106 protein-coding genes and 1 pseudogene are annotated in these 110,972 nt (G+C 61.4%); 48 read left to right on the top strand and 59 right to left on the bottom strand.

The genetic code is table 11. The features are described from left to right. The first annotated feature begins 2 nt into the window (after nt 1-2). Both AC2FNB_RS00535 and AC2FNB_RS00530 read left to right on the top strand, forming a co-directional pair. Nucleotides 3-647 carry a response regulator gene (locus AC2FNB_RS00535; protein WP_496743791.1) on the top strand — a complete coding sequence of 215 codons (645 nt, stop codon included), beginning with the start codon at nt 3-5 and terminating at the stop codon, nt 645-647. Nucleotide 648: 1 nt separating this feature from the next. After that, nucleotides 649-780, top strand: a complete 132-nt coding sequence (locus tag AC2FNB_RS00530) for a hypothetical protein (RefSeq protein WP_480749479.1) — start codon at nt 649-651, stop codon at nt 778-780. A gap of 96 nt (nt 781-876) precedes the next feature. On the opposite strand, the gene aspS is transcribed toward AC2FNB_RS00530, so the two are convergent. Continuing rightward, entirely contained in the window at nt 877-2,658 is a 1,782-nt protein-coding gene (aspS, locus tag AC2FNB_RS00525) for an aspartate--tRNA ligase (RefSeq protein ID WP_496743790.1), read from the bottom strand. A gap of 229 nt (nt 2,659-2,887) precedes the next feature. Between aspS and AC2FNB_RS00520 the strand changes: the two genes are divergently transcribed. Continuing rightward, nucleotides 2,888-4,090, top strand: coding sequence for a class I SAM-dependent methyltransferase (locus AC2FNB_RS00520; protein WP_496743795.1), 1,203 nt, complete (start codon nt 2,888-2,890; stop codon nt 4,088-4,090). On the opposite strand, the gene AC2FNB_RS00515 is transcribed toward AC2FNB_RS00520, so the two are convergent. Both AC2FNB_RS00515 and AC2FNB_RS00510 read right to left on the bottom strand, forming a co-directional pair. After that, complete coding sequence (locus tag AC2FNB_RS00515) at nt 4,091-4,738, bottom strand: aminotransferase class IV family protein (protein ID WP_496743788.1); 648 nt, start codon at nt 4,736-4,738, stop codon at nt 4,091-4,093. Next, complete coding sequence (locus tag AC2FNB_RS00510) at nt 4,693-5,820, bottom strand: aminodeoxychorismate synthase component I (RefSeq protein WP_496743786.1); 1,128 nt, start codon at nt 5,818-5,820, stop codon at nt 4,693-4,695. Before AC2FNB_RS00510 ends, AC2FNB_RS00515 begins: the two co-directional genes overlap by 46 nt. 179 nt (nt 5,821-5,999) lie before the next feature. Between AC2FNB_RS00510 and carB the strand changes: the two genes are divergently transcribed. After that, nucleotides 6,000-9,344: a carbamoyl-phosphate synthase large subunit gene (gene carB, locus AC2FNB_RS00505; protein WP_480749483.1), complete on the top strand. Its 3,345-nt coding sequence runs from the start codon at nt 6,000-6,002 to the stop codon at nt 9,342-9,344. A gap of 492 nt (nt 9,345-9,836) precedes the next feature. Continuing rightward, complete coding sequence (locus tag AC2FNB_RS00500) at nt 9,837-10,961, top strand: beta-ketoacyl-ACP synthase III (protein WP_496743784.1); 1,125 nt, start codon at nt 9,837-9,839, stop codon at nt 10,959-10,961. Between the two features lie 218 nt (nt 10,962-11,179). On the opposite strand, the gene AC2FNB_RS00495 is transcribed toward AC2FNB_RS00500, so the two are convergent. From AC2FNB_RS00495 to leuB, 5 genes are read right to left on the bottom strand one after another with little or no spacing between them, the layout of a single operon-like run. Further along, nucleotides 11,180-12,730 carry a trimethylamine methyltransferase family protein gene (locus tag AC2FNB_RS00495; RefSeq protein WP_496743782.1) on the bottom strand — a complete coding sequence of 517 codons (1,551 nt, stop codon included), beginning with the start codon at nt 12,728-12,730 and terminating at the stop codon, nt 11,180-11,182. Then, nucleotides 12,727-14,064, bottom strand: a complete 1,338-nt coding sequence (locus AC2FNB_RS00490; RefSeq protein ID WP_496743780.1) for an MmgE/PrpD family protein — start codon at nt 14,062-14,064, stop codon at nt 12,727-12,729. The genes AC2FNB_RS00495 and AC2FNB_RS00490 overlap by 4 nt, the downstream gene beginning before the upstream one ends. Before the next feature lie 52 nt (nt 14,065-14,116). After that, nucleotides 14,117-15,598 carry an aldehyde dehydrogenase gene (locus AC2FNB_RS00485; RefSeq protein WP_496743779.1) on the bottom strand — a complete coding sequence of 494 codons (1,482 nt, stop codon included), beginning with the start codon at nt 15,596-15,598 and terminating at the stop codon, nt 14,117-14,119. Continuing rightward, nucleotides 15,595-17,247: a GMC family oxidoreductase gene (locus AC2FNB_RS00480; protein ID WP_496743778.1), complete on the bottom strand. Its 1,653-nt coding sequence runs from the start codon at nt 17,245-17,247 to the stop codon at nt 15,595-15,597. Before AC2FNB_RS00480 ends, AC2FNB_RS00485 begins: the two co-directional genes overlap by 4 nt. Continuing rightward, a complete protein-coding gene (leuB, locus tag AC2FNB_RS00475) occupies nt 17,244-18,329 on the bottom strand; it encodes a 3-isopropylmalate dehydrogenase (RefSeq protein WP_496743776.1) in 1,086 nt (361 codons plus the stop codon). The genes AC2FNB_RS00480 and leuB overlap by 4 nt, the downstream gene beginning before the upstream one ends. 100 nt (nt 18,330-18,429) lie before the next feature. On the opposite strand from leuB, the gene AC2FNB_RS00470 reads away from it, so the two are divergent. Next, complete coding sequence (locus tag AC2FNB_RS00470; RefSeq protein WP_496743774.1) at nt 18,430-19,311, top strand: LysR substrate-binding domain-containing protein; 882 nt, start codon at nt 18,430-18,432, stop codon at nt 19,309-19,311. Between the two features lie 400 nt (nt 19,312-19,711). Here the strand turns inward: AC2FNB_RS00470 and AC2FNB_RS00465 are convergent, their stop codons facing one another. Further along, the gene (locus AC2FNB_RS00465) at nt 19,712-20,170 is read right to left on the bottom strand and encodes a hypothetical protein (protein ID WP_480749496.1); all 459 of its coding nucleotides are present in this window, start codon (nt 20,168-20,170) and stop codon (nt 19,712-19,714) included. A 378-nt stretch (nt 20,171-20,548) separates the two neighbouring features. On the opposite strand from AC2FNB_RS00465, the gene AC2FNB_RS00460 reads away from it, so the two are divergent. Further along, nucleotides 20,549-21,139, top strand: coding sequence for a thymidine kinase (locus AC2FNB_RS00460; RefSeq protein ID WP_496743772.1), 591 nt, complete (start codon nt 20,549-20,551; stop codon nt 21,137-21,139). Nucleotides 21,140-21,237: 98 nt separating this feature from the next. Here the strand turns inward: AC2FNB_RS00460 and AC2FNB_RS00455 are convergent, their stop codons facing one another. The 5 genes from AC2FNB_RS00455 to AC2FNB_RS00435 all read right to left on the bottom strand — a co-directional run bounded on the left by AC2FNB_RS00455 (nt 21,238) and on the right by AC2FNB_RS00435 (nt 24,438). Then, nucleotides 21,238-22,191, bottom strand: a complete 954-nt coding sequence (locus AC2FNB_RS00455; protein WP_496743770.1) for a 2-hydroxyacid dehydrogenase — start codon at nt 22,189-22,191, stop codon at nt 21,238-21,240. Next, the gene (locus tag AC2FNB_RS00450; RefSeq protein ID WP_496743768.1) at nt 22,191-22,529 is read right to left on the bottom strand and encodes a tRNA-binding protein; all 339 of its coding nucleotides are present in this window, start codon (nt 22,527-22,529) and stop codon (nt 22,191-22,193) included. Before AC2FNB_RS00450 ends, AC2FNB_RS00455 begins: the two co-directional genes overlap by 1 nt. Beyond that, entirely contained in the window at nt 22,522-23,337 is an 816-nt protein-coding gene (proC, locus tag AC2FNB_RS00445) for a pyrroline-5-carboxylate reductase (RefSeq protein WP_496743766.1), read from the bottom strand. Before proC ends, AC2FNB_RS00450 begins: the two co-directional genes overlap by 8 nt. A 39-nt stretch (nt 23,338-23,376) precedes the next feature. Then, nucleotides 23,377-23,877, bottom strand: a complete 501-nt coding sequence (locus tag AC2FNB_RS00440; RefSeq protein WP_496743764.1) for a type III secretion system chaperone family protein — start codon at nt 23,875-23,877, stop codon at nt 23,377-23,379. Between the two features lie 312 nt (nt 23,878-24,189). After that, nucleotides 24,190-24,438 (bottom strand): accessory factor UbiK family protein, encoded by a 249-nt coding sequence (locus tag AC2FNB_RS00435; protein WP_496743762.1) that lies wholly within the window; start codon nt 24,436-24,438, stop codon nt 24,190-24,192. A 97-nt stretch (nt 24,439-24,535) separates the two neighbouring features. On the opposite strand from AC2FNB_RS00435, the gene lgt reads away from it, so the two are divergent. From lgt to AC2FNB_RS00415, 4 genes are all read left to right on the top strand, one after another. Then, nucleotides 24,536-25,423 (top strand): prolipoprotein diacylglyceryl transferase, encoded by an 888-nt coding sequence (lgt, locus tag AC2FNB_RS00430; RefSeq protein ID WP_496743761.1) that lies wholly within the window; start codon nt 24,536-24,538, stop codon nt 25,421-25,423. Beyond that, entirely contained in the window at nt 25,420-26,487 is a 1,068-nt protein-coding gene (locus tag AC2FNB_RS00425; protein ID WP_480749504.1) for a class I SAM-dependent methyltransferase, read from the top strand. The genes lgt and AC2FNB_RS00425 overlap by 4 nt, the downstream gene beginning before the upstream one ends. After that, on the top strand, nt 26,484-27,239 hold the full coding sequence (gene pgeF / locus AC2FNB_RS00420; RefSeq protein WP_480749505.1) for a peptidoglycan editing factor PgeF: 756 nt from the start codon (nt 26,484-26,486) through the stop codon (nt 27,237-27,239). Before AC2FNB_RS00425 ends, pgeF begins: the two co-directional genes overlap by 4 nt. Before the next feature lie 727 nt (nt 27,240-27,966). Continuing rightward, nucleotides 27,967-28,746 carry a Hint domain-containing protein gene (locus tag AC2FNB_RS00415; RefSeq protein WP_480749506.1) on the top strand — a complete coding sequence of 260 codons (780 nt, stop codon included), beginning with the start codon at nt 27,967-27,969 and terminating at the stop codon, nt 28,744-28,746. Between the two features lie 96 nt (nt 28,747-28,842). Here the strand turns inward: AC2FNB_RS00415 and AC2FNB_RS00410 are convergent, their stop codons facing one another. Further along, complete coding sequence (locus tag AC2FNB_RS00410) at nt 28,843-29,343, bottom strand: Lrp/AsnC family transcriptional regulator (protein WP_496743759.1); 501 nt, start codon at nt 29,341-29,343, stop codon at nt 28,843-28,845. A 223-nt stretch (nt 29,344-29,566) separates the two neighbouring features. Between AC2FNB_RS00410 and trxB the strand changes: the two genes are divergently transcribed. From trxB to AC2FNB_RS00395, 3 genes are all read left to right on the top strand, one after another. Next, entirely contained in the window at nt 29,567-30,508 is a 942-nt protein-coding gene (gene trxB, locus AC2FNB_RS00405) for a thioredoxin-disulfide reductase (RefSeq protein ID WP_480749507.1), read from the top strand. Between the two features lie 243 nt (nt 30,509-30,751). After that, nucleotides 30,752-32,431: an adenylate/guanylate cyclase domain-containing protein gene (locus AC2FNB_RS00400; RefSeq protein WP_496743758.1), complete on the top strand. Its 1,680-nt coding sequence runs from the start codon at nt 30,752-30,754 to the stop codon at nt 32,429-32,431. Nucleotides 32,432-32,639: 208 nt separating this feature from the next. Beyond that, a complete protein-coding gene (locus AC2FNB_RS00395) occupies nt 32,640-34,358 on the top strand; it encodes a bifunctional sulfate adenylyltransferase/adenylylsulfate kinase (protein WP_480749509.1) in 1,719 nt (572 codons plus the stop codon). Nucleotides 34,359-34,535: 177 nt separating this feature from the next. Here the strand turns inward: AC2FNB_RS00395 and AC2FNB_RS00390 are convergent, their stop codons facing one another. From AC2FNB_RS00390 to AC2FNB_RS00375, 4 genes are all read right to left on the bottom strand, one after another. Next, nucleotides 34,536-35,396, bottom strand: a complete 861-nt coding sequence (locus AC2FNB_RS00390; protein WP_496743757.1) for a glycosyltransferase family 10 domain-containing protein — start codon at nt 35,394-35,396, stop codon at nt 34,536-34,538. Beyond that, nucleotides 35,396-36,283 carry a PhzF family phenazine biosynthesis protein gene (locus AC2FNB_RS00385; RefSeq protein ID WP_496743756.1) on the bottom strand — a complete coding sequence of 296 codons (888 nt, stop codon included), beginning with the start codon at nt 36,281-36,283 and terminating at the stop codon, nt 35,396-35,398. The genes AC2FNB_RS00390 and AC2FNB_RS00385 overlap by 1 nt, the downstream gene beginning before the upstream one ends. 111 nt (nt 36,284-36,394) lie before the next feature. After that, nucleotides 36,395-36,619, bottom strand: a complete 225-nt coding sequence (locus AC2FNB_RS00380; protein WP_480749512.1) for a DUF1150 family protein — start codon at nt 36,617-36,619, stop codon at nt 36,395-36,397. Nucleotides 36,620-36,622: 3 nt separating this feature from the next. After that, nucleotides 36,623-37,036, bottom strand: a complete 414-nt coding sequence (locus tag AC2FNB_RS00375) for an Hsp20 family protein (protein ID WP_480749513.1) — start codon at nt 37,034-37,036, stop codon at nt 36,623-36,625. Nucleotides 37,037-37,201: 165 nt separating this feature from the next. Between AC2FNB_RS00375 and AC2FNB_RS00370 the strand changes: the two genes are divergently transcribed. The 4 genes from AC2FNB_RS00370 (at nt 37,202) to AC2FNB_RS00355 (ending at nt 39,934) form a co-directional block, all read left to right on the top strand. Beyond that, nucleotides 37,202-37,426 carry a YdcH family protein gene (locus AC2FNB_RS00370; protein ID WP_480749514.1) on the top strand — a complete coding sequence of 75 codons (225 nt, stop codon included), beginning with the start codon at nt 37,202-37,204 and terminating at the stop codon, nt 37,424-37,426. A gap of 200 nt (nt 37,427-37,626) precedes the next feature. Beyond that, on the top strand, nt 37,627-38,112 hold the full coding sequence (gene purE, locus AC2FNB_RS00365; protein WP_496743754.1) for a 5-(carboxyamino)imidazole ribonucleotide mutase: 486 nt from the start codon (nt 37,627-37,629) through the stop codon (nt 38,110-38,112). Continuing rightward, on the top strand, nt 38,109-38,864 hold the full coding sequence (locus tag AC2FNB_RS00360) for an NAD(P)-binding domain-containing protein (RefSeq protein WP_480749516.1): 756 nt from the start codon (nt 38,109-38,111) through the stop codon (nt 38,862-38,864). Before purE ends, AC2FNB_RS00360 begins: the two co-directional genes overlap by 4 nt. 2 nt (nt 38,865-38,866) lie before the next feature. Further along, complete coding sequence (locus tag AC2FNB_RS00355) at nt 38,867-39,934, top strand: 5-(carboxyamino)imidazole ribonucleotide synthase (RefSeq protein WP_496743752.1); 1,068 nt, start codon at nt 38,867-38,869, stop codon at nt 39,932-39,934. Between the two features lie 43 nt (nt 39,935-39,977). Here the strand turns inward: AC2FNB_RS00355 and AC2FNB_RS00350 are convergent, their stop codons facing one another. The 5 genes from AC2FNB_RS00350 to AC2FNB_RS00330 all read right to left on the bottom strand — a co-directional run bounded on the left by AC2FNB_RS00350 (nt 39,978) and on the right by AC2FNB_RS00330 (nt 45,136). Further along, nucleotides 39,978-41,129 (bottom strand): alpha-D-ribose 1-methylphosphonate 5-triphosphate diphosphatase, encoded by a 1,152-nt coding sequence (locus AC2FNB_RS00350; RefSeq protein WP_496743750.1) that lies wholly within the window; start codon nt 41,127-41,129, stop codon nt 39,978-39,980. After that, entirely contained in the window at nt 41,126-41,902 is a 777-nt protein-coding gene (locus AC2FNB_RS00345) for an alpha/beta fold hydrolase (protein ID WP_496743748.1), read from the bottom strand. Before AC2FNB_RS00345 ends, AC2FNB_RS00350 begins: the two co-directional genes overlap by 4 nt. A gap of 38 nt (nt 41,903-41,940) precedes the next feature. Next, a complete protein-coding gene (locus tag AC2FNB_RS00340; RefSeq protein WP_496743746.1) occupies nt 41,941-42,783 on the bottom strand; it encodes a DMT family transporter in 843 nt (280 codons plus the stop codon). A gap of 362 nt (nt 42,784-43,145) precedes the next feature. Continuing rightward, complete coding sequence (gene groL, locus AC2FNB_RS00335; protein ID WP_496743744.1) at nt 43,146-44,786, bottom strand: chaperonin GroEL; 1,641 nt, start codon at nt 44,784-44,786, stop codon at nt 43,146-43,148. Between the two features lie 62 nt (nt 44,787-44,848). Continuing rightward, a complete protein-coding gene (locus AC2FNB_RS00330) occupies nt 44,849-45,136 on the bottom strand; it encodes a co-chaperone GroES (protein WP_170614752.1) in 288 nt (95 codons plus the stop codon). A 261-nt stretch (nt 45,137-45,397) separates the two neighbouring features. Between AC2FNB_RS00330 and AC2FNB_RS00325 the strand changes: the two genes are divergently transcribed. Next, entirely contained in the window at nt 45,398-46,303 is a 906-nt protein-coding gene (locus AC2FNB_RS00325) for an alpha/beta fold hydrolase (protein ID WP_496743742.1), read from the top strand. Nucleotides 46,304-46,443: 140 nt separating this feature from the next. On the opposite strand, the gene AC2FNB_RS00320 is transcribed toward AC2FNB_RS00325, so the two are convergent. Beyond that, the gene (locus AC2FNB_RS00320) at nt 46,444-47,445 is read right to left on the bottom strand and encodes an AraC family transcriptional regulator (RefSeq protein WP_496743740.1); all 1,002 of its coding nucleotides are present in this window, start codon (nt 47,443-47,445) and stop codon (nt 46,444-46,446) included. A gap of 113 nt (nt 47,446-47,558) precedes the next feature. Between AC2FNB_RS00320 and AC2FNB_RS00315 the strand changes: the two genes are divergently transcribed. Next, nucleotides 47,559-47,948 (top strand): antibiotic biosynthesis monooxygenase, encoded by a 390-nt coding sequence (locus AC2FNB_RS00315; protein WP_496743738.1) that lies wholly within the window; start codon nt 47,559-47,561, stop codon nt 47,946-47,948. Between the two features lie 229 nt (nt 47,949-48,177). On the opposite strand, the gene AC2FNB_RS00310 is transcribed toward AC2FNB_RS00315, so the two are convergent. After that, nucleotides 48,178-48,852 carry a DUF2161 domain-containing phosphodiesterase gene (locus AC2FNB_RS00310; RefSeq protein ID WP_496743793.1) on the bottom strand — a complete coding sequence of 225 codons (675 nt, stop codon included), beginning with the start codon at nt 48,850-48,852 and terminating at the stop codon, nt 48,178-48,180. Between the two features lie 103 nt (nt 48,853-48,955). On the opposite strand from AC2FNB_RS00310, the gene AC2FNB_RS00305 reads away from it, so the two are divergent. The 7 genes from AC2FNB_RS00305 (at nt 48,956) to AC2FNB_RS00275 (ending at nt 56,028) form a co-directional block, all read left to right on the top strand. Then, nucleotides 48,956-49,939: a TraB/GumN family protein gene (locus AC2FNB_RS00305; RefSeq protein WP_496743736.1), complete on the top strand. Its 984-nt coding sequence runs from the start codon at nt 48,956-48,958 to the stop codon at nt 49,937-49,939. A 21-nt stretch (nt 49,940-49,960) separates the two neighbouring features. Then, a complete protein-coding gene (locus AC2FNB_RS00300; protein WP_496743734.1) occupies nt 49,961-50,944 on the top strand; it encodes a TraB/GumN family protein in 984 nt (327 codons plus the stop codon). Between the two features lie 109 nt (nt 50,945-51,053). Beyond that, nucleotides 51,054-51,974 (top strand): manganese-dependent inorganic pyrophosphatase, encoded by a 921-nt coding sequence (locus tag AC2FNB_RS00295; RefSeq protein WP_480749529.1) that lies wholly within the window; start codon nt 51,054-51,056, stop codon nt 51,972-51,974. Between the two features lie 226 nt (nt 51,975-52,200). After that, entirely contained in the window at nt 52,201-52,575 is a 375-nt protein-coding gene (locus AC2FNB_RS00290; protein WP_480749530.1) for a hypothetical protein, read from the top strand. Between the two features lie 252 nt (nt 52,576-52,827). Then, nucleotides 52,828-53,703, top strand: a complete 876-nt coding sequence (locus tag AC2FNB_RS00285; protein WP_496743731.1) for a TIGR01459 family HAD-type hydrolase — start codon at nt 52,828-52,830, stop codon at nt 53,701-53,703. 102 nt (nt 53,704-53,805) lie between these two features. Beyond that, a complete protein-coding gene (locus AC2FNB_RS00280) occupies nt 53,806-54,249 on the top strand; it encodes a MaoC family dehydratase (protein WP_480749532.1) in 444 nt (147 codons plus the stop codon). 69 nt (nt 54,250-54,318) lie between these two features. Next, a complete protein-coding gene (locus AC2FNB_RS00275) occupies nt 54,319-56,028 on the top strand; it encodes an adenylate/guanylate cyclase domain-containing protein (RefSeq protein ID WP_480749533.1) in 1,710 nt (569 codons plus the stop codon). A gap of 32 nt (nt 56,029-56,060) precedes the next feature. Here the strand turns inward: AC2FNB_RS00275 and AC2FNB_RS00270 are convergent, their stop codons facing one another. Continuing rightward, a complete protein-coding gene (locus tag AC2FNB_RS00270; protein ID WP_496743729.1) occupies nt 56,061-57,050 on the bottom strand; it encodes a methylenetetrahydrofolate reductase in 990 nt (329 codons plus the stop codon). Beyond that, nucleotides 57,047-57,631: a methylenetetrahydrofolate reductase C-terminal domain-containing protein gene (locus tag AC2FNB_RS00265; protein ID WP_496743727.1), complete on the bottom strand. Its 585-nt coding sequence runs from the start codon at nt 57,629-57,631 to the stop codon at nt 57,047-57,049. Before AC2FNB_RS00265 ends, AC2FNB_RS00270 begins: the two co-directional genes overlap by 4 nt. 265 nt (nt 57,632-57,896) lie before the next feature. Between AC2FNB_RS00265 and AC2FNB_RS00260 the strand changes: the two genes are divergently transcribed. From AC2FNB_RS00260 to AC2FNB_RS00250, 3 genes are read left to right on the top strand one after another with little or no spacing between them, the layout of a single operon-like run. Beyond that, a complete protein-coding gene (locus AC2FNB_RS00260) occupies nt 57,897-58,829 on the top strand; it encodes a bifunctional riboflavin kinase/FAD synthetase (RefSeq protein ID WP_496743725.1) in 933 nt (310 codons plus the stop codon). Further along, entirely contained in the window at nt 58,826-59,299 is a 474-nt protein-coding gene (locus AC2FNB_RS00255) for a YcgN family cysteine cluster protein (protein WP_496743723.1), read from the top strand. Before AC2FNB_RS00260 ends, AC2FNB_RS00255 begins: the two co-directional genes overlap by 4 nt. Continuing rightward, the gene (locus AC2FNB_RS00250; RefSeq protein WP_480749538.1) at nt 59,299-60,336 is read left to right on the top strand and encodes a threonine aldolase family protein; all 1,038 of its coding nucleotides are present in this window, start codon (nt 59,299-59,301) and stop codon (nt 60,334-60,336) included. The genes AC2FNB_RS00255 and AC2FNB_RS00250 overlap by 1 nt, the downstream gene beginning before the upstream one ends. Here the strand turns inward: AC2FNB_RS00250 and AC2FNB_RS00245 are convergent, their stop codons facing one another. After that, nucleotides 60,337-61,149, bottom strand: a complete 813-nt coding sequence (locus tag AC2FNB_RS00245) for an alpha/beta fold hydrolase (protein WP_496743722.1) — start codon at nt 61,147-61,149, stop codon at nt 60,337-60,339. After that, nucleotides 61,146-61,748, bottom strand: coding sequence for a 2-hydroxychromene-2-carboxylate isomerase (locus AC2FNB_RS00240; RefSeq protein ID WP_480749540.1), 603 nt, complete (start codon nt 61,746-61,748; stop codon nt 61,146-61,148). The genes AC2FNB_RS00245 and AC2FNB_RS00240 overlap by 4 nt, the downstream gene beginning before the upstream one ends. A gap of 110 nt (nt 61,749-61,858) precedes the next feature. Between AC2FNB_RS00240 and AC2FNB_RS00235 the strand changes: the two genes are divergently transcribed. Continuing rightward, nucleotides 61,859-62,878 carry a ribose-phosphate pyrophosphokinase gene (locus tag AC2FNB_RS00235; protein WP_480749541.1) on the top strand — a complete coding sequence of 340 codons (1,020 nt, stop codon included), beginning with the start codon at nt 61,859-61,861 and terminating at the stop codon, nt 62,876-62,878. 169 nt (nt 62,879-63,047) lie between these two features. Here the strand turns inward: AC2FNB_RS00235 and AC2FNB_RS00230 are convergent, their stop codons facing one another. The 7 genes from AC2FNB_RS00230 to AC2FNB_RS00200 all read right to left on the bottom strand — a co-directional run bounded on the left by AC2FNB_RS00230 (nt 63,048) and on the right by AC2FNB_RS00200 (nt 69,417). Then, nucleotides 63,048-63,398: an H-type lectin domain-containing protein gene (locus tag AC2FNB_RS00230; RefSeq protein WP_480749542.1), complete on the bottom strand. Its 351-nt coding sequence runs from the start codon at nt 63,396-63,398 to the stop codon at nt 63,048-63,050. A 118-nt stretch (nt 63,399-63,516) separates the two neighbouring features. Beyond that, nucleotides 63,517-63,927 carry a F0F1 ATP synthase subunit epsilon gene (locus AC2FNB_RS00225; protein ID WP_480749543.1) on the bottom strand — a complete coding sequence of 137 codons (411 nt, stop codon included), beginning with the start codon at nt 63,925-63,927 and terminating at the stop codon, nt 63,517-63,519. 12 nt (nt 63,928-63,939) lie between these two features. Beyond that, nucleotides 63,940-65,364 (bottom strand): F0F1 ATP synthase subunit beta, encoded by a 1,425-nt coding sequence (gene atpD / locus AC2FNB_RS00220; RefSeq protein WP_496743719.1) that lies wholly within the window; start codon nt 65,362-65,364, stop codon nt 63,940-63,942. 20 nt (nt 65,365-65,384) lie between these two features. Next, nucleotides 65,385-66,260 carry a F0F1 ATP synthase subunit gamma gene (locus tag AC2FNB_RS00215; RefSeq protein ID WP_496743718.1) on the bottom strand — a complete coding sequence of 292 codons (876 nt, stop codon included), beginning with the start codon at nt 66,258-66,260 and terminating at the stop codon, nt 65,385-65,387. Nucleotides 66,261-66,272: 12 nt separating this feature from the next. Continuing rightward, nucleotides 66,273-67,811 carry a F0F1 ATP synthase subunit alpha gene (gene atpA, locus AC2FNB_RS00210; RefSeq protein ID WP_480749546.1) on the bottom strand — a complete coding sequence of 513 codons (1,539 nt, stop codon included), beginning with the start codon at nt 67,809-67,811 and terminating at the stop codon, nt 66,273-66,275. Beyond that, a complete protein-coding gene (locus tag AC2FNB_RS00205; protein ID WP_480749547.1) occupies nt 67,812-68,372 on the bottom strand; it encodes a F0F1 ATP synthase subunit delta in 561 nt (186 codons plus the stop codon). Nucleotides 68,373-68,682: 310 nt separating this feature from the next. Then, nucleotides 68,683-69,417: a methyltransferase domain-containing protein gene (locus AC2FNB_RS00200; protein WP_480749548.1), complete on the bottom strand. Its 735-nt coding sequence runs from the start codon at nt 69,415-69,417 to the stop codon at nt 68,683-68,685. Between the two features lie 61 nt (nt 69,418-69,478). On the opposite strand from AC2FNB_RS00200, the gene gloB reads away from it, so the two are divergent. The 3 genes from gloB to AC2FNB_RS00185 all read left to right on the top strand — a co-directional run bounded on the left by gloB (nt 69,479) and on the right by AC2FNB_RS00185 (nt 73,710). Further along, nucleotides 69,479-70,246, top strand: coding sequence for a hydroxyacylglutathione hydrolase (gene gloB / locus AC2FNB_RS00195; protein WP_496743716.1), 768 nt, complete (start codon nt 69,479-69,481; stop codon nt 70,244-70,246). A gap of 177 nt (nt 70,247-70,423) precedes the next feature. Beyond that, on the top strand, nt 70,424-72,754 hold the full coding sequence (gene clpA, locus AC2FNB_RS00190; RefSeq protein ID WP_480749550.1) for an ATP-dependent Clp protease ATP-binding subunit ClpA: 2,331 nt from the start codon (nt 70,424-70,426) through the stop codon (nt 72,752-72,754). Beyond that, on the top strand, nt 72,754-73,710 hold the full coding sequence (locus AC2FNB_RS00185) for a M23 family metallopeptidase (RefSeq protein ID WP_496743714.1): 957 nt from the start codon (nt 72,754-72,756) through the stop codon (nt 73,708-73,710). The genes clpA and AC2FNB_RS00185 overlap by 1 nt, the downstream gene beginning before the upstream one ends. Nucleotides 73,711-73,715: 5 nt before the next feature. Here the strand turns inward: AC2FNB_RS00185 and AC2FNB_RS00180 are convergent, their stop codons facing one another. From AC2FNB_RS00180 to AC2FNB_RS00170, 3 genes are all read right to left on the bottom strand, one after another. Next, nucleotides 73,716-75,440 carry a peptidoglycan -binding protein gene (locus tag AC2FNB_RS00180; RefSeq protein WP_496743712.1) on the bottom strand — a complete coding sequence of 575 codons (1,725 nt, stop codon included), beginning with the start codon at nt 75,438-75,440 and terminating at the stop codon, nt 73,716-73,718. Between the two features lie 3 nt (nt 75,441-75,443). Next, nucleotides 75,444-76,631, bottom strand: a complete 1,188-nt coding sequence (locus tag AC2FNB_RS00175; protein ID WP_480749553.1) for a biopolymer transporter ExbB — start codon at nt 76,629-76,631, stop codon at nt 75,444-75,446. Nucleotides 76,632-76,699: 68 nt separating this feature from the next. Beyond that, nucleotides 76,700-77,230, bottom strand: coding sequence for a gamma-glutamylcyclotransferase (locus AC2FNB_RS00170; RefSeq protein WP_496743710.1), 531 nt, complete (start codon nt 77,228-77,230; stop codon nt 76,700-76,702). A 65-nt stretch (nt 77,231-77,295) separates the two neighbouring features. Here AC2FNB_RS00170 and AC2FNB_RS00165 point away from each other — a divergent pair, with 65 nt between their 5' ends. After that, the gene (locus tag AC2FNB_RS00165; RefSeq protein WP_496743708.1) at nt 77,296-78,297 is read left to right on the top strand and encodes a DUF2125 domain-containing protein; all 1,002 of its coding nucleotides are present in this window, start codon (nt 77,296-77,298) and stop codon (nt 78,295-78,297) included. A 5-nt stretch (nt 78,298-78,302) separates the two neighbouring features. On the opposite strand, the gene AC2FNB_RS00160 is transcribed toward AC2FNB_RS00165, so the two are convergent. From AC2FNB_RS00160 to AC2FNB_RS00145, 4 genes are all read right to left on the bottom strand, one after another. Next, nucleotides 78,303-79,163, bottom strand: coding sequence for an extensin-like domain-containing protein (locus tag AC2FNB_RS00160; RefSeq protein ID WP_480749556.1), 861 nt, complete (start codon nt 79,161-79,163; stop codon nt 78,303-78,305). Then, nucleotides 79,160-80,080 (bottom strand): prephenate/arogenate dehydrogenase family protein, encoded by a 921-nt coding sequence (locus tag AC2FNB_RS00155; RefSeq protein WP_480749557.1) that lies wholly within the window; start codon nt 80,078-80,080, stop codon nt 79,160-79,162. The genes AC2FNB_RS00160 and AC2FNB_RS00155 overlap by 4 nt, the downstream gene beginning before the upstream one ends. Beyond that, on the bottom strand, nt 80,077-81,162 hold the full coding sequence (gene hisC, locus AC2FNB_RS00150) for a histidinol-phosphate transaminase (RefSeq protein ID WP_496743705.1): 1,086 nt from the start codon (nt 81,160-81,162) through the stop codon (nt 80,077-80,079). The genes AC2FNB_RS00155 and hisC overlap by 4 nt, the downstream gene beginning before the upstream one ends. A 65-nt stretch (nt 81,163-81,227) precedes the next feature. After that, a complete protein-coding gene (locus AC2FNB_RS00145) occupies nt 81,228-82,643 on the bottom strand; it encodes an aminotransferase class V-fold PLP-dependent enzyme (protein WP_496743703.1) in 1,416 nt (471 codons plus the stop codon). A gap of 102 nt (nt 82,644-82,745) precedes the next feature. On the opposite strand from AC2FNB_RS00145, the gene AC2FNB_RS00140 reads away from it, so the two are divergent. Continuing rightward, a complete protein-coding gene (locus AC2FNB_RS00140) occupies nt 82,746-83,207 on the top strand; it encodes an Lrp/AsnC family transcriptional regulator (protein WP_496743702.1) in 462 nt (153 codons plus the stop codon). 84 nt (nt 83,208-83,291) lie between these two features. Here the strand turns inward: AC2FNB_RS00140 and rpsD are convergent, their stop codons facing one another. Together rpsD and AC2FNB_RS00130 are read right to left on the bottom strand one after the other, a co-directional pair. Beyond that, nucleotides 83,292-83,912, bottom strand: a complete 621-nt coding sequence (gene rpsD, locus AC2FNB_RS00135; RefSeq protein WP_480749561.1) for a 30S ribosomal protein S4 — start codon at nt 83,910-83,912, stop codon at nt 83,292-83,294. Between the two features lie 190 nt (nt 83,913-84,102). Beyond that, a complete protein-coding gene (locus tag AC2FNB_RS00130) occupies nt 84,103-84,654 on the bottom strand; it encodes a hypothetical protein (protein WP_496743699.1) in 552 nt (183 codons plus the stop codon). A 165-nt stretch (nt 84,655-84,819) separates the two neighbouring features. On the opposite strand from AC2FNB_RS00130, the gene AC2FNB_RS00125 reads away from it, so the two are divergent. Next, complete coding sequence (locus AC2FNB_RS00125; protein ID WP_496743697.1) at nt 84,820-85,884, top strand: glycosyltransferase family 2 protein; 1,065 nt, start codon at nt 84,820-84,822, stop codon at nt 85,882-85,884. A 98-nt stretch (nt 85,885-85,982) separates the two neighbouring features. Continuing rightward, on the top strand, nt 85,983-86,657 hold the full coding sequence (locus AC2FNB_RS00120; RefSeq protein WP_496743695.1) for an ankyrin repeat domain-containing protein: 675 nt from the start codon (nt 85,983-85,985) through the stop codon (nt 86,655-86,657). Nucleotides 86,658-86,659: 2 nt separating this feature from the next. On the opposite strand, the gene AC2FNB_RS00115 is transcribed toward AC2FNB_RS00120, so the two are convergent. Both AC2FNB_RS00115 and AC2FNB_RS00110 read right to left on the bottom strand, forming a co-directional pair. After that, on the bottom strand, nt 86,660-87,448 hold the full coding sequence (locus tag AC2FNB_RS00115) for a thioesterase family protein (protein ID WP_496743693.1): 789 nt from the start codon (nt 87,446-87,448) through the stop codon (nt 86,660-86,662). Nucleotides 87,449-87,464: 16 nt separating this feature from the next. After that, entirely contained in the window at nt 87,465-88,700 is a 1,236-nt protein-coding gene (locus AC2FNB_RS00110; protein WP_496743692.1) for an acyl-CoA dehydrogenase family protein, read from the bottom strand. Nucleotides 88,701-88,824: 124 nt separating this feature from the next. Between AC2FNB_RS00110 and AC2FNB_RS00105 the strand changes: the two genes are divergently transcribed. Then, nucleotides 88,825-89,760, top strand: coding sequence for a 2-hydroxyacid dehydrogenase (locus AC2FNB_RS00105; RefSeq protein ID WP_496743690.1), 936 nt, complete (start codon nt 88,825-88,827; stop codon nt 89,758-89,760). Here AC2FNB_RS00105 and yghX read toward each other — a convergent pair. From yghX to AC2FNB_RS00090, 3 genes are all read right to left on the bottom strand, one after another. Continuing rightward, nucleotides 89,757-90,665 carry a YghX family hydrolase gene (yghX, locus tag AC2FNB_RS00100; RefSeq protein ID WP_496743688.1) on the bottom strand — a complete coding sequence of 303 codons (909 nt, stop codon included), beginning with the start codon at nt 90,663-90,665 and terminating at the stop codon, nt 89,757-89,759. The genes AC2FNB_RS00105 and yghX overlap by 4 nt on opposite strands. A 122-nt stretch (nt 90,666-90,787) precedes the next feature. Then, nucleotides 90,788-91,147, bottom strand: coding sequence for a glycine cleavage system protein GcvH (gene gcvH, locus AC2FNB_RS00095; RefSeq protein WP_496743686.1), 360 nt, complete (start codon nt 91,145-91,147; stop codon nt 90,788-90,790). 130 nt (nt 91,148-91,277) lie between these two features. Then, entirely contained in the window at nt 91,278-91,634 is a 357-nt protein-coding gene (locus tag AC2FNB_RS00090; RefSeq protein WP_496743684.1) for a hypothetical protein, read from the bottom strand. 172 nt (nt 91,635-91,806) lie between these two features. On the opposite strand from AC2FNB_RS00090, the gene AC2FNB_RS00085 reads away from it, so the two are divergent. From AC2FNB_RS00085 to AC2FNB_RS00070, 4 genes are all read left to right on the top strand, one after another. Beyond that, the gene (locus AC2FNB_RS00085) at nt 91,807-92,640 is read left to right on the top strand and encodes a bifunctional allantoicase/(S)-ureidoglycine aminohydrolase (RefSeq protein WP_496743682.1); all 834 of its coding nucleotides are present in this window, start codon (nt 91,807-91,809) and stop codon (nt 92,638-92,640) included. Between the two features lie 134 nt (nt 92,641-92,774). After that, nucleotides 92,775-93,548, top strand: coding sequence for an ion channel (locus AC2FNB_RS00080; protein ID WP_496743680.1), 774 nt, complete (start codon nt 92,775-92,777; stop codon nt 93,546-93,548). 96 nt (nt 93,549-93,644) lie between these two features. Further along, entirely contained in the window at nt 93,645-93,956 is a 312-nt protein-coding gene (locus AC2FNB_RS00075; protein WP_480749573.1) for a hypothetical protein, read from the top strand. Nucleotides 93,957-94,013: 57 nt separating this feature from the next. Next, entirely contained in the window at nt 94,014-95,000 is a 987-nt protein-coding gene (locus AC2FNB_RS00070) for a type I glyceraldehyde-3-phosphate dehydrogenase (RefSeq protein WP_480749574.1), read from the top strand. Nucleotides 95,001-95,097: 97 nt separating this feature from the next. Here the strand turns inward: AC2FNB_RS00070 and AC2FNB_RS00065 are convergent, their stop codons facing one another. The 3 genes from AC2FNB_RS00065 to puuE all read right to left on the bottom strand — a co-directional run bounded on the left by AC2FNB_RS00065 (nt 95,098) and on the right by puuE (nt 98,488). Then, on the bottom strand, nt 95,098-96,525 hold the full coding sequence (locus tag AC2FNB_RS00065; RefSeq protein WP_480749575.1) for a uracil-xanthine permease family protein: 1,428 nt from the start codon (nt 96,523-96,525) through the stop codon (nt 95,098-95,100). A 62-nt stretch (nt 96,526-96,587) separates the two neighbouring features. Continuing rightward, nucleotides 96,588-97,076 carry an ureidoglycolate lyase gene (locus tag AC2FNB_RS00060; protein ID WP_496743677.1) on the bottom strand — a complete coding sequence of 163 codons (489 nt, stop codon included), beginning with the start codon at nt 97,074-97,076 and terminating at the stop codon, nt 96,588-96,590. Beyond that, nucleotides 97,073-98,488, bottom strand: a complete 1,416-nt coding sequence (gene puuE, locus AC2FNB_RS00055) for an allantoinase PuuE (protein WP_496743675.1) — start codon at nt 98,486-98,488, stop codon at nt 97,073-97,075. Before puuE ends, AC2FNB_RS00060 begins: the two co-directional genes overlap by 4 nt. Before the next feature lie 192 nt (nt 98,489-98,680). Here puuE and uraH point away from each other — a divergent pair, with 192 nt between their 5' ends. Next, on the top strand, nt 98,681-99,037 hold the full coding sequence (uraH, locus tag AC2FNB_RS00050; protein WP_480749578.1) for a hydroxyisourate hydrolase: 357 nt from the start codon (nt 98,681-98,683) through the stop codon (nt 99,035-99,037). Nucleotides 99,038-99,125: 88 nt separating this feature from the next. Continuing rightward, nucleotides 99,126-99,883, top strand: a protein-coding gene (locus tag AC2FNB_RS00045; RefSeq protein WP_496743672.1) for an IS5 family transposase whose coding sequence is annotated in 2 segments (ribosomal slippage) — nt 99,126-99,447 and nt 99,447-99,883 — 759 coding nt in all. Because the reading frame shifts where the segments join, the coding sequence is not laid out codon by codon here. Nucleotides 99,884-100,031: 148 nt separating this feature from the next. On the opposite strand, the gene AC2FNB_RS00040 is transcribed toward AC2FNB_RS00045, so the two are convergent. Next, entirely contained in the window at nt 100,032-100,382 is a 351-nt protein-coding gene (locus tag AC2FNB_RS00040) for a hypothetical protein (RefSeq protein WP_496743670.1), read from the bottom strand. A gap of 210 nt (nt 100,383-100,592) precedes the next feature. Continuing rightward, a complete protein-coding gene (locus AC2FNB_RS00035) occupies nt 100,593-100,757 on the bottom strand; it encodes a hypothetical protein (protein ID WP_496743797.1) in 165 nt (54 codons plus the stop codon). Nucleotides 100,758-100,803: 46 nt separating this feature from the next. On the opposite strand from AC2FNB_RS00035, the pseudogene AC2FNB_RS00030 reads away from it, so the two are divergent. Then, nucleotides 100,804-100,905, top strand: a pseudogene (locus AC2FNB_RS00030) (transposase domain-containing protein); the annotation flags it as partial. 247 nt (nt 100,906-101,152) lie between these two features. Here AC2FNB_RS00030 and AC2FNB_RS00025 read toward each other — a convergent pair. Together AC2FNB_RS00025 and AC2FNB_RS00020 are read right to left on the bottom strand one after the other, a co-directional pair. Next, complete coding sequence (locus AC2FNB_RS00025) at nt 101,153-105,259, bottom strand: translocation/assembly module TamB domain-containing protein (protein ID WP_496743668.1); 4,107 nt, start codon at nt 105,257-105,259, stop codon at nt 101,153-101,155. Beyond that, nucleotides 105,256-107,061, bottom strand: coding sequence for an autotransporter assembly complex protein TamA (locus AC2FNB_RS00020; RefSeq protein WP_496743666.1), 1,806 nt, complete (start codon nt 107,059-107,061; stop codon nt 105,256-105,258). Before AC2FNB_RS00020 ends, AC2FNB_RS00025 begins: the two co-directional genes overlap by 4 nt. 262 nt (nt 107,062-107,323) lie before the next feature. Between AC2FNB_RS00020 and AC2FNB_RS00015 the strand changes: the two genes are divergently transcribed. After that, a complete protein-coding gene (locus tag AC2FNB_RS00015) occupies nt 107,324-108,154 on the top strand; it encodes a class I SAM-dependent methyltransferase (protein ID WP_496743664.1) in 831 nt (276 codons plus the stop codon). Between the two features lie 18 nt (nt 108,155-108,172). Here the strand turns inward: AC2FNB_RS00015 and AC2FNB_RS00010 are convergent, their stop codons facing one another. Then, complete coding sequence (locus AC2FNB_RS00010; RefSeq protein ID WP_496743663.1) at nt 108,173-109,405, bottom strand: urate hydroxylase PuuD; 1,233 nt, start codon at nt 109,403-109,405, stop codon at nt 108,173-108,175. 96 nt (nt 109,406-109,501) lie between these two features. On the opposite strand from AC2FNB_RS00010, the gene AC2FNB_RS00005 reads away from it, so the two are divergent. Then, nucleotides 109,502-110,425, top strand: a complete 924-nt coding sequence (locus AC2FNB_RS00005) for a LysR family transcriptional regulator (RefSeq protein ID WP_480751580.1) — start codon at nt 109,502-109,504, stop codon at nt 110,423-110,425. The last annotated feature ends 547 nt before the right edge of the window (nt 110,426-110,972 follow it).

The following is a 110,972-nucleotide window of genomic DNA, read 5'->3' as shown; positions in this document are numbered from 1 at the left end:
TTCTGGTGGTCGAGGACAGCCGATACACGAGTGAGGCGTTGCGACTGATGTGCCTGCGCAGCGGCGCCCGCATCCGACGTGCGGATTGCCTGACATCGGCGCGCCGCCACCTGCAGGTCTATCGCCCCTCAGTCCTGATCGTCGATATCGGCCTGCCCGACGGTTCGGGCTTGAACCTGATCGAGGAGATGGCGCAAACCACCCCGCGCGTCGCAGTGATTCTAGGCATATCCGGAGACGATTTTGCCGAAGGCCTGGCGATTGCCGCTGGGGCGGACGGGTTTCTGAGCAAGCCTCTGACCTCGCTGGCGGCGTTTCAGACAAGAATCCTGTCACACTTGCCCGAAGATCGCCGCCCGGCTGGGCTGCAGGTAATTCAGGATGAGGTGATCTGCCCTGACCTGATGGCATATCGGGACGACATGGCCCATATCGCGGACATACTGGCAGATGCCAGCGACACCAAGGCGCTCGACTATGCTGCGCAATTTGTCAGCGGGGTCGCCCGCGCCGCGGACGATCTGCCGCTGGCCCGTGCCGCGCAGGATGTAGCGCGGGCGCGCTCGCGCGGGCGGCCCTATGCCACTTGCGCCGCGCAGCTTGCCGGGATGGTGCAGACCCGGCTGGAACGACGCGAGGCAATCTGAGGTGGCAGCAAGCAGTCTGGTTCTGTTTGGCGCAGTCTATCTGGTGCTCTACCGGCATGTACGGGCAGCAGCACAAGACATCCGGCGCAATCGTCAGCGCGGCGAGGTAGAAGAAAGCGGGATATTTCCCTAGCACACCAAGCAACGGCGCCAAAGGCAGACCGATGCCCTGTGTGGTATTGCGTCCCTCAAAGTAAGACGCCGCCCTTTTGAGGCGGCGTTTCGGGTGTCAATCCTGCGGGATAACGCGCAGGCCCAGCTCCATCAACTGATCCGACGTCGGATCCGAAGGGGCCGACATCATCAGGTCTTCGGCGCGTTGGTTCATCGGGAACATGATGACCTCGCGGATGTTCACTGTATCGGCCAACAGCATCACGATACGGTCGATACCTGCTGCGCAGCCGCCATGCGGGGGGGCGCCGTACTGGAAGGCGTTGACCATGCCGCCGAACCGCTTGCGCACCTCGTCCTCGCCGTATCCGGCAATCTCGAAGGCCTTGAACATGATCTCGGGCTTGTGGTTCCGGATCGCGCCCGACAGGATTTCGTATCCGTTGCAGGACAGGTCGTACTGATAGCCCAGCACCTTGAGCGGATCGCCCATCAGCGCGTCCATACCCCCCTGCGGCATCGAGAAGGGGTTGTGCTCGAAATCGATCTTGCCGGTTTCCTCGTCCTGCTCGTAGATCGGGAAATCGACGATCCAGGCGAATGCAAAGCGGTTTTTCTCGGTCAGGCCAAGTTCCTCGCCGATGACATCACGCGCCTTGCCAGCGACCTTTTCAAAGGCTTTTGGCTTGCCGCCCAGGAAGAACGCCGCGTCGCCGACGCCCAGACCCAGTTGCTGGCGGATCGCCTCAGTGCGCTCGGGGCCGATATTCTTGGCCAGCGGGCCTGCGGCCTCCATGCCCTCCCCCTGATCGCGCCAGAAGATATACCCCATCCCCGGCAGCCCTTCTTTCTGGGCAAAGGCATTCATGCGGTCGCAGAACTTGCGGCTGCCACCAGTGGGCGCGGGAATGGCTCGAATTTCGGTGCCGTCCTGCTCCAGCAACTTGGCGAAGATGGCAAAACCCGAGCCACGGAAATGCTCGGAACAGTCCTGCATCTTGATCGGGTTACGCAGGTCTGGCTTGTCGGTGCCGTACCACAGCGCGGCATCGCGATAGGAAATCTGCGGCCAGTCCCGCCACGCATCCACCTTGCGGCCCTCGCCGAATTCTTCGAACACACCGGCCAGTACAGGCGCGATGGTATCAAACACGTCCTGCTGCTCGACAAAGGACATCTCGAGGTCGAGCTGATAGAAATCGGTGGGCGAGCGGTCGGCGCGCGGATCTTCGTCGCGAAAACAGGGCGCGATCTGGAAATAGCGGTCAAATCCTGACACCATGATCAGCTGCTTGAACTGCTGCGGTGCTTGCGGCAACGCATAGAACTTGCCGGGATGCAGACGCGAGGGAACCAGAAAGTCGCGTGCGCCCTCGGGGCTTGACGCGGTGATGATCGGGGTCTGGTATTCGCGGAAATCCCTATCCCACATGCTGCGGCGCATCGAGGCGACCACGTCGGACCGCAGCGTCATGTTGCGCTGCATCGCCTCGCGGCGCAGGTCCAGATAGCGATAGCGCAGGCGGGTTTCCTCGGGATATTCCTGATCGCCGAACACCATCAGCGGCAGTTCCGACGCCGCACCCAGCACTTCCAATTCGCGCACGTACACCTCGATCTCGCCAGTGGGTAGCTTCGGGTTCACCAAATCCGCATCGCGCGCCTTGACGGTGCCGTCGATACGGATGCACCACTCGGACCGAACCTTTTCCAGTTCGGCAAAGGCGGCGCTGTCGCCGTCGCACAGAACCTGCGTTACGCCGAAATGGTCGCGCAGGTCTATGAACAAAACGCCCCCGTGGTCGCGCACGCGGTGAACCCAGCCCGACAGGCGGACGGTGTCACCGACATTGGCGGCAGTCAGTTCGGCGCAGGTGTGGCTGCGATAGGCGTGCATCGGTCATATCCCTTCGGGCGGAGAATTCGTCGCGCCGATACACCGCGATAGGCCCGGGAAGTCAAGGGTCGCGCGCCATCGTGACCGGGAAGTCACCCAAAAGAGGTGGAAATCACGAAATTGGTGCATATTTCCAATGCTGTGATATGGATTTCTTGTCTTCTGTTTCAGAACGCTCACCCATCGAGCGGGGAAGAGTAGGATGATGTGGCAAAGAATTTTAGATCGTGTGTTGAACAGGTTCGTCACTCAGGGCGCATTGCGGGTGACGTTTCCAGACGGGTCCAGCGAGGTCTATGGTGACGGAACGCACCCGTGCCCCCATTTCCGGATCCATGCCCCGGACCTGATGCGGCGATTGTGCCAGAACCCCGAGCTTGGCTTTGGCGAAGGGGTGATGGAGGGCACGCTGACCACCGAAGACAGCAGTCTGGACGATGTATTGAGGGTTGCGATTCGCAATTTGTCGGCGGGCAATCTTCCGAGATTCTATCATTGGCTCGAACGGGCAAAGTTTTTGCTGCGACCGATCCTGCAACGCAATACGCTGCGTCTGGCGCGACGCAACGTGGCGCATCACTACGACCTGTCCGACGATTTCTACCGGCTGATGCTGGACCCGGACATGCAGTACAGCTGCGCCTATTTCGACACGCCGGACCTGACGCTGGATCAGGCTCAGGCCGCGAAAAAGGCGCATATCGCGCGCAAGCTGTGCCTTGAACCCGGTCACCGGGTTCTTGACATCGGGTGCGGCTGGGGCGGGCTGGCATTGACCTTGGCCCGGGACCATGGCGCCCATGTCACCGGCCTGACCCTGTCGCAAAACCAGCATGACGCTGCCAGGGCGCGCGCGGTCGAGGCCGGGATGCAGGACCATATCGATATCCGCCTGATGGACTATCGCGAGTTGACCGGACAGTTCGACCGGATCGTTTCGGTCGGCATGCTGGAGCATGTGGGCGTGCCCCACTATGACACCTATTTCGGCAAGGTCGCCGATTTGCTGAAACCTGACGGTGTGGCGTTGATCCATACCATCGGGCGCAATGGACCGCCGACCAACCAGTCGCCGTGGCTGAACAAGTACATCTTCCCCGGCGGATATGTACCGTCCCTGTCGGAACTGGTGGTGCCGATTGGTCGGGCAGGCCTGTGGAACCTGGATATCGAAAGCCTGCGCCTGCACTACGCCAAAACGCTGCGCTGCTGGAGGGACCGGTTCGAAGCCAATATCGATCAGGTCCGCGCGATGTATGACGAGCGGTTCGTCCGCATGTGGCGCTTTTACCTGACCATCTGTATCCTGGTTTTCGAAGAGCGGGACCAGACCGTGTTCCAGTTCCAGCTTGGCCATCGGCGCGATGCGGTGCCTCTCACCCGTGACTACCTCTACCCTGGCCGCGATCGGCTGCGGGACGCCGCCGAGTGATCAGGAGGTTGCCATTTCCACCCTGATCAACCCTCGCAGGGAATTGCCAGCAAGAATACTCTGAGCTTCTCTTAAGTCGTTCAAAGTTAGTATAGCTTCGGACACCTCTCGTTTTACAAGCAGTTCTTCACGCAGAATTCCCGGCAAAAGACCAGCGGAAAGCGCCGGAGTCAGCATTTTGCCATCAGCCATGATCGCGAAGATATTGGTGATGGTACCTTCGCAGACTTCCCCACGTTCGTTGAGAAAGATCATCTCATCGATCCCGTCGCGCAGATTTGCGCGAACCTCATCGTAAAGCGCGCGCCGGGTGGTCTTGTGCCGCAGCCAAAAATTCCCGGAGTCCAGCCGCTCTGGGGCGACCGCCACGCGCCAGACAGATGGGGTTTCGGTCAGGGCACCGGTGGTCAGGCCAAACTGACCGTCTGCCTCCAAAGTCAGACGGCAGCGCAGCGGATCGTCGCCCGCCACCGCCTGCAACCGCAGTTCTGCTGCCGAGCGGTCAAATGGAATGTTCAAGGCCTGCGCCGACCGCGCCATTCGCGCAAAGTGACGATCAAGGCGTGCGAACCCTTCACCGGAGCGATAACCCAATGTTTCGATCAGGCGGAAATCAGGCTCAGTTGGCGGGCAAAGCGCGCTTTCCATAACGCCTCCTCGTATTCCGATGCTGCGGTACTGTCCCAGACGACGCCGCCACCAACGTTCAGCGTGGCCCGGTTCCCCTCGGCCATCAGCGTGCGGATCGCCACGTTGAATTCGGACCGGCCGTCAGGTGCGGCCCAGCCGATGGTGCCGCAATAGATGTCGCGCGGCCAGGGTTCCAGATCGCTCAGAATTTCCATCGCGCGGATCTTTGGCGCGCCGGTGATCGAACCGCAGGGGAAGAGAGCCTTCAGTATGTCAGACAAACGGGCATCGGCGCGCAACTGCGCCCGCACAAGCGATACCATCTGATGCACGGTGGCATAGGTTTCGACCCTGAACAGTTCGGGCACCTTGACTGTCCCCGGCACCGCCACCCGGCTGATATCGTTGCGCAAGAGGTCCACGATCATCAGGTTCTCGGCCCGGTTCTTTTCGTCGCTGATCAAAAAGTTGCGGCGGCGGGCGTCCTCGGCCGGATCGGCGCTGCGCGGCTGGGTGCCTTTCATGGGGCGGGTTTCAATCATTCCGCGAGCATCAGTGCGAAAGAACAGCTCGGGCGAACGCGACAGCAGGTCGGGCAATCCCTCCTGCCGGACAAACGTGCCATGTCCCACGGGCTGGAGATGCGCCAATGCCGCATATAGCGCGACAGCAGGCCCTTCGAGGTCAAGATCGACCGGAAAAGTCAGGTTCGCCTGATAGATGTCACCTGCGCCGATGGCGTCGTGAACCGCGCGGAACGCATCCCCGTACCGATCTTCGTTCCAGCGCGGCGCAAACCGGGTGATCCCCCCTGCCCCTGTGGTTACAGAGCATTGGCCGGGCGCACCATAGACACCAAAGCAGATCAGCGGCAGCCGCCGGCCAACCGGCATGCGCGCGGCGAGCCGCGGCTCCAGTGTGTAGCCCAGCTCATAACTGGCATATCCCGCCAGCCACGCCCCCTGCGCCCGGGCGGCATCAACAGCGGCGAGGGCTGCAGGCACATCGGCGGGTTCGTCGGCGCGGATCACGCGCGACGGGCGGTCGAAACACGTTCCCGGACCGGCCGGACCCTGATCGAAACGAATATGCAAGTGCATCCCCATTTGCCGTGGGCTGCGATATAGAGGTTTCGGGGACAGGCGAAAGGGGGGAAAGCGGCAAATGCGCATCAGATTCCGATCCCCCTTGCACCTTTTCGCGCGGTCCCTATAACCCACGACAATTTGGGCGCTTGGTGGGCGCCTGCCGACTCGCGAAAAACCGAAGGAACCTGGCCATGCCGAAGAGAACCGACATCCAGTCGATCATGATCATCGGGGCGGGCCCCATCGTCATTGGGCAAGCCTGCGAGTTCGACTACTCCGGGGCACAGGCCTGCAAGGCGCTGCGCGAGGAAGGGTACCGGGTCATCCTGGTGAACTCGAACCCGGCCACGATCATGACCGATCCGGAACTGGCCGACGCCACCTATATCGAACCGATCACGCCCGAAGTCGTCGCCAAGATAATCGAAAAGGAACGCCCCGACGCGCTGTTGCCCACGATGGGCGGGCAGACGGGTCTCAACACCTCACTGGCGCTGGAAGAGATGGGCGTGCTGAAAAAGTTCGGCGTCGAGATGATTGGCGCCAAGCGAGAGGCCATCGAGATGGCCGAAGACCGCAAGCTGTTCCGCGAGGCGATGGACCGGCTGGGGCTGGAAAATCCCCGCGCCACCATCGTCACCGCGCCGAAGAAACCCAACGGCACAGCCGACCTGGATGCTGGCGTTCAGATGGCACTGGACGAGTTGGAAGACATCGGCCTTCCCGCCATCATCCGCCCGGCCTTTACCCTGGGCGGAACCGGCGGCGGCGTCGCCTATAACCGTGAGGATTACATACATTATTGCCGCTCGGGCATGGATGCCTCGCCGGTCAACCAGATCCTCGTCGACGAAAGCCTGCTGGGCTGGAAGGAATACGAGATGGAGGTGGTGCGCGACACCGCCGACAACGCCATCATCGTCTGTTCCATCGAAAACGTCGATCCAATGGGCGTGCACACCGGTGACTCGATCACCGTGGCCCCTGCCCTGACGCTGACCGACAAGGAATACCAGATCATGCGCAACGGCTCGATCGCCGTGCTGCGCGAGATCGGTGTGGAAACCGGCGGATCGAACGTACAATGGGCGATCAACCCCGAAGACGGCCGGATGGTCGTGATCGAGATGAACCCGCGCGTGTCTCGCTCTTCGGCATTGGCGTCCAAGGCCACGGGTTTCCCGATTGCCAAGATCGCCGCCAAGCTGGCCGTCGGATACACGCTCGATGAGTTGGACAACGACATCACCAAGGTCACGCCCGCCAGCTTCGAGCCGACCATCGATTATGTCGTCACCAAAATTCCGAAATTCGCCTTCGAGAAATTCCCCGGTGCGGAACCGTTCCTGACCACGGCCATGAAGTCGGTGGGCGAAGCGATGTCCATTGGACGGACGATCCACGAATCGCTGCAAAAGGCGCTGGCCTCGATGGAATCGGGCCTGACCGGGTTCGACGAAGTTTCCATTCCCGGTCTGAGTGTGGGCCCTTGGGAGGAAGTGACCGACAAGGCCGCCGTTATCAAGGCCATCAGCCAACAGACCCCCGACCGGATGCGCACCATTGCGCAGGCGATGCGGCACGGGCTTTCGGATGACGAGATTCAGGCGGTGACCAAGTTCGATCCCTGGTTCCTGGCCCGCATTCGCGAGATCGTGGACGCCGAACGCGAGGTGCGCGAGGCAGGACTGCCCGCCGACGAGGCCGGGTTGCGCGCGCTCAAGATGCTGGGCTTCACCGATGCCCGCCTCGGCAAGTTGACCGGCAAGAAAGAAGCCGAAGTCCGCAAGGCCCGCAAGGAGGTCGGGGTCACCGCTGTGTTCAAGCGCATCGACACCTGCGCCGCCGAGTTCGAAGCGCAGACGCCCTATATGTATTCGACCTACGAGGCCCCGATGATGGGCGAGGTCGAATGCGAGGCACGCCCGTCGGACCGCAAGAAGGTGGTCATTCTGGGTGGCGGCCCGAACCGGATCGGTCAGGGGATCGAGTTCGACTATTGCTGCTGTCACGCCTGCTATGCGCTGACCGATGCGGGCTATGAAACCATCATGGTCAACTGCAACCCCGAGACGGTGTCCACCGACTATGATACCTCGGACCGTCTGTATTTCGAGCCGCTGACATTTGAACACGTGATGGAAATCCTGACGAAGGAACAGGAAAACGGCACGCTGCACGGTGTCATCGTCCAGTTCGGTGGCCAGACCCCGTTGAAACTGGCCAACGCGCTGGAGGCCGAGGGCATTCCGATCCTGGGCACCACCCCGGACGCCATCGACCTGGCCGAAGACCGCGAGCGGTTTCAGGACCTGGTTAACAAGCTGAGCCTGAAACAGCCCAAGAACGGCATTGCCTCAACCGACGAGCGGGCTATTGAAATTGCAGATGAAATCGGCTTTCCGCTGGTAATTCGCCCCTCCTATGTACTGGGCGGTCGCGCGATGGAGATCGTTCGCGACATGGACCACCTGAAACGCTACATCGCCGAGGCGGTGGTGGTCTCGGGCGACAGCCCGGTGCTGCTCGACAGCTATCTCAGCGGCGCCGTCGAACTGGATGTGGATGCGCTCTGCGATGGCGAGGCGGTGCATGTCGCCGGCATCATGCAGCATATCGAAGAGGCGGGCGTTCATTCGGGCGACAGCGCCTGTTCGCTGCCCCCCTATTCGCTCTCGCCCGAGATCATCGAGCAGATCAAGGAGCAGACCAACAAGCTGGCGCGTGCGCTGAATGTCGTCGGCCTGATGAACGTACAGTTCGCAATCAAGGATGATGAAATCTATCTGATCGAGGTGAACCCCCGCGCCTCGCGCACCGTGCCTTTCGTCGCCAAGGCCACCGACAGTGCCATCGCCTCGATCGCCGCGCGGGTGATGGCGGGAGAGCCGCTGTCGAACTTCCCGATGCGCCCGCCCTACAAGGAGGGGCAGGACACCAAGATCGCCGACCAGATGACTCTGGCCGACCCGAACATGCCCTGGTTCTCGGTGAAAGAGGCCGTGCTGCCCTTTGCCCGATTCCCCGGTGTCGATACCATTCTGGGTCCGGAAATGCGCTCGACCGGAGAGGTAATGGGCTGGGATCGCTCATTCCCGCGCGCCTTCCTCAAGGCGCAGATGGGGGCGGGCATGGTGCTGCCATCCTCGGGTCGTGCGTTTATCTCGATCAAGGATGCCGACAAGGGCGCGGCGATGCTGGAGGCGGCGAAAGTGCTGGTGGAACAAGGCTTTACACTGGTCGCCACGCGCGGAACGCAAAGCTGGCTGGACGGCCACGGGGTACCTTGCGACGTTGTCAACAAGGTCTATGAGGGCCGCCCCGACGTGGTCGATATGCTCAAGGACGGGCAGGTTCAGCTGTTGATGAACACCACCGAGGGCGCGCAGGCGGTCGAGGACAGCAAGTCCATCCGCTCGATCGCGCTGTATGACAAGATCCCCTATTTCACCACCGCCGCCGCCAGCAATGCCGCGGCGCTGGCGATCAAGGCGCAGGCCGAGGGGGATGTCGAGGTGCGCAGCCTGCAAGGCTGATACTTGCCGGCTCCTGTCTCTCCCGTTGACCTTTGGCTGGCGGGGGACAATGCTGTTTTCAACGAGCAGTACAAGGAAAATCAGCCATGCGTACCATTGTGGTCTTCGCCTCCCTTCTGGCGCTTGCGGCCTGTGACGTGCCGTTTGTTCCCCTGATCTGAGCCGCGTAAACCGGGAGGGGGAAACTTGTGTCGGGCCGCGGTCAAGGCGCCCGGGCTTCAGCGATGTACAGATGAAGTGCGCGATTTGTACGCGATTTCATCCCCCACTTGTCCGAATTGTACCATTCCGCGACACCGATCCGGACTGGCGACGGAGCTGCCGCCGTCATCGAAAACTGCCGGGTGGCGGGCTGGCGCCTGCCGTTACCGAAACATTTCAGAGATGAAGCAATTTTTCACTGATCCGGGGGGATTCCCTTGGGTCACTTCCCCTTGATCAGCGCGTGAGGCGGCTTCATTTTGAGCCAATCCAAAACATTCAGGATCCGCCATGTACACGCCCGCCATTACCGGAACCGGTGTCTATACGCCCCAGAACGTGATCACCAACGCCGAGCTTGTCGAAGCCTTCAACGCCTATGCCGATCGGCAGAACGCCGGAAATGCCGCGGCCATCGCTGCCGGGCGGGTGGAGCCGATGCAGCATTCGTCGGAGGAGTTCATCGTCAAGGCGTCGGGAATCGAGAACCGGTACGTGATGGACAAGGCCGGCGTTCTGAACCCCGAAATCATGCACCCCACCCTGCGACAGCGCAGCGATGACGAACCGGGGATCATGACCGAGATGGCGGTGGATGCCTGCCGCAAGGCGCTGGCGCAGGCGGGGCGCAGCGCCGAGGATGTGGATCTGGTGATCTGTGCGGCGTCGAACCACGAACGCGCCTATCCGGCGATTGCGATCGAGATACAGAACGCGCTGGGGATCAAGGGGTTCGGGTTCGACATGAACGTGGCCTGCTCGTCGGCGACCTTTGGCATTCAGGCGGCGGCGGACATGGTGCGCTCGGGCTCGGTGCGGGCGGCGCTGGTGGTCAACCCCGAGATTTGCTCGGGCCACCTGGAATGGCGCGACCGGGATTGTCATTTCATCTTTGGCGATGTGGCCACCGCGACCCTGATCGAACGCGAAGACGAGGCCAGCGGGCCGCATTTCGAGATCCTGTCCACCCGCTGCGCCACCGAGTTTTCCAACAACATCCGCAACAACAACGGCTTTCTGCGCCGCTCGCGCCCCGACGGCGTCGCGGACCGGCGCGACATGCAGTTCATGCAGAACGGGCGCAAAGTGTTCAAGGAAGTGCTGCCGCTGGTCAGCCAGCATATCGCCGATCACATGGCCGCCGAGGGCATCGCGAACACCGACCTGAAACGGCTGTGGCTGCATCAGGCCAACAAGACGATGAACGATTTCATCGGCAAGAAAGTGTTGGGACGCGAACCGGAACCGGGCGAACAGCCCAATATCCTGCAGGACTATGCCAACACCTCGTCCGCCGGGTCGATCATCGCCTTTTCCAAGTATTCGGACGACTTGCAGGAAGGCGATATCGGCCTGATCTGTTCGTTCGGTGCAGGGTATTCGGTGGGATCGGTGATCGTCAGACGGCACGGGTGACGGGTTGGGTGTTGGAGCCGGTCTGGGGGTGTCGGCTTTGAGCCCATACCGGAAGTCTTGATCTTTCGCTGCGCGGGTTCGCAGCACGAGAAGCGCTGCAGTTGCTCGGTCTAGAATGTTGCGCCGCGGCAGTAATAGCCGTCGTTCGGTCCCAACTCGGACTTGCCGTTTGGTTGCATCCTCTATCTGGGACCCAAGACCGGTTTGCTGTTGTTTTATTAGTTGTTGCTCCTGCGGCCTGCGAAGTCCCGGATGGGGAAGTGTTTCCGAACATCGCGATCCAGCTCATCGCTGATGTGTTTGGGGGCAGGCTGTGCCAGCATCTCCCGCGTACGTATTCGCGCCTGTTCAAGCAAGTCCTTGTCAGGTGCCGCGGCCCATTCCTGCGGCGTGCGACGGTCGGCCATGGATGGATAGAAATAGTCGCTTTCCATTCGGTTGATGGTTTGGGCATGGCCCAAAAAGTGGCCCGGCCCGCCGACGCAAACATCGCGTATGGTTTCCAGAGACAGAGTATCTTCGGTCACTTCAAACCCGCGTGTCGCGCGCATGACTGATCCGATCAGGTCATTGTCCAGAACGAAGCTTTCAAGGGAACAACCAAGCAGAGATCCGTACATTCCGGCCGCTTCGTAGATCAGATTTGCCCCGGTCAGTGAGGCCAGCAATTCTGTGTAAGCCTTTTCGTATCCCGCCTGAAAGTCTGGCATTTTACTGTCGGTCATGCCCGCGCTGACGGCGCAGGGGATGTCGTAGAAACGGGCCATCTGAGCGCAGGCTGCCATAAGCAGACCCTGTTCAGCCGATCCACCCGACATGGCCCCTGTGCGCAGGTCGCTGACGAACGGCAGGGCACCAAATGTGGCCGGGTGTCCGGGGTTCAATAGGTTGACATAGACGATGCCCGCCAGCACTTCGGCGGTTTGCTGGGCCACTGCCCCCGCCAGAGGGGCCGGGCTGGTGGCTCCCGCCTGCCCAGCAGAGACCAGTTTCAGCGGGGCGCCGTATTTCGCAGCGCATTCGATGACGCCAAGCGCCTCTTGCGCGAAGGTTAAGGGCGGGACGATAAAACATGTTGACACGCACATGGGAGGACGGGCGCGAAGCGCGTCATAGCCGCCGGTAATCATGGCCAACATCTGCATGGCCTCTTCCATCACAGCAGGATCGCCGAAGGATGTACCGGTGGGTTTGGCTGTGCCCTTCAAACAGGCATAGGCGGTGTTCAGGTCCATTTCACGTGGGTCGGTAATGTCGCGTGCAACCACGGTGCGTTGAAAGATGTGGATATTGGGCAGCTGTTCCGCGAGACGCGCCATATCGTAGAGATCGCACAGGGTGGTGTTACGGATCGCGCCGGTTTTGCTGTCGATGATATGGACCGCTGCGCCGGAGGTACCGAAATGGGTACGACTGCCGGACGGGTCGATGTCATGCGCCGGATCCAGCCCGTGCAGTTTGAAGCCTCTACCAGCGGTGCTTAGGGCCCTTCGCACCATCGTTTCCGGCATCAAAAGGCGACCGTCCTCTGTCATCTCGCCTCCGGCTGCGCAGATTGTGTCGATACAGGTCTGCGTCGCCCCCTTGACACCGATCTCTTCCAGAATGCGCATGGCGGTCTGGTCGATCATCGCGATCTCGGCGGGGGTCAGGGGCGCGTATTGTCCGCCTTCGATGCCGGGCCAGATAGCTGTTGTCGGACCGGAACCCGCGCCGCCGCCGCGGTCTTGCATGCGGGCGGCGCGCCCGCCTGTGCGTTTGCGTGTCATTGCGCCATCCTTTGGAAAAATGCGGCGATATCGGGGGCGTCGGGCCAGGTCAGCATCTGTTGAAATATGCCTGTTTTCGCAGGGGTCAGTGCGGCGAATTTCGCCGCCAGTTGCGGTGTCGTCATCGGGTTCTGTGCCGCCCCTAACGGGTAGGTGCATTGTGCCTCGAACTTCTCTCCGCTGGTCAGTTCTATGGTCAGCGCATCCGGCTGATCGGGATCATAGTTCAGATCCGGGCGCTTGGCAGGTTCGGCGGTTAGCTTGGTGAGTTTGATAAGCCGCGACGTTTCCGGATGGGTCCAGAACCCGGCCGCGCTATCGCCCAGGGTCAGGTTTCCGGACACCAGTGTTTGCGCAATGCAGGCGGGGGCGGAGAACAGCGCCTCGGCGCGGCTGGTCGGGAGATGGAAGGGCAGGATTTCCGCGTGGAAATCGGGCATACGGGCATGGATTGCGGTGATTTCCGCCAGCCGGTCTATCACCATGGGGCGCAGGTCAAGCGCCGCGGTCATCAGGCGGTGGGTGTAGCCGCAGGACGGCCATGGTTTTAGAATAAGCCCGTAGTCCAGCAAGGCCCATGGCGCGGCCAGCCGGTCCATCGCCTGCGCAAATCGGGTGGCATCGAACCGCCCCATGAGGCCCGCGAACCCTCTGTTGCTGTCCAGCACATGCGGCTGGCCGGTCACGCCTTGGGCGGCAAGAAGCGCGGATTCCAACCCGCCACGGGCGGCCCAACCGGCCTGCAATGGCTTGGCGTTTGATCCGAATTGCAGCGTGTAGCCCGTGGCCTGCGACACCGACAGCGCCAGTGCATGGGCGGTTTGTTCCTCGCTCAGGTTCAGTAGCCGCGCAACCGCCCCTGCCGCGCCAATCGTTCCCAGAGTGGCCGTCGAGTGGAACCCGCGCGCATAGTGATCCAGCGTCACGGCCTCGCCAAGCCGCATGATGATTTCGGCCCCGACGGCATAGGCCGCGAGCAACTCGGCCCCGCTGACGCGGGTGATATGAGCCGCCGCCAGCAGGGCCGGCAGAAGGACAACGGTGGGGTGGGTGTTGCCCGGCTCTTCCCAATCATCCAGATCCCATGCATGGCCCGCAACCGCGTTGATCTGCGCGGCAAAGAGCGGGCTGATGGTCTGGTTGCGTCCATAAAGAGCTGCGTTCCCGGCCCCCTGTGCGGCGAGGGCTGCTGCCGCGCGCTCCGCCACCTCGCTATCCGCCCCGGCCAGAATGCAGCCAAAGCAATCTGCCACGGCCGGTGCGATGACACCCCGCAGGTCTTTCTCCGGTTCTGCAGAGTGAACGAAACCTGCCAGTTGCGCGATTGCAGTCATGTCATCGGATCCGCGAGGAGATCTGCAGGGTGAACATCTTGTATCCTCCTTGTCAGGCAAAGGGGTCGGGCTGGTGCGGATTGGTCGACAGCCAGACAGATTTGGTTTGCAGGAAGCACCGCATCCCTTCGATGCCGTTTTCGCGCCCGTATCCCGATTGCTTGTATCCACCCACCGGGCTTTGCGTTGCGGCGTTAAAGTAGTTGTTGATATAGACCGTGCCCGCCTCGATCCGGTCGGCTATGCGCATGGCGCGGGTCACATCCCGCGTCCAGATCCCGGCGGCAAGGCCATAGACCGTGTCATTGGCGATGCGGACCGCGTCGTTTTCATCGTCCCAGGCCTCGGTGCTGGCGACGGGGCCGAAAACCTCGGTCTGGGCCAGTTCGGCGCTGTTGGGCACATCGGCAAAGATGGTGGGGCCGATGTAATACCCTTCGTCGCGGCAGGCTGTGCGCCCATCCAGCAGCATCCTGTGCCCCGCCTGTTCGGCGGCGGCGATCCTGGTCAGGATGCTGTCATAATGCGGGCGGTTGGCCATCGGGCCGATCTGGGTGGCGGGGTCCTCCGGGTCACCCACGCGGGCCTTTTTCACGACTTTCACCAGCCGGTCGGTGAACTCATCAATGATGCTTCGATGCACGAGGAGGCGCGAGCCTGAGATGCAGCTTTGCCCGCCGGGGGGGAAGATGCCTGCGGCCACTCCGTTGACCGCCAGATCCAGATCCGCGTCCGCCAGCACGATCTGGGGCGACTTTCCGCCCAGTTCCATCACCACGGGTTTCACCCCCTGCGCCGCCGCGATGGCCGAGGCGCGCCCGCCCCCGGTGCCGCCGGTGAAACTGACCATGCGCACATCCCTGTGGGTGATCATCGGCGCGGCTGTGGTCTCGCCATAGCCTGTCACCACGTTCAGCACACCGGCGGGCAAGTCGGCCTCCAACAGCACGTCCATCAGTTCAAGCGTTGAGCAGGACGAATGCTCCGACGGTTTCAGCACCACCGTATTGCCCGCCGCCAGACAGGGGGCGAGCTTGACAAACAGCGTGCCCAGGGGCGAGTTCCACGGCAAGACCTGCGCCACAACACCGAAGGGTTCCCATTTGACGTAATTGTGGATGTCGGGGACCTCGGCCGGGATCAGGCGGCCTTCGAACTTGTCGCAAAGCCCTGCATAGTAGTGCCAGCTGTCGACCAGCCATGCGCCCGCGCGCAGGCCGGGGGTGATCATCGAAGGGAGCTTGCCATTGTCCCTCGTTTCTACCGCGCCCAGCCTGTCGGCGTGTTTCGAGATCACGTCGCCAATCCGCCGCAAGTGGCGCCCGCGTTCGGCTGGCTGCATCCGGCCCCAGGGCCCTTCGTAGAACGCGGATTTTGCTGCCGCGACCGCCCGGTCGATATCCGCCTGACGGCAATCGGGCACCCGTGCCCAGACCTGACCGTTCGCAGGGTTTTCGCTGTCGATATAGCCACCCTCGGCAGGCGCGTGCCAGTCATTGCCAGCGAAATACTTGTAGGTTTCGATCTTGCTCATGCGGTACGCTCCAGCGGGTATTCAGGGGGCAAGGGACTGCGGCCCAGGATCAAGTCGGCGGCCTTTTCCGCCATCATGATCACGGTCGCATAGAGGTTTCCAGTGATTTGCGCGGGCATGGCCGAGGCATCGCAAACCCGCAGGCCTTCGATCCCATGCACCCGCAACTCACTGTCCAGAACGTCGCCCATGCGGGCGGTGCAGGCCGGGTGGTGGCCAGTATAGGCTGTCTCGCGGATGGCTTGGGTGATCTCGGCATCGCTGCGCGCATTCTTCCACGCGCCGATCTCGCCGGTCACCAACCGGGCAATCGGCTCCTGCGCCATCACCTCGCGCATCACCGCAACGCCGCGTTTGAGCACGTCCATATCTGCCGGGTGGGCGAAGTAGTTCGGGTCGATGACGGGATGCGCCCGGGGATCGGCACTGGCCAGCCTGACGGTGCCTGTCGACAGGGGGCGTTCGAGGTTGATGTCGATCTGCACGCCGGGGCGGGCCATCTTGCGCCCCCGCACCAACAGCTTGCGGCCCAGCCGTTGCAGCAGCGGCACGTCTTCACCAGCGCCGTTGCCCAGATTTTCATCGACCACCATCGGGGTCATGAAGACCTCCAGTTCGGGCAGGGCCGGGTCGTCGAACGCGTGAAACAGCACCGTGGAAAAGAACGCGCCACCGCCGGGCCCGCCGCCGTTCAACAGCCAGTGTCCCATCAGCCGCGCCGCATGGTCCAGCCGCTGATATCTCGCATGGCTCAGGTCCACCCGGTCCGAGCCCCATTGCATCGACACATCCGGGTGGTCCGCCAGATGCGTGCCAACAGACGGCAGGTCCGCCACCACGTCGATCCCGTGTTCCGCCAGATGGTCCGCCGGGCCGATCCCGGACAGCATCAGCAGATGCGGCGTGCCAAACGCCCCCTGACAGACAATCACCTCGCGCGCGGCGCGGATCACCTCTCCGGTCAGGGTTTCAACGCCGATGGCCCTGCCCCTCTCGATCACCAGGCGCTCGATTTGTGTTCCGGTGCGGATCGTCAGGTTCTGCCGCGGGCGCTTGAGGTAGGCGATTGCCGATGACTGGCGCACGCCTCTGGACACGGTGCTGTCATTGCGAGCGACCCCGGTGCGCAATGCGCCGTTGAAATCGTCGATCTGCCGGTGACCAGCCTGCGCGGCTGCCTGCAGAAAGGCCTGCTCCATCTCGCCGAAATTCCGCGCGGGTTCGGTTTTCAGCGGGCCGTGTGTGCCGTGCCATGCGTCGCGCCGATCCCGCGACCCTTCCGAGCGGCGGAAATAGGGCAAAACGTCCGCATAGGACCAGCCCGGCACCTGCCAGCCATCGTAATCCGCCGCCACGCCGCGCATGTAGATCATGCCGTTGACGATGGACGACCCGCCCAGAGCCTTGCCGCGCGGATAGTAGATCGACCGCCCGTTCAGCCCCGGTTGCGGCACAGATTGATAGCCCCAGTCCAGCCTGGAATTGCCAAAGACAAATCCGTTGCCAGCAGGCATTCGAATGAACAGATCGCGCCCCCTGCCGCCTGCCTCGATTAGGCAGACCGAGACCTCCGGGTCCTCGGCCAGACGCGCCGCCAAGGCGCATCCGGCGGATCCGCCGCCGGCAATGACATAGTCAAACCCGCTCATGCGCTCAGCCTTTCCAGAATGGCATCACTCATGTCCGCGCTGGTGGCATTGCCACCCAGATCGGGCGTCATGATACCCGCTTGCAGGGTGTCCATCACCGCGTGTTCGATCCGGGCCTCAATGCCCTGCACACCGAAACTATGGGTGAACATCATCCCGACGGACAGGATTGTGCCCACCGGGTTGGCAATCCCTTGCCCCGCGATATCCGGAGCCGATCCGGCGGTGCTTTCATACAGGCCGAAAACCGACCCCTTGCCTGGATTGTCGGACAAACAGGCGGAGGGCAGCATCCCCAATGACCCGGCATAAACCGCGGTCAGATCGCTGAGCACATCGCCAAGCTGGTTACAGCCGATCACCACGTCAAAATCATGCGGGCGCATCATCAACTGATAGGCGCAATTATCCGCGAACATGTTCTCAAACGCCACGTCCGGGTAATCCCGCGCCACTTCGCTCACGACAGCGCGCCACAGTTTGTAGCTTTCCATTACGTTGGATTTGTCACAGCTGACCAGCCGCCCGCGCCGCTTGCGTGCGAGTTGAAACCCGCCATGGGCGAACCGGGCCACCTCGGCCTCGTCATAGGCGGTCAGATCATAGCCTTGCCGCAAACCGTTCACCCTGCGCTGGCCGCGTTCCATCGCGAACATCGCCCCGCCGCACATTTCGCGCAGGATCAGGACATCCGCGTGGTCCGCCACGCCTGCGCGGAAGGGCGTGCGATCCAACAGCGGCCCCCATGCCCGCGCGGGACGCAGCCCCAGATAGGTTTGCAGATGGTGGCGCAGATACATCAGACCATCCTGACACTCGGCCCCACCGGGCACCCGGATATCGTCCCATTGCGGACCACCCACTGCGCCGATCAGTACAGCATCCGAGGTACGCGCAGTTGCCAAAACCTCGTCCGTGCAAAAGGTGCCATGCGCCTCCCAGGACGCACCATGGAGCAAGCCCCGTTGAATCCGAAGCTCGATCCCGGCCCGCGCCGCAAGGTGCTGCGTGACACGCAGCCCTTGATCCAAAATCTCCGGGCCGATCCCGTCGCCCCCCAAGGCGAGAATCTGTTTCTTCACAGATCATTCCTTTACCACAGCTTGATCGAGCATTGCGTGCTTGAAAAAAAGAGGAAAGGTGGAAATGGTGAATGAAAATCATTCATGAGGAGAATGATAAATGACGCGCCCAATCCCATTTCACCAGATCAACGCATTCGAAGCGGCCGCGCGCAATCTCAGTTTTTCGCGGGCGGGTAAGGAATTGAACGTCCAGCAGCCGGCGATCAGCCGCCATGTGGCCGCGCTTGAGGCGGAACTGGGCGTGGAACTGTTCATCCGCTCCAAACCGCGCCTGACCCTGACAAAAGAAGGCCAGATGCTGGCAGGGGCCGTCGCAAACGGCTTTTCCGCAATCCGCGATGGGCTGGATACAGTGCGTGCCCGAACCCAGGATGAAACGATAGTGGTCAGCGCCAGTATCGGGTTTGCCAGCCTCTACCTGTTGCCGCGCATGGCCGAGTTTCAGACCGCCTTTCCCGAGACCAAGCTGCAGATCATCACCCGGGACCAGAATGCCGATTTCGATCCAGGGGACTGCGATATTGTGATCTTGTTTGGAACCGGTGGGCTGGACGGGGCGGACAGCCGCTTGATCTTTGGCGAAACCATGGTTGCGGTCTGTCATCCCGATTTGCTGGTTGATGGCAAGCTGATGGAATTACCGGTTCTGGTACAACAGAGGTTGCTGCATCTCGCCAATTCTGACCACAGCGCCGATTGGGATCGGTTCTTTGCCGGGTCCGGGTTGGTGCCGGCTCGGACCGCATCACATGACAGCTTTCACAGCTACATGGTCTATTTGCGCGCGATTCAGAACGGGCTTGGGATCGGCATCGGCTGGAAACCGATCCTCAGCGAATTCCTTGAGAATGGCAGCTTGGTAATAGCAAGCGCCCATGAACGCGCAACCGCGCGCGGGTATTTTTGCTCGGTAACGCGGAGCGGCAACACCAAGGCCGGGGCCGAGCTTTTCCTGGACTGGATCGGAAAATCCTTATGAGAGCCTCTGGTTTGGAGGTTCACCGACCTATGTGTCCGCAGCTTCATCGCAGCCTGTTTCCTATCGAGCGTGCACTTCAGAAACACTGAAGGCCGATCACCAAAGCGGACCTACGTTTCGTTTACCGCAAGGCCGGTTTTGACCGCGCCATTCGTGTCCAAACACTTGCAGCAAAAACAGGGTTTGGATCAGCCCTTCGATACCAACAACCAGTGACCGCTTCTGTGAAATGCACGGTGATGCAGCAAGAGTGTCGCCGCATGTGCGAAGCGATGCTGCGTCAGCAATAGCTGCGCAGGCAAAAGGCAGCAAAGTCCGCACAGCCGTCACCTATCGGCAGGCGCGATGGAAACGGGGCGGCCCCGACAGTCGGCTGCAAAAGCGACAAACCGGCCCGCTATCAGGTGCTTTCCTCTTCGAGGTGCAGTTTCATGTCGATCAGCACCTGTTGCAGTTGCACGGTTTCGCGCAGCAGGCGTTTGGCCTCGTTCACGGTGATGATGCCGTCTTCCATCGCTTCCTGGTATTCGCTCATCAGCATGGCAAAGCGCTGGCTGAGCGCGATCACGTCGGAATTCACGCCGCCGGTTCTGGGCTCGTCCGAGTTGCGGCCGTTGTAGGACAGGGTGATGTTCTTGAGGTCCGCCAGCGCCGAGGTCACGTGCGGATAGCTGGATTTGGCCTCAAGCTTGGCGACCGCATCCACCGGCATGAAGCGGTCGGAATGTTCGGCATTGTCGGAATAGTACCGGCCCAGCGTCGCCTTGGATTTGCCGGTGATCTCGCAGGCTGCCTCGATCCCGACATCCTTGACCAGCGCCTCGGTGTGTTTCTTCAGATAGGCGCAGATATCTGCCATTTTCGCCTCATCGAATAACTGCCTCTGCCGACCCTTTTTTGTTTCCGGGGGAAAGGGTCAGGAAATTTCCCATTTCAGAGTATTAATTCAAATGTCATACCTTGGCTATCCCTCAGACAAACGAGGGATTTTGTGAGTGAGTGGCGGCAGTTCCTGCTGGTAGTGAGTGTTGGCGGGGCAAAATTGATCGCCCCGCTCCTTTCCGGTCAGATGATGGCCAATGACGTCGTCGTTGCGGTTATGGGTTGACCATCCCCGAACGAGCGTTGGCTCAGGCCCCGTTGCCGTGGCGGCGGCGTCGTGTAACGTTGTATCATCGCATAACTCTTTGGCCCACAGCGCCTTGCCCCCTTTGCGCGGGCGGTCTAGACCCGGCGCATGGCCAAGCTCTACTTCAACTATTCGACCATGAATGCCGGCAAGTCGACGGTCCTGCTGCAGGCGTCACACAACTATCGTGAGCGCGGCATGCAGACCTATCTGATGACGGCGGCGGTCGACGGGCGCGCGGGCGCCGGGCGAATCGCGTCGCGAATCGGGATCTGCGAGGAGGCCGACACCTTTGGCCCGGGCGACGATGTGTTTGCGATGATCGAGGCGCGGCTGGCACAGGGCGAGGTGGCCTGTGTTTTTGTTGACGAGGCGCAGTTTCTGACCGAGGATCAGGTTTGGCAACTGGCCCGCGCGGTGGATGATCTGGATGTGCCGGTGCTGGCCTACGGGCTGCGGGTCGATTTCCAGGGCAGACTGTTTCCCGGCTCGGCGACGCTGCTGGCGCTGGCCGACGAAATGCGCGAGGTGCGCACGATCTGCAAATGCGGGCGCAAGGCGACAATGGTGATCCGGCAGGATGCGAACGGCCGCGCCATCACCGAAGGCGCGCAGGTGCAGATTGGCGGCAACGAGAGCTATGTCTCGCTCTGCCGCAAGCACTGGCGCGAGGCGGTCGGCGATCTGCCCTCGGCCTGATCACGTATCAGACCGCAGCCTGCCCGTGGCAGGCTGCCCGGCCCAACCGGCGGTGGCGCATCCCTGATGCGCCTGCGGCGGGCGGGAGCGCATGTGGTTCAGTTCACCGCGTTGGGCAGATCGTGGCCTGCGACGAAGGCGGCGACATTGTCGAGCGCCATGTGGCCCATGTTGCTGCGCACCTCTTCGGTTGCGGTGCCAAGATGCGGCAGCAGGGTGACGTTGTCCATCGCGCGCAGTGCTTCGGGGACCGTTGGTTCGAACTCGTAAACATCCAGCCCGGCGCCAGCGATCTCGCCGGTTTGCAGGGCCGCGATCAGGGCGGGTTCGTCCACCACTTCGCCACGGGCGATGTTGACGAGCAGGCCGGTGGGTTTCATCGCCTTCAGGATTTCGGCACCGATCAGGTGCCGGGTCTCGACACCGCCGGGGACCGCGACGATCAGGAAATCGACCGAGGCCGCCAATGTGGGCAGATCGGCGGCGGCATCAGCCGGGAAATCGAGCTGTTTCGGGCTGCGGGCCACATAGGCCACCTGCATGCCGAAACCGAAGTGGCAGCGCCGGGCGATGGCCTGTCCGATGCGGCCCATGCCGACGATGCCGACGCGCTTGCCGGTGACGTGATGGCCCAGCATCTGGGTCGGGTGCCAGCCCTGCCACTGACCCGAGCGCACCAGCCGCTCGCCCTCGCCCGCGCGGCGGGCGGTGGACAGCAGCAACGTCATGGCAATGTCGGCGGTGGCGTCGGTGACGGCGCCCGGCGTGTTGGTCACGGCAATTCCCGCTGCCTTTGCCGCCTGCGTGTCGATGTGGTTGTAGCCGACGCCGAAATTGGCCAGCAGCCTGCAGCGGGGTTGCGGCACCGAGGCAAAGACCCCGGCCGAGAACAGATCGCCCAGCGTGGGCACCACCACGTCGAAATCGGTCAGGGCGCGGCGCATCTCGTCACCGGAGAGCGGCGTATTGCCGTCGCGAATCTCGGCACCGAATTCGGCGCGCGCCCGCGCCTCGACCGCTGGCGTCATCGGGCGGGCGATCCAGAGTTTCATCAGTGCATCCTTCCGCCCAGCGGCACCTTGCCGTCGGGGCCGATCAGAACGATTTCGCCGCTTTCGTCCGGCAGGCCCAGCACCAGAACCTGGGACATGAACTTGCCGATCTGGCGTGGGGGGAAGTTGACCACCGCCATCACCTGCTTGCCGACCAGAGTGGCCGGATCGTAATGCGCGGTGATCTGGGCCGAGGTCTTGCGTTCACCGATCTCGTCACCGAAATCGATCCACATCTTGATCGCAGGTTTGCGGGCTTCGGGGAAGGGTTCGGCACGGATGATTTCGCCCACGCGCACATCCACTTTCAGAAAGTCGTCAAACGATATTTCACTCACGCGAGAGCTCCTTGGATCGGTTGGTTGCGGCCTTGACCGCGCGGTGCAGCAGGTCGGGGAACCCGGTTTCCTGGTGCATCAGCACCTCGAGCGCGGCCTGTGTGGTGCCGTTGGGCGAGGTCACGTTGATGCGCAGCTGTGCGGGGTCTTCGTCGGCTGCCATGGCCAGCGCCCCGGCGCCGGCGACGGTGGATTTGGCCAGTTTCATCGCAAGCTCGTGCGGCAGGCCATGCGCCTCGCCCGCTTTGGCCAGCGTTTCGATCAGGTGAAACACATAGGCCGGGCCGGACCCGCTGACCCCGGTGACGGCATCCATCTGGGATTCGTCGTCAAGGCGAACGGTCTGACCCACCGCCGACAGCAGGCTTTCGGCCTGGTCCATATCGGCCTCGGAGGCGTGTGCATTGCCGATCAGCGCGGTGATGCCCTGACGGATGGCGGCCGGGGTGTTGGGCATGGCGCGGATGATGGGCGTCGCCGTGCCCAGAACTTTTTCGAATGTGGCGATGGAGGTTCCGGCGGCGACCGAGACGAACAGGGTGCGCCCGCCGCCCAGCGCCTTGATCGCAGGCAGCGCTTCGCCCATCATCTGCGGCTTGACCGCCACCAGCACCACGGCGGGCGCTTCGGGCAGCGGGGCGTTGATGTTGACGCCCTGCGCCTTGAGCCAGTCGGACGGATACGGATCGATCACCCAGACCGACGCGGCCGGAAGCCCGTGTTCCAGCCACCCGGCCAGCATCGCCGACCCCATCTTGCCGCATCCCAGAAGCACCAGCCCCTGTTCGGCAACACGTTCCATGTCCATGAAAAGCCCCTCCCCCGTGTTAAGGTTCGGGGCGCAGGTTTACGCGCGACCGTAGGCCTCTGCAATGGCGACTTGCATCGCATCGGCAGAGCTGCGGTTGCCCCAGGTCACCAGCTGGATCGCCGGATAATAGCGCTCGGCGCTCAGCACGGCGGCGGTGATCATGGTGTCGATCTGTTCGGGGCTGGCCGTCTGGCCGCCCGCAAGAACCAGACCATAGCGATAGACCATCAGCTTTTGCCCGCCCCAATAGGTAAAGGCGCCGGCCCAGCATTGATCGTTCATTGCGTTGAGCAATTCGTAGAGCTGCGGAATGCGCTCTTCCGGCGGCTCCATCTCGAACGAGCACACCATGCGCAGCGTCTCGTCAAAACCGGACCAGGCCAGGGTGATCGAATAAGTGCGCCACTGGCCTTCGACCGCCATGGCGATCTGATCGTCCCCGATGCGGTCGAAATCCCATTCGTGATGTTCGGCCAGATGTTCGACGATGTCGATCGGATGGATGTCTTCTTCCAGATACTGCTCGGAAAGGGCCATGTTACACCTCACTGATCTCTAGCGGTTTGGGGCTGGCAGCGCCCCAGCGCTAGTTGCCTGCTCTACAAACCGGGCGTCAGCCTTGGGTCTGTACAAGATATGGTGCGATGTGGTTGCTTTCCTGACAACCCCCATTTTTGGGGATAACAGCAATAAGTTGTGGACAGACGGCAACGGCGATCAAAATATCGACGTTTGATGCAGCTTTTTCTTGCATTAAGCAAGCGGAACGGCAGAATACACCTCACCGCGCAGCCCCGGCGGGTTGCTCGGAATGGTTGTTTATTCCCGAAATTCCGGCGTCAGCGGCGATCAGTCGCCCTGTTTGGCCTCGAGCGCGGCGATGCGCTTTCGCAGCGCGGCGTTTTCTTCGCGCGCCTTCTGGGCCATCGCGCGCACCGCATCGAATTCCTCGCGGGTCACAAAGTCGCGGTCGGCGAGCCAACGGTCCATCATCGATTTCATCGCGGTCTCGGCCTCTTCCCGCGCGCCCTGGGCCACGCCCATGGCGTTGGTCATCAGTTGGGAAATGTCGTCAAGAATCTTGTTGCGGGTCTGCATGTCTTTACTCCCGTGTCGCGGTTGTCCTCTATATGGGTCACAAGCGCGGCAGGCTCAAGGTTGACTTGCCCCTCAAACCACGGGCAATGAGACGCACATGCAGGCAGTGATCCCCTTTCCCGACCTTTCGCCCGAACTGTTCTCGATCTCGATCTTCGGGATGGAGTTCGCGCTGCGCTGGTATGCGCTGGCCTATATCGCGGGTATTCTGATCGCGTGGCGCATGGCGCTGACGGCATTGCGCCGTCCCGCCCTGTGGCCGGATCAGGCGCCACCGATGAGCGCACGGCAGCTGGAGGACCTGCTGACCTGGATCATTCTGGGCGTCATTCTGGGCGGACGGCTGGGATTCGTCCTGTTCTATCAGCCGGGATATTACCTGCAGAACCCGGCCGACATCCTGAAAGTCTGGCAAGGCGGCATGGCGTTTCATGGCGGCATGCTGGGCGTGATCGTCGCCGCGTTTCTGTTTGCCCGAAAACACCGGATCCCGACCCTGCCGCTGGCCGATCTGGTCGCCCACACGGTGCCGCCCGGATTGCTGTTGGGGCGGCTGGCGAATTTCGTCAATGCCGAATTGTGGGGGCGGCCAAGCGATGTACCCTGGGCGGTGATCTTTCCCGGTGAGATGGCGCAGTATTGCCCGGAGGTCGAAGGGGTTTGCGCGCGCCACCCCTCGCAGCTTTACGAGGCCGGGCTGGAAGGGCTGCTGCTGGGCGCGTTGTTGCTGTGGCTGGTCTACCGGCGTGGCGGGTTCCGGCAACCGGGCCTGATTCTGGGCGTGTTTCTGGCGGGCTATGGCCTGTCGCGCTTTGTCGTCGAGTTCTTTCGGCAACCGGATGCGCAATTCGTCTCGGACGGCAATCCGCTGGGGCTGGCGTGGCAGGCCGGCGGCTATGGCCTGACGATGGGACAGGTGCTGTCGCTGCCGATGATCGCCGTTGGCCTGTGGTTCGTCTGGCGGGCCAGGCGGGCGCGGGCATGAGCCTGCGCGACATACTGATCGGGCGCATCCGGCAGGATGGGCCGATGACGGTCGCGGATTACATGGCCGAATGCCTTTTGCATCCCATGCACGGCTATTACTCTACCCGCGACCCGCTTGGCGCTGAGGGCGATTTTACCACCGCGCCCGAGATCAGCCAGATGTTCGGCGAACTGGTGGGGCTGGCGCTGGCGCAAAGCTGGCTGGATCAGGGGAGCCCCGCCCCCTTCACGCTGGCCGAGCTTGGCCCCGGACGCGGGACGTTGATGGCCGATATCCTGCGCACGACGCGCGGCGTTCCCGGTTTTCACGAGGCGGCCCGCGTGGTTCTGGTGGAAGCGTCCCGAGCGCTGCGACAGGTTCAGGCCGACACCCTGACCAAGGCCAGCCCGCGCTGGCTGGACAAGGTCGAAGACCTGCCGGATGCACCGTTGTTCCTGGTCGCCAACGAGTTCTTTGACGCCCTGCCGGTGCGGCAGTTCCTCCGCGACGGCGCCGGCTGGCGCGAGCGGCTGGTTGGCGAAAGGGACGGTAGGCTGGCCTTTGGTCTGGGCGCGCAGGCGCAACAGGCCGCGCTGGATTACCGGCTGGGTGACACGCGCGAGGGCGATCTGGTCGAGCTGTGCCCTGCCGCCGCGCCGGTTACTGCCGCCGTTGCCGGGCGCATAGCGCGCCATGGCGGCGCGGCGTTGGTAATCGACTATGGCGACTGGCGGTCGCTGGGAGATACGTTTCAGGCCCTGCGCGCGCATGACCGCGCCGATCCGCTGGCCGATCCGGGACAGGCGGATCTGACCGCGCATGTGGATTTCGAGGTGCTGGCGGAGGCCGCCCGCGCCACGGGTTGCGCGCATAGCCGGTTGACCACCCAAGGCGTGTTTCTGGAACGCCTCGGCATCACCGCCCGCGCACAGGCCTTGGCGCAGGGAAAGGCAGAAAATGACCTGAATGCGCTGATTGCCGCGCATCGCAGGTTGACGCACCCCGAGGAAATGGGAAACCTGTTCAAGACAATGGCGCTTTATCCTGCGTCATCCTCACCACCACCCGGATTGGACCCATGACGCTGGAAATACTGACGTCAGACCTTTTGACCCCGGCACACCACGGTTTCTTCAGCCGCCGCGGCGGGGCGTCTTCGGGCATATTCTCGGGGCTGAACTGCGGTGTCGGATCAACGGACCTGAACGACGCCGTGGCCCTGAACCGCACCCGCGTGGCGGACGCCATGAAGGTGACGGCCACCGATCTGGTCGGTGTGTATCAGGTGCATTCCGCCGATGTGGTGATCGTGACAGAGCCGCTGGACGAACGGCCCAAGGCCGATGCGCTGGTGACGGCGGTGCCCGGGCTGGCGCTGACCATCCTGACCGCCGATTGCCAGCCCGTGCTGTTTGCCGATCACAAGGCCGGTGTCATCGGGGCCGCCCATGCCGGATGGCGCGGCGCGTTGGGCGGAGTGCTGGAGGCCACGCTGGATGCGATGGAATCGCTGGGTGCGCGGCGCGAAAACACGGTTGCGGCAATCGGTCCCACGATCTCGCAGAACGCCTATGAGGTAGGGCCGGAGTTCCTGGACGATTTCCTGATGGAGGACATGGACAACACCCGGTTCTTTGCCAACGGCAATGGCGACCGGATGCTGTTCGACCTGCCCGCCTATGGGCTGCACCGGCTGCGGCAGGCCGGAATCGGGGCCGCGGAATGGACCCGGCATTGCACCTATTCCGACCCTGACCGGTTTTATTCCTATCGCCGGGCCACACATGCGGGCGAAGTCGACTATGGCCGGTTGATATCGGCGATACGACTTTGAGGCTTTGCGGCCAAATTAAGGCAAAACCGCCACGATCCCGCCCAAAAATTTGTATCTAATTTCCTGTGAATCAGCTGTGGAAATGCACCTGACCTCAACCGGTTAAGTGCGTTGCACGCACAGTCGAAATCTGGCGCAGACAGGAAAGGAGTCCGCAAGACGCGCAAATTTGTCCTCTTTTTTTCCCGGATCGGCCCTAAGGGCGCCGCAAAACCATTTCATTTTGGAATTATCCAAGCTGGACGGGTGCAAAGCCCGCTGAAGGAAGGGGAAGAATGAAAACCGGTTCACGCTTTATCAGGTCGGTGATCGCAACTGCCAGGGATCACGTGCTGCCAATGCCCTGGAAGCTGAAATCGGGTCGTTCAGACAACATCACTCGAATGTGAGTGAGTGTGAGATATCTCCGGAAGGCCAAGCTGCCGGCCTTTTGGATCGTCCGTATCGGCAAGCGCCCTGGGCCGATGTGGATCTGAACCGCAACTGTGCGCGGTGTTCCGGGGCGTGTGAGTGTGGTGGGCTTTTTTGCCTGCTTGTTATGAGTTCTGTTTTGGGGGGTCATCGTTTTGACCAAAGTTGAGCATCAAATCGCTCGCTTTTTAGGCCATTGCCGCTGCATCGAGCGCGGTTATTGCGACCGTTTCAGGACATTAAACCTGTATGCCAATTCAAGGCCGTCTGAGGGGGCTGCCCAAAATATGGCAGGAATGAAGGGGACGGAATACGAATGTCTATTCCATATTCGTTAACGCGAGCGGCGCGCAATGCTGTTGAAACATCTGCGCTGCTGCAGGACCCGGCTGCGCTGCGCGGTCAGAACCGGCCGCAACTCAGGCGTTACGAGGTCTGCGCCAAGGCCGCCAACGGTGACATCATCCAGAAACGCCATATCGCACCGGCCCTGCCGCTGTTCGAGGATGCGTTCTGCGCCTTTTCGCGCGGATCGCTGATCGAGACCGATCAGGGGCCGATGGCCATCGAGGACCTGCTGCCCGGAGATCACGTCGCCACTCAGGACGGCTCGCAGGAAGTCTTGTGGAAAGGCTCCATCACCTTGCTGCCGGGGCGTCCCGACGCGCGGGGGCGGACCCATCCGTTGACCCGGTTCATGGCCGACACGTTCGGCATCCAGAAACCGATGTCGGGGGTCATTGCCGGGCCGGCGGCGCGCATTCTGGCCACGCCCGCGCATCTGCGCCACCTGTCCAGCGGGTCCCCGATGCTGACGCCGGTGCAGGAATTCGTGGACGGCATGAGCGTGGTGGAAACCATTCCGCCCACCCCGGTCGAGCTGTTTCACATCTGCCTGAAGAAACACGCGGTGATCAATGTCGACGGCATCCAGTTCGAGACCTATCACCCCGGCATCAATGCCGTACGCATTCTGGGTCAGACATTGCGTGAGCTGTACCTGAGCCTGTTCGAGCACATTCACACGCTCAGCGATTTCGGCCCCCTGGCATTTCCGCGTGCCGGTGACGGCGAAATCGACGCGATCACGGCCTGAGGGGAAACGCCATGCATCTGCTTCTCAGCTGGGTTTTCTCACTGACCATCGCGGCGTTTCTGCCGTCTTCGACCTCGCCTTCGGGCGCGGTCGCGATCAGGCGCTTCGGTTCAGGCGTTCTTCCAGGACGTCAAACGGAACGCCGGGTTCGTCCTTTGCGCCTCGAATGACAAGCGACGTCTTGACGCTGGCCACGTTTGGCGTGGTCAGCAACTCTCCGGTCAGGAATTGCTGAAAGCTGCTGAGATCGGGTGAGACGCATTTCAGGATGAAATCCACCTCGCCGTTCAGCATGTGGCATTCCCGGACCAGCGGCCAGTTGCGGCAGCGTTCCTCGAAGGCGCGCAGTTCGACCTCGGCCTGGCTGTCCAGACCGACCATGGCAAAGACCTGAACCTCGAACCCCAGTTCACGGGCGTTGACATCGGCGTGATAGCCCCGGATATACCCGGCCTCTTCCAGGGTGCGCACCCGGCGCAGGCAGGGCGGAGCGGATATTCCCACACGTTTTGCGAGTTCGACATTGGTCATGCGACCGTCCGCCTGCAATTCGGAAAGAATCTTGCGGTCAATTTCGTCCAGCCGTGTAGCGACCATAAAATGCTCCTGGGTTTTTCGGTTCTTATAGCAGCGCCCCGGTTGGGCGCAATATTATTTCGCACCCGCGCAACATTCTTTAATCTCAAAGACATATTTGGCCTCGGCTGAGGGCGCTGCGGGAACAGGGGCGGATCATCTTGGGGCTTTAAGAGCGTGGCCTGCGCCGCTATATCCCTCGTTCGAGACCATCAGGTTCATTCGGGCAGAAAACGGGGGCACCATGACCGAGACACGTCACACCAAGGTTCTGATCATCGGGTCGGGGCCTGCGGGCTATACCGCCGGCGTTTATGCAAGCCGGGCCATGCTGGAACCCATACTGGTGCAGGGCATCGAGCCCGGCGGCCAGCTGACCACGACAACCGAGGTCGAGAACTATCCCGGCTTCACCGAAGTTCAGGGCCCCGATCTGATGATCAAGATGCAAGAGCATGCCGCTGCGATGGGATGTGAGGTCATCGGCGACATCATCACCGATCTGGACCTGTCCAAACGGCCGTTTACCGCCAAGGGCGACAGCGGCACCACCTATACCGCTGACGCGGTCATTCTGGCCACCGGCGCGCGTGCGAAATGGCTGGGCCTGCCGTCCGAGGACAAGTTCAAGGGCTTTGGCGTGTCGGCCTGCGCAACTTGTGACGGCTTTTTCTATCGCGGGCAGGAAATCGTGGTGATCGGGGGCGGCAACACCGCCGTCGAAGAGGCGCTGTTCCTGACCAATTTCGCCAGCAAGGTGACCCTGATCCACCGCCGCGACGAGCTGCGGGCGGAAAAGATCCTGCAGGACCGGCTGCTGAAGAACGAAAAGATCGTGCCGCTGTGGTTCCACACGCTGGAAGAGGTGATCGGCACCGATGCGCCGCTGGGCGTCGAAGGCGTTCGGGTCCGGAACGTCAAGACCGACGAGATCACCGAAATCCCCTGCAAGGGCGTGTTCGTGGCGATCGGCCATGCGCCCGCAAACGAGCTGGTCAAGGACACGCTGGAGACCCATATGGGCGGCTATGTCGTGACCAAACCGGGCAGCACCGAAACCTCGATCCCCGGCGTTTTTGCAGCGGGCGATCTGACCGACCATGTCTATCGTCAGGCGGTGACAAGCGCCGGTATGGGCTGCATGGCGGCACTGGATGCCGAACGGTTCCTGGCCGAACAGGACTGAACGGATGCCGGAATTCTCCGGCCCGGTCCGGAGAATTCTGCTGCGGTCGTGCAGGGCATGATTCATTGCCCTCCCTCGCAACCTGGCCTTGACCACGCCAGCTTGGTGGGCCCGTCCCCGGCGGTGCCCCGGGCAAACCCCGGCACGGGCTGGCCCGGTGACAATCGCGAGAGTGGGGCTTGACCATCCCGGTCTGCGCCTCACAATGTTGACCCTGGCGCGAAAAGCAAACCGGAGGCGCAAGTGGCAAGTGTTCTCTGGCGAGGCAACTGGACGACACGGCTCAGGATCGTAACCGGGCTGATCCTGCTCACCTTTGCCTTTTTCCATTTTTTCAACATCGGTCTGGGCCTGTTCCATACCGACTATCTGCACGACATGCAGGACGGTCGGACAATGGTGTCGCGGCACGGTCTTGTGAGCATCGTTCTATATGCGGCACTGCTGATCCATGCCGGTCTGGCGCTGGTTTCGGTTGCGCGGCGCAGGACATTGCGCATGCCGTTCAGTTCGGCCCTGCAGATTGTTCTTGGCCTACTGATTCCGCTACAGCTGATCTCGCATCTTGTGCAGACGCGCTATGCCCATGAAATCTATGACGTCAATGACGAGATGGGCTATATCATCGCGCTGATGTGGCCTGGTCCGGCCATCTGGATGCAGAGCCTGCTGCTGCTCATCGTCTGGGTGCATGGCTGCATCGGCCTGCACATGTGGTTGCGGCTGACCCGCTGGTGGTCGGGGATGGTGCCCTATCTGATCGGATTGGCGGTGTTTGTCCCCTGTTTTGCACTGGCCGGGTTGCTGACCGAAGGGCGGCGGATCTGGGCCGATTTTTCCGATGAGTTCCTGCGCGAGCAGTATATCGAACACTATAACTGGCCCAGCCCCGAAGCCTTCGAGGCGATGTTCAGCGTCAAGGATAACGCCCTTATGGCGTTCTGGGCGGCACTGGCGGCGGCGCTGGCCTTTCATCTGGGTCGCAAGATGTGGCGACGCAGACATTCGGTGCGAATTCAATACGTGGACGGCCCGGAAATCCGCTCGGAAAAAGGCATGACCCTGCTGGAGATGTCGCTTGCCAACGCGGTGCCGCATACCGCCCTGTGCGGCGGCAAGGGGCGCTGCACCACCTGCCGGGTCATCGTCGAGGAAGGCGCCGACCTGCTGCATCCGCCGGGCACGGTCGAGGCGCGCAGCCTTGCCGCCATCGATGCCCCGCCCGGTATGCGGCTGGCCTGCCAGATCCGCCCGATGGACCCGGCGACGGTATTCCGCGTCTTTCGGCCCGAAGGTGGGCGCAACCGCGCGCATGCCAGTCAGGGGCAGGAACGGCAACTGGCAGTGTTGTTTCTGGATATGCGTGGGTTTACCGCCCGTACCACGGGGCAGTTGCCATATGACGTTGTTTTCCTGCTGAACCGGTTCTTTGACGCCATCGTGCCCGCAATCACGAAAGCGGGCGGTGTGGTGGACAAATACCTTGGCGACGGGCTGTTGGCGGTGTTCGACACCCGTGACGCCGCCAGTTCGGCGCGGGCCGGTATTCAGGCGGCAATCGGCGTCAGCCGCGCCCTGCAGGAGTTCAATCAGCGGCTGGCACAGGAAGACGCGCCGGAAATCCGGATCGGGATGGGGCTGCATATCGGCACCCTCGTGCTGGGCGAGATCGGGGCGGCCGGGCATGCGCCCCGCACCATCATCGGTGACACCGTCAATGCCGCCAGCCGTCTGGAAGGCGAGACCAAGGCGCTGGGCGCCGAGCTGCTGATCTCGGCCAACGTATTGACGGCCGCGGGCATCGCGGTGGCGCCCCTCGCACTTCAGGAATTCAGGTTGCGGGGCGTTCCGGAACCCCTTGCCGCCCTGGCAGTTGAATCGGCCTCGGAATTGGCCTCGATGCTGGGGCTTCCGGAACAATGACCCTTTTGAGGGCCGCAATCCGTCACCTGGACGAAAATCTTCCCACAGATCGACAAATGCCGGCAAAAGACGTTCTGATTGGCGGAAAAACGACACACTTCGTCCTTTGTTGCGGCCGACCGTCTGGACTCCGCCCGTGCAACCGGGCAAATGCCGCTCGAAACTGCTGGAAAATGCAAATTCCCACCCTGGTGACACGAGTATTGAAATGACGATGTTGAGCAACCTAGCCCCGATTCCCGAACTGTACGTTTCCTACGAATCCGCCCAGAAGCTGAAAGTCGAAGCCGCCGACCTGACCAGCTGGGATCTGAGCCCGCGCCAGATCTGCGATCTGGAGCTGCTGATGAATGGCGGTTTCAACCCGCTCAAGGGTTTTTTGTCGGAAGAAGACTACAATGGCGTGGTCGAGAACATGCGTCTGGCCGACGGCACCCTTTGGCCGATGCCCATCACGCTGGACGTGAAAGAGGACTTTGCCGACAAGATCGAACTGGGTCAGGACATCGCCCTGCGCGATCAGGAAGGTGTCATCCTGGCGACCATGACCGTGACAGACCGCTGGACGCCCGACAAGGCGAACGAGGCTGCCAAGGTTTTCGGCGCCGACGACAGCGCACACCCGGCGGTGAACTATCTGCACAACGTGGCCGGAAAGGTCTATCTGGGCGGGCCGATCACCGGCATTCAGCCGCCCGTGCACTATGATTTCAAGGCCCGTCGCGACACGCCGAACGAGTTGCGGGCCTATTTCCGCAAGGTGGGCTGGCGCCGTATCGTCGCCTTCCAGACACGCAACCCGCTGCACCGCGCGCATCAGGAACTGACCTTCCGCGCCGCCAAGGAAGCGCAGGCCAACCTGCTGATCCACCCGGTCGTCGGGCTGACCAAACCCGGCGATGTCGATCACTTCACCCGCGTGCGCTGTTATGAGGCGGTGCTGGACAAATATCCGGCCTCGACCACCTCGATGAGCCTGCTGAACCTTGCCATGCGCATGGCCGGCCCGCGCGAGGCGGTCTGGCACGGCCTGATCCGCAAGAATCACGGCTGCACCCATTTCATCGTCGGCCGCGATCACGCAGGCCCGGGCAAGAACTCGGCCGGTGAGGATTTCTATGGGCCCTATGACGCGCAGGACCTGTTTCGCAAATACCAGGACGAGATCGGCATCGAGATGGTCGATTTCAAACACATGGTCTATGTGCAGGAACGCGCCCAGTACGAGCCCAATGACGAGATCAAGGACAAGGACAATGTCACCATCCTGAACATCTCGGGCACCGAGTTGCGCCGCCGCCTGCAGGAAGGTCTGGAAATTCCGGAGTGGTTTTCCTTCCCCGAAGTCGTTGCCGAGCTGCGCAAGACCCGGCCACCGCGCTCGCAGCAGGGCTTCACGGTGTTCTTCACCGGTTTTTCGGGATCCGGCAAATCCACCATCGCCAACGCGCTCATGGTCAAGTTGATGGAAATGGGGGGGCGTCCGGTGACATTGCTTGACGGCGATATCGTGCGCAAGAACCTCAGCTCGGAACTTGGCTTCTCGAAAGAACACCGCGATCTCAACATCCGCCGCATCGGCTATGTCGCCTCGGAAATCACCAAGAACGGCGGCATCGCCATTTGCGCGCCCATCGCGCCCTATGCGACGACCCGCCGTGCCGTGCGTGAAGATATCGAAGCCTTTGGCGCCTTCTGCGAAGTCCATGTCTCGACCTCGATCGAAGAATGCGAACGCCGCGACCGCAAGGGCCTCTACAAGCTGGCGCGCGAAGGCAAGATCAAGGAATTCACCGGAATTTCGGACCCCTATGACGTGCCGGAAAATCCCGAATTGCGGGTCGAAACCGAAAATGTGGATGTCGACAACTGTGCACACCAGGTTTTGTTGAAACTGGAAAGCATGGGCCTGATCGCCGGGCACTGACCTCGCAACAGACTTGCAAGACGGCCCCCTTTGCGGGGCCGTATTCTTTTGCGGATGTCGGAATTACGAAAGGGCGCTGCTCCTCTTGCCCTTCGGGCAATTCACCCCGGGGTATTGAAAACCAGAAAGAAGCAGGAGCGTGCCGGAGGCGCACATTTTGGCGACGGTTGGCCAGGATCAGAGCTGATCGCGCAGCGCCCGCGCCACCCGGCCTTCGAAATCCCCCAGTTCCGCCGCTTTGGGCTTGATTGCCTGAAGCAGTGGCAATCTGGGCGCGTAATCGTCCACAGTCAGAGCTTCGACTGCTTGCCGGATATCGTCGGCGCTTTTGCACAGGATCATGCCTGCCGGGTCCAGGAACCTCTCGATATTGGGACAGCCCCAATAGATCGGCACGGTATCGCACAGGATCGCGTCGATCAGTTTTTCCGAGACATAGTTGGTCTCGCGTACGTTCTCGATCACGATCGAAAACCGATAGGGCGCCAGCCCGTCCGACTTGCGCTCGAACGGCATGTAGCCGCGCCCCATGATATCCACGTCCTGCCCCGTTTCGCGGACCCAGTCGATCATCTCGTGGCGAAGCTGGTGACCGATCAGGTCCCGCTTGGCCGAGGCGATCAGGGAACAGGATTTGGTTTTCAGAGGGTTCAGGTCCGGCCAGTCGGACACCATGGTCGAGCCATAAGGCACGAAGGCAGCGTTGGGGATGCTGTTCAGTAGGATTTCGTGAAAGGTAAAGACCCGGAAGAACCGCCGCCAGGTGAACCGCAGCAGGCGGTCGTGCTTGGCGTGGATCGCACTCGGTTCTCCCATCATCAACGAGATCTGCGCCCGTGTTCCCCGGCGCAGCCGGAAATGGGCCATCGTATTTGGATACATGATCAGGTGATCGCTCGGGGCCAGATCGCCCACACGGGCGCCGGTCAGGCGCCCGGGGCATCCCAGCGGCCAGATCAGGTCGGACAGCGGCAGCGCCGCCAGATCGGGGCCAAGCCGATTGCCGTAGGGCAACAGCGCGATCGCAGGCTCTGGCATCACATCTCACCTTCGGGCAGATCGACCTGCCCGCGCATCAGCACAAAACCCGATCCGGCCACCTTGATCCCCGTCATCCGGTCCGGTTCTCCGACCCGGGTGACGGTGGCGCGACCGGGACGGCCTATGTCATGGCCCTGCTCGGCGACGAAACTGTCCTTGGGCATCAGCCCGTATTTCCACAGATAGGCCGCCATCGCGCCGGTGGCAGAGCCGGTGAACGGGTCTTCGGGCGGGCTGGGCGGCGCCATCAGAAGACGGGAAAACGTATCACCCTGCCCGGTCGCGCCCTGCAGGGTGACCAGAAACGGCTCCATCATGTCGGTGCCGGAATAACCCTGGCTTTCTGCCATGCGGCGCAGGGCGTCGATGTTCAGCCTTGCCGCCCGCAACGCCTGATGGTCGCGCAGCACCGTGATGCAGAACGGCAGGCCGGTGGACACGATCTGAGGCGGCGAGACAATCGCCTCGGGGTTCAATCCAATCCCTTCGGCCACGAGTTCAGCCGGGATAATCGCGCCGAATTTCGGTGCGACCTGCGTCATCTCGATCTCGTCATCGGTCAGTCGGATCGACACAATTCCCGCACCGGTTTCAAGTGTCAGATCATCGCCCGAAATCATCCCGCGAGACCGCAGGGCCGCGACGGTTGCAATGGTGGGATGTCCGGCAAAGGGGATTTCGCGGCTGGCCAGGAAATAGCGCACGCGGATATCTGCAATTTCGGACGGGCCGGTAAAAGTGCACTCGACCAGAGAGGTTTCGCGCACGAAGGCTTGTGAGGTTTCCGGGGACAGTCCTGCGCCGCCATGGACAACGGCACATCCGTTGCCGCCAAAGGGCAGGTCGGTAAAGGCGTCCACCCAGTCGAAATCGAACCAACTCATATCCGCTCTCTCGCTGTGTCAGTATTCTCGGCGGGAGTACGGGCCCGGCCGGTCCGTATGTTTCGCCGTCCGGGCGGCGAATGTCACGTCAAATCGTGGCCGACCGTTGTCTTAGTGCACCGTCACCGGCGTCAGATCGTTCTGGCGGGCCAGTACGAAGGCCAGCTTGCGGTTGGCGACCAGGGCCAGTTGCTGACCGTTCGCGTCATGAACCGCATAGAGGTGATCGAGATCACCGGCCTGAATACGGACTTCTTCCGGCAGATCGGCCACGTCGACGGCCTTGACATAAACGATCCGGCTGTCCTTGTCCTTGAAATCGAATGGTGTGTGCATGGCTTACCCTTTCCTGATGTTGATCGTCTGCACCACCGCTTCGGGAATGGCGCGGGTCAGATCGATATGCAGCAGCCCGTTTTCCATCACCGCCTCACCGACCTCGACACCGTCTGCCAGCACGAACATGCGCTGGAACTGACGTGCGGCGATGCCACGGTGCAGGAACACGCGCCCCTCGCTGTCGTCGCGTTGCCGTCCCCGGATCACCAGTTGGCGATCCTCGATGGTGATTGACAGATCCTCTTCGGCAAACCCGGCCACGGCCAGCGTGATCCGATAGGAATGATCCGAGGTCTGTTCGATGTTGTAGGGCGGATATCCTTCGTTGCCGGCCTTGGCCGAGCGTTCCAGAAGGCGTTCCAACTGCTCGAACCCCAACAGGTGCGGATAGGAGCCAAGTGTAAGTTTCGACACGTTGTTTCGTCCTTGTTCATCAAAGCGACGGTTCGGGCGGTCCCGTTCTGGCAACCGCTCTGTCTAGAATATGGGAAGAAACCGGGATGTCCACAAGGTCTAGGCGGATTCCCTGTTACGCACTATTGTGTGTACCAAGCAGAACAAAAAGAATTGAGTCGCCATATGAATGCGCCAACGGACCTGTCGATGAAATCCGACGACGTGCTGAAGGTGGAACTGGAGGTCTTTCGCCGCCAGCACCGCGATCTGGATGAAGCCATCGAAGCGCTGGAAGCCAAGGGAACAGCCGATCAGCTTACGATCAAGCGGTTGAAAAAGCAGAAACTTCGCCTGAAGGACATCATTGCGATGATCGAAGACCGCCTGACGCCTGACATCATCGCCTGAACTTTTCCCCGTTGAACGGAATGCCGGATCGGACGCATTGGGCACGACGCCATGCCCGGACCAGGTGACGCGTCGTTCTGATCGTACCCATCCGAAGTGTCCAGCGGGAAATTCTCTATGAAAATGGCTGTCTTGGCGCATTGCCACATAGGCGGATTTGGCTATAGTGCGCGCTCTTTCCACAGATGGGGGCCGGGTGCATGGGCGACATCAAAGTAGGGATCATCATGGGCAGCCAGTCGGATTGGCCCACGATGAAGGAAGCCGCCGACATTCTGGACGAGTTGGGTGTGGCTTATGAGGCCAGGATCGTCTCGGCGCACCGCACCCCGGATCGCTTGTGGGAGTATGGCAAGACCGCGGTGGAGCGCGGGTTGCAGGTGATTATCGCAGGCGCGGGCGGGGCGGCGCATCTGCCGGGCATGATGGCGTCGAAAACGCGGGTGCCGGTGATCGGCGTTCCGGTTCAGACCCGTGCGCTGTCGGGCGTCGACTCGCTTTATTCCATCGTGCAGATGCCCAGGGGCTTTCCGGTGGCGACCATGGCGATCGGGTCTGCGGGCGGAGCCAATGCCGGGCTGATGGCGGCAGGCATTCTGGCGTTGCAGGATGACGCCCTGGCCAAACGGCTGGATGACTGGCGCGCGGCGCTTTCGGCCTCGATCCCGGAAGAACCGCAGGGATGAGCCGGATCGGTTTCATCGGCACCGGCCATATCGCGGCGCCCATGGTGCGGTTTCTGGCCGCCAGGGGGCATCATATCGCGGTGACGGAACGCAGCGCGTCGGTTTCCGCACAGCTGGCGCAAGAGCTTGGGGTCGACGTGGATACGCCTCAAGGCGTCATCGACCGGTCCGATATCGTATTCCTGTGCCTGCGCCCGCATCTGGCGGCGGAGGTTCTTGCGCCGCTCAGCTTTCGGGCCGATCAGCAGGTTGTCTCGGTCATGGCGGCGGTGCCGGCCGGGCAACTGGCCAGACTGTGCGCCCCGGCCTCGGATTTCGTGCAGACCATTCCGCTGGGATTCCTGCAGACCGGAGGTTGCCCGCTGGCCGCGTTCGGCAATGACCACCTGCTGGCACAATTGTTCGAGCCGGAAAACCCGGTGGTGAAAGTGGCTGACGAGGTCGCGCTGAACGCACATTTCGCAATCTGCGCCATGGTTCCGGGAATTCTGGACCTTATGGCAACCGGTGCAGGGTGGCTGGCCCGGGAAACCGGCGATGCGGATGCGGCGGAGTTTTATACGACGCAACTTGTGTCGGGGTTTCTGTCGACGATGGACAAGGGCAAGGCGGGGCGTCTGGCGGAAGAACGCGATGCCCTGGCAACTGATGGCACTTTGAGCCTGCAGATGACGGATGCACTGACATCGGGCGGAGCACATGAAGCTTTGCGGTCTGCGCTGACCGCGATTGGAAAACGGCTGGAGACCTGACGATGACGGAAATGCTCGCCCCCGGTGCGACGATCGGAATTCTGGGCGGTGGTCAGTTGGGCCGGATGCTGTCGGTTGCTGCGGCGCGTCTGGGCTTTACCACCCATATTTTCGAGCCGGGTCAGAACCCGCCCGCGGGGCAGGTGGCCGACCGGGTGACAACCGCGCCTTATGATGACGCGGAGGCGCTGCAGGCGTTTGCCGACAGTGTCGATGTCATCACCTATGAGTTCGAGAACATCCCGACCGAAGCGCTGGATCTGCTGGAGGCGCACCGCCCGATCCGTCCCGGTCGCGAGGCGCTGCGTGTCAGTCAGGACCGCCTGATCGAGAAATCCTTTCTGCGTGATCTGGGCCTGCTGACCGCACCCTTTGCCGATGTCGCCGATCTGGACGATCTGCAGGCGGCGATTGCCGAAATTGGTACACCGGCCATTCTGAAAACCCGCCGCTTCGGCTATGACGGCAAGGGGCAGGCCCGGCTGCGTGCGCCCGAGGATGCCGAGGCCGCGCTGGCGGACATGGCCGGCGCGCCCTCAATCCTGGAAGGGTTCGTGGAGTTCAGCCATGAAGTGTCGGTCATCGCCGCGCGCGGGCTGGATGGCCAGGTTGCCTGTTTCGATCCGGGCGAGAACGTGCATCGCGACGGCATCCTGCACACCACCACGGTGCCTGCGCGCCTGTCACCGGCGCAACGCACCGATGCGGTGCTGCTGGCCGCCAACATCCTGAACGCGCTGGATTACGTCGGCGTCATGGGGGTCGAGTTGTTCGTGACGCCGCAGGGTCTGATCGTCAACGAAATCGCCCCGCGCGTGCACAATTCGGGCCACTGGACCCAGAACGGCTGTGCGGTGGACCAGTTCGAGCAGCATGTCCGCGCCGTCGCGGGCTGGCCACTGGGCGACGGCCAGCGCCACTCGGACGTGGTGATGGAGAACCTGATCGGCGCGGATATGGACCGGGTGTCGGATCTGGCCCGCGAGCGCGACGTGGCGATCCACCTTTATGGCAAGGCCGAGGTCAAGGCCGGGCGCAAGATGGGCCATTTCAACCGGATCACCCGCTGAGGGGTGCGGGAGCATTTTTCAAGATGAAGAAATGGCGGTTCGCCTACCGCAGGAACCGTGCAGCAATATCACCGGACATATAGCTGACGCGCCCGCCTGACAGGGTGGCGGCGACGCGGCGCGTGGTGGCATCCAGGATAACCAGATCGGCGCGTTTTCCGGGTGCCAGAGCGCCCCGGTCATCCAGGCCCAACACCCGCGCCGGACCGTCCGAGACCAGCGACCAGGCAGCGGCGAAATCCAGCACGCCTGTCGCCACCAGCATCAACGCCGCGCGGCGCGGGCTGGGATAGTGATAATCCGAGGCCAGCGCGTCGCACAGCCCCATCGCAATCAGTTCTACGGCGCTGGCATTGCCGTTATGCGAGCCTCCCCGCACCACGTTGGGCGCGCCCATGATCACATGGTCCCCGGCGGATTTGGCGGCCTCGGCGGCCTCGCGGGTTTCCGGAAATTCGGCGATGCTTGCGCCCCGGTCACGCCATTGCCCGCGGCCCTCGGCGGTGGCATCGTCGTGGCTGCCCATCCGCACCCCCTGCCCCGCCAGGCGGGCGCAAAGTGTTTCCAGCGCGGCGGGAACTTCGTCGCGGCGCGCATGCAGGCCCTGCATCAGTTCCAGATGGGCCTCGGGACTGCGCCCGGCCTTCAGCGCCTGCCCGGTCAGGCGCGGCGGCTTGCGCCCCTGCGCCAGCCGATCATGCGGCAGGTGGTCGTTGAAGACAACATAAGGGATGTTCCAGTCGGCCACGTAGTCGGGCAGTGTGGGATGATCGTCCAGCAAATGGGTTTCGAACCGCAATTGCGGGATCAGGCAGGTCACAACCTCGCCGCGGACCTGCATGATGGCGCGGAATACCTGGGCGGCGAAATCCGGCCCGCGCAGCCCGCCCTCCCAACTGTAGAACTGGGCCAGAACGGCGGTGGTGATCCCGTTTGCCGCAAGTTCGGCCTCGGCGGCAAGCACGCCTTCGTTCGTCTGTTTCATTGCGCCCCGGCGCGGCGCCAGGTGGCGTTCGAACCCGTCACCGTGCAGATCGACGATCCCGGGCAGGATCATGTATCCCGACAGGTCAACACATCGCCCGACCGGGTCATTGCAGATCACACCCTGGGCGATGCCAAGCTCTGCCTCGGTCAATCCTTCATCGGGCAGCAGCACCCGCGCGCCCTGTAACCGCAGATCCAGTGCCGTCATTGCGTCGACTCCGACCTGGGCTGGGTGCAATCCTGCCCGACGCAGATGTCGTCGATCACCTTGGCCACAGCCTCGGACCACGAAATCTCGGGACCGAAGCGCCCGAATTCGATGAAATGCAGCACCTGCGCCACCACGCGGGGATTGTTCATCATGAAGGTATGGGTGACCGGCAGCACGATATGATCGGCCATACCCTGAACCCTGGTACTGTCGATCGAGACCTTGCCGTCGTCGGGTCCTTCGATCAACGAAGAAAACAGCGGGTTCAGCGAGTTTCTGCCCGCGATCACGCCCAGGTCGAAATTCACCGGCGGCAGCTGGCGGGGCACGCTGTCCGGCCCGGTTCCCAGTGCCAGACCGGCGGGGCCGTTCAGCAGGCCGAACACTTCCCAGTCGCCAAGTTCGTCCACCAACTCGCTGCCCTGGTTGGGCGGCCCAAGCATGACGACGCGGCCAAGGTTTTCCGGCATGTGATCCTTCAGCCAATACCGGATCAGGATGCCACCCATCGAATGCGCCACGAAATGGGTTGTCTGGTCGCCGCATTCGGCCATTGCCGTAGGCAGGGTCTGGTTGGCCAGCTCGGGAATTGGCAGATCGGTCGAGGGGTATCCCGGGCGTACCACATCGTAACCGCGATGCAGCAAGAGCTGTTCCATCACCGCAAACGACGTCTCGGTCCGTGCCAGCCCGTGCAGCAGCACGACGCAATCGGCGCGCAGGGCCGCGGGCCAGAGCAGTAACAGGAACAGGAGCAGCAGATACCTCATGTCAGCCAGATAAGCCTATTTGGCGTGCAGGAAAAGCCTCAGCCCGCGCGACGCCGGGTTACCGCCAGCGCAATCCCGCCCAGAACCAGCGCCGTGCCGGCGGTCAGCTTCCAGCTGAGCGTCTCGCCCAGCAGCAGAACGCCCGCGAGTATCGCGATCACCGGCACGCTCAGCTGTGCGGTGGCGGCGACCGGCGCGGCCAGACCGGGCAGGACGCGGTACCACAACGCATAACCCAGCCCGGATGTCACCGCCCCCGACAGGATCGCCAACAGATACCCCGGCAGGGCCATGCCCCAGCCCCCGCCCAGCGCGAGAATGGCGAGGGCCGTCACCGGCAGGGCGATGATGAAATTGGCGCCTGTCCCGGCCAGCGCATCCGGCTCGCTGCGCCCGGCCAGTGAATAAGCCCCCCAGCCCACGCCTGCGGCGATCATCAGGGCCGCCCCGCCGGGGTCGACCCGAACCGCGCCCGTTGGCCACAGGATATAGGCCAGCCCGCCAAAGGCGATGCCCGCGCCGGCCAGCTGCCGCGCCGTGGGCGGCGTGCCGGAAATGGTGGTGGCGGCAAACATGGTGATCTGCACCACCCCGAACAGGATCAGCGCTCCGACCCCGGCATCCAGCGTCAGATAGGCGGTCGAAAACCCGATCATGTAGAGCGACAGCGACCCCGCCCCGACAATCCGCCGGCGCGAGAGCAAGGGCAGCCCGCCGCCCTTCAGATGCACCAGAACCGCCAGCGTGACCGCCCCTGCCAGCACCCGGACCACGGCAAATCCGCCCGGCTCGCTGGCGCCGATGTCGATGGCCATGCGGTTGAGGATCGAGTTCGCGGCAAACGCGACCATGGTCAGAGCGGTCAGGAGAAACAGCTTCATCTCAACCGCATAGCGCGTTCGCGCCCGTTTGAATACTCACTTTTCTGCCGGTTCGGTATCGAACGCCCCGGGATGGATCGGCGTTTTCTCCAGATATTCTCCTGATACCGGAATACCAAACGCTCGGCCGCTTTTCGCGGCGCAACGCTCAGGCCGGGATCCGATCCGATGACCTTCGCGCAAGTGCCGCTTCTTTCTGGTCCCAAATACCCTCGCCGAAGGCAGGCCCGCATAGCGGGCCTTTGAACGAAACCGGGGCCGCCCAAAGGGCGACCCCGAAACATCTGGCCGGGTTCCGGGCAGATTGGCCTTAGGGCCAATCGCCTGTCTTCCCAAGCGGAATTTCCTTGCGGAAATCCGGCTTACATCATGCCGCCCATGCCGCCCATGTCGGGCATGCCGCCACCTGCCGGTGCGTCTTTCTGCGGCTTGTCGGCCACCATCGCTTCGGTGGTGATCAGCAGACCGGCAACCGATGCGGCGTCTTCCAGAGCGGTCCGGACAACCTTGGCCGGGTCGATCACGCCGAACGAGAACATGTCGCCATATTCCTCGGTCTGCGCGTTGAAGCCGAAGGCCGGGTCGTTCGACTCGCGCACCTTGCCTGCAACCACGGCGCCGTCGACGCCTGCGTTCTCGGCGATCTGGCGCAGCGGCGCTTCGATGGCCTTGCGCACGATGTTGATGCCTGCGGTCTGGTCGGGGTTCGCACCTTCCAGATCGATCAGAACCTTGCCGGCCTGAACCAGAGCGACACCGCCGCCCACGACAACGCCTTCCTGAACGGCCGCGCGGGTTGCGTTCAGAGCATCGTCCACACGGTCCTTGCGCTCTTTCACTTCGACTTCGGTCATGCCGCCGACGCGGATCACGGCAACGCCGCCTGCCAGTTTGGCAACACGTTCCTGCAGCTTTTCGCGGTCGTAGTCAGAGGTGGTTTCCTCGATCTGGGTGCGGATCTGTGCAACGCGTGCTTCGATCTCGGCCTTCTCGCCAGCGCCGTCAACGATGGTGGTCTCGTCCTTGGAGATCGAGATTTTCTTGGCGGTGCCCAGCATGTCCATGGTCACGGACTCGAGCTTCATGCCCAGATCTTCCGAGATCACCTGGCCACCGGTCAGGATCGCGATGTCCTGCAGCATGGCCTTGCGGCGATCGCCGAAGCCCGGTGCCTTGACGGCTGCGATTTTCAGGCCGCCGCGCAGCTTGTTGACCACCAGGGTCGCCAGCGCTTCGCCTTCGACGTCCTCGGCGATGATCAGCAGCGGTTTCTGCGACTGGATCACCTGCTCGAGCAGCGGAACCATCGGCTGCAGCGACGAGAGCTTCTTCTCGTGCAGCAGGATCATGCAGTCTTCCAGCTCGGCGACCATCTTGTCGGCGTTGGTCACGAAGTAGGGCGACAGATAGCCGCGATCAAACTGCATGCCTTCGACGACATCGGTCTCGGTTTCCAGACCTTTGTTTTCCTCGACGGTGATGACACCTTCGTTGCCGACCTTCTGCATCGCGTCAGCGATCTGGCGGCCGATTTCGGCTTCGCCGTTGGCCGAGATGGTGCCGACCTGAGCGACTTCGTCCGAGTCGGTGACGTCACGGGCAGCAGCCTTGATGCCTTCGACAACCTTGTGGGTCGCCAGGTCGATGCCGCGCTTGAGGTCCATCGGGTTCAGACCGGCAGCAACCTGCTTGAGGCCTTCCTTGACGATGGCCTGGGCCAGAACGGTTGCGGTGGTGGTGCCGTCGCCGGCTTCGTCATTGGTGCGCTGGGCGACTTCTTTCACCATCTGCGCGCCCATGTTTTCGAACTTGTCTTCCAGTTCGATTTCCTTGGCAACCGAAACACCGTCCTTGGTGATGCGCGGTGCGCCGAACGACTTGTCCAGCACCACGTTGCGGCCTTTGGGGCCCAGGGTCACTTTCACGGCGTCAGCCAGAATGTTGACACCCTTGAGCATCTTGTTGCGGGCATCGGTCGTAAACTTGACGTCCTTAGCAGCCATGTTCTTTCTCCTTGAGAGATAAATACGTGTTGAAGCGTTGAAAGATCAGAGAGGCGGGCGCCTTACTCGATGATCCCCATGATGTCGCTTTCCTTCATCATCAGCAGCTCTTCGCCACCGACATTGACCTCGGTGCCCGACCATTTGCCGAACAGGATCTTGTCACCGGCTTTGACAGCCATTGCGATCAGTTCGCCGCTGTCCTTGCGCGCGCCTTCGCCGGTCGCGACGACTTCGCCTTCGCTGGGCTTTTCTTTTGCACTGTCGGGGATGATCAGTCCGCCTGCGGTTTTCTCTTCGCTTTCCACGCGGCGAACCAGCACACGGTCATGAAGCGGTTTCAATGCCATCTTTGCAGCTCCTTGGGCTCAAAGGTTGTTTTTCCTCCCCCCGCCTCAATGGCGGGAGCGTTATCACTCATAGTCGTCGAGTGCTAACGACGAATAGCTAGGCAGGAAAAAACCGGCTGTCAACAAGCTGGATGAATTTTTTTCGACATGGCGAACACAGGCGCCGTCGGCTCCGGGTTTGACTTCGGGCCAACCGCACATAGGGTGGGAATGGCCGTGCCTCAAGAGCAGATCGCAGAGATATGGCCGACGGGGGACGAAATGCAGATCAAAGCGAATGGTATCGCACTGGAAGTCGAACAATGCGGCCCCGGCGATGGCACGCCACTGGTCCTGATCCGTGGCCAGGGCAGCCAGCTGGTTCATTGGCCGGACGAGCTGATCGGAGGGTTTGCCGACGCGGGCTTTCGCACGATTCTGTTCGACAACCGCGATGTCGGGCTGTCCCAGCGCTGTCCGGCGCCCGAAGCTCCGGGCGAAGCAGATGCGATTCTGGATCTGCTGCGGCAAGGCGGCGATCTGCCCAAACCCTTTGGGATCACCGACATGGCGGCGGATGTCGTCGGCCTGATGGGCGCGCTTGGCATTGCCCGCGCGCATGTGTTCGGCATTTCGATGGGCGGCGCGATCCTGCAGCGGCTGTGCATCGACCACCCCGACCGTTTGCTGAGCGCCACAATGGTCATGACGACCTGCCGCCCTTTCGCCGAACGCGCAGGCCGTGATGGGGCGGCGATGCTGGCGCTGGCGGAAAAACTGCTGGTGCGGCCCCGCACGCTGGAGCAGTATCTTAACGATCAGGTCGACGAGCATCGCCTGTGGGGCAGCCCCGGCTATCCCATGGCCGAGGACGACATTCGCGCCATGGCCGCCCGCGCCTATGCCCGCGGTGTCGACGATCAGGGCATGAATCGCCAGGTTCTGGCCATCGCCAACGCATGCGACCGGCGCACCGCGCTGCAAGCGGTCGCCCTGCCCTGTCTCGTCATCCACGGCACCCACGACGAACTGGTTCCCCTGGAATTGGGCGAGGAAGTGGCCGCCTGCATTCCCGGCAGCGAGTTGCATGCCATCAACGGCATGGGGCACATCATCACCCCCGCCCTGTCGCCGCTGATCGTGAACCTGGTGGCAGACTTCATCTCACGACAGTCGCCTGGGGCTTAGGCCCCAAAGCGCCTGTGCCAGCCACGTTCAGAAGAGACCGCGTCGCCAAACCGTTTTGGTTCGTTGTGCGGGACGAAACTTCCGATCAACCAATTCAAATCGATGTCCGCTTTTCACTTTCAGAGTTTGAATATCCTCAGCTACGCATGGTCCGATCTGAATTTTTTTGGAGTCTGGCCGGTCCAGCGCTTAAATGCTCGTGTCAGCGCGCTTTGGTCAGAATAACCAAGGAAAAAAGCGATCTCGGTTAGAGACATGCTTCCGGACGAGACAAGGTTCCGAGCCTGATTTTCGCGCACCTCATCGACAAGCCGGGTGAATGTCATATCGCGTTCCTCAAGACGCCTTTGCAATGTACGAGTGCTGACCGCAAGCGCTTGGGCGATAGCGCTGATATCTGGTTCTCCATCCCCCAATACACGCATGATTTCTTGTTGCGCCTGCGTTACCAGATCATCGGGGTGCGGACGCATCGAATTGAGGTGTGACGCGTGGTCCGAAAGCACCTCAAACAGACCCTGATCGCCGGTTGCGAGTGGACGGTTCCAGTCTTGCTCCCGGATAGAAAGCCGCGCTGTCTCGCCGGAGAAGCTGACCTCGCTTCGAAAATATCCGCGATAAAAGGCCGGGTCGCCAGCTGGTGCATGAAGAAATTCAACTTTCCGGGGTGTCCAGTCAGGACCGAGCATCCGTCGAAATCGCTCTGTGACCACGGTGAAAGTGATCTCAACAGCGGGAAAAGGCACAGGCCCGATCATGGGCTTAAGCGCTAAGTGATGCCCGAAATCGTCTTCACCAATCTCGAAATTGAGCCATGTGTTGATGAGCCGGAAATGCTCAACAAACCGGGCCAGTCCTTCGCCGGGGGTTGAGGCGGCCAGCAGCAGATAATCTATCGTCTTGTATGAACCGTGCACCGCGCGAATACCGGCGTCCATCGCAAGATAGGGATTGCGGGTTTCGCGATAGGCGATCTCCCAAAAAGCTTTCATGACGTCCAACGTCACTTCGCCATCCGGGTCGTGGGCCACGTCGGATGGAATGCCAGCCTGATCCAACAATGTCTCGGAGGAAATGCCGACTTCCTCGGCAGCCTTCAAGACAGCGCGGACAGTCGCCGTCGTATTTCGATGTTCCTGCATCAGCAAGAGATATCAACGGGTTGCTGCGCTGTCAAAAATTTGGCGCGTGAGGTCGAGATCGAAATTTCCTGTTTGAGCAATATACGATTGTCGGTTCACACAGGAGAAGTAATATGACCACGCTTTCGAAAAAAACCGCCCCCGCAGCAGCCGTCGTCGCATCCGTGGCCGCCGCTTCGTCGGTGGCGCAAGAAGCCTACCCGCTGGACAATCTGGGATATGTCGTTCAATTCGTCCGCTTCGAAAGCTCGCTCGCCCGTGAAGACGTTCTAGCCGCCGCAAACGAACGCCGACCGTTATTCGAGGCGATGCCGGGACTGGTTCAAAAATACTACCTCGAACTTGATGAGCCCAATTCCTATGGCGGCATCTACATCTGGGAAAGCAAGGAAGCGATGGCGGCCTTTCGTGAAACAGACATTTTCAAAGGTATCCCTGCTGCATATGGCATCGCGTCGCAGCCGCAAGTAGACATCATCCCGGTGCTGTTTCCACTCAGGTGAATTGACCACTTCTTTTTTTGCTGGCGACTCAGCCCCCAGCTACAACGTTTCGACATGGTCGTTGCAACTCATGTCTAAAAACCGATGAGTAACGTCGCGCGCCTCAGTAATCTTAGATCGCCAATGCTGACGTTGGTACCAAATGCAGCATCGGTAGAAATGGGCTCAAAGCCGACCAACGCCTTTTCACAACATGGCCCCAAAATTGCAGACCGGCCTGCGCTGCCGGTCAGCTGTCTTGCTCCCAACTATAGGCCCAGTGCCGGAGGCCCTCCCGGCCCGCTTCGGTCAGGCGGTAGACACCGGTCGCAACCTTCTCGAACCAGCCATAGTGATTGTCGCGCATGATCCGCGTCGCCGGGGCGACCCCGGTTGCCCTGGCAACGTCGGCCCCCTTGGCGGCGCCGTTCTCGGCCAGATGCGCGGCACAGCGCAGCGCGTCCTGGCGATAGGCCGTGACGATGCCGTGACGGGTCGCACCGCCCGAGTTGGGATCGCCCTGCAGCCGGTCGAACTCGCGCAATAGCCCTGCGGTGCGTTTGGCAGACTTGCGAGGGGCGTAGGGGCCGGGGTCGCAATGCACCTCTGCCCGGCCGTCGGGACGGACGGTGATCAGGCCCAGCCCCAGACGGCGGCACAGGTTCAGGTTGTCCCGCAGGGCGCGCCGCGCGGTTCTCCCGCTGGGCCGGACGACCGCCACGTAAACCTGTTCGGACAGCCTGAGCCGGGCGACAGCCTGATGGAACAGCGACAGGGAAAACCGCAGTTTCAGCTCGACGATCACCGGCGGTTCACCCGCGCGGCAGGCAACGACGTCGGCGGCGCCAACCTCGCCCTTCACCTCGTAACCCTGCCGTTCCAGCAAGGCCTTGATCGGGGAATAGAGATCCTGCTCGCGCTCCATGTCACATGCTTGCCCCAAACCGGCGCGTTGCACAATTTGCATTTGCGGCCCCTTGCGACCACGGGCCACAATGGACCCAACCGACCGCACCCGGAGAGACATCATGATTCGCGCCCTTTTTGCCCTGATGCTGATGCTCTCGGCATCCGTGGCGCAGGCGCGGTGCACCGGAAGCGACCTGCGGGATCGTCTGACCCCGACATATGAGCAGCGTCTGCAACAGGAAATCCGCAAGGTTCCCTTTGCCTATGGCAACCACTGGGTTGCCACGCGGGGCGAGCGACGCATTCACGTGATCGGCACGCAGCACAACGGCGACAGCCGCATGCGGCGGGTCATGCGCAACCTGCGTCCGGTCATCCGGTCGGCCGACGTGGTGCTGCTGGAGGTAACGACCGCCGAGATAAGACAGCTCGATGACGTGCTGCAAAGCAATCCCGGCCTCCTGCTCATTCCGCGCGGCCCGACGCTGGCAGACATGATGTCGGCTGAGGACTGGAGCATGCTGAAGCTGCGGATGCTGCCCGAGGGTCTGGACCCCAAGGTGCTGGCCCGGCTGCAGCCATGGTACATTTCGCTGACCCTGTCGCGCTCGGGCTGTGGCGGGCGCGGCATCGCCGCCTATGCCGGGCTGGATGAACGGATCGAACGCATGGCCCTTCGCAGCGGTGTCCGCGTCGCATCGCTCGAACGGGTGGGCGACGGTATGCGCGCGCTGTCGGATCAGCCGGTGCGCGACCAGTTGCGCCTGTTGGAGCTGGATATCAAAAGCTCGCTCAACTATGACGATCAGGTCGTCACGCTGGGCAACGCCTATTTCGACGAACGGCTGGCCGAGGCCATGCTGATCCAGAAATGGACGCTGTACCGCGACATCGACATCCCGCGCCGCGAAGTCACGCGCCTGTTGCAGCAATATGACCGACGGATTCTGGCCGGCCGCAACCGGGCATGGCTGCCGGTGATCCTGAACGCCAGGGGAAAGACGGTTGTGGTCGCCGTCGGGGCGGGGCATCTTGCCGGACAACAAGGGGTTTTGAACCTGCTCCAGAACAACGGATATACCCTGACCCGCGCCGAATTCTGAATTTCAACAATGGATGATTTCATGCGTCTGCTGCTTGCATTTGTAATTTCCTGCCTGTTGCCGGCGACGGCTTTTGCCGCATGCGAAGGGCGTGATCTGCGGCTGGACCTGACCGCCGGGGACCGTGCCGCGCTGGATGCCGAGCTGGCGGAAATTCCTTTTGCCGAGGGCAACCACTGGATCGCGCGCAAGGATGGAACGACCCTGCATCTGGTCGGAACGTTGCACACCAGCGACCCGCGGATGGACGCGATCGTCGATCGGCTGACCCCCGCACTGTCGCAGGCCGATGCGTTCTGGTTCGAGGTCAAGAAAACCGACATGGAGGCGTTCGAACAGGGGCTGGCCACCGATTTCAGCCCGGTCCTGATCACCTCGGGGCCGACCCTGATCGACCTGTTGGACGACGAAAGCTGGGCCGCGCTATCCAACCGTCTGGCGGAACGCGGCATTGCAAGCTGGATGGCGGCCAAGATGAAGCCGTGGTTTCTGAGCATGATGCTGGGTATCCCGCCCTGCATCGTCAAAACCCCCGGCGCCGACCGGGGCATGGATCAGCGGCTGACCGAACTGGCCGAGGCGCATGACATCCCGCAGCACTCGCTGGAACAGGTCAGCGACCTGATCGCGATTTTCGAAAGCCACCCGATCGAGGAACAGGCGCAATCCATCGTCCGGATGGCCGACGCGTTCGAGGCCGGGGACGACCACATGGTCACGATGGCCAATGCGTATATGGAGGAACGGCACGCCGAGATTCTGCTGGTCGCGCGCCTGCTGGGGCAAGAGACGTCCGAGATTGCACAGGACGAATTCGACAAGGAATGGGCAACCTTCGAGGACCAGCTTGTCGTGCAGCGCAACCGGAACTGGCTGACCCATATCCTGGGCATTCAGGGCCAGACCGCAGTCATCGCCGTAGGTGCCGGCCACCTCGCCGGAGAAGAGGGGTTGCTTCACCAGCTCGAACAGGCCGGCTATGATCTGCAGCGCGCCGAATTCTGACATCTGAGCGCCGGATCAGACCAACCGTCGCATGCCGCGTTCTGCCGGGTGACAAGCCGATGTGACCGCCCTATAAGGCGCGCAAATTTCCAATTCGCAGGACGCTGACATGACCACCCAAGTATTTGGCCACAAATCCCCCGACACCGACTCGACCGGTTCGCCCATCGTCTGGGCCTGGTACCTGAACGAGGTCAAGGGCGTCGCCGCAACCCCGGTTCTGCTGGGCGAGCCCAACACCGAGGCCGCGTTCATGCTGCAGCGCTGGAACCTCGACAAACCGGCCATCATCGCCGATGTCGAAGATGGCGCGCCAGTCGTGATCGTTGACACCAACAACCCCGCCGAGTTGCCCGCCAACATCAACGGTGCCGACATCCGCGCCATCGTCGATCACCACAAGCTGGTCGGCGGTCTGGAAACCAAGGGTCCGATCGACATCACCGTGCGCCCGCTGGCCTGCACCGCCACCATCATGATCGACCTGATGGGCGACGATGCCGACAAGATGCCCGAGGCGATCAAGGGTGCGGCGCTGACCTGCATCCTGTCCGACACGCTGGAGTTCCGCTCGCCCACCACCACCGACCACGACAGGGCAGTGGCCGAGAAACTGGCCGTCGATCTGGGACTCGACATCCCGGCCTATGCCGCTGAAATGTTCGCGGCCAAGTCGGACGTATCGTCGTTCTCGGATGCCGAACTGATCCGCATGGACAGCAAAGAATACGAGGTTGACGGAACCAAGTTCCGCGTCTCGGTTCTGGAAACCACCGCGCCGGGCGTGGTGCTGGACCGCAAGGCCAGCCTGACCGACTCGATGGTCGAGGTCGCCAAGGAAGATGGCGTCGATCAGGTGCTGCTGTTCGTGGTGGACATCCTGAACGAAGAGGCGACGCTGCTGGTGCCCAACGATCTGGTCAAGGGCGTGGCCGAGAAAAGCTTTGGCGCCACTGTCGATGGCGACGCCGTTGTTCTGCCCGGCATCATGAGCCGCAAAAAGCAGATCATTCCGAATCTCAAGGTCTGATCCCATCGCATCGCTGCGCGAAAGGCGCCCGACCGGGCGCCTTTCTTCTTCGCCTTTTGCGAACATTCTCGGTTGTTTTATCGATAGACTGCAATTCCGGCGCGTTAGTTATTGTCGCCGGAGAAGCCAGGATTTGTCAGCTCAACTTGTTCAGATCATTGCAAAAAGATGGCATGTGTGCAAAACGGTCCGCACACGCATAATTGGAAATTGAAAGGCGTAATTCGTGCTAAAGAATATCATTCTCACCGGCTTTCTGATGGTGCCGCTGGCCGCATGTGCAACTTGGGAAACAAGCAATATCGACAACAATCCGCCTGAGGCCGCCGTCGCCGCGATCACCCCGGGCGAAGTCCATCTGACCAGCGCCGCTTTTGACCCGGCCACACAGACAAAGATCTCGGATCTAAAAGTTTCGGTCAACAAGACAACGGCCTTCCATCCGGAGCCGACCGTTGAGCATGTGGAACAGAAGCTGCGCGAGGAAGCGGCAAAGATTGGTGCGGATACCGTTGTCGATACCAAGATTACCGGTGTGAAGGTCACACCCTTCAGCTGGGGCACCCGAGTTGGAACCGGAACCGCTGTTCGTGTCCAATAGAGGCTACGGAAATCCGGTCAATTCGACAGCTTGACCAAGCATTGCCCGGACCATGCCAAACCCGTAAAAGACGCCGCTCGGCGTCTTTTTTTCCGGCGTAATACCCTCAACCCGATCCCGGACCGCCGTTCGACCGGACCAGGGCGGATGTTGGGCAATTCCGACAACGTTCCCGACGCCCAGACAAGCAGCATGGTCAATGCCCGTCAGTTGGGGCATAACCGCCATAAACGCACAGGACATCAAGGCCCCATGACACAGATCATTCATTCGCTTTCCGAAATTTCCGACCGGTACAAGGCTCTGTTCGTCGATCTGTGGGGTTGTGTTCACAATGGCATCACTGCCTTTCCCGAAGCAGTCACGGCGCTGAAGGATTTCCGCGCGGCGGGCGGCAAGGTGGTTCTGGTGACCAACTCGCCAAAACCCCGGGCCGGTGTCGCGGTGCAGTTGGGGCATTTCAACGTGCCGGACGATTGCTATGACACCATCGCCACCAGCGGCGACTCGGCGCGGTCGGCAATGTTTCTGGGGGCGGTCGGTCACAAGGTCTATTTCATGGGGGAATGGCAGCGCGACGAGGGGTTTTTTGAGCCGCTGAAGCTGTTGGACCATCCCATTCACATCGACCGGGTCCCGCTGGACGAGGCCGAAGGCATCGTCTGCTGCGGCCCGTTCGATCCCATGGCAGATCCGGACGTGAACCGCCCCGATTTCCTTTTTGCCAAGCAGAAGGGGCTCAAGTTGCTCTGCGCCAACCCCGATATCGTCGTCGACCGGGGCGAGGTGCGCGAATGGTGCGCGGGCGCTTTGGCGCGGCTTTACACCGAGATGGGCGGCGAGAGCCTCTATTTCGGAAAACCTCACCCGCCAATCTATGATCTGGCCCGCCGCAGGCTGGCGGCGCTGGGTACCGATATCCCCGATTCCGACATTCTTGCTATCGGTGACGGCCCCGCCACCGACATCGCCGGCGCAATGGGTGAAGGCATCGATTCCCTGTTCATCACGGGCGGTCTGGCTGCATCCGAGACAAAAACATCGGTCCACCCTCATCATGAATCTCTAATGGACTATATAAAAAGGGAAAAAATGGAACCGACCTATTCAATCGGACGTTTGCGCTAGCGGAATTAGGGGTTGATTTTCTGCGACTGCGAAGTAATAAAGTTGCTCATCACCGGTCGGAAGTAACGTTTTGTTGCCCGACCATGGCATTGAGAGGGCGACATGTTGGACAATCTTCCGCGCGGAACCATCTGCATCGAGGACATCGAAATGGGCATGACCCGTCACCTGCGCAAAGTGGTGACGGACGAGGATATCGAGATGTTCGCCCAGGTTTCGACCGACCGCAATCCGGTGCATCTGGACGACGACTATGCCCGGGACACGATCTTTGAAGGCCGTATTGCGCATGGCATGCTGACCGCCGGACTGATCTCGGCGGTGATCGGCGAGCAGTTGCCCGGCCACGGCACCGTTTACATGGGCCAGACCCTGAAATTCCTGGCCCCCGTCCGCCCCGGCGACATGGTCTATGCCGAGGTCAAGGTAGTCGATATCGATATCTCAAAGCGCCGGGTCAAGCTGGACTGTCACTGTGCCGTTGACGGCAAGAAGGTGCTGGTTGGCGAGGCCATGGTTCTGGCCCCCTCGCGCAAATTCGACTGATCCCGGAACTTGGCCAAAACCTGCAAGTAAGTTACACTTTTCCCGTCGTCAATGCCGGCGGGAGGAGAGATGCAGCGTAGGCTAGCCACGATACTGGTCGGCGACATCGTTGGCTCCACCCGCCAGATGGAGCAGGACGAAGAGCGGGCTATTCGCAGTTTTTCGGATCGGCTTGCGGTGGTTTCCGAGACCGTAAACAAGCATGACGGGCGGGTTTTCAACCAGGCCGGCGATGCGGTCCTGGCCGAATTCCAGAGCCCGGTGAACGCGTTGCGGGCCGCGATGGCTGCGCGCGGAGCGATTAACGCGGCACAAAAATCGACCGTGTCGGACATGCGGTTTGGCCTGCATCTGGCGGATGTGGTGGACGTGGACGGAGACCTGCGCGGCGATGGCGTCAATATCGCGGCGCGCATTCAATCGGCGGCCGATCCGGGCGCAATTGACACCAGCCAGAGCCTGTTCGATCAGGTTCGCCGCAACTCGCCCTGTGTCTTCGACGATATCGGCGAGCGTCGGTTCAAGGGTATTTCAGAACCGATTCACGTGTTTCGCGTCCGGGAAGAAATCGTGCGTTTCCGGGGTCGGGCCAGCGAGCAGTTCAAGTTGGATGTGCACGCCAAACGCCCACATTCGATTGCGGTTCTGCCCCTGCTCTCGGCAAGTTCCGCCGATACCGACCAAAATACGCTTGCCGACGGGCTGACCGAGGATCTGATCCTGGACCTTGGTCGGATGAAACAGTTGTTCGTGGTATCGGCCACCGCCTCGATGGGTCTGTCCAATCGCGATCCTGTCGCGGCGGGCAATCTGTTGGGGGTCCGCTTCATTTTGACCGGCTCCATCCGGTCTTTGGGCTCGAAACTGCGGCTGAACCTCAATCTTGTCGAAACTGAGAACGGACAGGTTCTTTGGACCGACCGCATCCAACGCCCGTTCGATGAATTCGTCGACATGATGGAAGAGATCACCGCCCGTGTAACCGCAACAGTGACAGGGCGCGTTCTGGAAGCCGACACCCAAACCGCCCGCCAACGCCCGGCGAGTTCTTTGACGGCCTACGAATATTACCTGCGCGGGCTGGACTATCACCGCAGAGGGGGCGTCACCGATCAGAACGTTCACAAGGCCTTGCACTGGTTTGAAAAGGCGATCGAGACCGATCCGAACTTTGCCAAGGCTCAGGCCATGTGGGTGTGTTCGGCATCCGGATTGCCCGATTACGACTGGGGCGACGGGAGGCGGCGCACCGAACGGGCCTTGCAACTTGACCCAAACGACCCCGAGGCCAACCGCATCATGGGTTCGATCCTGATGCTGGAATACAAATTCGATGCCTCGCGCACCTATCACCGCAAGGCGATCGAGCTTGCTCCAAATGACGCGTATATCATTGGCCGGTGCGCGGCGTTTCATAACTTCGCAGGTGAACCGGAAACCGCCTTGTCGCTGCTGGACCGCGCCGGAGCACTCGATCCGTTCCTGCCTGCGTGGATCACCGAGGAAAGGATCGCGGCCCTTTATCATCTGCAAAGATACGACGACGTTCTGAGTGCCGCGCGCGACCTGCCCTTTCAGACGCGACGAAGCTTGTTGTACAAGGCCGCCTCGCGGGTCGCGTTGGGCGACACCCGGCAAGCCGTTGCAAACGTGGCCGACGCGTTGGGCCGTGATGCAGATCTGACTGTCGAATTCGTTCGCTTCAACGAATGCTACCAGAACCGCAGCATCGCGAAGACGCTGATAGACCGATTGCTGCAGGCGGGGCTGCCGAAATAGATCAGCGAATGATCCGGGCGCAAACCGGATTGCTATTTTTTGCGCGGCTTCGAGCGCCCTTTCAGAACCCCTGATTCAAGGATGATCTCGGAAACAAGGTGCTCACGGCGATAGGCCATCACGTGAACGCCCGACACGCCTGCGATTTCCTTGATCTGCTGAATCAGTTCGACACAGATTTTCTTGCCTTCTTCCGCCGGTTTGTCGGCCTTTTCCATCCGGTCGATGATGTCGTCGGGAATGTGGATGCCCGGCACGTTCGACCGCATCCAGCGCGCCGCCTTGGCCGAGGCCATCGGCCCCACCCCGGCGATGATGTAGACTTTTTTGTCCAGCCCTTCGTCGCGCACCCGCGACATGAATTTCTCGAACAGCGGGATGTCGTAGATATAGTTGGTCTGAATATACTCGGCCCCCGCCTCGACCTTTTTGGCCAGCCGGTTCGGGCGCCAGTCATAGGGCGGAATGCAGGGGTTTTCAGCAGCCCCCAGAAACAACTGCGGCGGCCGCGTGATCTTGCGGCCGGACAGGAACTTGCCCTGATCCCGCATGGTCCGGATCGTGCGCAACAGCGTCAACGAGTCGAAATCGAACACCGGTTTCGCCCCCGGCTGATCGCCGGTACCGACGCCATCCCCGGTCAGGCACAGCACGTTGCTGACACCCAGCGCCGCCGCGCCCAGAACGTCGCCCTGAATGGCGATGCGGTTCCGGTCGCGGCAGGAGATCTGATAGACCGGCGAATAGCCCGCGCGCGTCAGCAACGCGCATATCCCGATCGAAGACATATGGCAGTTCGCGCCCGACGCATCGGTTGCGTTGATCGCATCCGCCACCTCACCCAGCGGTTGGGCGGCCTGAAACACATCTTCGGGATCGGCGCTGTCAGGCGGGTTCAGCTCTGCCGTCACCGCGAAGCGGCCAGATCGCAAAACCCGTTCCAACCGGCTGTGCGAGACATATCCCTCGGGCACGGGAACATAGCCCGAAGGCTCCACATCCTTGGTGGATGGTGCGCTCATGTTCTGCCTCCCTGATGCGTCGTGGCGCGTGGTGGTTCCTCGGCCAGCGGCGCCGAGGACGGCTCGTTCTTGCGCGCCTCGGGAAAGGCCTGCGCCAGCGTCTGGCGCGCGGCATCGCGCGCCTCGCGCCGTTTGGAGGCAATCTCGCGGCTGACCCGCAACCACGACGACGACCCCTTCAGCGTGTGTTCGACCGGCGGCAGCACCTGCTTGATCTTTTCCGGGCCTTCTCGCATCCGGCTCGACCCGTCCCAGGCCAGCGCCCAGACGCATTTCATATCGGGCTTCACCTCGCAGAACGCGCCCGGCCTCACCCCGCCGCAAGGACCGTTGCGCAATTGCTTGGGGCAGTTCATCGGGCACGACATACCGGTCGAGGACAACACGCATTGCCCACACATCTTGCAATCGAACAGCAGGGTCTTGACGCCTTTTTCGACCAGTGCAATCGGGCGTTCGACGCGGTTATAGCCGATCTTGGCAAAGACCGGATCAAGCGCCACCATCCCTTGCTCGACGCGCTTGTAGACCCACTCGAAAAACCGAGCGTGGCGAATGGCGAATAGGCGCATTCTGTACATGAGGCACGACCTCAGGGTATGCCCGCGATCTCAAGGGACCGGAACCGAATACCTTTTTCCGACGGGCGGTTACATCAACCGGAGTTCCACTTTACACTTCGTCTTTTTGGCGGATCAAGAAATAGATTGGGCAATGCAAACCTGTCGCACAGCGACAGACAGCGTGGATGTCAAATCAGCCCGCCGGCCTTGGGCACACTTGTGACCCCGGCAATTCGTGAACTGGTGCTTGAACAAGGTCCGTTGTCAAGCTACGCAGGCGCCCATGCGGATCATTCGGGATTACCAGTTCGTCGAAGATCAGGATCGCGGCGCCAGCGTCGCGATTGGCAATTTCGACGGCGTCCATATCGGCCACCGGTCGGTGATCGAACTGGCCCGCGATGCCGCCCCCGACGCCCCCTTGGGCGTACTGACCTTCGAGCCGCACCCGCGCGAGTTCTTTGCCCCCGACAGCCCGCCTTTCCGGCTGATGCGCGGCAACACCCGCGCGCACCGGCTGGAAAAACTGGGGGTCAAAAAGCTTTATGAACTGCCCTTCAACGCCGCGCTTGCCGGGCTGACACCAGAAGGTTTTGCAAGAGGCGTCATCTGCGACGGTCTGGGTTTGGCGCATGTCGTTGTCGGGGCGGATTTCTGTTTTGGCAAGGGCCGCAGCGGTAACGCCGAAGACATGGCGCGGTTTGGCCGCGAAATGGGGTTTGGCGTAACGATCGCCCCCCTGATGGAACGGTCCGACAACGTCGTTTCATCCACTGCGATCCGTACTGCGCTGACCGAAGGCCGGCCGCGCGATGCAGCCACGATGCTGGGCCACTGGCACCGGATCGAGGGCGAAGTCATTGGCGGCGAACAGCGCGGACGCGAATTGGGCTTTCCCACTGCCAACATGTCGATCGAGGGGCTGCACCAGCCGAAATTCGGTGTCTACGCGGTGCTGGTCGATGTCCTGGACGGACCGCATCAGGGCAGCTATCACGGCGCCGCCTCGGTCGGCACCCGACCGATGTTCCGGGGCGAGCAACCCAATATCGAAACCTTCCTGTTCGATTTCTCGGGCGATCTTTACGGCGCGACACTCTCGGTCGGGTTGGTCGAGTATCTGCGCCCCGAGATGACATTTGACGGGCTCGACGCGCTGGTCGCACAAATGGGTGCCGACTGTGCGAAGGCACGCGAGATTCTGGTGGCGGTATGAGCAAGGACCCCATCGACCGCACCGGGCTTGCCCCGCGTTTCTGGGAGCGCAAGCCGCTGCGCAAGATGAACCCGCAGGAATGGGAAGCACTGTGCGACGGGTGCGGCAAATGCTGCCTGAACAAGCTGGAAGACGAGGACAGCGGCGAGGTGGCCCTGACCTGTGTCGCCTGCCGTCTGCTGGATGACGAAACCTGCCGCTGCACCCAATACGACATCCGCCACCAGTTTGTACCGGAATGCATCGTGATGCGCCCCGACAATATCGACACCCACGCCTATTGGTTGCCGCAAACATGCGCCTATCGCCTGTTATGGGAGGGCAAGCCGCTTTACGACTGGCACCCGCTGATCTCTGGCACACCCGAAAGCGTGCATGCGGCGGGTATTTCGGTACGTCACAAGACCGTTTCGGAATTCGAAACCCCCGAAGAAGAGTGGGAAGACCACATAATCGAGGAACCGATCTGATGTTTTTTGCCTCTGACAATTCCGGCCCCGCTCACCCCGAGGTTCTGCAAGCGCTGACCGAGGCCAATCAGGGCTATGCCATGGCCTATGGCGCCGACGCCCTGATGAACGAGGTGCGCGATAACATCCGCGGCATATTCGAGGCCCCCGGCGCGGCGGTCTATCTGGTGGCAACCGGCACGGCGGCCAACTCGCTGGCCCTGGCCACACTGTCAAACCCGTGGGAAACTGTGTTCTGCTCGCCCGTCGCCCATATCCACGAAGACGAGTGCAACGCACCCGAATTCTACAGCGGCGCCAAGCTGACCCTGGTTCCCGGTGGTGACAAGATGACCCCCGAGGCGCTGCGCGGAGCGATTGCGGGCGAAGAAACCCGTGGCGTGCATGGACCACAGCGCGGGCCGGTGTCGATCACCCAGGTGACCGAGCGCGGCTCGGTCTATTCGCTGGGCGAATTGCAGGCGCTCTGCGCCGTGGCCAAGGGCTATGGGTTGCCGGTGCACTTGGACGGCGCCCGTTTTGCCAATGCGCTGGTGGCGCTGAACTGTTCGCCCGCCGAGATGACATGGAGGGCCGGCGTCGACGCTGTCAGCTTTGGCGGCACCAAGAACGGCTGCATGGGGGTCGAGGCGGTCATCTTCTTTGACGAAAGCAAGGCCTGGGAATTCGAACTGCGCCGCAAACGCGGGGCGCACCTGTTTTCCAAGCACCGCTATCTGTCGGCCCAGATGGCGGCCTATCTCAAGGATGACCTGTGGCTGAAATCAGCGCGTCAGGCCAATGCCAACTGCGCCCGGCTGTCCGATGGCCTGCGCAAGGCGGGGGCCGCCTTCCTGCATGAACCACAGGCCAACATCATCTTCGCCAGCTTCCCCCGCAGCACCCACAAGCGCCTGCACGACGCGGGTGCGGTCTATCACCTGTGGGGGGCGGAGCTTGAAGGCGACGACGATACCGAGGCCCTGGCCTGCCGCCTGGTCTGCGACTGGTCGATCGGCACCGCGCAGATCGACCAGTTCCTGACGCTGCTCACCTGATCAGACACGCGCCCAGAACCCAGCGATCCGATCCGCCGTCTCGCGGGGGTGCGAGATCGGCGCCATGTGCCCTGCTCCGTCGATCACGTCGCTGACCGCGTCGGGAAGACGGCGCGCCAATCCTTCGTTGATCGCGGCGATTACCGGGTGGGTCAGTGACCCGCGCAACAACAGGACCGGCATCGACGCCCGGTCCAGAACGCCCGGTTTCAGCAACCCCGCGCGATCGTTGAACAACGTGTCATCCACCGTCGGCACCACGTGAATGCCTCGGATCATCGCCGCCCGCGTATTGTCCGGCAATTGTGGCCAGCGCGGGCTGTCCTCGGTGCTCCACATCCGGTTGAACAACCGTGCCGCCAGCGCCTCGTCCCCTGCCGCCAGTGCCTCCAGATAGGGTCCGGCATCCTCGGCATGCTGTTCGATCAACCCCGGCGCATCCCTGACGGCGACCGCAAAGAACACCGGCTCGATCAAAACCACGCTGCGCACCAGATCCGGGCGTTCGACCGCCAGGCGCAACGCCACCGTCGCCCCGAAGGAATGACCAATCAGATCCATCGGTTCGCTCAGTTGGGTTTCGGCGATCTCGACGATCCGGTCCTGGAAATCACCCACCTTGTCCCAATCCGGGCTGCGACCATGCGACAGCATGTCGGGCGCGGTAAAAGTTGCCTGCCCTCCCAGGCACTCTGCCAGCCCCCGCCACGCGCCGGAATGGGCGATGGTGCAGTGCAGCGCCAGCACCCGGCGCGCACCGTGCCCCAGCACGCGCACATGGAAAGGCTGCTGCAACGCGGCGTGATCCCTCACGCCTTCATCTCCGCCAGGTGGGCGTCAAGATCGTCCAGCCGGTCCTGACCCCAGAACCGCTGCCCGTCGGACGTGATATAGAACGGCGCGCCGAACACCCCGCGATCGACCGCCTCTTCCAGATTGGCGGCATAGGTCTCGGCCCCGACCAGCAATCCGCTATCCGCCAGCCCCGGATCGAACCCGGCCTGTTCCAGGCACTCGCGGATCACCTCGTCCTGAGCGATATCCTTCTGCCCGGCCCAGCAGGCCCGCAAGATGGAATGGCACAGTTTTCCAATGTCGCCCGCCCCATCCTTGGCCGCCGCGATAATCGCGTAGGAAGACGGTGCCGCATTGGTCGGCCAATGTGCGGGCTGCAGGTTGAACTCCATCCCCAGCTTCCGTGCCTGCCGCACCAGTTCCTGCGCCCGGTACTCGATCCGCGATTTATGCCGGTCTTTGGGCGGCGTTCCCCCGGTTCGGCCAAAAAGCGCAATGATGTCGACCGGCTTGTAGGCGATTGTCGCGCCGTGCCTGGCCGCGACCTCCTCCAACCGCTGCCCCGCCAGATAGCTGTAGGGCGACAGTGTCGCAAAAAAGTAGTCGATATCGGCCATGTTCACTTTCTCCGCTGCTGAACCTTTGCGGGACGGTAAGCCCATGTTAAGCGGTGTCAACATCACGAATCTGTCACATAACCTGCCGCTGCCCCGGGAATCACAGAACAATGCCGACACTCAACGAACCCAAGCTCATCTCTGGGAACGCCAACCTTCCACTTGCCAATGCCATCGCCCGCCGGATGAGCCTGTATCGCGGCGTCGATCAGGAACTGGTCGACGCACGGGTGGAGCGGTTCAACGACGGTGAGATCTTCGTCGAAGTGTTCGAAAACGTCCGCGGCGAGGATATGTTCATCATCCAGCCGACCTCGAACCCGGCCAATGACAACCTGATGGAACTGCTGATCATCGCCGATGCGCTGCGCCGGTCGTCGGCAGCGCGGATCACCGCCGTGATCCCCTATTTCGGCTATGCCCGCCAGGACCGTCGCACCAAGGCGCGCACCCCGATCTCGTCCAAGCTGGTCGCCAACATGATCACCGGCGCCGGGATCGAGCGCGTACTGACCATGGACCTGCACGCGGCCCAGATCCAGGGGTTCTTCGATATCCCCGTCGACAACCTCTATGCCTCGCCGATCTTCGCGCTCGACGTCAAGCACCAGTTCAAGGACCACATGTCCGATCTGATGGTGGTTTCTCCGGATGTGGGCGGCGTTGCCCGCGCGCGCGAACTGGCCAAACGCATCAATGCACCGCTTTCGATCGTCGACAAGCGCCGCGAAAAACCGGGCGAGATAGCCGAGATGACCGTGATCGGCGACGTCAAGGACAAGATCTGCCTGATCGTGGACGACATCTGTGATACCGCCGGAACGCTTTGCAAGGCCGCCCAGGTGCTGCTCGACAACGGCGCCAAGGAGGTTCACTCCTATATCACTCACGGCGTCATGAGCGGCCCCGCCGTTGAACGGGTGACGAATTCGGTGATGAAATCGCTGGTTATCACCGACTCGATTCAGCCCACCGATGCGATCCTCAGCGCGCCCAACATCCGCGTCGTTCCGACCGCGCCATTGCTGACCCAGGCCATCCTGAACATCTGGAACGGCACCAGCGTTTCCTCGCTCTTCGAAGACAAAACCCTGATCCCGATCTACGAGTCGCTTTATCGCGCCGCGTAGCTCAATCGTGCGCCTCCGGCGCGCTCGATTTGATTTTGTTTTGAGGGACGCTTTCCCTCAAACTCACTGGGCTACTTCAAACCAGAAAGAAGCATATACGAGGCTCTGGTTCTTTCTGGTTTGAAATACCCCGGGGTGAATTGCCCGCAGGGCAAGAGGGGCAGCGCCGCTAGGAAATGTCCCAGTCATCCTCGTTGCGAACTTCGCCTATTGCCATCCAGGAGACACGGATACGCGCAATGCGCGTGTCGGACCATGTCCGGAACACCGCCTCGAACCCTTCATTGCTGACGTTCTCGGGCGTCAGCTCGGCGCGCAGGGCCGAGGAATTGTCGACATCCCACAAGGACACATTCATCTGAACGGCTGGAGCGGAGCGGAAAGCTGTCCTGAACCGGACCGTCCGCCTGCGTTCACGTGGACCGGTTCCGGTCCACATCGCGCCGCCATTCTCAAATTCCGAGAACAGCACCGCTTCGCCTTGGTCAATACCGACGGGGTGCGAACAAAAATTCATCATCAAACTATCACAACCGTTGACTCACCTGCACCGTAGGGCAACGCCCTGAACAAGTCATGCAAAATGAATACGGCCCCGTTGTGACGGGGCCGTGCCGAAAATCGTGAAGATTCTTGACTTACAGGCTCATATGAGTTCCCAGCGCCTCCATGTCGGCCAGCAGCTTGGCTGCATCGTCGACGATGGTGTGGTCGCCCTGTTCCTTTGCCGCCTCGTGCGAGGCGCGGGCCTCGGCGATCAGCTCGTCCAGATGCGCGCGGGTCACTTCGGTCACCGGAATGGCCTTTTCGGCCAGCACCGACAAACCGTCGCTGTTGATCTGGGCAAACCCGCCGGTGACCAGGTATTCACTGGCCCCTTCGGGCGCCTCAACCTTCAGCAGACCGGGGCGCAGCGTGGTGATGGTGGGGGCGTGATCGGGCATCGCCGTCATGTCCCCGTCCGCGCCGGGAATCTGGACCGCGCTGGCCTGGAGCGAAGCAAGGCTCCGCTCCGGGCTGACGAGGTCGAATTGCATCGTGTTTGCCATCAGGGATACTCCTTAGGCAGCCGCTGCGGCCATACGCTCGGCTTTGGCGATCACTTCATCGATGCCGCCGACCATCAGGAAGGCCGCCTCGGGCAGGTGGTCGAACTCACCGGCCACAACGCGCTTGAACGAGTCGATGGTGACATCCAGCGGAACCTGAACGCCGGGCGAGCCGGTAAAGACCTGTGCCACGTCGAAGGGTTGCGACAGGAAGCGCTCGATCTTACGGGCGCGGGCCACGGCCAGCTTGTCCTCTTCCGACAGTTCGTCCATGCCGAGGATGGCGATGATGTCCTGCAGCGACTTGTAGCGCTGGAGGATCTGCTGAACGTCGGTCGCAACCTTGTAATGCTCTTCACCGACGATGGCCGGGTCCAGCAGGCGCGAGGTCGAGTCGAGCGGGTCCACGGCCGGGTAGATACCCTTTTCCGAGATCGCACGGTTGAGAACGGTGGTCGCGTCGAGGTGCGCAAACGAGGTTGCCGGCGCGGGGTCGGTCAAGTCGTCCGCAGGCACGTAGATCGCCTGCACCGAAGTGATCGATCCGGCCTTTGTCGAGGTGATGCGTTCCTGAAGCGCGCCCATGTCGGTGGCCAGCGTCGGCTGGTAGCCCACAGCGGACGGGATACGACCCAGCAGAGCCGACACCTCGGAACCCGCCTGTGTGAAGCGGAAGATGTTGTCGACGAAGAACAGAACGTCAGTGCCCGACTGGTCGCGGAACTGCTCGGCCAGGGTCAGACCGGTCAGGGCCACACGCGCACGCGCTCCCGGAGGCTCGTTCATCTGGCCGTAAACCAGAGCCACCTGGCTTTCCGCCAGGTTGTCCGGCTTGATCACGTTCGATTCGATCATCTCGTGATACAGGTCGTTGCCTTCACGGGTCCGTTCGCCAACACCCGCGAACACCGAGAAGCCCGAGTGCACTTTTGCGATGTTGTTGATCAGTTCCATGATCAGAACGGTCTTGCCCACACCGGCGCCGCCGAACAGGCCGATCTTGCCGCCTTTGGCGTAGGGGGCCAGCAGGTCGACCACCTTGATGCCCGTGACCAGAACTTCCGACTCGGTCGACTGCTCGTCGAATTCGGGGGCATTCTGGTGGATGGCGCGGGTTTCGGTGGTTTCGACCGGGCCTTTTTCGTCGATCGGTTCACCGACAACGTTCAGGATGCGGCCCAGGGTGGCATTGCCCACCGGCACCGAGATCGGTGCGCCGGTGTCGGTCACCGGGGCGCCGCGAACCAGACCTTCGGTCGCGTCCATCGCGATGGTGCGGACAGTGTTTTCGCCAAGGTGCTGCGACACTTCGAGCACCAGGCGCTTGCCGTTGTTTTCGGTTTCCAGCGCGTTCAGAATTTCAGGCAGCGCGTCATCGAACTGGACGTCAACGACGGCCCCGATGATCTGAGTGACTTTGCCTTTTGCATTCGCCATGTTTCGTCTCCGGTATGTCTCTACAGCGCTTCGGCGCCGGAAATGATTTCAATCAGCTCGTTGGTGATGACGGCCTGACGCGAACGGTTGAACTGGATCGTCAGCTTGTCGATCATCTCACCCGCGTTGCGTGTCGCGTTGTCCATTGCGGACATCCGAGCACCCTGTTCCGAGGCTCCGTTTTCGAGCAGAGCCGAGAAGATCGCGGTTGCGACCCCCTTGGGTAGCAGGTCGGCCAGAATGGCCTCTTCGCTGGGCTCGTAATCGAAGACCGCGCCACTGTCATCGCTCCCGGTCTCTTCGAACGAAGCCGGGATGATCTGGTGCGCGGTCGGGATCTGGGTCACGACGTTCTGGAACTTCGCATAGAAGATCGTGGCAACGTCGAACTCGTCCGCATCGAAACGGTTCAGGATGTTCTTTGCGACGTCCTGCGCATTGGCATAGCCGATACGCTTGACCTCGCTCAGGTCGATATGTCCAACGAACAGATCGCTGTAATCGCGCTTCAGCGCGTCACGGCCTTTTTTGCCAACGGTCAGGATCTTGACCGTCTTGCCCTTGAGCCGCAGCTCGTCCGCCTTGGCGCGCGCGAGCTTTGCGATGTTCGAGTTGAAGCCGCCGCAGAGACCGCGTTCGGCTGTCATGACAACCAGCAGATGGACATCGTCGCTGCCCGTACCACGGAGCAGCTTGGGGGCGCTGTCGCTGCCCCCGACCGAAGCCGCCAGCCCCGCCATCACAGCATTGAACTGTTCGGCATATGGGCGGGCGCTTTCGGCAGCGTCCTGGGCGCGGCGCAGTTTTGCAGCCGCGACCATCTGCATGGCCTTGGTGATCTTGCGGGTCGATTTGACCGACTCGATCCTGTTTTTAAGGTCCTTCAGACTTGGCATTGCCGCATCTCCTTAAGCGAAGGTTGCGGCGTATTCGTCCAGCGCAGCCTTGATCTTGTCGGCAGCATCGCCCTTGACCTTGGGATCTTCGTCGGTGATCCACTTCAGCAAGTCGGCATGCTTGCCGCGCAGGTGCGCCAGCAGACCGGCCTCGTAACGGCCCACGTCGGTCACCTTGATCTTGTCGAGATAGCCGTTGGTGCCGGCGAAGATGACGCAGACGATTTCCGCGTTGGTCAGCGGCGAGTACTGCGGCTGTTTCATCAGCTCAGTCAGACGCGCACCACGGTTCAGCAGCTGCTGGGTTGCGGCGTCGAGGTCGGAACCGAACTGCGCAAAGGCCGCCATTTCACGGTACTGAGCCAGTTCCAGTTTAACCGGGCCTGCGACCGACTTCATCGCGTTGGTCTGGGCCGAGGAACCCACACGCGAAACCGACAGACCGGTGTTCACTGCGGGGCGGATGCCCTGATAGAACAGTTCGGTTTCCAGGAAGATCTGACCGTCGGTGATCGAGATCACGTTGGTCGGAATAAACGCCGACACGTCGCCGCCCTGGGTTTCGATGACGGGCAGAGCGGTCAGCGAACCGGAGCCGAAGTCCTCGTTCAGCTTCGCCGAACGCTCCAGCAGACGGGAGTGCAGGTAGAAAACGTCGCCCGGATAGGCTTCACGTCCCGGCGGACGGCGCAGCAACAGCGACATCTGGCGATAGGCAACGGCCTGTTTCGACAGGTCATCATAGATGATCAGCGCGTGACGGCCATTGTCACGGAAGAATTCGGCCATCGCGGTTGCGGCATAGGGTGCCAGGAACTGCATCGGCGCCGGGTCGGACGCGGTTGCCGCCACGACGATCGAGTATTCGATGGCGCCGGATTCTTCCAGTTTCTTCACCAGCTGCGCAACGGTCGAACGCTTTTGACCGATGGCGACATAGATGCAGTACAGCTTCTTGGACTCGTCGTCGCCAGCCGCGTCGTTATAGACCTTCTGGTTCAGGATGGTGTCCAGGGCCACGGCGGTCTTGCCGGTCTGGCGGTCGCCAATGATCAGCTCACGCTGGCCGCGACCGATCGGGATCATCGCGTCAACCGATTTCAGGCCGGTTGCCATCGGTTCGTGCACCGATTTGCGCGGGATGATGCCGGGGGCCTTGACGTCTGCAACACCGCGCTTGGTGGCGTTGATCGGGCCCTTGCCGTCCAGCGGGTTGCCCAGACCGTCCACGACGCGGCCCAGCAGTTCGTCACCGATAGGAACGTCCACGATGGCGTTGGTGCGCTTGACAGTGTCACCTTCTTTAATGTCACGGTCGGAACCGAAGATAACGACACCGACGTTGTCGCTCTCCAGGTTCAGCGCCATACCCATGATGCCGCCGGGAAATTCGACCATCTCACCGGCTTGAACGTTGTCCAGACCGTATACACGGGCAATCCCGTCACCGACGCTTAGCACGCGGCCGATTTCGGCCACTTCTGCTTCCTGACCAAAATTCTTGATCTGGTCCTTCAGGATTGCAGAAATTTCTGCAGCTTGGATTCCCATTTATCCGACCTCTTTCATTGCATTCTGTAGGGAGTTGAGCCTGGAGCGGATCGAACTGTCGATCATTTTCGAGCCCACTTTAACGACAAGACCGCCGATGAGCTTCTCATCAACGGTCGCATTGATTGTCACGGTCTTGCCTACGTTCGCGCTCAGCGTCTTGGCAAGCTTGTCCATCTGGGTCTTGGTCAGCGCCTTGGCCGATGCCACCTCGGCGGTAACCTCGCCGCGCTCGTCGGCCAGCATCTCGCGCAGCCCCTTGACCAGTTGCGGCACAACGAACAGGCGGCGCTTCTGCGCCATCAGGCCCAGCGAGTTGCGCAATACGGCACTCAGCCCCATCTTGTCGGCAATCGCGGTGATTGCGGCTTCCTGCTCGGCCCGGGATACCAGCGGAGATGCGATCAGATTGCGCAGATCGGCGCTGTCAGCCAGTGCTGCGGCCAGATCGTTGATGCCGGATTCGAGACCTGCAAGGTCTTTGTTCTCTTTCGCGATCTCGAAAATCGCGGTGGCATAGCGCTCGGCGATGCCTGCGGAAATCGAAGCTGGTTCGGACACGTCCACCCTTCCGATACTTTAGGCCCCGAATTCGCGCTTTGGCACTTACCCCGGGGGCGTGAAGAAACCCCGCCTTGAAGGCAGGGCATCAAAATCACCGGGGATGTAGCAGAGCGTTCCCAACCTCGCAATATAGTATAGCGGTAACGCAGTTATCCACAAAATGTTTGATTTCAACACGTTAGGAAAACTGCGACCCTTTTGCCCCCCAGATTGGCTTGAAAAATGTTACCAAGTTGCAGGTTTTTGCGATTCCTGTGACGTAATTTCCACAAGAACCGGCGCAATCGACCAAAACCCGCGCCCGCGATCAGGCCGGTTTCAGCAAACCGTCCAAAGCCTTGATCGGGCGTCGCACCGCGTCCTTGGTCACGTTGCCCTTTGGCGGGTGTACCCGCTTGCTGACCTCGACCATCAGAACACCGCCCGCCATGATCGTGGGCAGACGCTGACCGGTCTTTTCGATCAGGCTCGCTGACCGCAACCAGAACCGCCGGTAGGACGGGGGCAGGTACAGCGCCGAGCAATGGCTTTCAGGAAGAAACTGGTGAATCCTGAGCTGCGTTTCCAGCTGCCCCAGCGAATAGGGCCGGCCAAAGCCAAAGGGCGTCTTGTCCGAGCGCGACCAGAACCCGGCCCGGTTCGGGACGATGAACATCGCCTTGCCGCCCGGCCCCAGAACCCGCCAGCATTCCTCCAGCAGATCGTTTGGGCGCTCCGTGGTCTCCAGCCCATGCATGACCACCAGCTTGTCCACCTGCCCGGTATCGACAGGCCACAGCGTTTCTTCGCACAGCACCGACACGTTTGGCATCCCCGCAGGCCACGGCATCACCCCCTGCGGCCCCGGCATCAATCCGATCACCCGCCGCGCATCGGCCAGATAGGGGCGCAACAGCGGAACCGCAAAGCCAAACCCGGCCACGGTCTGCCCCTTCGCCTCGGGCCACAAGTCCAGCAGGCGGCCACGGATCGCGGCCTGCGCCGCACGGCCCAGCGTGCTGCGGTAGTAGAAATTCCTCAGATCCTGCACGTCGAGATGCATTGCGGACACCTGCTCGATCGGCTTAGCTGGGCGCAGTCTAGCAATGAAAGGGCAAAAGGCCATGCCTCTTGAAATCGTCACCATCCCCTGCCTCAGCGACAACTACGCCTTTCTCGCACATGACCGGGTCAGTGGCGAGACGGCGCTGATCGACGCGCCCGAGGCCGCGCCCATCCTTGCGGAACTGTCCGCGCGCGGTTGGACGCTCAGCCATGTGTTGCTGACCCACCACCATTATGACCATGTCGACGGCCTCGCCGAAATCCTCGACCGCCATCCCGCCCGGGTGATCGGCGCGGCGGCAGATGCGCACCGCCTGCCGCCGCTGGATCAACAGGTGACCGAAGGCGACACCATCACCATCGGTGGCGAGCCGGTGCATGTGATCGACGTGTCGGGTCATACCGTGGGCCACATCGCCTTTCACATGCCGCAAAGTGATGCGGTTTTCACCGCAGACAGCCTGATGGCACTGGGCTGTGGCCGCCTGTTCGAAGGCACCGCGCCCCAGATGTGGGTCTCGCTCAGCAAGCTGGCGGCACTGCCCGACGAAACAATCGTCTGTTCCGGACATGAATATACCCAAGCCAATGGACGGTTCGCCGAAACCATCGAACCCGACAATCCGGCACTGCAACAGCGTATTGCCGATATCGCCCGCGCCCGCACCGCCGGAGAGCCCACCGTGCCCTCGACTCTGGCATTGGAAAAGGCCACCAACCCCTTTCTGCGCGCGGCAGAATCCGGTATTCAGGCCAATCTTGGCATGAGCGGAGCCGCTCCCGCCGATGTCTTTGCTGAAATTCGCGCCAGGAAAGACAGATTTTAGCCACAAAATGCGGTGTTCACGATCACGGTCACAGGAAATGTGACTGTCAAGAGCAAGAAAACCCTTGAAGCCGGGCAATGTTCAACCAAACTCTAATAGTATGAGGACATGGTTGAGCAGGGGGTTCGGCCGCAACTCGCCCCCCCGGTTTCGACCCAAGTAAAGAGGAGCACCCACGTGCCTTCATTCTCGAGCACATTGGAACAAGCCATTCACGCGGCCCTCGCGGCGGCGAATGAAAGGCGACATGAATTTGCAACGCTGGAACATCTGCTTCTGGCGCTGCTGGAAGAACCCGATGCCGTCCGGGTGATGAAGGCATGCAGCGTCAATCTGGACGAGTTGCGCGAAACACTGGTCGAATTCATCGACGAAGACCTCTCGAACCTCGTGACCGATATCGACGGCTCCGAAGCGGTGCCCACCGCCGCATTCCAGCGCGTGATCCAGCGCGCCGCGATCCACGTGCAAAGCTCGGGCCGCAACGAAGTGACTGGCGCCAACGTGCTGGTGGCGATATTTGCCGAGCGCGAAAGCAATGCCGCCTATTTCCTGCAGGAACAGGACATGACCCGCTATGACGCGGTCAATTTCATTGCTCATGGCGTGGCCAAGGACCCGGCCTTTGGCGAAAATCGCCCCGTGACCGGTGCCGAACATTCCGAAGACGAAGCACAGGCAACATCCTCGACCAGCGACGCCGAGCAAAAGGAAAGCGCGCTGGGCAAATACTGCGTAGACCTCAACGCCAAGGCCCGCTCCGGCGAAGTCGACCCACTGATCGGACGCGCCGACGAGGTGGAACGTTGCATCCAGGTGCTCTGCCGCCGCCGCAAGAACAATCCGCTGCTCGTAGGCGACCCCGGCGTCGGCAAGACCGCCATCGCCGAAGGCCTGGCGTATAAGATCGTCGAGGGCGAAGCCCCTGACGTTCTGGCGCATACTACCATCTACGCGCTCGACATGGGCGCGCTGTTGGCAGGCACCCGCTATCGCGGCGATTTCGAGGAACGGCTCAAGGCGGTCGTGACCGAACTGGAAGAACATCCCGACGCGGTGCTGTTCATCGACGAGATCCACACCGTGATCGGCGCCGGCGCAACTTCGGGCGGGGCGATGGATGCTTCGAACCTGCTGAAACCCGCCTTGCAGGGTGGCAAGCTGCGCACCATGGGATCGACCACCTACAAGGAATTCCGCCAGCATTTCGAAAAGGACCGCGCCCTGTCCCGCCGGTTCCAGAAGATCGACGTGAACGAACCTTCGGTCGAGGACAGCATCAAGATCCTGCGCGGCCTCAAGCCCTATTTCGAAAAGCATCACGACATCAAGTACACCGCCGATGCGATCAAGACGGCGGTGGAGTTGTCGGCCCGCTACATCAATGACCGCAAGCTGCCCGACAAGGCCATCGACGTGATCGACGAGGCCGGCGCGGCGCAACACCTTGTGGCCGAAAGCAAGCGCCGCAAGACCATCGGCGTGAAAGAGATCGAGGCGGTGGTCGCCAAGATTGCCCGCATCCCGCCCAAGAACGTCACCAAGGACGATGCCGAGGTTCTCAAGGATCTCGAAGCCTCGCTCAAGCGCGTGGTGTTTGGTCAGGATCAGGCGATCGAGGCGCTGTCGAGCGCCATCAAACTGGCCCGCGCCGGTTTGCGCGAACCCGAAAAGCCCATCGGCAACTACCTGTTCGCGGGTCCGACCGGTGTCGGCAAGACCGAGGTCGCAAAACAGCTGGCCGATACGCTGGGCGTGGAACTGTTGCGTTTCGACATGTCGGAATACATGGAGAAACACGCGGTCAGCCGTCTGATCGGCGCGCCTCCGGGCTATGTCGGCTTTGATCAGGGCGGTCTTCTGACCGACGGTGTCGACCAGCATCCACATTGCGTGCTGCTGCTGGACGAAATCGAAAAGGCGCACCCGGACGTGTTCAACATCCTGTTGCAGGTGATGGACCACGGCGAGTTGACCGATCACAACGGGCGCACGGTGAATTTCCGCAACGTGGTGCTGATCATGACCTCGAACGCGGGCGCCGCCGAACAGGCCAAATCCGCCATCGGTTTTGGCCGCGACCGTCGCGAGGGCGAGGATACCGCCGCGATCGAACGGATGTTCACGCCCGAATTCCGCAATCGTCTGGATGCGGTGATCTCCTTCGCGCCGCTGCCGAAAGAGGTCATCCTGCAGGTGGTCGAGAAGTTCGTCCTCCAGCTCGAAGCGCAGCTGCTGGATCGCGGCGTGTCAATCGAACTGACACATCAGGCCGCCGAATGGATCGCCGACAAGGGCTATGACGACAAGATGGGCGCCCGCCCGCTGGGCCGCGTGATCCAGGAACACATCAAGAAACCCCTGGCCGAGGAATTGCTGTTCGGCAAGCTCGCCAAGGGCGGTGTGGTCCGTGTGTCGGTCAAGAAAGGCGCGCTTGATCTTCAGATGGTCGGCCCCGGTCAGGCCCGGATTTCGGGTGACAAGCCGCCTCTGCTGACCGCCGATTGATGCGCGCAGCGCTGATCGTATTGGCACTCGCCGCCACTTCGGCGGCGAGTGATCCGGTTCTGCACCTGCCCATTGATTGCACGTTGGGCAAAACCTGCCATATCCAGCAATTTGTCGACCGGGATCCGGGATCGGGCGCGCGCGATTTCAGGTGCGGCACACTCAGCTATGAAGGCCACAAAGGCACCGACTTTGCGTTACCTTCGCTGGCAGCGATGCAGGCGGGCGTCAACGTCAAGGCCGCTGCGGCGGGCACGGTACGCGCCACCCGCGACGGTATGGAAGACCGCCGCTTTAATGCAGCAACTGACGCTGCGGTTGCGGGGCGCGAGTGCGGCAACGGCGTGCTGATTGTGCACGAAGACGGCTGGGAAACCCAGTATTGCCACATGAAACGCGGCTCGATCCGGGTAAAGAGCGGCGACACTGTTCAGCCGGGCGATGTGCTGGGACAGGTCGGGCTCAGCGGTCAGACGGAATTTCCCCACCTGCACCTGTCCGTGCGCCATGATGGTCAGGTCGTGGACCCGTTTGACCCGAAAGATCCGTCGCAATGCGGCGACCCGGCAAAGACCCTCTGGCAGACACCGATCCCCTATCAGCCCGGCGCGTTGATCGCGGTCGGGTTTTCCGACCATGTTCCGACATACGAGGCCATTCAGGCGGGCACCGCTGCACAGGATACGCTGGTCGGCAAGGCCAAGGGGCTGGTTTTTTTTGGCTATGCCTTCGGCGGACTGGCCGGGGATGTCATTCGCCTGACAATTCATGGCCCTGACGGCGAAGTCATCGATCACGAAACCACGCTGGAAAAAAATCAGGCGCAGTTGTTCCGCGCTGCCGGACGCAAGCTTACCGCCGCGCGCTGGCCCGCCGGGCAGTATACCGGCACGGCCGAGTTGCGGCGTAACGGAACGGTTATCAGCAGCAAAAGCATCCAGATCGACATGCCCTGACCGGATTATTTTTCGGTCAGTTTCAGCTCGATCCGGCGGTTCTTGGCCCGTGCTTCCGGGCTGTCCGCCGTATCCACGGGCTGGAACTCTCCGAACCCGTTGGCCGACAGCCTCTGAGGTGGAAGTCCCAGCGCCTCAACCATGAACCGCACCACCGACAGCGCCCGCGCCTGACTGAGTTCCCAGTTGTCCCGATACTGCCCGGTGCCCGACAGCGGCAGGTTATCGGTGTGGCCATCCACCCGGATCACCCAGTTCAGCTCGTCGGGAATATCCTGCGCCACGCTGCGTAGAATATTGGCAACTTTCGAGACCTCGACCTGACCATCGATCGACAGGTCTGCCGAGGCCGGATCGAACAAAACCTCGGACGAGAACACAAATCGGTCACCCTCGATGCGCACGCCTTCCTGATCGCCCAGAACCTCGCGCAACCGGCCAAAGAATTCCGAACGGTACCGCTCCAGATCTTCAGCCTGTGCCACCAACCCCTGGTTCTGCGCCTCCAGCCGCTTGCGCTCGGCTTCTTCCAGCAGGCGGCGTTTGCGTTCTTCCGAGGCGGCACGCGCCAATGCCGCGTTCAGGTCCTGCCCCAGCGTCTGCAACTGCACCTCGGCCGCCGCGTTGCGGTCTTCGTAATCGTCCAGCAAGGCCTGCAACGACCCCAGCTGGTTGCGCAACGCCGACACCTGCTGGTTCAGCAGCGCGGTCTGCCGCTGCGCCTCGGCCGACGCGGCCTGTTCCGCGGCAAGCGCCTGATGCGCCTGCGCCAGCATCGCGGCCCGTTCATTGGCCAGATTGCCCTGGACGCGGGCCGTGTCTTCGGCTTCGCTTTGCGCAGTTAGCGCGGCATTCAGCCGGGCCTGCACCTCTTCGGCTGTCAGCGACTCGCCCAGTTCAAGTTCCAGTTTCTTTTTTGCGGCCTCGGCAGCAGCCAGCAGGGTCAGGGTATCCTCTGCCTCCTGCCGCTGTTTTTCCAGTGCCAGCGTCATCGCCGTCAGTTCGGCATCGGCATTCTGCAGCCGTTCGCGCAACACCGCCGCAGCCGCAGCCTCGGACAGCTTGTCGGCCTCTTCCTGGCTCAACTGCTGTTGCAAGGCCGCGATCTGTTCGGCGTTTTCCTCGCCCGATTGCTCAAGATCGGCAATCAGCGCCTCAAGCGCCTCGCGTCTTGCGGCCGCCAGCCGGGCCGCCTCGACCTGGGCGTCAACCTCTTCCCGGCTGCGGGCCAGCGCCAGGTTCAGCGCCTCCTGCTCGGACAGCAGATCTGCCCGCTCCGTTTCCAGCGCCCGGATGTCACCCAACGCCCGTTCCTGATCGGCCAGCAACGCCGCTACCTGCGCCTCGAACGCGGTGATCCGGGTCTGCGCCTGATCCAGCGCCGCCGTCTGCCTGTCGCGCTCGGCGGTCAGCGTGCCAATCAGCGCCTGCGCCTGTGACAGATCATCCTCGGTTTCGGTCAATGTGGCGTTCAGCGCCCCAAGCCGCGCCTGCAAACGGCTGGTCTGCCGCTCTTCCAGCCCCAATGCCTCGGCCAGCGCCGCCACCTCGTTCGACAGCGCGCTCAGCTCGTCCTCCTGACCCGAGATCGTTTCGCGCAGCACGAATTGCACGACCATGAAGATGGTCAGCACGAATGTCAGCACCATCAAAAGCCCGGTCATCGCATCCACGAAGCCGGGCCAGACCGACCCCTGGAACCGATGTCCGGTGCGGCGCGACAGGGCCATGGCTTAGTCTCCGTCCGGCGTGGCGGTATGCGCCCTGAGCGATCCCCGCGAAATCGACAGCGCCTTGACCACCAGTTCGATATCCTTGCGCAGTTCCAACAGGCTCTCCTGCCGTCCGGCCGAAATCTCTTCGAGAATGCGCAGCAGCTGCACATCCATCGACCGCAGCCGCATCCGGCTCTCGGCATCCAGCCCTTCGCCATCGGCCTTTTCGCGCAGGTGATCCAGCAGCGCCTCCTGACCCAGCGCCACCCGATCCAGCGCCGAGGTCACGCCCTCGGTCTCGGCCTGCCGCTGGTTCATCTCTCCGATCACGTCGACCAGACGCCCCAGCTTGTCGGACACCACCGAATGGCCCTCTTCGTTGGCCTGGAACATGTCCTGCAACGTGTCCATCTGCTGCGACATCGCATCCAGGATCGGCGCCAGCAATGCCAGCTCCGCGCCACCCTCGTCGCCCGAGGCAAACCCAACACGGGTGATCGAGGACAGCCATTCCTCCAGCTCGCGATAGAACCGGTTCTGCCCATGCCCTGCAAATAGCTCCAGAAGTCCCACGATCAACGACCCGGCCAGACCCAGCAGCGACGATCCAAAGGCCACGCCCATGCCGCCCAGCTGCGCCTCAAGCCCGGTCATCAGGCGGTTGAAAACGGTCAGGCCCTCCTCTCCCTCCTGCGGATTGAGGCTGCGGATCGTATCCACCACCGCCGGAACCGTCGTGGCAAGACCAAAGAACGTCCCCAACAGGCCCAGATAGATCAGCAGGTTGGTGATATAGCGCGTGATCTCGCGCTCTTCCTCGATCCTCTCGGCCACCGAATCAAGGATTGACCGGGTCGAGGTCGAACTGATCTGGGACCGCGCCCCGCGCGAACGCAGCAGCGACGCCAGCGGTGCCAGCATTTGCGGCGGCGTGCTGCCGTCGGTCTCGACGCCGCCCACGAAACCTTCGATCCAGCGCACCGATCCCATCAGCTGGACCACCTGATAGAAACAGGCCAGCACGCCGATGACAAAGACCAACAGGATAAAGCCGTTGAGATAGGGATTGGCCTCGAAAACCGGCATGACCCTTGGCAAGGCCACAAATACCCCAAACCCTGAAAGCCCGATCACGATCAGCATCATGAGGATCTGTCGGAACGGTTGCGAGAATTGAGGTCTCGCTTCGCGGTGTGCCTGCGCCATGCGCCTTGTTCCCGGTTTCTTCTGCTCTTGGCCGAACCTAGCGAATATCCGCCGGTGAAGCCAAGGAATTATGCCATCAGATTGCGAACGCGCTCTGAAAGCCACTCCAGATCCGGATCGCGCAATCCGATCTCGATCAGATGCTCGGTGGTATTGAACAGATACTCGGTGTTCGGCCCCCGCCCACCGACGGCGCGCGCGATGATCTGCGCCTGTTCTTCCAGCGGCATGCCGCCACAATATTGCACGTGATGCGGGTCGATCACATAGGTCACCGCGTTCACCACCTCGCCGCATTCCAGATGCACGTCCAGCATCCGTTCCAGATAGGCAGACGAGATCAGCTCGCGCTCGCGCAACTCGTCCAGGGTGCGCTCCTCGTGACCGGGCTCGACCGCCAGCGCCAGCCCCTTGCAATGGGCCTCACCGACCTCGTCCAGCGCCAGCACCAGACCGGGGTTTTCCTCGGTGCCGCGATGGTGGATCGAAGACATGCAGAACGACCGGGCATAGCCATGCAGCGTCGCAAGCTCGCTGCGCGCCACCGGGAATCCGGGGTTCCACAACAGTGATCCGTATCCGAACACCCACATCGTCATCGCACTGGTCCTCGCCTGTTTGCGCCTATAAACATCAAAATCAGGGCAGGAAAAAGGGCCATTTCATGAACCGGCTGGTTCGCTTCTTCATTCTCGCGGCACTGCTTTGGTCAGGCTACTGGTTCATTGCGGGCTACGGCCTGCGCTCGGCCATCTCGGGCTGGTTCGACCAGCGCCAGCAACTGGGATGGCAGGCAGAGTTTTCCGATATCACCACAACCGGCTATCCCGCGCGCCACGTCACGCGCCTGAATAACCCCGCCCTGGCTGATCCGGCCACCGGCACCGCGTGGCGCGCGGACTGGATCGACATCGCCAGCCCTGCTGTCTGGCCCGGCCGCCAAACCCTGCACTTCGCCAATACGCCACAGCGGTTTTCCTATCTCGACCAGACCGCGATCGTCGCGGCGCAACAGTTGCGGGCCGGGCTGCACCTCCAACCCGGCGTCGCACTGGTTCTGGAACGGCTTGCACTGACCTCTGGCCCCTGGTCGATCTCGCAAGAGGGTACGGCGCTGGCAGGCGCCGCCGATCTGACCCTTGTGATGGAACAGACCGACCAGCCTGAAACCTATGCCCTTGCCGCGTCCGCCGACGGCTTTTCACCGGGGCAAGGGTTGCGTTCGCTACTACGCTCGTCCCGCTCGCTGCCGCAGTCCTTCGAAACGCTTGAACTCGACATGCTCACCCGGTTCGACAAACCCTGGGACCGCACCGCATTGGAAGAACGCCGCCCGCAGCCGGTCTTTATCGATCTCGCGCTGGCCGAGCTGAAATGGGGCGCGCTGCGCCTTTTCGCGACTGGAGAGCTGGATATCGACGCCCGGGGCATTCCAACCGGCCAGATCGCGATCAAGGCCGAGAACTGGCAGGACATGGTGGCGATGGCCAACGCCTCGGGCGCGCTGCCCGATCAGGCGGTTGATCCGGTAAACCGCGTGCTTGGTCTGCTGGCGGGGCTCAGCGGCAATCCGAATGCGCTGGACGTGGAATTGGGCTTCCGCGACGGCTTTGTCACTCTGGGCCCGGTGCCACTTGGCCCGGCGCCGCGCATTTTCCTGCGCTGAGCGCTTCAGCGACAGTATGGCCCGCTGCGATGGCGCGCTGTGTCCAGATGGAAATGGTCGCGGTGATAGCCGTCGGACCCCGGTCCCAGCACCGTTCCGAACGGCCCGCAGGCATCTTTCCGAATTCTGCGCAACAGCGTCAGCGACTGCCCCCGCTTCCACCCTTCCAGCACGGTCAGCACTTCGCCATCCATCATCTTGAAGGCCGAAATGTCGATGGCCCGTCCCCTGCCGTGTTCCGATATCTTTGCGCCCTTGCGATTGTTCCGGGTCCGGCACGCGTAATGCGCCGCAACCTTCAGTTCGACCACCGGCCCGCGGCGGCGAAAGGTTGGCTTGACGGAACGTTCCACCCAGGTGTTCAACGCCTCGGCGGTGCCGCAATCCATGATCGCGGGCTGGCTCAGCACCACGCCGGAAACCGATTTGACCTTGACGGCATCCTTGATCCCGCAGCCATTGACCTTGTTGGGTACGTTGCCGATTTTTTCACCCTGAATATCGATGTTCCCGCAGACCGACCCCTTGCGCAGGCGGCGCTTCTTGAAAAATGCCTGCTGCTCGACGGCCTCGGGCCGTTTGTAGGGAAACGGCGATACATCCGGCCCAAGTTTCGGCAGATCAGCAGGCCGCGCGGCCGCCGCCATGACTTGCGGGGAAACCGGGCGCAACACCGGGCGCAAATCGGCCAAATCCACCACGGTCGCGATGGTATCCTGCGCCGCGGCGCTAGCGGCCTCGACCAAGGCGACCTCGGATGCGGTTCGGGATTTGGGGGTCAGTGAACTTTCGGGCGGATTGGCAATCGATACTGTTGCGGCAAGCACAATTGCTCCAAAAACCAGAACTCCGCCCAATCGCCTCATGACTTGGCCTTTCCTCGCCCGAAATCGGGGGCATCCGTATCCTGCCCCGCGTCGATGATTCCTCGTCTTATTGCTCTTGTGTGGGTGAAATAATCGAAAAGATGCTCGCCGTCACCTGTTCTGATCGCCCGCTGAAGCGCAAAGAGTTCCTCGGTGAACCGTCCGAGGATTTCCAGCGTCGCGTCCTTGTTGGTCAGAAACACGTCGCGCCACATGGTCGGATCGGATGCCGCGATCCGGGTGAAATCGCGAAATCCGGCCGCCGAATATTTGATCACCTCGCTATCGGTCACCCGGCGCAGGTCATCCGCAACGCCAACCATCGTATAGGCGATCAGGTGCGGCGCGTGGCTGGTTACCGCCAGCACCAGGTCGTGGTGATCGGCATCCATCTCGTCCACGTTCGACCCCATGCCCTCCCACAGCGCGCGCAGCTTTGCGACCGCCTCCGGCTCCGTTCCCTCGACCGGAACCAGCAGGCACCAGCGATTGTCGAACAGCTCGGCAAAGCCCGATTCCGGTCCCGAATGCTCGGTCCCGGCCAGCGGGTGGGCTGGTACAAAATGCACACCAGGGGGGATGAAAGGCTGTACAGATTGTACAACATGGCGCTTGACCGAGCCGACATCCGTCACCGTCGCGCCCGGCTTGAGCACCGGCGCGATCTCTTCGGCAACCGGTCCCATCGCACCCACCGGCACGCAAAGTACAACCAGATCAGCCCCCTCGACCGCCTCGCGCGCACTGTCGCAAACCCGGTCACACAAGCCGATCCGCCGTGCGGTGTCTCGGGTTTCCGCAGAGCGGGCATAGCCCGTCACCTCACCCGCAAGCCCCGCACGCTTCATCGCCCAGAACATCGACGACGCGATAAGCCCAAGGCCGATCAGCGCCACGCGGTCATAAACCGGGCTCATGCCGCACCCCCTTTGAACGCAGCGACAGCCGCGGCAACGCGACGGCAGGCCGCCTCATCCCCTACGGTGATCCGCAGCGCCTCGGGCAGGTGATAGCCCGCCACCCGGCGCACGATAAGGCCTTGATTTTGCAGGTAGACGTCGCAGGCCTCGGCCTCGGTCCGGCTGCCAAAGCGGGCAAGGATGAAATTCGTGCAGGACGGGTCGGACGGCACCCCGACACCGGCCAATTCATCAGCCAGCCAGGCACGCCATCTGGCGTTCTCTGCCTGACAGAACGCGACATAGGCCCGATCCCGCACCGCAGCCTCCGCCGCCTCAAGAGCCGTCGAAGACAGGTTGAAAGGCTGGCGGACACGGTTGAGCACGTCGATAACTTCGCGCGGGGCATACCCCCAGCCGACCCGCATGCCACCAAGCCCGTAAATCTTTGAAAACGTTCGTGTCATGATGACGTTGCTACGCGCATCGACCACCGAGATACCGCCATCGAACCCCTCCACGAACTCGGTATAGGCACCATCCAGCACAAGGATCACATGATCCGGCAGGCCATCGGCCAGCCGCGCGACCTCGGCCTCGGGGATCATGGTCGAGGTGGGGTTACCGGGATTGGTCAGGAACACCACCCGCGTTTTTTCGGAACAGGCCGCAAGAATCGCATCGACATCCACCCTGCGCTCGCGCTCGGGAACCTGCACAGGAACCGCCCCGGCCATCCGCGCCAGAATGGGGTACATGGAAAACCCGTGTTCGGTGTGAATGACCTCGTCACCCACTCCGGCATAGGCCTGTACCACGAACTGCAGCACCTCGTCGGAACCGACACCGCAGATGATCCGGTCCGGGTCCAGCCCGTGCACTTCGCCAACGGCCGCACGCAGACCGGCGTGATCGGTGCTGGGATAGCGATGCAGAGACGCCGCGCTAGCTCGCACCGCTTCGATCGCCAAAGGGCTGGGACCAAACGGGTTTTCGTTCGAGCTGAGCTTGATGACGTCGGTCACGCCGTCGACATGGGATTTGCCGCCCTGGTAAAGGGCGATGTCCATGATGCCGGGTTGTGGTGTGATCTTGTTCATGCAGGGCGCTCCTTGACTGCGCCCCTCATAGCGATGTCACGACCCTGAGAAAAGCCGCAAAACCCTCATGCGGCCTTGAAGCGCGCCGTCGCCGGATCGGCGTTGTAGTACGGAGCGTAATCCTCGGTCCGGCGCGACAGCTCGTTGACACTGTTGATGATGAACTGAACCGTCTCTTCGCGCATCAGGTAGGAGAAATTCAGGCGGACCCAACCGGGTTTCTTCAACTCTTCACCTGCGGCAAGCGCGGCATGCAGGGCCTCGGAGGCCTCCTTGCCGATCCCCAGAAGGCGATGCGCGTATGGCCCGGCGCAGGCGCAACCGCCACGCGCCTGAATGCCATAGATGTCGCTGAGCATGCGTGTGAACAGCTGCTGATGTACCGGATTGCCGTCCCGATCCCGCACGAGAAAGGAAAAGATCGGCAGCCGGTGCGATTTGTCTACGCCCAGCAGAGTCAGGTGCGGATTGTCCCGCCATCCCTCCAGCGCCATGCGGTTGAACTGCGCCTCGCGCCGGGCAATCTCCGCAGTACCCACGGCATCCTTGACGATGAAAGCAAGAGCTGCGCGAATATCGCCGATCACGTTGGGTGTTCCGGCCTCTTCCCTCGCGGCCAGATCGGTGCTGTAGTCATGGCGCCACGGCGAGACGAAAGACACCGTGCCGCCGCCAGGCCAGCTTGGGCAGGCGCGTTTCACTGCTCCTTTGTTGACGACAAGAACACCGGACGCACCCGGCCCGCCAGGGAACTTGTGCGGCGAGACGACGATGGCGTCCTTGCGGGCATCCTTCGGACCCATATCCATCGGCAGATAGGGGCCGCCGCCGGCGTAATCCCAGATGGCCAGCGCGCCGTGCCGTTTCAGCAGGCGCGTCACCGGATCCGGGTCGGTGATGATCCCTGTCACGTTCGATGCCGCCGAAAATGACCCAACGATCAGGTCGGAATATGCGTGCTCTGCCAGCGCCACTTCCAGCGCCGCCAGATCCGGCCCACCTTCGGGTGCTTCCGGGATTTCGACGACCTTGGCCTTGCTTTCGCGCCACGGAAGTATGTTCGAATGATGCTCATACGGCCCGATGATGACAACCGGCTGGTCAGCCTCCCCTAGTCCGAATAAGCTGACCAGCCGATTGAGCCCCGCGGTGGCGCCCGACCCGGTAAAGATCACCGCGTCCTCTCCCCTTGCGCCAACAACGCGGGCAATCTCGGCGCGCGCGTCGCGGCGCAACCGAGTGATGTAGGACCCGCAAAAGGAGGCTTCGGTATGGCTGTTGGCATAGAATGGCAGAACGTGACCGGCCACAAAGTCTTCGACCTGACGCAGGGCCCGCCCCGAAGCGACGTAATCCGCATAAACCAGCGGGACATCGCCTTGAAGGCCCGGGATCAGGATGTTCTCGCCGATCAGCCCCTCCCGCAGGGTTTCATCCCGAACGGCGGCTTCGATGGTTGCACGAAACATTGAAAGGGTCATTGTTGAAGCTCCTTTAGGCCCTTCCAATGTGATCCAATAGTTGTATGGAAACTTCACCTATTTCTCTTCATTTAAGTAATTTTTTGTGTCATATGAACGATTATGTCGGACAAAATAGATCATATTGACCGCCGCCTTCTTATCGAGCTGCAAAAGGATGCATCGCTCTCGCAAAGGGATCTGGCGGATCGCGTGGGGTTGTCACAAAACGCCTGCTGGCGACGGTTGAAGATGCTGAACGAAAGCGGCGTCCTGAAAGGGTCAACGGCCCGGCTGGCGCGGGAGAGGCTGGGGCTGAACCTTGTCGTCTTTGTCATGCTGCGCACACGGCACCATTCGGCCGAGTGGCTGCAAGCGTTTCGCAGCCATGTCCTGACCATACCCGAGGTCGTGGATTTTCATCGTATCGGTGGCGACTATGACTATCAGCTCAAGGTGGTGACGCAGGATATGACATCCTATGACAAGGTCTATCAACGACTGATCGAGAAGGTCGAGCTGGATAGTGTCACGTCATATTTTGCGATGGAAGCGATCGCCGAAGGACGGCCCTTGCCCTTGTGACCTGCAGTGCATCTTCTGTTTTCTTAAACAGAAAAAGGCCGCGCATCTCGCGCGGCCTATCTGACTTGGAATGTCCGGCGAAGATCAGTTCTTCGCGTAGAATTCGACGACCAGGTTCGGTTCCATGATGACTGCGTACGGCACATCGCCCAGGCTCGGGGTGCGCACGAATGTGGCGGTCATTTTCGAATGGTCGGCGTCGATGTAATCCGGCACGTCGCGCTCGGCCAGCGAGGCGGCTTCCAGAACAACAGCGAGTTGCTTGGATTTGTCGCGGACCTCGATCACGTCGCCTTCCTTGACGCGGTAGGACGGGATGTTGACGCGCTGGCCGTTCACCTTGACGTGGCCGTGGTTCACGAACTGACGCGCAGCAAACACGGTCGGCACGAACTTGGCGCGGTAAACGACGGCGTCCAGGCGGCGCTCCAGCAGGCCGATCAGGTTTTCACCGGTGTCGCCTTTGACACGCTCAGCTTCGGCATAAATGCGGCGGAACTGCTTTTCGGTCAGGTCGCCGTAATAGCCTTTCAGCTTCTGCTTGGCGCGCAGCTGCAGACCGAAATCCGACAGCTTGCCCTTGCGGCGCTGGCCGTGCTGGCCGGGGCCGTATTCACGGCGGTTGACCGGGGATTTCGGACGACCCCAGATGTTTTCGCCCATCCGGCGGTCGATTTTGTACTTGGCAGACGTGCGTTTGGTCACGGCTGATCTCCTTCAGTTTTGGTCACGGCCTTTTGGGCCAGTATGAAGGGCGTTGTCCTCTTGGGTTTCCCCATGACAGGCATCCCCTTGCGGGGGCCACCAACACCAACGAAGCCGCGCTTATATCCGCCTTTGGGGCGGAGTCAACACAACAACGACGAATTTCGGCAATGTACGGAACTGGGTCGGCTTACGCCTGGGCCGCCAATCGATTCGGCATCCAGACGACTTCGCCGCTGTCGGGCGCCTGCTCGTCACCGCAGGTAAATCCGGCGTCGGCGTTTGCGGCCTGGATGTCGTCGACGACAATCGGCTGGTCCAGCAAGGCCGAAACGGTTTCCTGTTCAACCCAAAGCTCGGTTTCGCGTGGCGGCAGCACGCCCTCGAACACCACGAATAAATGTTCGTACATGTCGAAGCGGATCACCTTTGCCGAATAGGTTTGCGCACCATTGGTCACCGTGAACCGGGCGCAGAACGGACCCTCGCCCTGAACTGCCTGAAGCACATCTGCGCTTAGCGAAGGACGAAGCGATGACACATTGTGGATTCCGGCGGCGCTTGGGTTCTGCCCCAACCATCCTGACGCGGGATTGGTTTCCAGGCCATCAACTCGGCTGGCCTGCCCACGCCACGACCACGCCGCACCACGCCTGATCGCTGAAATCGGTGGCGTTTCCAGCCCGTCCAATTCCGTTTGCGACCAGGAAATGACAAATGTCCCCTGCTCTCGCCTGCTCATCCGCCCGTATACCCGTTATTCATTTTTGCACTTGTTATTGCGCGAAAGGTTAACAGGTGAAATCCGTCAAGAAAAGGTATTTCATGGAGTTTTCACCACTATACCTCGTATAGGTCGCGCTTTGGTCACTTGAATCGTTAAACACCCATTGCTACCAAAGCATCAATGACACCGGACCCGTCCACGCCTCGTATCGTTGCCTGTACCTGCCTGCGGGATGACGGATCATATATCCTTGAATGGATCGCCCATCATCTGGCCTGCGGTTTCGACCATTTTGTGGTTTTCACCCATGACTGTTCGGACAGCAGCCCGGCGCTTCTGGACGCGCTGTCAGCGGCAGGTGTTGTGACACATGTCGCGTTTCAACACACGCAAAAGGTCACCGCGCAATGGCAGGCGCTGAAACTGGCGGCAAAAAACCCCGCCATTCTTGCCGCTGACTGGGTCTTGTTTTTCGACTGCGACGAATTCCTTTGGCTGCCCGAGGACTGCGCAAGCATTGGCCAACTTGTCGCGATGTTCGAGGATCGCTCCGGCCCGTTCGACGCCCTGGCAATCCCGTGGCGTTTTTTTGGGTCGGACAGCGTCGCCAGCCGGAATGATGGTATAACACCGTCCCGGTTTTTGTCCGCCGCCCCACCAGACCTGCATTTCCCGCTGGGGCATTTGTTCAAATCCCTGATCCGACCCGGGCGTTTCAGCAAGCTGGGTGTGCACCGACCAAAGTTTGTGGTCTCGTCAAACACACCCAAATGGCTGGGGCCGGACGGTTTGCCATTGCCAGACACGTTTGCCCGGCAGAACGCCCGCATCAGCTTTTACGGGATGAACAGAGGCGTGGAACAGGTCGGACTGAACCACTACTCGCTTCGGTCGCTCGACGAGTTTCTTGTCAAGCGGCAGCGCGGTTTGCCCAACCACATGACCAAGCAGATCGGGCTGGATTATTGGGTCGAGCGGAACTGGAACACGGTGCCTGAACCGCGCATTCTGCCGATGCTTGCGACAACACGGGCAAGATTGGCCGAATTGCTTGCGCTTCCGGGTGCTCAGGACCTCCATGAGCAATGCCTGTCCGAATATGCATCCCGGCTGGCCGTGATAAACACGGACATCGACGCGCTGCGTTTGGCTTGGCAAATCAGACTTTTGACCGAGAACGCCCCGCCAACAGCCCAAGCTGCTGCCCGGTATATCCGCAGCCAGACCAAGGCCAGATCCAGCTGACACCTGTGCGCATCGCGCGGATTCTGCAATACTGGGCCTCGGGTGCACCCAAAAATCGGGTCGCACCCCCTGTCACGGACATGTAAGTGAGGCACGACATGACGAAACTGGTCGTTTTTCTGATCCTTGCCCTGAGCGCGACCGGCGCGCAGGCCCAGATCGCCCCGTCTGCCGCCGAAATCGCGGGTTATGAAGGGTTGCACCGGGCGGCCCATAACGGGGATGTCGCCGAAATCGCGCGCCTTGCTGCGGCAGGCGCCGATCTGAATGCCCGGGACCGGCGGGGGCGAACACCTGCCCACGTAGCTGCTTACGCATCACAGGACGAGGCCCTGCGCGAACTGGCCCGGGCCGGAGCCGACATGAATGCGCTGGAAGGACAGGCCTATGACGTTGTGACGATCGTGGCGGTGGCGGATGATCCCGACCTGATGTCTCTGGCCATCGAGCTGGGCAACGATCCGGGCCTGACCACCAGCCCCTATGACGGCACCGCCCTAATCGCCGCGGCGCATCTGGGCCATGTCGAAGTCGTTCGTCGCCTGATCGATGCCGGCGCGCCGCTGGATCATGTCAACAATCTCAACTGGACCGCGTTGATCGAAGCCGTTGTTCTGGGTGATGGCGGGCCAGACCATCAGGACGTGCTGCGCCTGCTGCTTGAGGCGGGAGCGGATCGTACCATCCCCGATCGAAACGGCGCCACACCGCTGGATCTGGCGCGGGCGCACGGGTATTCCGAGATGATCGCGCTTCTCGAAGCGCCCGAATAACCTTATGCGGGCGGGAACAGCACCAGCGTCTGCAAGGCCGTCGCCACCGGGCCTTGGGTGTCGTAAAGCACCGCCTGCGCCATGCCGACACCGTTGTCGTGCCAGTGCGACACCGTTTCCGAGGCAAGCCAGTCCGAGACCGGCTCGCGGTGGATGTGCACGCTGAGGTCGGTGTTCATGAAACCCAATTCCGTTGGTGGGCAATTCCAGGATATCCCGTTGCCGCAATCGGCCAACGGGCAAAGCGATTGAACCGGTGACTGCTCTTCGTCTTCAAGAAGTGACGGTGCGCGCATCCAGATCGTCTTGGGGCCGGGATCGTGGGACTGCCCCTTTGGGAGCCGGACATCGACGAATTGTGCAAAGAACGGCAGGTCGTGGCGCGCAATCCGGATCGGGAAATGGCCTGGTATCGCATCTGTGAAATCCGGTGCCGGAACGCTTGCATTGGGAACTGGCCCAATAGCCTTGCGCACCAGATGCATGGTCGTGGCGCTGACACAGAGAGTGCCGTCAAGATCCCTGACCTCGGCGCGGGTGGTCGCCAGAGTGCGAGTGTGCCGCACCGTTTCCACCGCGACCCTGAGACCTGTGAGGGGCAGCGGACGCAGTACGTCGAGCGTCAGGCGCGTCAGCATCTTATCCGGCCCCACCTCTCGCTCGGCAGCCCGGGCCACCAGCCCGGTCACGGGGCCGGCATGGCAGTGGTCGGCTGACCACGGCCCGCGCGTGGGGTCGTTTGCAATGAATTCACCGTCTGGCCTCTGCCGGAAATATGACGGGTTTTTCATCGTCATCCCCTGCCTTTCAGATCTTTTCCTGCGTGTATTTCTTGAGTTCCGCCCGAGCCACCTGCCGGCGGTGCACCGCGTCCGGGCCATCGGCCAGCCGCAAGGTGCGCACATGGGTCCAGGCCATCGCCAGCGGTGTGTCCTGGCTTATTCCCTGCCCGCCGAACATCTGCACCGCCTCGTCAATGACCTTGAGCGCCACGCGCGGCGCCACCACCTTGATCTGACTGATCCACGGTGCTGCCGCCCGCGCATCGCCCTGATCCATATACCACGCAGCCTTGAGGCACAGCAGGCGCGCCATCTCGATCTCCATCCGGCACTCGGCGACGATGTCGTAGTTCGCCCCAAGCTGTGCCAGCTTCTTGCCAAACGCCTCGCGCTGCAGCGAGCGTTTGCACATGCGTTCCAGCGCGATCTCGGCTTGTCCGATGGCGCGCATGCAATGATGAATGCGACCCGGCCCAAGGCGGCCCTGCGCGATCTCGAACCCGCGCCCCTCGCCCAATAGAATGTTTTCGACAGGCACGCGTACATCGGTGAAGCTGATATGCATGTGCCCGTGCGGCGCGTCGTCGTGGCCGTAAACCTCCATCGCGCGCAATACCTCGATACCCGGTGTTTCAGCGGGGACAACGATCATCGACTGGCGTTTGTGCTTGGGCAGGTCATCGCCGCCGGTTTTGACCATCACGATATAGACCTTGCAGCGCGGATCACCCGCGCCGGATGACCACCATTTTTCGCCGTTCAGCACATAATGGTCACCATCGCGAACGCAGGACATCGAAATATTGGTAGCATCCGAACTGGCCACGTCCGGTTCGGTCATCAGATAGGCCGAGCGAATCTCGCCTTCCAACAGCGGCTTCAGCCATTCTTCCTTCATCTTGTCCGAGCCGTAGCGTTCGAACACCTCCATGTTGCCGGTGTCGGGGGCAGAGCAGTTGAAAATCTCGGCCCCCAACGGGGTCTTGCCCATCTCTTCGGCAAAATAGGCGTATTCGACGGTGGTCAGCCCAAACCCCTTGTCGCTGTCGGTCAGCCAGAAATTCCACAACCCCGCCGCCTTGGCCCTGGCCTTCAACCCTTCGAGGATTTCCGCCTGGCGTTCAGTATATTGCCAGCGGTCGCCCTTGCCGATTTCGGCCTGGTATTCCTCTTCCAACGGCATGATCTCGTTGCGCACCATGTCCGCGACGCGCCCCAGCAGCTTACGGTTTTCCTCACGCATGGCGAATGTCATGTTCATGAAACTTTCTCCTCGAACGGCCGCACCAGGGTTTACCTTGGCTGTGAGGATGGCTTAGCTGCGCCGGGAAAGTCCAGTTGCGTGACGATACCTCACGCAACGGAACAAGAGGGAGGAGCAAGCCATGGCGCTATTGATCGAAACCGGGATATCGGGCTGGATGAGCAATGCAGAGATCGCCGAACAGGTGCGCACAGCGCTGCCCGGGGCGGATGTGCGGACGCCCGATGCCATCGGTGACCCCGGCGAAATCGCGATGGCGGCGGTGGTATCACTGAACCCGGAAGGGCCTGCGCGCCTGCCCAACCTGCAACTGGTGCAAAAACTGGGGGCCGGGGTGGAAACCATCGTGCGCCACCCGGCCCTGCCTGACCATGTGCGCGTGACGCGGCTGAAACCCGACGCCCCGGCGCGCGAGATTGCCGAGTGGTTCCTGGCCTATATCCTGCGCACCCACCGCAATATGGCTCAGCACGAAGCCGATCAGCGCAAGGCCGTCTGGAATTCGGTAGAGCCGGTCTATACCCCTGAGACGGTCGTGGGCGTTCTGGGCCTTGGCCATATCGGCGGGCGCACCGCACGCATGCTGCGCGACATCGGATTTCAGGTCAAAGGTTGGAGCCGCTCGCCGAAATCCATCGACGGGGTCGATTGCCATCACGGACGGGCCAGTTTGCCGGCCATGCTGGCGGAGTGTGACCATGTCTGCGCCATCCTGCCCTCGACCCCCGACACCCATGGCTTGTTCGACGCCAGCCTTCTGGCGGCAATGAAACCCGGCAGCCAGTTGTTGAACGCGGGGCGTGGCGACCTGATCGACGAAGTGGCCCTGATGCAGGCGCTGGATCAGGGACGTCCGGGTCATGCCGTTCTGGATGTGGTCAGTCAGGAACCCTTGCCCAGCGATAACCCGCTTTGGTCGCACCCGCGTGTCACCCTCACGCCGCATGTGTCGGGCTGGCATCTGGGCGATGCGCTGAAGGACGTGGCCGAAAACTATCGCCGCCTTACTACCGGCGAGCCGCTGCTGCACGAAGTGGACCGCCGGAGGGGGTACTAGCCCAATTTCCGGCCGAAGAAATCCATCGTCCGCGCCCAAGCCAGTTCTGCCGCCGCTTCATCGTATCGCGGCGTGGTGTCATTGTGAAAACCATGGTTCACATTCGGGTAGAAATGAACCGAAAAAGCCTTCTGGTTGGCCTTGAGCGCCTCGGAATACGCAGGCCAGCCCGCGTTGATCCGGTCGTCCAATCCGGCATAGTGGATCATCAGCGGCGCTTCGATCGAAGGCACATCTTCGACCGCCGGCTGCCGCCCGTAAAACGGCACTGACGCCGCCAGATCGGGATAGGCCACGGCCAGCGCGTTACAGACGCCACCCCCGTAGCAGAATCCGACCGCGCCGATCTTGCCTGTCGATCCTTCGTTGTCGCGCAGGAATTCGAAGGCGGCAAAAAAATCCGCCATCAGCTTGCCGCCATCCAGCGTCCTTTGCATGGCGCGGCCGTCGTCGTCATTGCCGGGATAGCCACCTAGCGGCGTCAGCCCGTCGGGACCAAAGGCAAGGTATCCGGCCTTGGCGCAACGGCGCACCACATCCTCGATATAAGGATTCAAACCGCGGTTTTCGTGCACGACCAGGATGGCCGGCAACGGACCCTCTTGCCCCATGGGGCGCGCCATCAGACCCTTTATCGCGCCATGCCCTTCGGGGCTGTCATAGTCGACAACCATGGTTTCGATGGCGGGATCGTCCGGGGCGACTTGCTGTGCCAGCGCATAGTTCGGCTGTAGCTGTTCCAGCAACATCGCACCAGTGACACCCGCGGCGGCATAGCGGCCCGCCTGCGCGATGAATTCGCGCTTGGACAACTGTCCGTGCACGTAGCCGTCAAAAATTTCGAGAATACGCTGATCGAATTCGCCCGCCGATTTCCGGCGTTCCGGTCCTGGGTTTCCGTCCATCACCCACCTCCCTGCATCAGGAGTGCAATCTAGCACGAAACCGGGCCGGACCAGGTCACGAAAACGAGATGCGTTCAGTTGCGGCGGGCCCGGCCCGCCGCCCGCAGCCGTGTTTTCTTGCGTCAGCTAATGAAGTCTTTATAGCCCGCTTCGTCCATATAGTCGTCCATCGGCGACAAATCGGACGCCTTGATCTTGAAGAACCACGCATCACCCATCGCGTCCTCGTTGACCAGGCCGGGGTTGTCAGCCAGCGCTTCGTTAACCTCGACGATCTCGCCATCCAGAGGCGCCAGAATGTCGGAAGCGGCCTTGACCGATTCGATCACCACGATCTCATCGTCCTTGCCGACCTCGGTGCCGACCTCGGGCAGTTCGACAAACACAACGTCGCCCAACTGCTCGGCCGCGTGGGCGGTGATGCCCACTGTCACCAAATCGCCATCGGCGTCCAGCCATTCGTGCTCTTCAGTAAATTTCATGTCCCTTGTTCCTCTGGACTGTTTTTTTCCTGGCACCGCTCCATGCTCGAAACGCCGCCTTGACTGCATGAATAAAAGATTCGTGCCGTTCGTCAAAATCATTCGAACGTCACATCGTCAATCTTGTGTGTCAGGGCGTCAGAACCCATTTGCCATTGGCGTCCAGACAGCGCCGGGTGCGGATCTCGCGCGAGGCATCCGCGCCACCGGGCGTAAAGACATATTGCAGTTGGGCGCAGTTGTCGCGCATCTCGCGCACCCGCACTGTACCTTTTGCACCGGTGTCGTCATTGGTCCAGGCGACCTCTTGCCCGGTCGAGGGCCGACCGCCGGCAAACAACGAGTTTGCCGCCGTTCCCATGATCTCGAAATCCGCTGGGCTGAGACCCAGTTCGGCGACCATTCGTGACAAGGACTTCGCCTGCGCCACCGGCGTCGTGACCGCAATCGTCATGACAACAAGGGTCGCGCAAATCCATTTTTTCATGACTGCCTCACACATGATTTCCATTTGTCCTCAAGGATATCCCGCACCTGTCGGGATGTCCAAGCCCTGCACCAAAATCTTCAAATAATTCCGAAGAAACCTTTCCGCCTGCCAGCGCTAGGACCGCCAGATCTTTCCCGGCATAGTGCGCCGGAAACCCAACGAGGCATTTATGGCACAAAGAACCTATTATGCGCCCACCGGCGGTCATCCTGGGCAAGACCAGCTCTTAACCGACCGCGCCATGTTCACCGAAGCTTTTGCGGTGATCCCCAAGGGCACGATGCGCGATATCGTCACCAGTTTTCTGCCCTTTTGGGAAGGAACGCGCCTGTGGGTCCTGTCCCGCCCTCTCAGCGGGTTTGCCGAGACGTTTTCGCAATACATCATGGAAGTGCAGCCCGGCGGCGGTAGCGACAAACCGGAAACAGATGACGGCGCCGAAGGCGTGATCTTTGTCGTCGAAGGCGCGGTGACGCTGTCGATCGGCGGACAAGACCATGTGCTGGAGGAAGGCGGTTACGCCTATATCCCGCCCGCCAGCGACTGGAGCCTGCACAACCGCGCTGGCCCGGTGGCCCGGTTCCACTGGATACGCAAGGCTTACCAGGCTGTGCCCGGCCTGCCCGCCCCCGATCCGGTCATCACAAATGAGCGCGACATCGCCCCCAACCCGATGCCGGGCACCGAGGGGCGATGGGCCACCACCCGTTTTGTCGACCCTGCCGACCTGCGTCACGACATGCACGTCACCATCGTCACATTCGAGCCGGGCGGTGTGATCCCCTTTGCCGAAACCCATGTGATGGAGCATGGGCTTTACGTGCTCGAAGGCAAAGCCGTCTATCGCCTTAATCAGGACTGGGTCGAGGTCGAGGCGGGCGATTACATGTGGCTGCGCGCCTTTTGCCCGCAGGCCTGTTATGCGGGCGGCCCGGGCCGGTTCCGCTATCTGCTTTACAAGGACGTAAACCGTCATATGCCGTTGTCATTGGTGGGGCGCTAGAGGCAGACGGGCGGTTTTGCCATGATCGGCTGGCGGTGATACCGGTTGAAAATCAGGTCCTTCCAGTGTTTCCTTGCATTTGGCCGCCCGGTTTCGGATCGGGCGCCAGGGTGCAATCAGACCGATGCTGTCGAATGGCAAAGCAAGTGCTGACCAAGATCAGATCCCTGTATCAGGGAACGACGCCACAGGCGCACCGGTTCCGTTATGCGCTTTTGGCTTTCGACATCACGACGATCCTTTTCGTCATCGTGACGTCATTCTTCCCGCACACTTTGGCGATCGAAATCACCGACGCGGTTTTCGGCCTGCTGATTCTGACCGATTTCGGCATCCGTGTCTGGCTGGAAGCCGACAAGGGCCGCTTTCTGCTGCGCCCGGCGACATGGGCCGACATCATCGCGGTCTTTTCCTTTCTGGCCCCCATCGCGGGCGAAGGTCTTGGGTTCCTGCGCATTCTCAGAACGCTGAGGTTGTTGCATACCTACCAGCTATTGATACGGCTGCGTCAGGATTTCAAGTTCTTCCGCGAAAACGAAGAGGTGGTTTTGGCCTCGATCAACCTCGGCGTCTTTCTGTTCATCATGACCGGGCTGATCTATGCCACGCAATCCGGCATCAATCCGCAGATCGGCAACTATGCCGATGCGCTCTATTTCACCGTCACCACACTCACGACGACAGGGTTTGGCGACATCACCCTGACCGGCACGTGGGGTCGGATGCTGGCGGTGGGTGTGATGATCTTTGGTGTCACGCTGTTCCTGCGCCTGCTTCAAGTGCTGTTTCGCCCAACGAAAGTTCGACAGGAATGCGGCACCTGCGGGCTTGTCCTGCACGACGCAGATGCCGTGCATTGCAAGCATTGCGGAAAGACCATACGCATTCGCACCGAGGGGGTGGCGTAACCGCAAAAGGGACGCCAATTCGTGTCAAGCCTTCACATGCAGCGCCGAATTTGCTCAAATCCGGAAGAGCGCCCGCATTGATCAGGAGTTGAATTCATGAAACCGCGCATTTCCATTGCCGTCTTAGCCGCCCTTGCCGCCCTTGCACCCCCTGCCATGGCCAAGGACGAAGCAATCACTGTCCACGTGATGAGCCGGACATGGGCCGTCACCCAGGTGTCGGACGAGCCGGTGATCTATCGCGCCACGCGCGATAACAACAACCTCAATCCGTTCGGCCCGCCACCGCGTTTGCGCACGATTCAGGCCATGGCCGCGATCAGGCAGGCCACGGGGTGCCGCGCGATCTATTCCAGCATGTACCAGAACATCTCGGGACAGTTCTTTTCCCAGGTCAGTTGTAACTGACGCAGCGGCTGCAAGGGGCCATTGAGATCGGTCAACGCTCCTGCCATAGCTTGGCGCATGAAACTTGCGATCAACGGATTCGGCCGCATCGGCCGCACGATCCTGCGGCAGCTTCTGGCGCTCCGGCAGGATTCGGGACTTGAACTGGTGCTGATCAACGATATCGCACCATTGGAAACCTGTGCCTATCTGTTCAAATACGACAGCACCTTTGGCCCCTATCCGGGCACCGTTCTGGAAGGCGACGAAGCGTTGGTCGTGGATGGACGATCAATCCCGATGACCCACAGCAACGATCTGACCCGCGTGGATTTGACGGGTGTCGACGTTCTGCTGGATTGCACCGGCATCGCGCGCACTTCGGATGTGGCGGGACGCGGCCTGACCGCTGGGGCAGGCAAGGTCTTGATCTCGGGCCCCTCACCCGCTGCCGAAGTGACCATCGTTCTGGGCGCCAACGAGGATCACCTGGGCAATGCACGGATCGTCTCGAACGCTTCCTGCACCACCAACGGGCTAGCGCCGCTGGCCAAGTTGATCGACGAAATCGCCGGGATTGCATCGGCGCATATGACGACAATCCATTGCTACACCAACAGCCAGCCCATGGTGGACGCACCGCGCGGCGATCTGGCCCGGTCGCGCGCCGGAGCGCTGTCAATGGTGCCGACCACGTCCAGCGCGACGCATCTTATCGACACCGTACTGCCGCATCTGGCGGGTCGCATTTCAGGCGCCGCCGTAAGGGTGCCAACTGCCAGCGTCTCGGCCGTGGATCTGGTCGTCCGACTTGAACGCGGCATGAGTGCCGACGCTTTTGAGGCGGCCCTGCGCGAGGGGGTAGAGGCCTCCCCGGTTTTGGGATGGACTGACATGCCGCTGGTCTCCTCCGACCTGCGCGCGCGCGCGGAATCGCTGGTCATTGCCGGGCCAGAGACGCGGATGATCGGAGAGGATCAGGTGCGCGTGTTCGGCTGGTACGACAACGAATGGGGTTTTTCCGCCCGCATGCTCGACGTCGCCCGCCTGATGGCCGCCGGTTGATCCAGCCACGACCACAGCACGCGGTCAGGCCTGCGGGCCTGCCCGGCGCAACTCGCACCCTTCGCACCTGCTGATGCGAAGGGTAAAGGCGGGAGCCTTATTTTCCCGTCAGACTGCCCGAACCGTGTCCCGCCATACCGCCAGACACCTCTTCGGTCGCCTCCTCCGCCAGTTCCTGTGGCAGAACCAGATTCAGAACGATTGCGATCAGCGCCGCCGGCAACAGCCCGCTGGTCATCAGGATACGCACCGTATCCGGCAGATGCTGGACGGCACCCGGCTCAAGCTGCAATCCCAGCCCGATGGACAGCGAAATCGCAAAGATCACCATGTTGCGCCGGTTCCAGTTCACGTCCGACAGCATCGAGATACCGGCAGCCACAACCATGCCGAACATCACGATCACTCCGCCACCCAACACTTCGATTGGTACGGTGCGGATGATTGCGCCCACCTTGGGGACCAACCCGCACAGGATCAGGAACAACGCACCGATGGTTACCACGTGACGGCTCATCACGCCGGTCATCGCGATCAGCCCCACATTCTGGCTGAACGAGGTATTCGGAAAGGCCCCGAACAGCCCCGCAACGGCGGTACCGATCCCGTCGGCATAGGTCGCCCCAGCAATCTCCTTGTCGGTCGCCTCGCGCCCCGCGCCACCCTTGGTGATGCCCGATACATCGCCCACGGTTTCCACCGCCGAGACGAAGGCCATCAGGCAGAACCCGATGACCGCGGCGGCCGAAAACTCGAACCCGTATTTGAAGGGTACCGGCAGCGCAAAAGCCGCAGCCCGGCTCCAGCTGGTGCCAATGGCTTCAAATGTGACCATTCCAACCATCAGCGCGTATACGTACCCGGCGGCCAGGCCCACAAGTACGGCCGAGACCGACAGCATGCCGCGCGTGAAAAACTTCAGCCCCAGTGTCACCACGATCACCACCAGCGCCGCCGACCAGTTCAACATCGAGCCGTATTCCGGCGTTCCGATCGCCGGAACACCCCCTGCAGCGTACTGAATACCGACCTGAACGAGCGCCAGACCGATCATGGTGACCACCAGCCCGGTCACCAGGGGCGGCAGGGCAAAGCGGATCTTGCCGATGACCGTGCCAAGGCAGGCATGAAACAGCCCGCCAATGATGACGCCGCCGAACAAGGCGGCCAGCGCGTCAACACCCTTGCCTGCAACCAGCGGAATCATGATCGGCAGGAAGGCGAAACTCGTGCCCTGCACGATGGGCAGCGCGGCACCCACTGGCCCCACCGTAATCGTCTGCAACAGGGTGGCGACTCCGGCAAACAGCATCGACATCTGGATCAGGTACAGAAGCTGAGGAAAGTCCGGCGAGTTCGAACCGAACCCGAAACCGGCTGCGCCCGCAACGATGATGGCGGGCGTCACGTTTGACACAAACATCGCCAGCACATGCTGGATGCCCAGTGGAATCGCCTTATGCAAGGCGGGTGTGTAGTCCGGATCGCGAAGCTGTTCCGGCGTTCCTATCGAAGTATCGGCCATGATCTCACTGTCCTCCCTATCAGATCTCATGGGGGCCTTGCCGCTTCTGTGGCGGCTTCATATCACGGGTCGGCCACCTCGTATGGTGTGTCGAACCAGTGTTCTTCCAGATTTGCGCCGCCTCCGATCCGGTCGACAACGGCAAACAGGCCCGGCGCATGCAGCGGGGTCAGAACACCGTGCCACGTTCCGCGGTGGAAATTCACCACCTGTCCGGGCTCGGTCCGAAATGCCCGCGGTCGGCCAGGTTTGCCGCCCTCATCCTCGGCGACGACGACCAGAAAGGGCTGGTGACTCATCGGCACAAAGGCCTGACTGCCCTCCGGATGGCGTTCCACCAGATCCAGTTGGTATGGCAATTTGCGCGGGGTGGCATCGAACAGGCTGATCCCTGCCCGCCCATCCGCAAAATCCAGTTGCGCCCGGTCGTGATACCGCCCGCATTGACCTTGATTGATGATCTTGTCTGGATCGCCCGACGTGTCGATGAGATCGCCAAAAGGCGCAAATGCCCCGGCCGAGATCGGCTCGATCATGATACGCTCGCTCATGACGACAAAAGGTCCCGCAACCGGAATTCGGCGATCCGTTCGACTTGACGGCAGGCCTCGGCAAACTCCTTCTCCCGACCCTGTTCGATCCGGCGTTGGAACGCCTCCAGTATCGACGCCTTGTCATGGTCCCGCACAGCGATGATGAAGGGGAAGCCGAACTTGCCGACATAACGCGTATTCAGATCGGAAAAAGTCTCGCGTTCCTGATCGGTCAGCGCATCCAGACCCGCCGAGGCCTGTTCCGAGGTGCTCTCCGCCGTCAACCGCTTGGCCTGCGCCAGCTTGCCGGCCAGATCCGGGTGCGCAGTCAGAACACCCATGCGCTCTTCGTCCGAGGCCGACCGGAACATGCGCGCCAACGCATTGTGCAACCCGCCCGCCGTGTCATGCGCCGGACCTAGCTCCAGCTCATAGGCGCGCTCGGCAATCCACTCCGAATGTTCGAAAACCCCGCCATAGGTCGACACGAACTCATCGCGACTCATCCGAGAGGGGCGAAGCCTTGCAACAGGCGGATGGGTCGCGGCCCAATGTTCGGCAATCTGCAGGCGCGTGGCGAACCATACATCCGGCAGCCCGCGCGCATAGTCAAGAAAACGCTTCAGCGCCATCACCCGTCCGGGCCGCCCGATCAGGCGGCAATGGAGCCCGATCGACATCATCCTGGGCGCGCCCGCGACCCCCTCGGCGTAAAGCGCGTCAAGACTGTCCTTGAGGTAGGAATAGAACTGGTCGCCTGAATTGAATCCCTGAGGGGTGGCGAACCGCATGTCATTGCAATCAAGCGTATAGGGCACGATCAACTGATCCCGCCCGTCAATATTGCGCCAATAGGGCAGATCATCGTCATAGGTGTCGGCGACATAGTCCATCCCCGCCTCCGCCGCCAGCCGCACGGTGTTCATCGAACACCGCCCCGTATACCACCCCCGCGGGCGCGAGCCGGTCACCTCTGTGTGCAGCCGGATCGCCTCGGCAATCTGGGCGCGCTCCTCGTCCTCGGCCATGTCCTTGTGCTCAACCCATTTCAATCCGTGGCTGGCAATCTCCCATCTGGCCGATTTCATCGCCGCCACCTGGTCGGGCGACCGGGCAAGTGCAGTGGCGACGCCATAAACTGTGATCGGCAGATCCTTCATCAGCCGGTGCAAGCGCCAGAACCCGGCCCGCGCGCCGTATTCGTAGATCGACTCCATGTTCCAGTGCCGCTGGCCCGGCCACTGCGCCGCACCAACGATCTCGGACAGGAACGCCTCTGACGCCGCATCACCATGCAAGATGCAGTTCTCGCCACCCTCTTCGTAATTCAGCACGATCTGCACCGCGACCTTGGCGCCGTTCGGCCATTTCGCGTCGGGCGGCGTCGCGCCATGACCTATCATGTCGCGGGGGTAACGGGGCGGGGTCATGTGTCCTAGGTCTCCGGATATCTTCAACTATTCAATCAATAGCCCAGAAATTGCATCAGGATTTTCAAATCAATCAAGACAGTGTTTCCAAAATCAGCCGTACTAGCGGCAGCACCGGTTTCCATGCAACAGTGAAACTCCAATCCAATTCCGACCGAACGGTATGCCCTAAAATGGAAAACGGAGATATTCATGGCCGGTTATCTGACTACCCATGTTCTCGACACCGCGTCGGGATTACCCGCTGCTGGAATGAAAATCGTACTCTACCGGATTGATGGTTCTGACCGCACCGAACTGGTGCAAGTGACCACCAACTCCGACGGCCGCACAGACAATCCGATCCTTCCACAGGATACGTTCCGCACCGGAACCTACGAACTTGAGTTTTTTGCCGGCGACTACCTTCGTGCCCAAGGCGGCGACCAACCCGAACCGCTGTTTCTCGACGTAATCCCGATCCGCTTTGGCATGTCGGACGCGACCGCGCATTACCACGTGCCCCTGCTTCTGTCGCCATTCAGCTATTCCACCTATCGCGGCAGCTAGGTGTTTGATGCCGAAAATTCATTAGGGTCAGGATGCATTGATTTTCAACGCGCTGCGTGATTCACGGCTCGGAAAATGGAGCAGTGACATGAGCAACCTTTACTGGCTGACCGACGAGCAGATGGCCAAACTTACCCCTTTCTTCCCGAAGTCGCACGGCAAGCCACGGGTCGATGACAGACGGGTGTTGAGTGGGATTATCTTCATCAATCGCAATGGGTTGCGCTGGCGAGATGCGCCGCGGGAATATGGTCCGCACAAGACGCTGTACAGCCGATGGAAGCGTTGGAGCGAGAAAGGCATCTTCGCGCAGATGATGGTCGGCCTGGCTGCCGAACACGGAGAGGAGAAGACCGTGATGATCGACGCGACCTATTTGAAGGCACACCGAACAGCGACCAGCATGGGCGTCAAAAAGGGGGGCGTGGACGTCTGATCGGTCGCACAAAGGGCGGGATGAACACCAAGCTGCATGCGATCTGTGATAGCCAAGGGCGGCCGCTCAACCTGTTCGTCACCGCCGGCCAAGTCAGCGATTACATCGGCGCGCGGGCGCTGCTCAGCAGCTTGCCAAAGGTCGACTGGTTGCTCGGGGATCGTGGCTATGACGCCGATTGGTTCAGGAACGCGTTGAAAGACAAAGGGATAAAACCCTGCATCCCCGGCAGAAAGCAACGCAAGACCCCGGGCAAATACGACAAGCGCCGATACAAACGACGCAACCGCATCGAGATCATGTTCGGCAGGCTCAAGGACTGGCGGCGCGTGGCTACACGATATGATCGCTGCCCCAAGGTCTTCCTCTCAGCCATCGCTCTGGCCGCGACCGTTATCTATTGGTTATGAATCCTGACCCTAGGCTGTCATTTTGAGCTAAATCTAAGAAAATATTAGTGTCTACTGCCAGATAATGACTATTGAACGTGTCATGATCAGCATTCCCACTGTATGTCGCCAGCGATCCGTTTAGGTCGTACTTTCCCATTCGATCCTACTAAATTTTATTTCTTATAACTTCGCGGAAATTCCACATGTAAAGCGCCATTTCCTCTAGCGAGGAAAATGGATTGTTCTCTACCTTCGGAAAGAAATCAGAAATTACTTCTGATGAGTTTTCTCGCGTGTCTTCTGCGATATCTTTGTCTACAGCTTCGATATAGCTTTGAGCTAGCTCGCGATGTCTCTCAACAAAAAGTGTAACCATTGCTTCTTTTTGAAGAGCCAGCTGTCTGATTTGGGATTTTTGTTCTTGGGGAGCGGAAATTTCAAATTGAGGTAAAGGCTGAAACTGTGCCGGAGGAGCTTCACACATTTGTTCTCTTTCAATCAAACGTTCAACATTCAAAGGTTATCTGAAACGGTCGTTTTTGTCACACTCAATCTCCGCACGAGTGATCAAGGTGTTAGCCGTTCCAAAACCCCGTGACAAAACGTTTGGGGCATAGGATCGGTTTTTGTCATCATGGGGCATGATCATCGGATACGCTCGCGTTTCAACCACAGACCAGAATCTTGAGGATATGATGGAATGAACATTCCCTGACCTCCCATCACATCAGGCCAACAGATCAAACAGCCCGTCGGCTGTCTTTATCATGATCGAGTCCAGGTCGGCACCATCCTGAAGGACCCAGGCGACCTGCCCGGTTGGCAGGTACCTGACAAATGCCTCGGCGACACCATCGCTGCCCCGACCAGAGGTGACCGCGAATGACACCACGAAACTGCCCGCATTTCCGTTTGCCTGGGTTTCCAGGCGGTCTCACCCATTCGCCTATCTCAAGGCCACTCTCGAAGCCATCGCAGCAGGACATCCAAAGAACCAAATCGACGACCTGCTCCCCTGGAACTTCAAGCAGTCAAGCTGAATGCCCAGCGGTCTTCGGCCACCGCTTAAGGCGAGGACGCGCTGCTTGAAGGCCTTTGGCGAGCGCATTGCGGCAAGAGACCCAGACCGCAGAAATCCGCATCCGCATCGCCCTCATGAACCGCCGAAATCAAACGCGTGGCATGACGTCGGCAGGGTAAGGGTCTTCACGCCTCAAACGCGAGTTTCGCAACAACGGCGGGTGACTGTTGCGCAACCGCTCTGCAGCGACGACAAAGCTCCGGACTTCAGTAGTCGCGCTCGAAAAAAACGCCGATCCCTGTTTCGCCGTTGCCGTCCACTGTGCCACGGACGGTCAAATTGTCGGTAACGTCGAGATTCAGATTCACTTCGGTTTCGCCCTGGGTGTTGACGGTGAAATCAGTATAAAGGTTTTCGCCCAGATACCCGCCTGCGCCAAGCAAGCCGCCGCCGCCGGATGCCGGGGCCAGTTCGATATTGCTGAGGCCGGTCTTTTCACGGACACCCTTGGTGACGTCGCCGCCCACACCGCTGAGTTGCGCTAGGGAGGCCGCCATCTGGGCAATCACAAAAGGTGACAGCTGCGAGAATTCGTTACCAAAGAGTAGCATTGCCAAGGCCTCTTCGGCGGGACGTTCCGGGTCTGCATAGACTTCGATCTCGGGGGCGTTCAGGGGGCCGGAAATCTCGATGGTGGCGGTGCCGTCGGATGTGGTCGCGGTCGAGGCGAATTCCAGATAGGGGGTCAGGTTGCCCTGAAGGGTGACCAGCCCCTTGGTCAGGTTCAGGCGTCTGGCCAGAATGTCAAAGGTGCCGCGGATCAGTTCGATTTGGCCGGATGGCACGACCTTGGCTGTGGAGCCGCCGATATGGAGTTTGCCGCCCAGTTCCGCGTTCACACCGCGCCCGCGCACAAACACGCGGTTTGGTGCGTTCAGGCTGATATCCAATGAAATGCGAGAGCTTTTGTCCTGCCCGTTGCCGGTTTTGATCAGGTTGGCGCGCTCCAGCGTGGCATAGACAGGGCCGCTTTCGCCGACATGCTGCATCGGCGGGATCGGGGCCGCACCCACCGCACCCGAGGCGGCGGCGAGGTTGATGTTGGTTTCGCCAAACTCAATCTGCCCGGCCAGAGCGCTGTTGCCGGCCAATGGCCCCGACATCACGATCTGACCGTTCAGGGTGGTTTCGTAAAGCAGTTTGTCTGTCAGAACAAACTGGTTGATCGAGGTGGAGATCTGTCCGTCGAAGGGCGGATTGAGCGATACCGGCCCCGAGACGGAAAAGCCACCGCCGTTCCGCCCCTGACCGTTCAGTGCGAGGGTTGCACGGCTGCTGGCCAGTGTGACAGTGCCGCCAATGTTGGTGAGTGTTTGCCCCGCATTGGGAATGGCGAATGTGGTGCCCGATGTGGAAATCGTTCCCGACAACGCGTCAAGCCCGGGGTTACCTTTGAGGGCCAGATCGTATCGGGCCGAACCCGCGATCTTGTTCGGCGTGATGAACCGGTTGGCGATGCCGATATTGACGCCGCCTGTCGCCGACATGTCGGCCAGGCCGGTGCCTTCGTCAAACGTGCCCGCGACCTTGGTTTCGATATTGGCCGGGCCGGCGGCGCTGGCATCGACTGTCCAGACGCCATTCTTGCGCTTGGCGTTGCCCTTGGCAGTGGCAGAACCGGGAAATTCCGGCAAGAACCGCTCGATCCGGTCGAGGCGGGCGTCAAAATCGAAATCTGCGTCCCCCTTTGTTTCCGCCGTGCCGACCAGATGGGCAAAGGAGGTGTCGGGGCCAGTGAGGCGAATGTCGCCCTTTATGCCTTTGCCGGTTGGCGTGACATCCCCATTGAGGGTCAGCGGGCCGGTAATGGTCGAAGAAACCCGGGCGAGATTGTCCAGCGCGGCCTCCACCGTGAGGCTGCCATTTTCTTCACGCAGATCGCCCTTCGCGCTGGCGCTGAGCGCGGTGCCGTCCAGATTGAAGGTGCGAATATCCAAACCTTGCGCATCGCGGGAGGCGTCCATGGTCAGGGTCGTTCGGCCCTCGATCAGCGCGTCCGCTTTTTCGATGCCGGTTTTCAGATCGCTGGCCTTAACGTCGAGTTTCAGATCGAACAGGAGGGATTTCACGGTTGCGCTGCCCTGCGCATCGGCGGTGATGGAGCCCCCCAGATCAAACCCCGCAAGACCTGAAAAAACCGAAAGATCAGGCGCGTCGAGTTGGGCCTGACCCTCGACAGACATGACCCCGGTCGGGTCGGTTACGGTTGCAACCACGTCAGCGTCCAGAGCGTCGGCATTGACGACGGCCTTGCGAACGACGATCTGATCGCCCGTTCGCGCGGCGTCCAGCGAGATGAGGGTCTGACCGGCAATTACCGAGTCGATCTCGGTCAGGCCGGTTTTCAGGTTCTGGCCGGTGATTTCGGCCTTACCATCGAATTCAAGCGTTTCGGGCGTACCCTTGCCCGTGACCGAAGCGTCCACCGCGCCGCCCAGATCATACCCGGCCAGTGCCGAGAACACCGACAGGTCCGGGGCGCTGACCCTAGCATTCCCGTCAACGGTCAGTTTGCCATCGGGTTGCGAGACTTTGGCCGCCGCTTCTGCCCTTAACGCCGTGCCAGCCAGCGTTGCCTTGCGGATGGTCAGACCCTGGCTGTCGCGCACTGCGTCCAGAGCAATGGTTGTCTCGCCAATGATCAGAGGGTCGATGTCGGCACGACCCGTGGCGAGGTTGCGGCCTTGCATTTCCAACTGGCCGTCAAAGCTGCCGCCCAGGGGTGATCCCGTGCCAGCCAGTCTGGCAATAACTTCACCCGCCAGATCCATATTTGCGAGGCCCGAGAATCGCGACAGATCCGATGCGGTCAATGCTGCCGATCCGTCCATCTCGAAGCCGGAGTTCAACCCGTCAATGACCGTGTCCACTGACAGCGTGTAATCAGACCCGAACAGTTCGAAATTCGAAAGCTTGAGGCTCTGCTCTCCGGTCAGCCCGAACAGGCCATCCAGCGTGATGCGGTTGCCGATAGCATCCTGAAGGCTGGGGTCCGAGAAGGCGATGCCGTCAAGCAGGGCCTGAAGGTCGCCATCGAGTTCGGGCACGTCGCCCTGCGAGAATGTGCCTTGCGCGGTAAGGCGTGCGCGACCCAGTTTCAGCTCGGGTGTCTGCAGATCGCGTGCGGTCAAGCTCAGATCCCAGAGGTCACCGTTGGCGGCATCGTAAAGCAGGGAAAGCTGTGCCGCGTCCAGTGTGGTGCGTGGTTCGGCAATCGGCAGGACGACCGGTTGAGTGCCGGGCGGGGTGATCCGCCCCTGTAGTGCGGCTTTGTTCAGCTTGCCGCCCGCAGCGAGGCTGAGTTCGCCGGACAAATGCAATGCTTCGGTTGTCACTTCAAACTCGGAAATGTCGAACGCGCCTTCAGCTTTGGTACGTCCATCAACGAACAGGCGGGTTTCGGTGCCGAAGAACGGGTCGAACTCCTCGGCCAACAATGGTGTGACGTCACCACCGATATCGGCGGTAAAGCGGATACCCGAAGAGTCATCCGTTGCCGTTGCGCCGAGACCGCGCAACCGGACCTGCCCTGCGATCCGTTGGGTGTCATCGCTGGTCAGGCCAAGATCGGCGGTGAAATCCGTCACCGGGCCGTCGCCTTTGGCGGTAACAAGCAGCGGCGGTTCGCCAGGGATTTTCAGAGCTTTCGAGATCAGGCCGCCTTGATCTTCTACGATTTTCAGATCCAGGCCGATGGTGTTGTTTTCGTTCTGGAAACTGGCGGTCAGGCTGGCCGTGTCACCGGGCCGGTCAAGCCGGGTGATATCGAGATCGGTATCCAACTCACCGTCCGCGAGGGATAGGGCACCTGTCAGGGACAGGTCGGCGGCCAACCCAAGCAGCGGCTCTCCCAATGCCAGCTTGTCGATGCCGATCTTTCCGATCTCGACCGAAACCGGCAGTTCCGGCACCTGGAAGGGCTGGGCCTCGGGGCTGGGCAGTTCCGGGTCGGGGGGCACGGGTTCGGGCGCGCGCGCGACGCTGATTTCCGCCGCCGTCAGTTCGTTGACCGAAAAACGGCCTCGCAATAGCGCCAGTCGGTTCCAGTCGAGCACCGCATTGTCGATGGTCAGCCAGACGCCGTCCTCATCAGATACCGTAATCTGCTGGATCGTCGCCTTGGAGCTGAGCGCGCCTTCGAGCCCGCGCACCTTGATGTAACGGGAATCGGTCGACAACGTGTCCTGCAGGAAGTTGGCCAACAGACCGCCTTCACCCTCTTCCGCCTGATCCTGCGACTGGGCCCGGACAAGAGGAGAGGCCACGCCGAAAACACAGGCGATGACAAGGGGATATGCCAGTGTGTGCTTCAAAACGCCTGTCCGATCCCGATATAGAATTGCAGCCCCTCGCCGGTATCGCCGGACACCGGATAAGCCAGGTCGAATCTGAGCGGACCGAAACCGCCGATGTCATAGCGTACACCAATACCGGCTCCGGAATGAGAGTTGGTGTTGCCGGTTGCAAAGGCGTTGCTGTCCACCGCGCCGAAATCATAGAAGCCGACCAGCGACAGGTTTTCGGTGACTCGCCCGCGCACTTCGGCGGACAGGCCCAGGAACGCGCGCCCGCCCGCGACCTCGTTGCCGACCGGAATGCCGAGACTTTCGAAAGGCTGCCCGCGCACGGTGCCCGCGCCACCCGAAAAGAACAGAAAGTCGGGGGTCACGGCATCCGCCGACGGTCCCATCACCGAACCGATCTGCACCCGGCCCGCCAGCACCAGCGCGCCGCCGGTGCCAAGATCCCAGTAACCCCGGCCATCAGCATAGACACGCATCCCCGATTGCGCCCCGGAAAACCCTGCAAAAGGCATCACCTGCGCATCCAGATAGAACCCCTTTGTGGCGCTGACCCTGCTATCGCGCTGGTCCCATTCTGACCGGAAGGGAAGGATGAAGTAGCGGAATTTGCGGCCGTCGCCATAAGCGTCGTCGGAATCGGAATAGTGCAGTCCAAGCCAGGCTTCGGCATAGAGCCGGTCAGAAAAGGTGCGGCGCGCACCATAGCCCAACTGGCCCAGTGTCACGTTGTAATGCGTCCTGTTCCGACGTTCCAACTGCGCGATGTAGAATGTGCTGTCATCCGGACCCAGCCGCGCCGGTTCATCCAGACGCAGGCCAATGCGTCCATCGATGTCCTCGGTTCCGCCAATGTTGCGCACGCTGGCTTCGAACCGGAAGCGTTCGGCATTGCCGAAGAGGTTGCGGTGCATCCACGTGGTACTGACGTCGATCCCCTGGTTCGAGGATATCTCGCCCCCAAAGGTGAAGCGCCGTTTGGGCATGTCTTCGAATGTGGCATCGAAATCAAGCGTGCCGTCAGGGTTGGGGTTTTCGTTTTCCTGCAGGGATACGACGCTGAAGGCTCCGGTGCGCCGAAGGCGGGTGCCGACCTTTTGCACCTGTGCGGGTGAAAACACCTCGCCGGTTGGAAAGCCGGCAATTTTCTCGATGGCTTCGGGGCGAACGTCGCTTTTGCCATGAATGAACATCTGGCCAAAGGTCAGTTTCGGCCCGGGCAGCAATTCGATATCCGAATCCAGTCGGGCCTCGGAATGGCGGGCAATGACCCGTTGTCCACCGACGCTGGCCTTGGCGTGGCCGTCGTTTTTCCACGCGCGCACTCCGCCTGTGGCGGCGTCTTGAATCACGCCGGTCGAAGCTGCGCCACCCGGCTTGTACTCGTCTGGCAGGACTGTGCCGTCCGCAAGTGGGCCGATTTCGGCGGAACCAAAACGGAAGGGGGGGCCGGTCTGCACCGCGATGTCGATCCGGTTGACCTGATTGGGCGTGTTCAACGGATCGATGTCCGCCGCCTCACGCCCATCCAGCCGGATATTGACAACCGGGCTGAAAAAGCCCTCGTCATAAAGGATCTGTACCAGGGTGCGATAGTCGGACAGCGCGGCGGACAACAGTTCGATCGGCGTATCCAGCCCGCGCGCCTCGGCGGTCAGGACCGATGAGGTCTCCTCGATCCGCTTGCGCAGCTCTTTCGAGGCGCCGGGCGCGGTCAGGGTGGTGTCAAGGGCAAAAGCAAGGTCGGGAAGCGCCAAAGCGCAGATCGTGATCAGCCCGGATTTCAGGGCAATCCACGGTCTGTTGAACTTCATTGCCTGGCCCCCGAACGCTCGAACCTGCCTGAGAAAGTCTTTGCGGTATGGAAGTCCCACCGCTCTATTTCCGATAGTTAGAGCACTTGAAGCCAGCGATGAAAAGGGAAATTGGCCGCGACGGCGCAATGAACCGGGTTCGACAATCATCGGCGATATGGCAAGAAGCACCAGTGACTGCCCCTGTCGGTCATGGAACTGACGATATGTGATAGACTGACATCACATCGAGGCTTTGCAAGTGCCTCGGAAAGGGGGGAGCGTGGCTGAACTCAACAAGACCGACCCGGACTATGTTCTTGGGGCGACGCAGGACGAACATCTTCGATTGAAAAGCCAATCCGATTTCATCGACCCGTTCACCAGACGGCTATTTCTGCAGGCGGGGATTGGTCCCGGAATGAACGTGCTGGATATCGGCTGTGGCGCGGGTGACGTGTCGATGCTGGTACGCGAGATTGTGGGACCCGAGGGATCGGTTCTTGGCGTGGATCGGGAAGAAAACTCGATAGCCGCCGCCAGAAGCAGGGCTGATTCAATGAAACTCGGGAACGTAACGTTTCGGGCCGCCGATTTCCGTGAGGTGGATGGTGGCGATACACAATTCGACGCGCTGGTGGGGCGACTCGTCCTGATGTATCAACCGGATGTTTCCGCAGCGCTCAGGGCGGTTTTGCCTCGAGTCCGCCCCGGCGGCATCGTTGCCTTTCACGAACACGACCTGTCGGTTCCCGCCATGGGCCATCCCCGATTGCCGTTGCGTGAAAAGGTCAGTGGCTGGTTATGGGAAACATTCCGGCGATCAGGCGCAGAGACCAGCATGGGGTACAAACTCTATTCGGCCTTTCGGGCCGCCGGGTTGAGGAAACCGAACCTTCTGGCCGAAGCGATCATCGACACGCCGGGGTCGTCGTATTCCTGGGCCATGATGACGCGGGTCATGCTGCCCAAGATGATCGAATACGGGGTCGCCACCGAAGAAGAGGTTGATATTGAAACTCTCGATCAACGGCTCAGCGACGAGATCGACGGGACCGACACCATCGCGGTGGACTTTCTGGCCTTCGGGGCCTGGGCCCGGATGCCCACCTGATCGCGGTGGGGTGCGGGATTACCCGCCGGCGGCTCGGAACCAGCGCACGATGGCGGAACGGTCTTCGGGTTCCATGAAGGTGACGTTTGCGGGCGGCATGGCATGACTGAGACCCGCTTGCAGATAGATCGCCTTGGCGTTTCGGGCTATGTCAGCCTCGGTTTCCAGCAACACGCCTTTGGGCGCCCACAGGATACCTTCCCAGACTGGCTCGCGCGAATGGCACATCGAACAGCGGCCCAGCACCACGTCATGCGCCTCGGTGAACCCGTCCGCAGCGGCAAAACGCTGCTCGTACGGGGTCAGTGCCTGTGCCTCTTCGTCATCCAGCGGCTGGTATACGGGCGCGGCGGTAGACAGCCACATGATGGCAAGGAACAGCAGCGCCGTGACCAGCCAGGTCCAGGTGGGGTTTCCTGCGCGGGCATGGGTGGTGTTGAAGTAATGCCGGATCGTGACCCCCATCAGGAAGACGAGCGCTGCGATGATCCAGTTATACTCGGACGCGAAGGCCAAAGGATTGTGGTTCGACAACATCAGGAACACGACCGGCAAAGTCAGATAATTGTTGTGGGTCGACCGTAGCTTGGCGATTTTGCCGTATTTCGGATCGGGGGTGCGGCCGTTTTTCAGGTCGTCCACCACGATGCGCTGGTTCGGCATGATGATGAAGAACACGTTGGCGGTCATGATCGTGGCAGTGAATGCGCCCAGATGCAGCATCATGGCGCGGCCGGTGAAGATCTGGTTGTAGCCCCAGCCCATGATCACCAGCAGCACAAACAGCAGAACCATCAGCAGGGTCGGGCGTTCGCCAAGACCGGATTTGCAAAGGAAATCGTAAACCAGCCAGCCGATGGTCAGCGAGGCGGCAGAGATCAGGACTGCCTGCCAGACCGCCAGATCGGCCTTGGCGGTGTCGATCAGATAAAGCTCGGCCCCGGCCCAATAGACCAGCATCAAAAGCGCGGCCCCGCTGAGCCAGGTGGAATAGCTTTCCCATTTGAACCAGGTCAGATGGTCGGGCATCTGCTCAGGGGCCACCAGAAACTTTCGGATGTGATAGAAACCGCCGCCATGAACCTGCCACTCCTCACCGTGCGCACCGGGTGGCAGGTCGGGCGCCTTGCGCAGGCCGAGGTCCAGAGCAATGAAATAAAAGGATGATCCGATCCAGGCAATGGCGGTGATCACGTGCAGCCAGCGCACTGCGAAAGCGGCCCAGTCCCAGAACGCGACATAGTCATACATGGCAAATTCTCCGATTTGTTGACGCCAGACTAGGCAAATGCTGATTTATTCGGTATTCCTGTTAATTGCCAAGCTGTATCAAAAATTTCCGAAAAGATGTCCTATCTCGATAATATCCGCACTTTCGTCCGGGTCTATGAACTGGGCAGCATGTCCGCCGCCGGGCGTGACCTGCGCATTTCACCGGCGGTGACCTCGGCCCGGATTTCCCAATTGGAGGATCATCTGGGCGTGCGTCTTTTCCAGCGCACGACGCGCAACCTGACCGCCACCGAACAAGGGCGGGCCTTCTATCCCGGCGCGGTAGCTGTCCTTGAATCGGTGAACCAGGCCGAAGCTCAGGTCATGCACCTGACCGAAGCGCCACGCGGCTCGCTTTTCGTTGCGGCACCTCTCGGGGTCGGTCGACGGCTGCTTGCACCACAGGTGCCGGAGTTCCTGTCGGAGTATCCCGAGATCGATGTACGGCTGCGATTGACGGATCGGACAATCGATCTGACCACCGAAGGTCTGGATCTGGCCTTTTTTATCGGCCAGCCCGAGGACAGCAACTTGCGCATCCGTAAGATCGCAGATTGCCAGCGAGTGTTATGCGCCGCACCCGACTACCTCAAACGTCGCGGCAACCCCGCAAACGGTGCCGCGCTGATCTCGGAAAAGCACGAATGCCTGAATCTGCGTTTCCCGGGGGCGACGGAATTCCAGTGGTTGCTGCAGACATCTGACGGGCCACGGCGCTTTGCGGTTTCGGGCCGGTTCGAATGCGACGACGGCGACGTATTGACCGATTGGGCGCTGTCAGGACAGGGGATCGCGATGAAACCCGTCTTTGAGATCGCCGAGCATCTGAAAGCGGGTCGGCTGATACCGGTTGCGCAGGACAACCCGCCCGTTCCGGTGCAGATGGCTTGCCTTTACACGCACCGCCGTCACCAGGATCCCAAAACGCGCCTTTTCATGGAATTCATGACCAAGCGCCTGGGTCAGGTCGTACGCGACGCCGAAGCCAAGGCGGCCTGAACGGGCAAGGGCGCAGCCCCTCTTGCCCTTCGGGCAATTCACCCCGGGGTATTTTTTAACCAGAAAAAAGCGGAAACGCGCATATGCTTGTTTCTCGTCGCAATTACCCTAGGGAGTTTGAGGGACAGCGTCCCTCAAGAATGTCAATGAGCGTTTAAAACTGACCCGGTTTCATCGATTGAAATTGCCCCACCCTTTGTGGTGCAAAGCCCCCAGACGGGCTGCCGTCATATAGCGAGTTCGTCTGGGGGCAAGTGACTGTCCGGCGAAGGCGGATTTTCAATTGGTTGACTTTTGGGGCGGCTGACATGCGAAATCACTGCCAGCCTCAAACTCGAAATTCAACTGCCCCACACTTTGCGGTACACTCCATAGAAGACGACCGCGAACAGAATCACATACTTTGGATATTGCGCGGTCTCACGCTTATTTCAGTCCTCGCCAAATATCTTGGCAATGCCAGCCTAGGGACCCCTCAACCAGACAATCCAGAAACGCCGCTTGCTGCATCAACAGAACGTGGCGAAGATTGAAAGTACAGCGAACC

This window comes from Ruegeria sp. BHSB058 (genome assembly GCF_059613285.1).
Note: the sequence above shows the minus strand (reverse complement) of the source record. Positions and strands in the feature narration are given on the sequence as shown.

What these genes read in the sequence shown, in the direction of transcription:
- aspS (WP_496743790.1), bottom strand. Translation starts at nt 2,658, where the DNA reads ATGCACGCCTATCGCAGCCACACCTGCGCCGAACTGACTGCCGCCAAT.
- AC2FNB_RS00515 (WP_496743788.1), bottom strand. Translation starts at nt 4,738, where the DNA reads ATGGAAAGCGCGCTTTGCCCGCCAACTGAGCCTGATTTCCGCCTGATC.
- AC2FNB_RS00510 (WP_496743786.1), bottom strand. Translation starts at nt 5,820, where the DNA reads ATGCACTTGCATATTCGTTTCGATCAGGGTCCGGCCGGTCCGGGAACG.
- carB (WP_480749483.1), top strand. Translation starts at nt 6,000, where the DNA reads ATGCCGAAGAGAACCGACATCCAGTCGATCATGATCATCGGGGCGGGC.
- AC2FNB_RS00500 (WP_496743784.1), top strand. Translation starts at nt 9,837, where the DNA reads ATGTACACGCCCGCCATTACCGGAACCGGTGTCTATACGCCCCAGAAC.
- AC2FNB_RS00495 (WP_496743782.1), bottom strand. Translation starts at nt 12,730, where the DNA reads ATGACACGCAAACGCACAGGCGGGCGCGCCGCCCGCATGCAAGACCGC.
- AC2FNB_RS00490 (WP_496743780.1), bottom strand. Translation starts at nt 14,064, where the DNA reads ATGACTGCAATCGCGCAACTGGCAGGTTTCGTTCACTCTGCAGAACCG.
- AC2FNB_RS00485 (WP_496743779.1), bottom strand. Translation starts at nt 15,598, where the DNA reads ATGAGCAAGATCGAAACCTACAAGTATTTCGCTGGCAATGACTGGCAC.
- AC2FNB_RS00480 (WP_496743778.1), bottom strand. Translation starts at nt 17,247, where the DNA reads ATGAGCGGGTTTGACTATGTCATTGCCGGCGGCGGATCCGCCGGATGC.
- AC2FNB_RS00470 (WP_496743774.1), top strand. Translation starts at nt 18,430, where the DNA reads ATGACGCGCCCAATCCCATTTCACCAGATCAACGCATTCGAAGCGGCC.
- AC2FNB_RS00465 (WP_480749496.1), bottom strand. Translation starts at nt 20,170, where the DNA reads ATGGCAGATATCTGCGCCTATCTGAAGAAACACACCGAGGCGCTGGTC.
- AC2FNB_RS00460 (WP_496743772.1), top strand. Translation starts at nt 20,549, where the DNA reads ATGGCCAAGCTCTACTTCAACTATTCGACCATGAATGCCGGCAAGTCG.
- AC2FNB_RS00455 (WP_496743770.1), bottom strand. Translation starts at nt 22,191, where the DNA reads ATGAAACTCTGGATCGCCCGCCCGATGACGCCAGCGGTCGAGGCGCGG.
- proC (WP_496743766.1), bottom strand. Translation starts at nt 23,337, where the DNA reads ATGGACATGGAACGTGTTGCCGAACAGGGGCTGGTGCTTCTGGGATGC.
- AC2FNB_RS00440 (WP_496743764.1), bottom strand. Translation starts at nt 23,877, where the DNA reads ATGGCCCTTTCCGAGCAGTATCTGGAAGAAGACATCCATCCGATCGAC.
- AC2FNB_RS00435 (WP_496743762.1), bottom strand. Translation starts at nt 24,438, where the DNA reads ATGCAGACCCGCAACAAGATTCTTGACGACATTTCCCAACTGATGACC.
- lgt (WP_496743761.1), top strand. Translation starts at nt 24,536, where the DNA reads ATGCAGGCAGTGATCCCCTTTCCCGACCTTTCGCCCGAACTGTTCTCG.
- AC2FNB_RS00425 (WP_480749504.1), top strand. Translation starts at nt 25,420, where the DNA reads ATGAGCCTGCGCGACATACTGATCGGGCGCATCCGGCAGGATGGGCCG.
- pgeF (WP_480749505.1), top strand. Translation starts at nt 26,484, where the DNA reads ATGACGCTGGAAATACTGACGTCAGACCTTTTGACCCCGGCACACCAC.
- AC2FNB_RS00415 (WP_480749506.1), top strand. Translation starts at nt 27,967, where the DNA reads ATGTCTATTCCATATTCGTTAACGCGAGCGGCGCGCAATGCTGTTGAA.
- AC2FNB_RS00410 (WP_496743759.1), bottom strand. Translation starts at nt 29,343, where the DNA reads ATGGTCGCTACACGGCTGGACGAAATTGACCGCAAGATTCTTTCCGAA.
- trxB (WP_480749507.1), top strand. Translation starts at nt 29,567, where the DNA reads ATGACCGAGACACGTCACACCAAGGTTCTGATCATCGGGTCGGGGCCT.
- AC2FNB_RS00395 (WP_480749509.1), top strand. Translation starts at nt 32,640, where the DNA reads ATGACGATGTTGAGCAACCTAGCCCCGATTCCCGAACTGTACGTTTCC.
- AC2FNB_RS00390 (WP_496743757.1), bottom strand. Translation starts at nt 35,396, where the DNA reads ATGCCAGAGCCTGCGATCGCGCTGTTGCCCTACGGCAATCGGCTTGGC.
- AC2FNB_RS00385 (WP_496743756.1), bottom strand. Translation starts at nt 36,283, where the DNA reads ATGAGTTGGTTCGATTTCGACTGGGTGGACGCCTTTACCGACCTGCCC.
- AC2FNB_RS00380 (WP_480749512.1), bottom strand. Translation starts at nt 36,619, where the DNA reads ATGCACACACCATTCGATTTCAAGGACAAGGACAGCCGGATCGTTTAT.
- AC2FNB_RS00370 (WP_480749514.1), top strand. Translation starts at nt 37,202, where the DNA reads ATGAATGCGCCAACGGACCTGTCGATGAAATCCGACGACGTGCTGAAG.
- purE (WP_496743754.1), top strand. Translation starts at nt 37,627, where the DNA reads ATGGGCGACATCAAAGTAGGGATCATCATGGGCAGCCAGTCGGATTGG.
- AC2FNB_RS00360 (WP_480749516.1), top strand. Translation starts at nt 38,109, where the DNA reads ATGAGCCGGATCGGTTTCATCGGCACCGGCCATATCGCGGCGCCCATG.
- AC2FNB_RS00355 (WP_496743752.1), top strand. Translation starts at nt 38,867, where the DNA reads ATGACGGAAATGCTCGCCCCCGGTGCGACGATCGGAATTCTGGGCGGT.
- AC2FNB_RS00350 (WP_496743750.1), bottom strand. Translation starts at nt 41,129, where the DNA reads ATGACGGCACTGGATCTGCGGTTACAGGGCGCGCGGGTGCTGCTGCCC.
- AC2FNB_RS00345 (WP_496743748.1), bottom strand. Translation starts at nt 41,902, where the DNA reads ATGAGGTATCTGCTGCTCCTGTTCCTGTTACTGCTCTGGCCCGCGGCC.
- AC2FNB_RS00340 (WP_496743746.1), bottom strand. Translation starts at nt 42,783, where the DNA reads ATGAAGCTGTTTCTCCTGACCGCTCTGACCATGGTCGCGTTTGCCGCG.
- groL (WP_496743744.1), bottom strand. Translation starts at nt 44,786, where the DNA reads ATGGCTGCTAAGGACGTCAAGTTTACGACCGATGCCCGCAACAAGATG.
- AC2FNB_RS00330 (WP_170614752.1), bottom strand. Translation starts at nt 45,136, where the DNA reads ATGGCATTGAAACCGCTTCATGACCGTGTGCTGGTTCGCCGCGTGGAA.
- AC2FNB_RS00325 (WP_496743742.1), top strand. Translation starts at nt 45,398, where the DNA reads ATGCAGATCAAAGCGAATGGTATCGCACTGGAAGTCGAACAATGCGGC.
- AC2FNB_RS00320 (WP_496743740.1), bottom strand. Translation starts at nt 47,445, where the DNA reads ATGCAGGAACATCGAAATACGACGGCGACTGTCCGCGCTGTCTTGAAG.
- AC2FNB_RS00315 (WP_496743738.1), top strand. Translation starts at nt 47,559, where the DNA reads ATGACCACGCTTTCGAAAAAAACCGCCCCCGCAGCAGCCGTCGTCGCA.
- AC2FNB_RS00310 (WP_496743793.1), bottom strand. Translation starts at nt 48,852, where the DNA reads ATGGAGCGCGAGCAGGATCTCTATTCCCCGATCAAGGCCTTGCTGGAA.
- AC2FNB_RS00305 (WP_496743736.1), top strand. Translation starts at nt 48,956, where the DNA reads ATGATTCGCGCCCTTTTTGCCCTGATGCTGATGCTCTCGGCATCCGTG.
- AC2FNB_RS00300 (WP_496743734.1), top strand. Translation starts at nt 49,961, where the DNA reads ATGCGTCTGCTGCTTGCATTTGTAATTTCCTGCCTGTTGCCGGCGACG.
- AC2FNB_RS00295 (WP_480749529.1), top strand. Translation starts at nt 51,054, where the DNA reads ATGACCACCCAAGTATTTGGCCACAAATCCCCCGACACCGACTCGACC.
- AC2FNB_RS00285 (WP_496743731.1), top strand. Translation starts at nt 52,828, where the DNA reads ATGACACAGATCATTCATTCGCTTTCCGAAATTTCCGACCGGTACAAG.
- AC2FNB_RS00280 (WP_480749532.1), top strand. Translation starts at nt 53,806, where the DNA reads ATGTTGGACAATCTTCCGCGCGGAACCATCTGCATCGAGGACATCGAA.
- AC2FNB_RS00275 (WP_480749533.1), top strand. Translation starts at nt 54,319, where the DNA reads ATGCAGCGTAGGCTAGCCACGATACTGGTCGGCGACATCGTTGGCTCC.
- AC2FNB_RS00270 (WP_496743729.1), bottom strand. Translation starts at nt 57,050, where the DNA reads ATGAGCGCACCATCCACCAAGGATGTGGAGCCTTCGGGCTATGTTCCC.
- AC2FNB_RS00265 (WP_496743727.1), bottom strand. Translation starts at nt 57,631, where the DNA reads ATGTACAGAATGCGCCTATTCGCCATTCGCCACGCTCGGTTTTTCGAG.
- AC2FNB_RS00260 (WP_496743725.1), top strand. Translation starts at nt 57,897, where the DNA reads ATGCGGATCATTCGGGATTACCAGTTCGTCGAAGATCAGGATCGCGGC.
- AC2FNB_RS00255 (WP_496743723.1), top strand. Translation starts at nt 58,826, where the DNA reads ATGAGCAAGGACCCCATCGACCGCACCGGGCTTGCCCCGCGTTTCTGG.
- AC2FNB_RS00250 (WP_480749538.1), top strand. Translation starts at nt 59,299, where the DNA reads ATGTTTTTTGCCTCTGACAATTCCGGCCCCGCTCACCCCGAGGTTCTG.
- AC2FNB_RS00240 (WP_480749540.1), bottom strand. Translation starts at nt 61,748, where the DNA reads ATGGCCGATATCGACTACTTTTTTGCGACACTGTCGCCCTACAGCTAT.
- AC2FNB_RS00235 (WP_480749541.1), top strand. Translation starts at nt 61,859, where the DNA reads ATGCCGACACTCAACGAACCCAAGCTCATCTCTGGGAACGCCAACCTT.
- AC2FNB_RS00230 (WP_480749542.1), bottom strand. Translation starts at nt 63,398, where the DNA reads ATGATGAATTTTTGTTCGCACCCCGTCGGTATTGACCAAGGCGAAGCG.
- AC2FNB_RS00225 (WP_480749543.1), bottom strand. Translation starts at nt 63,927, where the DNA reads ATGGCAAACACGATGCAATTCGACCTCGTCAGCCCGGAGCGGAGCCTT.
- atpD (WP_496743719.1), bottom strand. Translation starts at nt 65,364, where the DNA reads ATGGCGAATGCAAAAGGCAAAGTCACTCAGATCATCGGGGCCGTCGTT.
- AC2FNB_RS00215 (WP_496743718.1), bottom strand. Translation starts at nt 66,260, where the DNA reads ATGCCAAGTCTGAAGGACCTTAAAAACAGGATCGAGTCGGTCAAATCG.
- atpA (WP_480749546.1), bottom strand. Translation starts at nt 67,811, where the DNA reads ATGGGAATCCAAGCTGCAGAAATTTCTGCAATCCTGAAGGACCAGATC.
- AC2FNB_RS00200 (WP_480749548.1), bottom strand. Translation starts at nt 69,417, where the DNA reads ATGCATCTCGACGTGCAGGATCTGAGGAATTTCTACTACCGCAGCACG.
- gloB (WP_496743716.1), top strand. Translation starts at nt 69,479, where the DNA reads ATGCCTCTTGAAATCGTCACCATCCCCTGCCTCAGCGACAACTACGCC.
- AC2FNB_RS00185 (WP_496743714.1), top strand. Translation starts at nt 72,754, where the DNA reads ATGCGCGCAGCGCTGATCGTATTGGCACTCGCCGCCACTTCGGCGGCG.
- AC2FNB_RS00180 (WP_496743712.1), bottom strand. Translation starts at nt 75,440, where the DNA reads ATGGCCCTGTCGCGCCGCACCGGACATCGGTTCCAGGGGTCGGTCTGG.
- AC2FNB_RS00175 (WP_480749553.1), bottom strand. Translation starts at nt 76,631, where the DNA reads ATGGCGCAGGCACACCGCGAAGCGAGACCTCAATTCTCGCAACCGTTC.
- AC2FNB_RS00170 (WP_496743710.1), bottom strand. Translation starts at nt 77,230, where the DNA reads ATGACGATGTGGGTGTTCGGATACGGATCACTGTTGTGGAACCCCGGA.
- AC2FNB_RS00165 (WP_496743708.1), top strand. Translation starts at nt 77,296, where the DNA reads ATGAACCGGCTGGTTCGCTTCTTCATTCTCGCGGCACTGCTTTGGTCA.
- AC2FNB_RS00160 (WP_480749556.1), bottom strand. Translation starts at nt 79,163, where the DNA reads ATGAGGCGATTGGGCGGAGTTCTGGTTTTTGGAGCAATTGTGCTTGCC.
- AC2FNB_RS00155 (WP_480749557.1), bottom strand. Translation starts at nt 80,080, where the DNA reads ATGAGCCCGGTTTATGACCGCGTGGCGCTGATCGGCCTTGGGCTTATC.
- hisC (WP_496743705.1), bottom strand. Translation starts at nt 81,162, where the DNA reads ATGAACAAGATCACACCACAACCCGGCATCATGGACATCGCCCTTTAC.
- AC2FNB_RS00145 (WP_496743703.1), bottom strand. Translation starts at nt 82,643, where the DNA reads ATGACCCTTTCAATGTTTCGTGCAACCATCGAAGCCGCCGTTCGGGAT.
- AC2FNB_RS00140 (WP_496743702.1), top strand. Translation starts at nt 82,746, where the DNA reads ATGTCGGACAAAATAGATCATATTGACCGCCGCCTTCTTATCGAGCTG.
- AC2FNB_RS00130 (WP_496743699.1), bottom strand. Translation starts at nt 84,654, where the DNA reads ATGAGCAGGCGAGAGCAGGGGACATTTGTCATTTCCTGGTCGCAAACG.
- AC2FNB_RS00125 (WP_496743697.1), top strand. Translation starts at nt 84,820, where the DNA reads ATGACACCGGACCCGTCCACGCCTCGTATCGTTGCCTGTACCTGCCTG.
- AC2FNB_RS00120 (WP_496743695.1), top strand. Translation starts at nt 85,983, where the DNA reads ATGACGAAACTGGTCGTTTTTCTGATCCTTGCCCTGAGCGCGACCGGC.
- AC2FNB_RS00115 (WP_496743693.1), bottom strand. Translation starts at nt 87,448, where the DNA reads ATGAAAAACCCGTCATATTTCCGGCAGAGGCCAGACGGTGAATTCATT.
- AC2FNB_RS00110 (WP_496743692.1), bottom strand. Translation starts at nt 88,700, where the DNA reads ATGAACATGACATTCGCCATGCGTGAGGAAAACCGTAAGCTGCTGGGG.
- AC2FNB_RS00105 (WP_496743690.1), top strand. Translation starts at nt 88,825, where the DNA reads ATGGCGCTATTGATCGAAACCGGGATATCGGGCTGGATGAGCAATGCA.
- yghX (WP_496743688.1), bottom strand. Translation starts at nt 90,665, where the DNA reads ATGGACGGAAACCCAGGACCGGAACGCCGGAAATCGGCGGGCGAATTC.
- gcvH (WP_496743686.1), bottom strand. Translation starts at nt 91,147, where the DNA reads ATGAAATTTACTGAAGAGCACGAATGGCTGGACGCCGATGGCGATTTG.
- AC2FNB_RS00090 (WP_496743684.1), bottom strand. Translation starts at nt 91,634, where the DNA reads ATGAAAAAATGGATTTGCGCGACCCTTGTTGTCATGACGATTGCGGTC.
- AC2FNB_RS00085 (WP_496743682.1), top strand. Translation starts at nt 91,807, where the DNA reads ATGGCACAAAGAACCTATTATGCGCCCACCGGCGGTCATCCTGGGCAA.
- AC2FNB_RS00080 (WP_496743680.1), top strand. Translation starts at nt 92,775, where the DNA reads ATGGCAAAGCAAGTGCTGACCAAGATCAGATCCCTGTATCAGGGAACG.
- AC2FNB_RS00075 (WP_480749573.1), top strand. Translation starts at nt 93,645, where the DNA reads ATGAAACCGCGCATTTCCATTGCCGTCTTAGCCGCCCTTGCCGCCCTT.
- AC2FNB_RS00070 (WP_480749574.1), top strand. Translation starts at nt 94,014, where the DNA reads ATGAAACTTGCGATCAACGGATTCGGCCGCATCGGCCGCACGATCCTG.
- AC2FNB_RS00065 (WP_480749575.1), bottom strand. Translation starts at nt 96,525, where the DNA reads ATGGCCGATACTTCGATAGGAACGCCGGAACAGCTTCGCGATCCGGAC.
- AC2FNB_RS00060 (WP_496743677.1), bottom strand. Translation starts at nt 97,076, where the DNA reads ATGAGCGAGCGTATCATGATCGAGCCGATCTCGGCCGGGGCATTTGCG.
- puuE (WP_496743675.1), bottom strand. Translation starts at nt 98,488, where the DNA reads ATGACCCCGCCCCGTTACCCCCGCGACATGATAGGTCATGGCGCGACG.
- uraH (WP_480749578.1), top strand. Translation starts at nt 98,681, where the DNA reads ATGGCCGGTTATCTGACTACCCATGTTCTCGACACCGCGTCGGGATTA.
- AC2FNB_RS00020 (WP_496743666.1), bottom strand. Translation starts at nt 107,061, where the DNA reads ATGAAGTTCAACAGACCGTGGATTGCCCTGAAATCCGGGCTGATCACG.
- AC2FNB_RS00010 (WP_496743663.1), bottom strand. Translation starts at nt 109,405, where the DNA reads ATGTATGACTATGTCGCGTTCTGGGACTGGGCCGCTTTCGCAGTGCGC.
- AC2FNB_RS00005 (WP_480751580.1), top strand. Translation starts at nt 109,502, where the DNA reads ATGTCCTATCTCGATAATATCCGCACTTTCGTCCGGGTCTATGAACTG.